Genomic DNA, 115343 nt, shown 5'->3' on the forward strand with positions numbered 1-115343 from the left:
CTCGAGCCCTGCATGGCAACCCGCTCCAATATCGGGCGCGTCATCATGCAGAACGTGAGCGAGACGCTCACCGAGCTCGACCTTCGCAACCACAAGGGCCTGATGCCGCGCCTCGCCGAAAAATGGGAGCAGAACGCCGATGGCAGCTGGCGCTTTCATCTGCGCCATGGCGTCAAATTCTCCGACGGCACGACCTTCGATGCCAAGGACGTCAAGCACAGCTTCGATCGCATCATGAGCGACAAGAACGCCTGTGAATCGCGTCGCTACTTCGGTGGCATGACGGTGACCCCCGCCATCGTCGACGACTACACCATCGACTTCAAGGCCGATCCTGCCCAGCCGATCCTGCCGCTGCTGATGTCTCTCGTCACCATCGTGCCCGAGGAGACGCCGCTCGAATTCGTGCGCGAGCCGGTCGGCACGGGTCCCTATAAATTGACCAACTGGACGCCAGGGCAGCAGATCGTCCTCACCAGCCGCGACGACTATTGGGGCACGAAACCGGAAGTGACGCAGGCGACCTATCTGTTCCGCGCCGATCCCTCCGTTCGTGCCGCCATGGTCCAGACCGGCGAAGCGGATCTGTCGCCGTCGATCTCGCAGCTCGACGCCACCAATGCGGCAACCGATTTCTCCTATCTCGACAGCGAAACGGTCTATCTGCGCATCGACCACAACATCCCGCCGCTGAACGATGTCCGCATTCGCCGCGCCCTCAATCTGGCCATCGACCGCCAGGCCTTCCTCGGCACGCTGGTTCCCAAGGATGCCCTGCTCGCCACCGCGATCGTTCCCCCGCCGACGCTCGGCTGGAATCCGAACGTCAAGGTCTTCCCTTACGACCCCGATGGCGCCAAGAAATTGCTGGCGGAGGCCAAGGCCGATGGCGTCAACCTCGACACGCCGATCACCATCATCGCCCGCACCGCGAATTTTCCCAATGTCACCGAGATCATGGAGGCCATCCAGGCGCAATTGCAGGATGTCGGTTTCAAGGTCGACCTGAAGTTCGTCGAGGTCGCCGAGCACGAACAATATTACTCCAAGCCCTTCAAGGAAGGCCGCGGGCCCCAGATCGTCGCCGCCATGCACGACAATGCCAAAGGCGACCCTTCCTTCTCGATGTTCTTCAAATACGCGACCAACGGCACCCAATCCGGCTTTTCCGATCCGAAGGTCGACGACATGATCAAGCAGGCTTCCGCCGCGGTCGGCGACGAGCGGGCCAAGCTATGGTCGCAGCTGTTCGCCTATCTGCATGACGACGTCGTCGCCGACGTGCTGCTGTTCCACATGGTCGGCTTTTCGCGCGTCTCCGAGCGCCTGGACTACAAGCCGACCATGGCGACAAACTCCATGCTCCAGCTCTCCGAGATCAAGATCAAGTAGACTTGTCCGCTCGAACGACAGGCTTGCCGGTCGCAACAGCCATCGAGGCGGTGGGTCATCCTCACCGCCTGCCTCCTTGAGGACGCCATGCTGAGCTTCATTCGAAAACGCGCCATGGCCAGTCTGATCTCTCTGGTCGGACTGATCGTCATTGTCTTCTTCCTGTCGCGTCTGACCGGCGACCCGGCCGCCCTGTTCCTTCCGGTCGAGGCCTCGGCTGAAATGAAGGAGCAGTTCCGCCAGCTGCACGGATTGAACGATCCTCTGCTGGTCCAGTTCCTGCGCTATGTCGGGGACGTGGCGGTCGGCGATTTCGGCGAGTCCCTGCGCAAGGCCCGCCCCGCCCTCGACGTCGTGCTCGAAGCCTTCGTGTGGACCCTCTGGCTGGCTGCCATCACGATGACGCTCGTCACCAGCGCCGCCATCGTCGTGGGGTCGCTTGCCGCCTTCCGTGTCGGCGGCTTCTTCGACCGGCTCTCCTCCCTCATTTCGCTGCTCGGTGCCTCGGTGCCCGATTTCTGGATCGCGATCGTGGCGATCGTCGTGTTTTCGGTAAAGCTGTCCTGGCTGCCGACCTCGGGCACGGGTTCCCTCCTGCACTGGATCCTGCCGATCTGCGTGCTGTTCATCCGCCCCTTCGGCATCATCGTGCAAGTGGTACGCGGATCGATGATCAGCGCCCTCTCCTCGGCCTATGTGAAGACCGCCCGCGCCAAGGGCGTCAAATCGGGGCCGATCATCTTCATCCATGCCCTGCGCAATGCCATGCTCCCGGTCATCACCGTGATCGGCGACCAGGCCGCGAGCCTGCTCAACGGTGCCGTCATCGTCGAGACCATTTTCGGCTTCCCGGGTATCGGCAAGCTGATGATCGATTCCATTCTGCAGCGTGACTTCAACGTCGTGCTGGCGGCGATCCTCGTCACGGCTCTGGCGATCTTCCTCATGAATCTGCTGATCGACTTTGCCTATGCGCTGCTCGATCCGCGGATCCGTCACTGAGGACAGCCGCCATGACCCACCCCACGGCCGATACCACGATCGCCGCCGAGCCCTCCTTCCTGACGCGCATGGCCCGCATGCTGCTGGCCGACAAATTTGCCCTTTGCGCCGCTATCGTGCTGCTCCTGTTCGTGGTCCTCGCCGTCATAGGACCGAGCTGGCTCGGCGAGCTGGCGACCAAGCAGAACCTTCGCGGGCGCAACGCGGCCCCCTTCGACTGGGAACGCGGCTGGGTATGGTGGATGGGTGCAGACGCACTCGGCCGCCCCCTGCTCGCACGCATCGTCGTCGCCACGCGCAACACGCTGTTGGTGGCCGCCGGCGCAGTCGCCCTGTCGGCCGGCGTCGGCACCCTGCTCGGGCTTGTGGCCGGCTTTTCTTCCCCGCGCGTCAACCAGGTGATCATGCGGCTCGCGGACGTCATCATGTCCTTCCCGTCGCTGCTGATCGCCGTGATCGTGCTCTATATCCTGGGGCCATCGATCCTGAACCTGATGCTGGTGCTGGCAATCACACGCATCCCGGTCTACCTCAGAACCACGAGGGCCGAGGTGCTCGAGATCCGCGAACGCATGTTCGTACAGGCTGCCAGGGTGATGGGAGCGTCCAGGACGCGCATCCTCTTCCGACATATCCTGCCCGTCGTCCTGCCGACGCTGACCACGCTCGCCACGCTGGACTTTGCCTATGTCATGCTGGCCGAGAGTGCCTTGTCTTTCCTCGGCATCGGCATTCAGCCGCCCGAGATCACCTGGGGCCTGATGATCTCGCAGGGCCGGCAATATCTCACCAATGCCTGGTGGCTGTCCTTCTGGCCCGGTCTTGCGATCATAGTGACGACCCTGTCGCTGAACCTTTTGTCGAACTGGCTGCGCATCGCGCTCGATCCGACGCAACGCTGGCGCCTGGAAATGAAGGCACCCAAGCATGGCTGATCATCTCCTGGACGTTCGCGACCTCTCCGTCGAGTTCCATACCGGGATGGGCGTGGTCAAGGCGGTCCGCAACGTCTCCTACCATCTCGACCGTGGCGAAACGCTGGCGATCCTCGGCGAGAGCGGGTCGGGCAAGTCGGTCTCGTCATCCGCCATCATGAACCTGATCGACATGCCGCCGGGACGCATAGCCTCGGGCGAAATCCTGCTCGATGGCGTCGATCTCCTGAAGATGTCCGCACGTGAAAGGCGCGAGGTGAACGGGCGCCGCGTCGCCATGATCTTCCAGGATCCGCTCAGCCACCTCAACCCGGTCTACACGGTCGGTTGGCAGATCCGCGAGGCCCTCACCACCCATGGCACCGACGCGGCCGCGGCCCGGGCCGAGACGCTGCGCCTGCTGACGCGGGTCGGCATCCCCGATCCCGAGTTCTCGCTCGGCAAATACCCGCATGAATTCTCGGGTGGCCAACGCCAGCGCGTGATGATTGCCATGTCGCTCGCGCTTCGACCGGACCTTCTGATCGCCGACGAGCCGACCACCGCGCTCGACGTCACGGTCCAGGCGGAAGTCCTCGCCCTGCTGAAGGAATTGCAGCGGGAAACCGGCATGGCCATCCTCATCATCACGCATGATCTCGGCGTCGTCGCCGAAATCGCCGACCGGGTCGTGGTGATGGAAAAAGGCGAACTGGTCGAGGCAGGAACCGTCAGTCAAGTCTACAAGAATCCCCAGCACCCCTACACCCGGAAACTCATCGCCGCGGCCCCCGGCAAAGGCCAGATGCACGAACCGGCCACCCGTGCCGAACCCGTGCTGTCGGTGCGCGACGTGCGCAAGCGCTATGGCGCCTTCGAGGCCCTGAAAGGTGTTTCCTTCGATCTCATGCCGGGCGAGACGATGGCCGTCGTCGGCGAGAGCGGCTCGGGCAAGTCCACGCTCGCCCGCATATTGCTGCGCCTCGACGAACCCGACAGCGGCAGCGCGCTGTGGAAGGGACGCGATCTTTTCACCATGCCGCCGGCCGAGCTCTACAGGCTGCGCCGCGACCTGCAGATGGTGTTCCAGGACCCCACCCAGTCACTCAATTCGCGCATGACCGCATACCAGCTCATTTCCGAGGCATGGGCCATCCATCCCGACATCCTGCCCAAGGCGAGATGGCGCGAGCGCGTGGCCGAACTCCTGATGCAGGTGGGGCTCGGCCCCGAACATATGGGCCGCTATCCGCACCAGTTCTCCGGTGGCCAACGCCAGCGCATCGCCATCGCCAGGGCCCTCGCGCTCGAACCCCAGCTCATCATCTGCGACGAGGCCGTGTCGGCGCTCGACGTCTCGGTGCAGGCCCAGGTCATCGCGCTGCTCGACAGGCTGCGCCAGCAGCTGGGGATCGCCTTCATCTTCATAGCCCACGACCTGCCGGTGGTGCGCGACTTTGCCGACCACGTCATGGTCATGCAAAAGGGCAGCATCGTGGAGCTCGGCACGGTGCGCGAGGTGTTCGAAGCCCCGCGCCAGGACTATACCCGCGCCCTTCTTGCAGCGGCGCTCGATCCCGATCCGGATACCCAGGCCGCCCATCGCGCCGCCCGTCTGCGGACAGCCTCCTGAAGAGCCGGCCCCATTCCAAGGAAGATCCCATGTCCAGACAAGCCTTCGTGGCCCTCGTAACCTGCTTCAATGAGGACGAAACCATCAACTACAAGGCGACGCGCGCCCAGGTGCGCCGCCAGGTCGAGGCCGGCAACAACATCATGTGCGCCGGCACCAATGGCGATTTCACGGCGCTCACCTTCGAGGAAAAGGTCCGGTTGACCGAAGAAGTGGTCGACGAGGTCGGCCGCCGCACCAGGGTGATCGTCAATGCCGGCATGCCGGCGACCTTCGAGACGATGAAGCTGGCGCGCGAGTTCGACCGCATCGGCGTCGATGGCATTGCCGTGATCACGCCCTTCTTCATCGCCTGCACGCAGGACGGTCTCGTCCGCCATTTCTCGACCGTCGCCGATGCGGTGCGGACGCCGGTCTACCTCTACGACATTCCTGCACGCACGCAGAACCACATCGAACCCCAGACCGCTCGGACCCTGGCCAACCACGGCAATATTGCCGGCATCAAGGATTCGGGAGGCGCGAAGGAGACGCTCGAGGCCTACCTTCAGGTTTCCAAGGAAGTTGATGGATTCCAAGTCTATTCCGGGCCGGATCACCTGGTGCTGTGGGCACTCCAGAACGGGGCAGCCGGCTGCATATCTGGCCTGGGCAATGCGATGCCGCATGTCCTGGCCGGCATTCTGAGCGCCTTCAACGCCGGCAATGTCGCCGAGGCCGAAAGGCAACAGGGTGTTTTCGCCGCTTTTCGCACCGACCTCTACGCACTCGGATTTGCCCCCGCCATGGTCAAGCGCGCCCTCTATCTGCAGGACGCGTCCGTTGGCGCTAGCCGCCAGCCGGCATTGCTGCCCAGCGACGGGCAGGATGCTCGGATCGCCACCCTCCTGCGCCAATATGGCCTGCTCTGACCTGACCGCCTTCCGGGCGGCTGCGCCTCTCAGACCTCTGGAATATTTTCCTTGAACACCACCTGCAGACGCGGCGGATGGGCAATGATCGGCTGATCCCGCAAGGAATGGATGAGCGTATTCAGCGCTTCGCGCGCCTCCACCCGCGGATTCTGGTCGATGACCGCATCGAGCGTGCCGTCGAGCAGCAAGGGTTTGGTATCCTCCGTCACCTCATGGCCGACGAAGACGACCGAGTTCGCCCGGCCGCATTCTTTCAGGGCGCGGGCGATGCCGGGGATGCCGGCCCCGATATTGTAGATGGCGGCAATGTCCGGATGGTGTTGCAGCAGGGCCTTGGTTTCCGCATAGGCACGTTCGTTGTCGTCGCCCATTTCGCGAAGCTCCACGATGTGCAGCCCGGGATTCTCCTCGGCGAGGATGTGGCGAAAGCCCATCTCGCGCTCCTCATGGCCGCGATAGGACAGGGATCCGGCCAGCAGCCCCACCTTGCCCGTCCTGCCGACGCCCATGAAGCGGCCGGCGAGATAGCCCGCCAGGCGGCCCGCCGCCCGGTTGTCGATACCGACATAGGCCACGCGCGGCACAGATTGGATGTCGGAGACGATCGTCACGATCTTGATGCCGGTGGCCGCCAGCGACCGGATCGCCTCGCGCACGGTGGGATGATCCAGCGCGATGACCCCCACGCCGTTGGTTACGCCCTGCAGATCGTAGAGCGCCCGAGCGAGCCTCTCCGGTGTGAAGTCGTCGACGGTGTGGATCCGCGCGTCGACGCCGGCGCGATAGGCCGCCTGCTCTGCAATCTGTCCGCACAGCTTGCGCATGAAGGCGTTGGAATGGGAGGGCAGCACGAAATCGAGGCGCAGGCTGCGCCCGTTTCCCGCTTCCTGTGTCGCGCCGTCGTCGAGTGCGTAGCCAAGGCGCTGGGCGGTCTCGAGAATGATCTCGCGGGTGCGGCCGCGCACGCCGGGGCGCCCGTTCAGGACACGATCGACCGTCGCCGAGGAGAAACCGGCCTCTCGCGCAACGTCTGACAGGGTGGCACGCAATCTGGAACTCGCCTTCCGAATGCGGCATGAATGCCGCCTTTTGTGATTCTGATTGAAAATGATGGATTTTTTGCGAGCCAAGCGCAAGCGGCACTCGGGTTCGGGAAATTGCCGACAGCTATTTATCCACCTGTTTTACCTTGTATTTTCAGCAATTCCTTCAAAGCTTCCAGTTCGAATGATTTACAATGATTTTAAATGATGTTGACATCAAAAACCATCAACATCAATATCGCTGGAAAGGTCGGACAAACAGACCGTCGGGAGGATGCATTGAACGAACCCAGGCGTTTCGCACCGGATGCCCCCGTGCGCACCAGGCGCTACGCGATCGGCTGCATCGGCGCCGGCATGATCATGGCCGAATGCCATCTGGCGGCCTACAGGGAGGCAGGCTTCCCCGTCGTCGCCATCGCTTCCCGCACCAAGGCGAATGCCGAAAAGGTTGCCACCCGCTGGCAGATCCCGACCGTCCATGACACGCCCGAAGGGCTGATCGAGGACACCGACGTCGAGATCCTCGACCTTGCCTTTCCGCCGGACCAGCAACCGGCGCTCATCCGCCACGCCCTCAAGCAAAAGCACGTCAAGGCGATCCTTGCCCAAAAGCCGCTTGCCCTCTCCTTGTCGGAAGCCATCAAGCTGCGGGACGAAGCGCAGGCCGCCGGCAAGATCCTCTCCGTCAATCAGAACATGCGCTACGACCAGTCGATGCGCGTGCTCAAGCAGATCCTCGACGCAGGCGACCTCGGGCAGGTGGTGTTCGCCCAGATCGACATGCATGCGATCCCCCATTGGCAGCCCTTCCTGCGCAACTACGATCGGCTGACGCTCGCCAATATGAGCGTGCATCACCTCGACGTGCTGCGCTTCCTGTTCGGCGATCCCGATGAGATCACCACCCTCACCCGCAAGGACCCCCGCACCGCCTTCGACCATCGCGACGGCATCACGGTCTCGACCCTGCGTTTTCCCTCCGGGGTGCTGGCCTTGTCGCTCGAAGACGTCTGGTCGGGCCCGAGGCAGGAGGGCTATCGCGACGACCAGCACATCACCTGGCGGGTGGAGGGAACCGAAGGCGTGGCCAAGGGCAGCATCGGCTGGCCCACCGGCGCCCCGTCCACCTTCAGCTATGCCTCGGCCAAGGCCACGGGCGGCGAGTGGGTGACGCCGCAGTGGCAGACCATGTGGTTCCCGCACGCCTTCATCGGCGTGATGGAGCAGCTTCAGCACGCGGTGGAAACCGGGACCGCCCCGGCCCTTTCGGTGGCCGACAATGTCAGGACGATGGCGCTGGTGGAAGCGGGATACCGCTCCATCGAGGAAAGCCGGACCGTCAGGCTCAGCGAAATACCCATCCATTGAAAATCAAGAAATATCGATACGGGAAGGAAATCGACCATGATGCAGGCAGGTATCTTCACCGGCTATTTTCCCTATAGCCTGGAGGAAACGGCAAGGAAGATCCGTTCGCTCGACTTCAACACCGTGCAGCTCGACCTGCATTTCAAGGATGTCGATCTCTCCGCCGGCCAGATCACCAAGGACAAGGCGAAGAAGGTGCGCGATACCTTCCGCGACCACCACCTGCCGATCTGCTGCATCTCCGGCTACACCAACATCATCCATCCCGACAAAGCCGAGCGCGAGAAGCGCGTCGGCTATCTCAAGGAGATCATCCGCAACGCCCGCCATTTCGGCTCGCCCTATGTGATCTCCGAGACGGGAACCTTCAACACCGAATCCGACTGGGTGCATCACCCCAGGAACAAGACCGAGGAAGGCTTCGAGGAATGCCGCAAGGTGATCGCCGATCTCGCCCAGACGGCCTATGACCACGGCGCGGTCTTCCTGCTCGAAACCTATGTGAACAATGTCGTCGGCTCGGTCGAGGAAACCGTGCGCATGTTCGCCCAGGTCGACCATCCCGGCCTCGGCCTCTTGATGGATCCGACCAACTATTTCGAGACCCACAACATCGACCGCATGGACCAGATCCTCAACCAGGTCTTCGACACGCTCAGCGACAAGATCCGGATCGCCCATGCCAAGGACGTGAAGCGTTCGGGCGACGACAAGAGCGAAAAACACGCCGACATCGGCGACGCGGACGCCCTCGAAAGCCATACTTTCCGCGGTGTCGGCGAGATCGAACTGCCCGCCCCCGGCCTCGGCTCGCTGAATTACGATCTCTATTTGCAGCGCCTTTCCCAGAAGCACCCCAACATTCCGGTGATCATCGAGCATCTGTCCGAGGACGACGTGCCTCGCGCCAAGACATTCCTCGACGGCAAGTTCCGCGACAACGGCCTTTGAAGGGTGAGGGAGGCGAACATGGTGAAATTCGGCGTGAAACTGGCCGCCGCCGCGGCCTTGCTGGCCATGGCGATCACGGCGCCGCAGGCACAGGAGCAGCAGAAGACCTTCTATCTTCTCTCCCATGGCGGGCCGTCCGACGCGTTCTGGATCGACTGGAACGCCGGCGCCACCAAGGCCTGCGACCAGCTCAAGGTCACCTGCAAGATCTCCTTCAGCGGCGGCGACATGGCCGCCCAGAAGGAGGCCTTCAACTCCGCCATCGCCGCCAAGCCGGACGGCATAGCCACCACCTCCGCGCAGCCGGGGCTGTGGACGGAAGAGGTGAAGGCGGCCAAGGCGGCGGGCATCCCGATCATCTTCTACAACACCGATGACGTCGCCACCGGTCGCCAGGCCTATGTCGGCGCCGATCTCAAGGAGGCCGGCATCACCTGGGCCAAATATCTGGTCGACAAGAAACTGGTGAAGCAGGGCGACAAGGTCTTCCTGCCCGTCGAGGTGCCCGGCGCCAGCTACCAGCAGCTGGAGACGGCGGGCATCGCCAGCGTCTTCGAGCCACTCGGCATCAAATATGACGTGGTCGATTGCGGCACCGATCCGGCCGGCATCATCGCCAAGATGACGGACTACATGATCGCCAACAAGCCGCCGGCGATCATCGCCCTCGGCGATTCCGTGGCCGCCAGCGTCAAGCGGGTGTTCGAGGGTGCCGGCGTTTCGGCAGGCCAGATCCCTGTCGTGGGCTGGGGCAATTCCAAGGAAACCGCCGAGGCGGTCAAGGCGGGCTATGTCAACGCCGCCGCCTGGCAATACCCCTCCGCACAGGGCTTCATGCCCGTCGCCCTGCTCAACCTGGCCGCCTCGGGCCAGCCCATCGGCTACGACGTGCACACCTTCAGCCTCTACGACGCGGCCAGCGTCGAGCCGATCCTGAAGCTCTACGCCAGCAAGTAACCGAAGGGGCCGGCCTCGGCCGGCACCCTCCTTTTCGCAGCGAATGGGACCGTCATGGCTTTGGTCGTGGAAAACAGCACTCCCAGAAGGAACCTGCGGGCGAGCCTGCCGCGCTCGCCCCAGATGGCGTCGCTCGTCATCCTCGTCGTGGCCTTGGCGGGCTTCGCCGTGGCCGACGCCAATTTCCTCTCCCCGCTCAACATCACCAATATGATGGCGTTCCTGCCCGAGCTCGGCATCATCGCGCTCGGCATGACGCTGCTGCTCACGGCAGGCGAATTCGACCTTTCGGTCGGCGCCGTCTTCGCGCTGGCGCCGGTGCTGGTGATGCTGCTGGTGCAGCAGGGCGTGATGGATATCGGCCCGGCGCTGCTGGTCGGCCTCCTCCTCTGCGTCGCGATCGGCTGGGTCAATGGCGTGATCGTGACGAAGATCGGCATCTCCTCCTTCCTCGTCACCCTCTCCATGCTGCTGATCCTGCGCGGCGTGGCACTCTACATCACCCAGGGCTTCCCCTTGAAGTCGTGGGACCAGCCCGGCCCCCTCGTGACGCTGCTGGCCGGCAGCTTCCAGGCCGGAGCCTTCAAGCTCTACACCTCGCTGTGGTGGTTCATCGGCCTCACCGCCCTGTGCATCTATCTGCTAAACTATGCCAAGCTCGGCAACTGGATCAGCGCCATCGGCTCGAACCGCAATGCCGCGCTTGCCCGCGGCGTGCCGGCCGATGCCGTGAAGATCTGGCTGTTCATCCTGACCTCGGTGCTGGCCGGGCTCGCTGGCATGATCAGCGCCTTCCGCATCTCCGCCGCCTCCCCGGTGGCCGGTACCGGCTATGAGCTCGAGGTCATCGCCATGGTCGTGGTGGGCGGCACCGCCCTCACTGGCGGGCGCGGCACCATCTTCGGCACCGTGGTCGGCGTCCTCATGCTGCGCGCCATCCGCAACGGCATCGTGCTGATCGGCGTGCCGGGCCTGGCCTACAACATCTTCCTCGGCGGCATCATCCTGGTGATGCTGATCCTGCACGCCCTGCTGCAGAAGAATGGCGGGAGGCGCTGATGACGAGCGAAGTGCTGCGGCTCGAAAACCTGCAGAAATCCTTCGGCAGCGTGCAGGCCCTCAAGGGCGCCTCGCTGACACTGCGCGAAGGCGAGGTCGTCGCCCTGCTCGGCGACAACGGTGCCGGCAAGTCCACCCTGATCAAGGCAATCTCCGGCGTCCACCCGAGCGATGGCGGCGCCATCTATGTGCGCGGCGACAAGGCCTCCATCCGCTCGGCTCGCGATGCGATGGATCTCGGCATCGAGACGATCCATCAGGACACCTCCCTGGCGCCGGATCTGAGCATCGCACGCAACCTCTTCCTCGGCCGCGAGCCGGTGAAGCTCAGCTGGCTCGGCGTGTTCGCCCCCATCGACTTCGGCGAGTTGCGCCGGGTGGCGGCGGCCCTGCTCAAACGCGTCGGCATTTCCAAGAAGCTCGACGCCGATGCCCTGGTCTCGACGCTCTCCGGCGGCGAGCGCCAATCCATCGCCATTTCCCGCGCAATGCAGTTCGCCGCCAAGGTGATCATCCTCGACGAGCCGACCAACAATCTCGGCGTGGAGGAGACCCATGGCGTGTTGCGCTTCGTCAGGGACATGCGCGATGCCGGCCACAGCGTGCTGTTCATCACCCACAACATCCACCATGTCTTCGAAGTCTGCGACCGCCTCGTGGTGATGCGCCGCGGCGAGATCGTCGCGGAGAAGACGGTGGCGGAGACCGACCTCCTCACCGTGGAAGGCATCATCATGGGCGTCGACATCAAGGCGCTGCTCAAGGACGCGAAGGCGCATTGAGAATGGTCGAACTGTTCGGACGCCCCCTCACGCGCCGCCAGATTGGCGAACGCGCCGGCATGCTGTCGCAATTCGCCGGCGTGCGGCTGATGACATTGGGCGACGGCGTCGAGCGCGGTATCCGCATGCTGGAATTCCGCACCGGCACGGGCCTGCGTTTCACCGTGCTGGTCGACCGGGCTCTCGACATCGCCGATTGCGAGTATCGGGGGCAATCGATCGGCTGGCATTCCCCGACCGGCTTCCGGCATCCGGCCCTGCATGAGTATGAGGGGGAAAGCGGTCTTGCCTGGGCCCGTTCCTTCTCGGGCCTCCTGGTGACCTGCGGCCTCGACCATATCCTCGGGCCGGAGGAAACACCGGCCGACAGCTACAACTATCCGGGCAAGAAGAGCATCAAGCATTCGCTGCATGGCCGCATCGGCACCATCCCGGCCCGCCTGACCGGCTATGGCGAGAGCTGGAACGGCGAGCGCTGCGTGCTCTGGGCCGAGGGCATCGTGCAGCAATCGGCCGTGTTCGGCGAGGACCTGCATCTCCTGCGGCGCATCGAGGCCGATCTCGGCGGCAACGAGATCCGCATCAGCGACCGCGTGGTCAATCACGGCTTCCGTCGCACGCCGCACATGTATTTCTACCACATCAATATCGGCCATCCTGTGCTCGACGAGGGCTCGCGCTACCTCGCCCCCATCGAGGATGTCGCCTGGGCGGCCCATGACGGCGAGGCCTATCGCCGGCAGGCGGTCGGCTATCGCGTGGCCCCTGCCCCCCAGGCCGGCTTCCGCGAGCAGGTCTGGCAGCACAGGCTCGCCGCCAATGCCGCCGGCGAGCAGCCGGTGGCCCTCGTCAACGACCGCATCGGCCTGGGACTGATGGTGGTGACGCGACGGGACCAACTGCCCTGCCTCTATCAATGGCAGAACTTCCAGCCCGGCGAATATGTCCTCGGCATCGAGCCCTCGACGCATCACGTTCTCGGCGACCTCGCCGCGCGCGAGCGCGGCGAGATGATCTGGCTGGAGCATGGCGAGGAGCGCCGCTACGACGCGACCTTCAAGGTCCTCGATGGCGGCGACGAGATCGCGGCGGCGGAAAACCTCATCACCGGCATCGCCCGGCAGCCCCAGGAGGATTTCCCCCTGCCCTCCGGACTATTTCCGCACCTGGAGGGACGCTCGTGACGGGGGCGGCGCAGACAGGGAAGACGCGGGCTGAGGCCGCGGAAAACCACACGAAATGAACGGCATGGCCATGGCGACGATGCATAGGAAACGGGACTACAGCCTGGTCGGCGAAAGCACGCGCCAGGCCATCGAGACGGGACTGGCGTCGGCGGAGTGGTACCACACCGATATTCCCCGCAAGGTCATGAAGGAGCTGATGCAACGCTCCGACGGACCTGCGATCCGCGACACCGTCATCTGGATTGCCGCCATCCTCACCTCCGCGGCCGGCGGCATCTGGTTCTGGGGCAGTTGGTGGTGCCTGCCCTTCTTCTTCGTCTACGGCGTGCTCTACGGTTCCTCGAGCGACTCGCGCTGGCACGAATGCGGCCACGGCACCGCCTTTCGCACCCGCTGGATGAACGACGTGGTCTACCAGATCGCCAGCTTCATGCTGATGCGCAATCCCGTCACCTGGCGCTGGAGCCATGCCCGCCACCACACCGACACCATCATCGTCGGGCGGGATGCCGAGATCGCCGTGATGAGGCCGCCGGACCTGATCCGGCTGGTGCTGAACTTCGCGGGCATCATAGACGCCTGGTATTCGCTGATCGCCCTCGGCCGCAACGCGCTGGGGATCCTGACGCCCGACGAGCAGAGCTTCATTCCCGAGATGGAACGGCATAAGGCCGTGACGGCGGCACGCTGGCATATGGCGATCTATCTTGCCGCCATCGTCGCCGCGCTCGCCGCCTGGTCCTGGCTGCCGCTGATGCTGATCGGCCTGCCCCGCCTCTATGGCTGCTGGCACATGGTGATGACCGGGCTGCTCCAGCATATCGGCCTCGCCGACAATGTGACGGATCACCGGCTCAACACCCGCACCGTCTACATGAACCCGATCAGCCGCTTCATCTACTGGAACATGAACTACCATGTGGAGCACCACATGTTCCCGATGGTGCCCTATCATGCCCTGCCCAGGCTGCATGAACTGATCAAGCATGACCTGCCGGAGCCCAACCCTTCGATGTGGCATGCCTATCGCGAGGTGTTTCCGATCGTGCTGCGGCAGCTCCGCAACGAAGATTATTTCCTGCTGCGCGAACTGCCGTCCACCGCCCGGCCCTACCGCGCCGAATTCCATGAATTGGCCGTGGCCACGGCGGCCGAGTGAGAACCACGCAATGACCCGTACCAGACCCACGATTGCCGACCTGCGCGCCCTCAAGGGCAAGAGGCAGCTGACCATGCTCCGCGTCACCACGCTGGAGGAGGCCGAGGCGGCCGAGCGGGCCGGCGTCGACATCGTCTCCATCCCGCCCGAACTGATCCTCGACCCGCACTATCGCGATGCGGCCCCGAGCCTGTTCTCCATGCCGGGCGAGAATTTCTACGAGATCGGCACGGCCGACGACTTCGTGCGCTGGTCGTTCCGCATGATCAAGGCCGGCGCCGATGCCGTCTATTGCAGCGCCTCCTATGCCACGATCAAGCGCATGGCGGATGAGGCGGTTCCCGTCATCGGCCATGTCGGCCTGATCCCCTCGCGCAAGACCTGGACCGGCGGTTTCAAGGCCGTCGGCAAGACGGCCGACAGCGCCCTCCAGGTGTTCGAGGCCGTCAAGCAGCTCGAAGCGGCCGGCGCCTTCGGGGCAGAGATCGAGGTGGTGCCGGTGGAGGTCGCCGAGGCGATCTCGCAGCGCACCAGCCTCTTCATGCTGTCGATGGGCGCCGGCGCCGGTTGCGACGCGCAATATCTGTTCGCCGAGGATATCTTGGGCATGAACCGCGGCCACATGCCCAGGCATTCCAAGGTCTATCGCAATTTCGCCGCCGAATATGATCGCCTGCAGGCCGAGCGCATTGCAGCTTTCCGCGAATATGTGTCGGATGTGGAAAACAACGCCTATCCTCGGGAACAACACATCGTGCGTATGCCGCCGGACGAGCTGAAGGCCTTCATGGCGAAGCTGGACGCAGCCTGAAGCCGGGCCTTGATGGAGAAGTGCCCTGCATCAAGGCCCGGCAGCGAGGCGATGTTCAGAACCTCATGCTCAGATTGGCCTTGAAACCATGCTGCTGGGCCGACGAGGCAAGCTGGCCGTCATAGGAGAGGCCGAGGGAGGTATTGCGCGAGACGGCCATGTCGATGCCCGCGCTGACGACGGCGGCGTTCCTGGCGATCGGAACGCCGGCGACGGTGAAGGCGGCGCCACCCGCAAAGGCCTGGATCGAGAGCGGCTTGACGTCGCCATAGGCGTGGCGCCAGCCGAGCGAACCCCGCACCGTGGTGGCGATGCCGAAAAGGTCGAAGCTCGTCGAGGCCCGCAGCCCGAGCGTGGTGAAGGCCGTGCTGGTCGTCTGGCTATCGGCGTGGAGCGCCGCCGCTCCGCCTCGTTCGGTGAAGCCGCCGGTGTCGAGGCTCACATAGGCCAGGTTGGCGAAAGGTTCGAAGGCGGCGATCGAGGTGTCGATGCGATAGCCCAGATCGCCGAACGCCTGGAAGGTGCCGGCCCGGCCCTTGCTCTTCAGATTCTCGCTGAACCCCGGGAACGAAACGGAGCGACCGATGTCCATGTCGTGCCAGGTGTAGGCAATACCGGTCCGCAACCCCAGCGCCCCCCACTGGCTACCGCCATAGAGGCCGAGATGGTAGTTGTCGCTGTCGCCGGACGAGGCCCTGTCGCGGACCTTGAAGGTGGTTCGGCTGTAGCCGGCCAACACGCCGAAGCGCCAATTGTCGAAGGACGGTGCGTCAGCGCCGACCAGGAAACCGCCCGTTGAAGTCTCGAGCTTGGCGGCATTGCCGTCACCACCGACATGGCCCCAGGCGCCAAAGCCCTGGCCCCATACGGCGAGGCCCTGCGTGGTCGGCGCCACCAGCCGTGCCCCATCCTGGCCATAGGCCATGATCGGGGCCGAGGAAGCCCCGACAGTTCCGAAGGCGGCACGAATACGGTCGACAGAGGCGTCGCGGATGAAGCGGCTGTCCTCGATCAAAGCGGTCTTGGCGCTGGCGTGGATCTCGCCGGAGAGCTGGTCGAGTGCCCGCCGCGCGCTGTTCTCGTCCGGAAGGGCGGCAACCGCATCATAGACGGGATTGCCCACGCCGGTGCTCTCGAGGCCGTTGCCCGTCGCACACTGGTTGCGGGTTACGGCGACATCGCAGAACGCCACTTCATTGCGCGCCGCATCGATATAGACATGGTTGGCGTCATAGGTCAGCGACAGGTCGACGAAGGGCATGTTCTGGTCGAAGGTATCGAAGGTACCGCTTACGCCACCGGCGGCGTCGATGATGGTCCAGCGGCTGCCGGGCGTATAGACGCCGCCAGCCTTGAGCGCGTAGACGGTGCCGCCGTTGATCGTGGCGATGCCGCTGACATCGACCAGATCGCTCTCGAGCCCCGGATTGATCTCGGCCCGATAGGTCGAGCCGGTGTCGAAGACCAGATTGCCATCGACCGTGAGCGTGCCGATGGAGTTGCCGGGCGAGAGCGTGCCGCCGGAGGCGACCGTCACCGTCGAACCGGCGCCCGAACCGAGCGTGCCATGGCCGCCGAGCGTGCCGCCATCCTGCACGTTGAACGAGCCGCCGAGCGTGGCGCCGGCATGCGCGGCATCGGAGCCGACGATCAGCGCGCCGGCGGTGATATCGGTCGTACCGGCAAAATCCGAACTGTCGCCGTCATAGAGCAGCGCGCCTGTTCCCGCCTTGACGAACCGCCCGGTTCCGGTGAGCACCCCGGCATAGGCGGCATTCGCCGTCTGGTCGAAGGTGAGGGATGTGCCCAAGCCGATGGCGGCATCGCCGCCGAAGCGCTCGGCGGCGGTCGAAAGTCCACCGTTCTGGATCGACCAGTCGAGGATGGAGCTTCCGGTCAAGGCAAGATTGCCGGCGCCCTGCTTGATCATGGTGCCCGCCGTGCCCGTCATGCCGCCGATATTGCCGGCGAAGCTGCCGTCCGCCGCCTGATCGAACACCACCGTTCCGGCATTGGCGATATCGCCGGAGATCGAACTCGCATTGCCGATCAGCGTGCCCTCCGCAACCCCGGTATTGCCATAGCTGTTGACGCCGGCAAGGCGAAGCGTGCCCGCCCCGGTCTTGATCAGGTCACCCAAGCCGGTAAGGGTCTGCGAAACCGTGAAGACATTGGCTCCGGCGGCGATGTCGAACCCGCCGCCCCTGTCGCCCCAGATGATATCGCGCGTCGTGGCGGTGTAGTCGGTTCCCGTCACCTGCAAGGTGCCGCCGTTGAAGGTCAGCGCGCCGGAAGCCGCACCGAGATTGGCGTCCGACGAAACCGACAGCGTGCCCCCGAGCAGGCTGGTGCCGCCCTGGTAGCTGTTGTTGCCTTCCAGGACGAGCGTACCGCCCTCGGTCTTGCTGATGCCGCCGGTGCCGCCGATCGTGGTCGCGATATGGGCCGTCGTGTTCGCCAGCACGCGAATTTCCGCATTGCCATCCGCCCTCTCCGAACCGTCGACCTGGAGCGTGCCGGAGCCTTCCAGCCTGTAGCCATTGTCGACGAATTGCAGGCCCTTGAAGCTTTGCGAGCCCTCGACCGAGATCGTCCCGCCGCTAAATCCGCCCGGCTCGTTCTTGAACACGGCATGATTGCCGGCCCAGGCAACCGGAAGGGTACTGCCCTGGTTCAGCCATTGCGCGTTCGCCGCGTTCCAGGTGCCGTTGCCACCCTGCCAATGCTGCAGCGTGTCGTCGCCGCCCGCGGCGACGAACAAATCGACATTGCCACCGCCGGCCTGGATTTCGTAGTCCCCTGCCACGGACGTCGTGCCGATCTCGAGGCCCTTGTCGGTAAGCGTGCCGCCATAGGTCATCAGCCGGTAATAGCCCACGCCCGCCGCGCCATCGGACGGATCGCCACTTTGCGCCAGGTTCACCGTACCATCCAGCGTCAGATCGCCGGCGACATCGACATGGTCGCTCGTTCCCGGCGCGCCGGCCGAGGCACCCGGGCTGCCCAGCTCGAAGTCGAGAACGGAACCGGAGGCCAGCGCAAGATTGCCGGCGACATGCAATGTCCCCAGCGAATTGCCCGGCGCGATATGGCCGCCATCGGCGATGGTCGTCGTGATCCCCGCCGCTCCCACCGTGCCGCTGCCACCAAGCGTGCCGCCGGAGACGACATTCACCGTGCCGCCGAGCGCCCCGTTCACCGCAAGCGTGCCGCCCGACACCGTGGTGATCCCGTCGAAGGTCGAGCTGTCGCCGGTCAGCCGCGTGTTTCCCGCCAGATGGTCGAGGCGATGCGTGCCCGTGCCCATACCCTGGGGCGCGTTCTGCAAGCCGGCCGCGAAGGCGTAATCCGTGCCGGTATGGTTGAATACCAGCGTGCCCGCGCCGTCGCCGAACTGGATGGAAGCGGCATCGATCACGCCGGCGCTGGCGGCAGCCTCGCCCGCCTTCGCGCCGATATTGATCGTGCCGGTGGAGCCGGCTGCCGCGGCAAGCCCCATGATGCCGCCGGTCCGCGCCGTACCGCCATCCGTGACGGTCAGCGTGCCGGTCCCGCCGACGCCGACGAAGAGGGCGTTGTCGTTACGCCAGACCGAACCGGCTCCGCCGACCGTCACCGCACCGCTGGAGCCTGGGCCGAAGCCCACAACGGAGCCCAGGGGACCGCCGGAAAGCACCTTCGCGCCGTCGGCGATGGCGAGCGTGCCATTGCCGGCCACGCCAATCAGCAGAGAACTGCCGAGAGTCCATGATGAAGCGGGACCGGTGACCGTCACCTTCCCGGTCGATCCGGCCGCTGCACCGATGACGCCCCCAGTGCTGCTCACCGCGCCGCCGGAGGCGATGTCCAGGGCACCGGCACCGGTCGATCCGACGGTGAGGTCGCCGCTATTCGTCCAGCTTGCGCCGACGCCGGCCACACGCACCAACGCCATCGAGCCCGGCGCATCACCGGCATGGTCCACGCTGCCAACGCCTGACGCCAGCGTGCCGGTGATATCGAGCCGCCCTTCCGAGATGGTCGCGGGGCCGGGGCCGATGTCGGCATGGCCGGTCAGCGTCAATGTGCCGGTCCCCAGCTTGGTGAGGCCCCCGGTGGAACCGGCATTCGTCGCGACCGTGCCGGCATAGGTGCCGTCGAAGTCCTGATCGAAGACAACGATGCCACCGCTGCCCGAGGAACTGGTGAAGGTGATATTGCCGCCAAGGCTGTCGGTGTCGCCGACCAGCATTCCCTGCTCGATGCTCCAGTCCTGCGCGCCGGTGCCGGTCAAGGTCACCGTATTGTACCCGATCTTGGTAAAGCCGGTGAAACCGACGAACTCGTCGGTTGCCCCAGCTGTTGCCGCATCAACGATCTTGGAAACGTCGAAGGCCGGTGTCGAGGGCAAGGTGTCATAGTCTCCCAACACCAACGTTCCGGTGCCTCCCGCCACCACGACATTGCCGATAAGGACCGAACCGTTGCGCAGGTAAAGCGTGCTGTCACCACCGGTGAAGGTGATCGCGTTGGCCCGGCCGCCGCCGGTGCCGCCAGCGATCGTACCGGCATTCATCACAATGAGATTGGCACCCACGATGCCGGCGCCCCCAAAGCCTCCCGTTACGGTATTCGGCTGGAAACCGGGGGCACCGCCGCTGCCGATGCCGCCTGTTGAACCGTTGCTTCCGCCGAAGCCGCCGCTGTCGCCGTCGCCACCCTGGATGGTTCCGCCGTTGATAACGCTGCCGCCTTCGAGCAGCCGGACACCCGCCCCGGCAGGCGCTGCCAGGCCCCCCGCGCCCCCCGTGATCTCGCCCATATTGCTCACATTGGCAGCGCCGCCCGACACCACGCCGGCGCCGCCGCTAGCCAGCGCTCCCCCGGCACCGCCGGTGATGCCCGCGCCTGTCTGGACGGTCAGTTCACCGCCGGCATTCAGGATAACTCCCGCACCACCGCCGCCGCCGGAGAAGGCGCCTTCGCCGAAGAGGTCACCACCGCCTTTGCCCCCGATGGCCTTGCCGCCCGAATCGAGAATGAGCGTGCCGGTGTTCTCCAGCACGATTCCAGCCCCGCCACCGCCGGCGGCTGAGTTCGAAGGAGGGGGAATATTGCCGCCATTGCCGCCGCGAACCGTCGCGCTGACATGAATGAAAGGAGCCGCCTCGAGGTTGCGCACGCCATCACCGCCCGCCCCACCGCCGCCGACGCGGTCGGCGGAAGGACCGCCATTGCCGCCATTGCCGCCCCTGATGTCCGTCGAGATATCGCCGCTGACGATGTTGCTGTAGCCGCCGCCTCCGCCGCCCCCCGATATCTCCCCCATATCGCCGTCGCGGCCATCGGGATCGGCCACCGTTCCGGCGGCCCCACCGGCCCCGGCATTCGCCCCGGTGCCGTCACTGCCTGCCTCACCCGCATTGCCGCCGGCGCCGCCACCCGGCCTGGCCTGGCCGCCGGTCGCGCCATAGAGGGCCTGCGCCTTGGCCGGCATCGGCGCGACTGTGGGCAGCAAGGCTGCCGGCAGAGCCGTGGAGCACAAGAGTGCCAGCATACGCGCGGTCCGGTGACGATGATGAACTGAAATGACCGGCATGATTCCCCCACATGATGCGCTCTACCGTTCAGGAACGGTCTCGCAATCATGCCAACCAGCATAAAATTACTTGGATGAAGCGCTCCACCGATCAATTCCGATCAATTCTTACCAATTCTTGCAAGCGGCATTCGCGCTTGCGTATATGAACGACTTTTGCAAAGTGTTGGATGGCGAGAATCCATGCGGCGGAGGGGCCTTATGCAGTTGCGGGGAGATGCTTGATCTCAAGACCCTTCTGGTCGTCACGATGGCCGTCGCAGCTTTACAGGCGGTGGCCTGGATATTTGTCTGGCGGGCGTGGCGCCATCTTTACGAACTGAAGTTCCTGGCGGCCGGCTTCATCGCCATTGCCGCGGGCGTCTTGTTGATGCTCCTGCGCGGACACGATCCTCCGCCCTGGGCCATCGTCCTGCACAACACGATCATCAAGCTCGGCCTGGTCCTGCTCGCCGAGGGGCTCGCCCGCTTTCTCGGGCAACCGCGCTATAGCTGGATCGGGATCTGTCTCCTGATCTCCCAGGTGGCGGCCTGGAGCATCTCGGTTGCCATCGATCCGACCGACCTGGAACCACGCATTCACGCCTCGACGTTCTTCACCGTCGTGATGATGTCCGTGATGTGCCTGGCGCTGCTGCGCGACCGCACGCAGCCGCCGCTCCTGCGCTGGATCACGATCGCCGTGCTTGTCGAATATATGTCGGCCAGCGTGCTCCAGAGCATCATCGAATTCCGCTTGCCGGCAGACTTCCAAAGCGCGCCGATCCTGGCCGACCGCAATGCCTGGTATTTGCTGCAAGGTACCCTGTTCCTGATCGCCTTCTTCGCATGCCTGCTCTTCATGGTCAGTTCGAGGCTTTCCGCCGACCTGCGCGAGAAGAATGCCGCCCTCTCGCGGGAAGTGGAGGAAAGGAAAAGCCTCGAAGCCAGGCTGAATGCGAGCTTGGAAGCGGAGCGTTCCCTGCGTGAGGAGCAGGCGGACTTTACCCGCGTGGTCAGCCACGAATTCCGTACGCCGCTCGCCATCATCCGGAACGCCGTCGACATGATCGGCCTCACCGGCAGCCAGTCCCAGCCGGCGACCCAGGAGCGGCTCTCAGGGATCCAGGAGGCACTCAATCGGCTGTTTTCCGTGATCAATCGCTTCATGGCCGAAGACCGGGAGAACAGCTTTCAGCCCGAATACATGGAAGTGCGCTCCCTGATCGCGGATGTGCGCCTGCATTTCGACATGACGGCGCGCGGCGACCGCCTGCGCTTCACTGTCCAGGACCCGATCATCTCCATCTGCGCCGACCCGGATATGCTGGCGACCGTCCTCATCAACCTCATCGACAACGCGCTGAAATACTCGCCGGGCAACGAGCCGATCCACGTCGCTGCGAGGGAGCAGCAAGGCACGGTGGTGATCGAGGTACGCGATCGCGGCATAGGCATTCCCCATGCCGAACTCGACAGGATCGGGCGCCGCTTCTTTCGGGCCTCCAACGCCAAGGCCATCACCGGAACCGGGCTCGGCCTGTATTCGGCCCGGCGGCTTCTGGCCTATCACGGCGGGACGCTGACCCTGGACGGCAACGACCGCGGGGGAACGACGGCCGTCGTGCGTGTGCCCCTGTCTCTTGCACAATCCAGCAAGGCCATGCCGCAGGAAATAACGGTATGACGCATATTCTGATTGTCGAAGACGAACCTCGGCTGCGCAAGGATCTGGCCGATTTCCTCAAACTGAGCGGCTTCACCACCACTGCAGCTGCGACGGCCCATGACATGCGCAAGGCGCTTGCCGGCGGCGAAGCGCCGGCGGTCGTCGTCCTCGACATCGGGCTGCCGGACGGCAACGGCTTCGAACTGGCCAGCGAGATCCGGCAAGCCCACTCATGCGGCATCATCATGCTGACCGCACTCGGCGACAGCGACGATCGCATTCGAGGCTTCGACAGCGGGGCCGATATCTATCTCGTCAAGGACAGCACGTTGCGGGAAGTCGAAGCGGCGATCCGCAGCCTGTTGCGCCGCGCCGGCGGGCCGCCAACCGCTGGACCGGGCAATGAAGACCGCTGGATTCTGGACAGCAGGGGCTGGCACCTGATTGCGCCCAATCAGCACGCGCTCAAGCTCACGGCCACCGAATTCGCCTTCATGAGCGTATTGTGCAAACGAAGCGGCGAAGTGTGCCAGCGCGAGGACCTCGTCGAGATCCTGATGCGCCCCCGCTCCAACTTCGACAATCGCCATCTCGACGCGGTCGTCAGCCGGCTGCGCCGCAAGGTCGAACAGCATTTGAAGGTGCCCGCCCCGATCAGGGTCGTCTACGGGGTGGGCTATACGTTCACCGCAAATGCCGCCATGGAATGAACCCCGGCAGCCACGGTCGCGACGGAGCCCCCGGCATCATCGTTTCGAGTCTTGCGCAGGCCGCTGCCCGCGTCGTCTTCTCGGACACGATTCACGTCTTGCCGGTGCTTGCCGACAGGCGATCCTCGCCTCTCAGCCGCAGGCACCTTTCCAGCAAGATCTCCCGCACCAAGTGAGAACGAATACTCAGAATCGATCACTTTTCTACACAGTGATATTTAAGAAGGACACAGTAATATTAGAATTCGTCAGAATTCATGAGAATTGATCTGTTGACGTAAACCTTAACATGCCGTCTAATTTTCCCTCTGAACACCAAATAACCACCTTCGTTAATTGTGTATATTCAAATAAAAAATACCAAACTAAAGTAAGTATTTAGTTTGAAAAAGTATTATAATAAATTTTATCTGAATTCTATTTGCATAGATATTAACGATCTTCAAAACCCACCGCCAAAACAGTCGCCGAACATAAAGCAGGGATCGGTGAGACCATCATGGCCGCTCGAGATCTTGGCCGCAACGCGGAGAACGAACAATGACGGACGGTTGCTGGGTTCAGTTCTGGGATGATGACGGGCACAAAGGCGCAACCTTGCGATTCGATGCCGAAGGCAGCGTCCTGGCGGTCGGAAACCTCGACGACCACACCCAGTCCGACGGCAGCAAGGAAGGCAATGAGCCGGACTCGCTGGAAACGGGCTCGCGCGCCTGGCTCATCGTCTACAAGGATGCCGCTTATGGTGGAAAAAACGTAGGGTTCGGTCCCAATTCGCGGATCGACGACCTCGATGACTATGGCATGGGCGGGAATATCAGCAGCTTCAGGCTCTATGACTATCGGCCGCCCTTGTTCGTTGACGCTGGCAAAGGAGCCCCGACGGCAATCGAGAGCGACGGTTACGTCAACGCCGAAACGGTTAACGGCTTCTTTCGTACCGTCGTAGCGTCCGCCGTCACGCTCATTCCAGGCGTAGGCTCCGCCCTTTCCACATTGGTCAAGGGGCTTTGGCCGGATGCGGGCAACAAGGATCAGACCTGGGCATCGTATCAGAATTACCTCAACCAGGCCGTTGCCGGCGTCTACTGGCAGATGACCTACGAATCTCTGAACAATGCCTTGGAATCCTTGTATATCGCTGCAAGAAATTACGTCGATGCGTCCGAGAAAGATCCCTCATTCAAATCCGAATGCTTCATCAGCCTGTATAATATGGTCAATACATATGAGCCATTTTTTGTCGATGACGTGAATCCGGAAAAAAGATTTTCGTTTCTGGTTCCATTTGCGACGCTTCGGTTGTTGACGCTGCGAGAAAATCTACAAAATTTCTCCTATTACTACAAAATCCCGCCTTCCGAGGAAGAAAAAGCGTCTCAGAAACAGAAAATACAAGATTCGATCGAGCATTACCGGGGATTGCTTAATTCGGCGCGCAATCAAATTCTAGAACGGCGGGGCAATATGATTGCCGCCGTGGATAATAGCCTGGTCGATCTCTACAATGGCTACCGGAATATTACGACGCCGGATTACGATGTGGAGAAAACGTACAGGAAGACAGTGGAAAACCAACTCGCTCTGGCTCTCGATATCCACAATGCCATCGGGCAACTTTGGAAATATTGCGATCCCGACGTCACCATCCCCGATCCCATTCCCCCGCCAACCCTGGAATACGCTACCGGCCCGTTTGGCCTATATCAGCAATGGCGATATCCGGATTATCAGGAGTTCGACCAGGAGGCGACGGATGGCCAGGTCACGCGGGTCGAGATGTGGGCACGGCCCGACATGGTTGCCGGCTTTGAACTTTATATAAACGGCATGGGACAAGGCCGCGTTGGCGGAGAAGGTGAAGAGCATGTGGTCCTGGCATTGGCCGGGGGCGAGCGGATTGATCAAGCCAATGGTTTCGTCGACAGCTCCGGCCAGTACCCCTTCATCAAGGCCTTGGGCTTCACCACGAATGCGGGACATTCCGTTCAGGCCGGCGGCTATGGCGATCCCAATCGCGGCCACACCTATATCGACGTCAAGCCGTTAAATGGAAGTGTCGATACACGCTTGATCGGACTGTCCGGAGAACAACGGGAAGGCGACAATCTCAAGGTCATTACTTTTCATTGGCAGTGCAAGCTTGCGTTTGATCCACCGCACGACAGCCTTGCCAAACTCGCAATGGCCGATGCCGTTTCTCCAGGGTAGCAGCCGATTGCATCGTGCATCCATGGCAGGCGGGGTACGAGACCGCGCTGACCGGCAGGTCAGCGCCATCATCGCAGAAGAACATCCCGTATGTCCGCCTGCAACACCGGCAACACATCGGTTTCGAACCACGGGTTCTGGTTCAGCCATTTGTTGTTGTGCCAGGACGGATGAGGCAATGGAAACTTACGCATCCGGGGATCGCTCTGATAGACGTCCCGCCACCGTTTGACGGTCTCGTTGACGCCCCAGCGTCCGGCTTCCGGCCCGAGATGCCAGCGCTGGGCATAGGAACCAATGACCAGTAGGAGCCTCACCTTCGGCATTTGGGAAAACAGCCTGGAGCGCCAGAGTTCCGCGCACTCCCGGCGAGGCGGCAGATCACTGCCGTTCGGAGCCAGCCCCGGAAAGCAAAATCCCATCGGCAGAATGGCAAACTTCGCCGGATCGTAGAAGCTGGCTTCATCAATTCCGAGCCACCTTCTCAAACGTACCCCGGATGGGTCGTCGAAGGGACGCCCGCTCTGATGCACCCGGGTTCCCGGGGCCTGGCCGGCTATGCAGATACGCGCATCTTCCGATATCTGAACAACCGGCCTTGGCTCATGAGCCAGCGGCACGCCGTACCGGGGGTCATCGCGGCAAATGCGGCAGACGCGGATGCTGCTGACCAGCGCCTCGAACGGGGAGGTCTGTTCGCTCGCTTTTGAAACGCCGGGCTCGAGGGCAGCCGCTGATTTCATTGAATGGTCTGTACTCATTGTGCTGCCGCGTGACGTCGTTGACCGGCGAAGGACATGCCGGCCGGCTTTCATGGGTGCTCCGGGCCCGGGCGATCGTGACGTGCGGGATAGATGATCCTCGCATCGGCTTCGATGATGGCACCCGTCGTGAGGTGCGCACGCTCGAGGCGTCCTTCTCCCATGATGTGAAAAACCGTCTCTCCCTCGGCGATCAGATAGTCCGCCACGATGCGGCGGTGACATCGCCACCACACCGCTTCCGAACACATGATTGCCGAGCGCTTCTTGCGCCCCTCGCTACGCAGACGCTCCAAGCCTTCGCGGAATTCCCCTGAAAGTGCATAGTCGGCGTAATTGTGAAAGCTCTCATTTGTCCAAAAGCCATTGAGATCGCGGGATAGCGTTCCGAACTTGCTGCGAAGGCCACCAAGCGCAGCGATGTAATCATATGAAATCTGGAAAACCGAAAGGGAGCCGGGCAGGCGATCCTGATTATATTGCGGGTTGGCTCTCGACATCGGGATTTTCCTGATATCGACGAGCAGTTCGACCTGGGCCTGACGCAGAAGGTCGACAAACTCGTCGATGCGCCGGTTGGAATGGCCGATGGTAAAAAAGGGCAGCGTCACGCGCCGACTTCACGCATAGTCGAGGGCAGCGCCCTTGTGAGCGGCGATGTGGTCCGTCTTGTCGCTCTTGATTTCATATTGGGGATCGTCTTCCGTCGCGCGGTGCGTGTGCCCCTTATAGTCGAAATCACGCGTATGGATCGCGATAATCGTTCCCGATACGCGGCCTGCTTCGGAATTCCAGGTCACGTGATCGCCGATTTCAAATCGTTTCGTCATCCTGCCAACTCCTCGCCCCTCGGAAGCCACCTCACACGCGCGTCATTCTACTCCTGCCCACGAGCTGAATGGATGCCCGAGGCAGTCTCGCCTGCTTGGGCGGCTGGGCGGCGAAGTCAAACTGATCCCGGCCATCGTTCCTGCGGTCGTTCCCCACCGAGCGAGGTCAGGCCATAGCCCAGCTGACAGCGGTCGACGGCAGGCTGGCTAAATCACGCTCCACGACCACAAGAAGCCTCACTCCCTGCCCTTACGAAACAACATTTAACATAACAAAACTTCTGATCAGCAAGAAGCCGGCCTAGCGTGTCCCTGCTTCTGCTGCCCCCAGCGGAAGCCAAATCGACCGAGCCCCCGCAACGCTTGGTCAACCAGGCCCGGTCGCCCCACCCAAACCTCAGCGACCGGGCCACCTGTCGCTGGACCATCCGATTACCGGAATACCTCAAGCTGGCTTGCCGCAGCGATTTTCCAGGCTCGCCCCCGCAGCGATGCCTCGCCATGGCCGATCATTGCCGCTGTCGAGAAGGAGAAGGGCCTAACCGCTCATCGGGACCCGGTTGGCAAGTTCCCTCGCAATTCCAAGGAAGGCGCGGATGGCTTTTGCGTCGCTTCGCTCGCTCAGGCAGACCAGCGCCTCTTCCATCAGCATCGGAGGGCCCGAGATCGGAATCCTCATGAGCCGGCCGTCATTGCCGAACTCAGCCTCGGAGACGAAGCCGAGGCCGGCGCCCGACGCCACGATCTCGCGGACGGCTTCGCGCCCTTCCGCCTCGATGGCATATTTCAGCCTGATACCAGCATCGGCGGCCCCGTCCTCCAGGCGCTTGCGGGTCTTGGAACCGCGCTCGCGAATGACGAGCGGCATCGTGGCCAGATCGGCAAAGGAAAGGCTCTTGCGGCCACCGAGATCGAAGTCTGCTGCAGCGAAGGCAACGATCGGCGTGGCGTTGAGGGTGATGATCTCGAAGTCGCGGCCCGCCGGCACCTCCCCCACGACACCGATATCCGCTTCATAATTGAACAGGCTCTTGATCACCGTTTCGGTGTTGCCGGACCGGACGGTGACATGGACCCCCTGATAGCGCCGGCGAAACTCACCCATGATATGCAACACATGGTGGGCCGCATCGGCGACAATGCGGAGTGTCCCGGCCCGAAGAGAGCGGGACTCCGACAAGAGTTCGAGAGCCTGGTTCTCCATTTCGAACATGCGCCGCGTCACAGCCAGAAGTCGTTCTCCGGCCTCCGTCAGCACGACCTGCTTGCGCTGCCGGTTGAACAGGAGCGTGTCATATTCCTCCTCCAGCTTGCGAACCTGGTCGGAGATCGCCGGCTGGGTCAGCAGCAATTCGCTGGCAGCGCGGGAAAAGCCGCCTGAAATCGCCACATAGTGAAAGGCGCGGAGCTGAACATAGCGCATCGACGATCATCCCCAAGGCACGACATCTCCCATATATAATCACAGCTTATACACGGATACAAAATAACGATTTTTAGAATAGATTGGGCCGGTCCTATATGGTGGCCGAACGAACGGCATCTGATGAGGACCGGCCCATGCACGATGGTGCGTCGACGCAAGCTTTTGCCCCTCCCCTGCTCGGTGAGCCCTATCTCCTGACGCCAGGCCCCTTGACCACCGCCGCCGAGGTAAAGCAGGCCATGCTGCGCGACTGGGGCTCCTGGGACGCCGATTTTCGCGCCATGACGGTCGAGCTTCGGCAAGGCCTGCTCGCCCTGACCGGCGACAGCAAGGGCGAGTATGACTGTGTGCCGATGCAGGGCTCCGGTTCGTTCTGCGTCGAGGCCATGCTCGGTTCCTTCGTCCCCAAGGACGGCAAGGTCCTCGTCCTCGCCAACGGCGCCTATGGCCTGCGAGCCGCCGAGACCATGCGCTATATCGGCCGCCCCTACACCCTGATCGACAAGGGCGACTACCTGCCCCCGCGCGGCGATGAAGTCGCGGCCGCGCTCGATGCGGATCCGGGGATCACCCACGTCCTCGCCATCCACTGCGAAACCTCCTCCGGCATCCTCAACCCGGTGGCCGAGATCGCCGCGGTGGTCGAGAACAAGGGACGCAAGCTCCTCATCGATTCCATGAGCGCCTTCGGCGCCATCCGGCTCGACGTCAACGAAATCCGCTTCGAAGCCATGGTCTCGTCCGCCAACAAATGCATCGAGGGCGTGCCGGGCTTCGGCTTCGTGATTGCCCGCAAGGATGCGCTGAAGGCGGCACAGGGCATCAGCCATTCGCTCAGCCTCGACGTCCATGCGCAATGGGCCACGATGGAGAAGACCGGGCAATGGCGCTACACACCGCCCACGCATGTGGTGGCGGCCTTCCTGCAGGCCCTGCGCATGCATGCCGCCGAGGGCGGCGTGGCAGCACGGGGCGCCCGCTATATGAGGAACCGCGACGTCATGGTGGCGGGCATGCGCGAACTCGGCTTCGAGACGCTGCTCTCCGACACCTGGCTCTCGCCCATCATCGTGACTTTCTTCTGCCCGGCCGATCCGAATTTCGTTTTCAGCCGCTTCTACGAACAGATGAAACAAAAGGGGTTCATCATCTATCCCGGCAAGCTGACGGTGGTCGATTCCTTCCGCGTCGGCTGCATCGGACGGATGGATGAGCATGTCATGCGCAACGTGGTCGAGGCGGCCCGCCAGTCTCTCGCCGAGATGAAGGTCGCTTCCGCCGCCCCGCCCGCCGACGCCATTGCCGAACGCGCAAAGCTCGCCGCCTGAGGCGGCCCCGTATTGAAGGATCGATCCTCGATGAACCACATGTCCCCTGTCTCGGTCGCCGCCAACGAGCGCAATTATGCCTGGCCGCGCGTGCCGGCGATCGCCATCTGCCTCGACGGCTGCGAGCCGGCCTATCTCGACGAAGCCATCAAGGCCGGGCTGATGCCGGCGCTCGAGCGCATCCTGCAGAAGGGAACGGCCAGCACCGCGTACAGCGTCATTCCCAGCTTCACCAACCCCAACAATCTGTCGATCGTCACCGGGCGCCCGCCTGCCGTGCACGGCATCTGCGGCAACTACCTCTACAACCCCGAAACGGGCGAGGAGGTGATGATGAACGATCCCAAATTCCTGCGCGCGCCGACGGTGTTCAAGGCATTCTACGATGCCGGGGCCAAGGTTGCCGTGGTCACCGCCAAGGACAAGTTGCGCGCCCTCCTGGGCCACGGCCTGTCCTATGACGACGACCGTGCCGTCTGCTTCTCCTCGGAAAAGGCCAGCACCACCACCAAGGATGCCAACGGCATCGAGGATGCCTCCAAATGGCTGGGGCGCCCGGTGCCGGACGTCTATTCGGCGGAACTGTCCGAATTCGTGTTCGCCGCCGGCGTCAAGCTGCTGCGCGAATTCCGTCCCGACGTCATGTACCTGACGACGACCGACTATGTTCAACACAAATATGCCCCCGGCGTGCCGCAGGCGAACGCCTTCTACGCCATGTTCGACAGATATCTCGGCGAGCTCGACGCACTGGGCGCCGCCATCGTCGTGACCGCCGACCACGGCATGAAGCCGAAGCATCATGCGGACGGCTCGCCCAACGTGGTCTATGTCCAGGACCTGCTGGATGAATGGCTCGGCAAGGACGCCGCCCGCGTCATCCTGCCGATCACCGACCCTTATGTCGTGCATCACGGCGCGCTGGGCTCGTTCGCCACCGCCTATCTGCCTAAGGGCGCGGACCGGGAAGCCATCATCGCCAGGCTGCGCGATCTCGAGGACATGACGCTGGTGCTCGGGCGCGAGGAGGGGTGCCGGCGCTTCGAACTGCCTGAAGACCGCATCGGCGACATCGTCATGGTCTCGGGCGAGAACAAGACGATCGGCACCTCCGAGCACCGGCACGACCTCGCCGCCCTCGATGAGCCGCTGCGCTCGCATGGCGGCCTGACCGAGCAGGCGGTGCCCTTCATCGTGAACCGCCCCCTGCCCGATTTGCCGCAGGCGCCGACCCTGCGCAATTTCGACGCCTTCTACTACGCCACCCTGGCAGCGGCTCAGCCAAAATGAACACCCCCGAGAAAACCATCAAGGTCCGTCATGAACCGATGCGGATCGCCGGCCGGCTGGTCGAAGCCGAGGCGACCCTCGAGGTCCGCTATCCCTATACCGATGCGGTGGTCGGCACCGTGCCGGCCGGGCGAGCCGAGCATGCCCGCCAGGCCTTCGAAATCGCGGCCGGCTACCAGTCCAAGCTCACGCGCTACGACCGCCAGAAGATCCTCTTGAAGACGGCCGAGCTCATCAACGCCCGCAAGGACGAGATTTCCGATCTCGTCACCAGCGAACTCGGCATTTCCAAGCAGGACTCGCTCTACGAGGTTGGGCGCGCCTTCGACGTCTTCACGCTCGCCGGCCAGATGTGCATTCACGACGATGGCCAGATCTTCTCCTGCGACCTCACCCCGCATGGCAAGCAGCGGCGGATCTTCACCCAGCGCGAGCCCCTCACGGCGATTTCGGCGATCACGCCCTTCAACCACCCGCTCAACATGGTGGCGCACAAGGTGGCCCCGGCCATCGCCACCAACAATTGCGTGGTGGTGAAGCCGACGGAACTCACGCCGATGACCGCGCTGGTGCTGGCGGACATTCTCTACGAGGCCGGCCTGCCGCCGCAGATGCTCTCGGTGGTGACGGGATGGCCGGCGGAGATCGGTGATGAAATGATCACCAATCCCCATATCGACCTGATCACCTTCACCGGCGGCGTGCCCGTCGGCAAGATGATCGCCTCCAAGGCCGGCTACAAGCGCCAGGTCCTGGAACTCGGCGGCAACGACCCGCTGATCATCCTCAACGATCTCGATGACGCCGACCTCGCCAGGGCGGCGGATCTCGCCGTCGCCGGCGCGACCAAGAATTCCGGCCAGCGCTGCACCGCCGTCAAGCGCATCCTCGTGCAGGAGAAAGTTGCCGATCGCTTCGTGCCCCTGGTGCTCGAACGCGCCAAGGCCATCCGCTTCGGCGATCCCTTCGATCCGGCCACCCAGCTCGGTACGGTGGTGCATGAGAAGGCCGCCGCCTTGTTCGAAAGGCGCGTCCATATGGCGGCGGAGGCCGGTGCCGAGATCCTCTACGATCCCGGCCGCCAGAGCGCACTGCTGCCGCCGATCGTCGTCGACAGGGTGCCGCATGCGAGCGAGCTCGTCATGGAGGAGACCTTTGGCCCGATCGTTCCGATCATCCGCGCTCCGGATGACGACGAGGCCCTGATTGCTCTTTCGAATTCGACGGCCTTCGGCCTGTCCTCGGGCGTGTGCACCAACGACTTCCGGCGCATGCAGGCCTTCATCACCGGCCTCAGGGTCGGCACCGTCAACATCTGGGAAGTGCCGGGCTATCGCATCGAGATGAGTCCCTTCGGCGGCATCAAGGATTCGGGCAATGGCTACAAAGAAGGCGTCATCGAGGCGATGAAGTCCTTCACCAACGTCAAAACCTTCTCGTTGCCGTGGTAGCGCTTCATGCCCGAGACCTTTGATCTTGCCGTCGTCGGGGCCGGTATTGTCGGCCTCGGCCATGCTCTCGCGGCAGCCAGGCGCGGGCTGCGGGTGGTGGTCATCGATCGCGACAGCGCGGCCAATGGTGCTTCCATCCGCAATTTCGGCCTGGTCGTGGTCAGCGGCCAGACGACGGGTCCTTCCTATCGGCGCGCCCAGCGCAGCCGGGAGGTCTGGCTAGCCACGGCGGCCGAGGCGAAGATCGACGTCCTCCACCGCGGCATGGTGATCGCCGCCCAGCGTCCGGAGGCTCTCGGCGCCATCGAGGCCTTCTGCGCCACACCGGAAGGCGCGTCATGCCAGGTCTTGACTGCAGCCGAACTGGCGGAGCGCGAACCTTCCCTCGCCGGTTCCTCTGCCATTGGCGGCTTCTTCAGCCCGCATGAATTGCGGGTCGAATCCTCGCTCGCCTTGCCCCGCCTCGTCGAATGGCTCCAAGCGCATCTTGGCGTCAGCTTTCGCTTCGGCACGGCGGTGCGAGGCGTCGAACCCGGCCTGCTTCTCACTAGCATCGGGGATGTTGCGGCCTCGCGCATCGCGATCTGTCCGGGCGACGATCTCACCACACTCTTCGGCGACACGATCGCGGAATACAGAGTGCGGCGCTGCAAGCTGCAGATGCTGCGCCTGGCCGATCCCGGCTTCCGGCTCAAATCGGCGCTGATGTCCGATCTCAGCCTCCTGCGCTATGGCGCCTTTGCCACATTGCCGGAAACGGCGGCGCTGCGCCGGCGGCTCGAAAGCGAGCGGGCAAGCGCCCTGGCGAACGGCGTTCATCTCATCGTCACCCAATCGGCCGATGGCTCTCTCGTCGTGGGCGATTCACACCATTACGGCGCCACGCCGGATCCCTTCGCCTCCACCGAAATCGACGCCCTGATCCTGGCCGAATACGAGGCTCTGTTCCGCGCGCCGCCTCCCCGTGCCATCGCCCATTGGGTCGGCACCTACGCGTCCTCGTCGAAGGACGAGGCGCTCCGCCTGAGCCCTTGCGACGGCGTCAGGCTGGTGATCGTGACCAGCGGTACGGGTGCGAGCACCGGTTTTGCTCTCGGCGAGGAGACGATTGCCGAGCTTTTTGGCAACTGAAGAGGGGAGCGGGCGCGGCCCGGCTGTGAAGCACCATGACCCTGATCCATATCGAGGGCGAATCCAACACCGCCGAGGCGCGGCGTGACTGGAACGCCAGGCAGCATCACGCCCCCTCGGCTGCGCTGCTGCAGCGCGATGCCGATGCCTTCCTGCACCAGAGCCTCTCCAGCCCCTGCGTATCGACCATCGCCAAGGCCGAGGGCATCTGGATCGAGGACCTCGCCGGCCGGCGCTACATGGATTTCCACGGCAACAGCGTCCATCACATCGGCTATGGGCATCCTCGCCTCAAGGAGGCGATCCGGGCGCAGATGGACACCCTGCCCTTCGCCCCCCGCCGCTTTACCTGCGAGACGGCCGTCGAACTGGCCGAAACGCTGGCCGAACTCGCACCCGGCGATCTCGGCAAGGTGCTGTTCACCACGGGCGGCTCCGACGCCATCGAGGTTGCCCTCAAACTGGCGCGCGCGGCGACAGGCCGTTTCAAGACACTGTCCTTCTGGGATGCGTTCCACGGCGCCGGCTTCGGCGCCTCCAGCGTCGGCGGCGAAGCGACGTTCCGCTCCAGCATCGCCGGCCCTCTCCTGCCGGGCAGCGAGCATGTGGCGCCTTGGGCCCCGCATCACTGCCCCTACGGCACGAATTCGCTGGAAGACTCCGCCCGCGCCTGCGCCAGCATGATCTCCTACGTCCTGGCCCGCGAAGGCGATTTCGCCGCTTTCATCGCCGAACCGATGCGTGCGACCCCGCTCGTTCCGGCACCGGGATTCTGGAAAAGCGTGCGCGAGGCCTGCGACAGGCATGGCACGCTGCTGATCTTCGACGAAATTCCGACCGGCCTCGGCAAAACAGGCAAATTCTTCGCCTCCGAGCATGACGGCGTCACTCCCGATATCCTCGTGCTCGGCAAGTCGCTGGGCGGGGGCATCCTACCGATCGCCGCCGTCGTCGCCCGTCGCGACCTCGATGTCGCCGGCGACTACGCCATCGGCCACTACACCCATGAAAAGAACCCTGTCACCACGCGGGCCGCGCTGACCACCATCGCCATCATCCGCGAGGAGGGCCTCGCCGAGCGCGCCAGAGAACTGGGCGATCACGCCATGGGCCGCATGCGCGAGCTGATGACCCGCTCCGCCCATGTCGGCGACGTGCGCGGCCGAGGATTGATCTTCGGTGTCGAGCTCGTCGAGGACCGGCAGGGGCTTCAGCCCAACCATGCCCTGGCCGAGCGCGTCTATTATCGCTGCCTGGAAAACGGCCTGTCCTTCAAGATCAGCCAGGGCAATGTGCTGACGCTGTCGCCGCCGCTGACCATTGCCAGGGAAGACCTCGACCGCGCCCTTGGCATCGTCGAGGACGCGGTCCTGGCAGGATGAGGGCGTCATGGTGAAAGCGGTCAGGACCGACCGGGAGCTCGAATGCCCCGCCGTCGATGCAGGGCTCAGGGCCAATGGCGTCGAACTGGTGACCCTGCCGGAGGGCATTCCTGAAGATGATCTCTGTGCGGCGGTGGCCGACGCCGATCTCCTGCTGATGTGCTACACGCCGATCACCGCCCGGGTGATCGCAGCAGCGCCACGGCTGAAGGGCATCGTCAAATATGGCGTCGGCATCGATGCGATCGACATCCCGGCTGCCATGGCGCGTGGCATACCCGTCGTCAACATACCCGACTATGCCGAGGAAACGGTCGCCGAAGGCGCTTTCGCCCTGATGATCGCGCTCGCCAGGCGCTTGCCGGCCATCAGCAGCGCGGTTGCCGAGCAAGGCTGGATCTGGCCCGAGGCGCGCTGGCTCGGGCGCGACATCGCCGGCGCGACGCTGGGCCTGGTCGGCTGCGGCAGGATCGGCCGCAGCCTTGCCCGCATGGCCGGGGCCGGCTTTCGCGCCCGCGTCCTGGGCTATGATCCCTATCTCGACGCCGCAGCCATGCGCGAAGCCGGCATCGAGAAGGTCGATGCCCTGCATGACCTCTTGGCCGCGAGCGATTTCGTCTCGATCCACAGCGTCCTCAACCAGAGCACGCGGGGCATGATCGGGGCGGCGGAGCTCGCCTGCATGAAGCCGACCGCCATCCTGATCAACGTGTCGCGCGGCGCGCTGGTCGACGAAGCGGCCCTGGTCGATGCGATCGTCGAAGGACGCCTGGGCGGTGCCGGCCTCGACACCTATTCGCTCGAACCCCTGCGCAAGGCCGGCCACCCGATGAGCCCGCTCTACCGTCATGACAACGTCATCCTGCTTCCGCATCTTGCTTTCTTCACGGTCGAAGCCATGCAGCGCCTGGAAGCGGACACCTTGGCCTGCTGCGAGGAGATCCTTCAGGGCCGGCCGGTGACGGTTCGTTCCAACGACCCCCGCCTGCGAGCACAGCGCGCCGGCATTCAGTTCGCCTGAAGCGTTTTGCGATCTGGCGGCAATCGCAAAGACATGTCGAAACAATGAGTTGGGGGCAGGAGAGCGCTCATGCCGGGGCGTGCTTTGCTCGTGGAAGCACGCAAAACCACGGCCTCGTTCAAACTATAAGCCTGGTCTTTCATTGCATAAGATAAATAGATTTTACTTATCGGACGCTTGAAAACACATTTCGCTAAGGCGTTCGGCTCCGGCCGCGGCAAGAGACAGGCAAAAGCGAAGAAAGCCGCCAAACGCTCACATCCCGTCCCGAGAGGAGAACGTCATGAAATCCAGGTTCGCCCTGATTGCAGCCCTGATGTTAGCCGGCATAGCCGTTCCGGCCCATGCCGATGGCGTGGTCACCATCTACGCCGCCGATGGGCTGCATGACGGCACGCCGAGCTGGTTCGGCGATCAGTTCGAAGCCTTTACCAAGGCGACCGGCATCGAGGTCCAATATGTCGAGGCGGGATCGAGCGGCGTGGTCGACCGCCTGGCCAAGGAAAAGTCCAACACCCAGGCCGACGTGCTGGTGACACTGCCGCCCTTCATGCAGAAGGCCGCCGCCGACAGCCTCGTGGAAGCCTACAACCCGGCGGGAGCCGACAAGATCGAGGCCCGCGACAGGGATGCAGGCGGACGCTTCTACGCCCTGGTCAACAACTACCCCAACTTCATCTACAACGCCGAAGTCCTCAAGCAACCCCCGGCGAAATACGAGGATCTCCTCGACCCCAAATTCAAGCAGAAGCTGCAATATTCGACGCCGGGACAGGCCGGCGACGGCACGGCCTTCATGCTGCAGACCTTCCACGCCTTCGGCAGCAAGGAGAAGGGGCTCGACTTCCTCAAGAAGCTCCAGGCCAACAATCTCGGACCTTCCGCCTCGACCGGCAAGTTGACGGCGCTGGTCAACAAGGGCGAACTCTATGTCGCCAATGGCGACATGCAGATGAACCTGTCCCAGCAGGCCGACAATCCGAACATCCAGATTTTCGTGCCGGCAGGCCCTGACGGCAAGAAGACGCTGTTCGCCCTGCCCTACTACATTGCCTTGGTGAAGGGCGCTCCCAATTCGGAAAATGGCAAGAAACTCATCGACTTCCTGCTGTCCGCGGAAGCGCAGAAGCAGGTCAGCGTCGTCGCCAAGGGCCTGCCGGTGCGCAATGACGTCAAGCCGGAGGACGAGAACTACAAGAAGCTCCAGGCCATGCTTCAGGGCGTCGAGATCTGGAGCCCGGACTGGATGGGCGTGCTGTCCGGATTGAAGGACAACGTCGCCGCCTACAATTCGGCCATTTCGAGCAATTGAGAGCCGACAGAGCCATGGCGAGCGCGCAGCTGAAAACCGGTCCGGGCACCGAAGCCAAGGCTGCCGCTCCTGGCGGCAGTCGCATCGGTTTCGAGAATGTCTCGGTTACCTACGGCAATCTGACGGTTCTGCATTCCCTCACGCTGACCGTCAATCCGGGCGAGGTCGTCGCCCTGATCGGCCCCTCGGGCTCAGGCAAGACAACGGCGCTACGCGCTGTTGCGGGCTTCGTCCGGCCCTCATCGGGCCGGATCATGATCGGCGAGCGCGACGTCACGCATCTCGCGCCCTATGACCGCAAGATCGGCATGGTGGTGCAGAACTATGCCCTGTTCCCGCATATGCGTGTCGACGAGAACGTCGCCTTCGGCCTAAGGGCCCACGGCGCCCGGGAAGACGCCATCCGCCAGCGCGTGCCCGAATGCCTGGCAATGGTGGGCATGTCCGCCTATGCGCGGCGCTATCCCCGCGAGCTTTCGGGCGGGCAGCAGCAGCGTGTCGCCATCGCCCGTGCCCTGGCGCCGCGTCCGCAGGTCCTGCTGCTCGACGAGCCGCTTTCGGCCCTCGACGCCCAGATCCGCCGGGCCATGATCGACGAAATCGCCAAGCTGCACACCAGCCTGCCGAACCTGACGGTGCTCTATGTCACGCACGACCAGTCCGAAGCCCTTACGCTGGCCAACCATATCGGCATCATGCGGGACGGCAAATTGCGCGCCTTCGGCACCTCTCAATCCCTGTTCCGCAATCCCCCAAACCGTTTTGCGGCCGAATTCCTCGGCCGGGCGAATCTGGTGCCGGTCAAGGATCTGCAGCCCACCGAGAACGGGCATGCCCGGGTGAGCTTCGGCGACACCTTTCTCTTCGCCCGCAACCATCACCGCCTTGCCAGCGGCAGCGATTGCCTGCTGTGCGTCCGCCCGCACGATTTCCGCTTTACCCGCGCGGCCTCGGAGCCCAACGCGCTCAAGGCCACCGTGCTCGGCGTGCAATGGCAGGGCGATGTCCAGAACATCACCTTCGAAACGGGCGGGCACACGATCCGCATGACGACGCCACCCATGGCCGATCCGCCGCAGGCCGGCGAGAGTGTGCGCATCCATTTCGAGCCCGGTGACGTCACCCTGGTACCAGAGGATCCCGCCCATGGCTGACATTGCGCTCGGCGCGGCCCCGGCGCGGCGCAATCTCGACGGGTTCTGGATCCTGCCGCCGCTCCTCGTGCTGGCGCTGCTGTTCTTCTACCCCCTTGCCCTCATCATCCGCGCCTCGCTCGGAGATGGTGCCCCCTCCCTCGCGACGTTCGAGCAGGTCCTCGGCTCCCGCCAGTTCATCGACGGGCTCTACCACACCATCGTTATCGCCATCTGCTCCACCATCGGCTGCCTGCTGCTGGGATTTGTCCTGTCGGTGGTATTCGCCTTCGTGCCCTTTCCCGGCGCCAGGCTGGCGAGCCGGCTGATCGACACGGTGATCGCGCTGCCGACCTTCCTTGTCACCCTTGCCTTCACCTTCATCTATGGCTCGGCCGGCATTCTCAACGAAACGCTGATGCATGCCTTCGCCCTGCAGCTGCCGCCCATCGACTTCCTCTATTCGCAATGGGGCGTCGTGCTGGCGGAGGTGACGGTCTACACCCCCTTCGTCATGCGCCCGCTTCTCGCCACCTTCTCCCAGATCGACCATGCGCAGATCGAGGTGGCGAGCAGCCTCGGCGCCCGGCCCCTGCGCATCGTGCGGAAGGTGATCTTTCCGGCCGCCCTACCGGCCCTGGTCGCCGGAGGGAGCCTGTGCCTGCTGCTCACCGTCAATGAATTCGGCATCGTGCTGTTCATCGGCGCCAAGGACGTCATCACCCTGCCGCTGCTGATCTACAGCAAGGCGATCCAGGAGTTCGACTATGCGACCGCCTGCGTCATCGCCGTGGTGAACATCGCGCTCTCGCTCGGCCTCTACACGCTCTATCGCATCATCGTGGCTCGTTTCGGAGGCAGCAATGCTGGTGTGGTCTAAAGCCGAGCGCGGCGCCCTGTGGGCGGCCGTGGTGCCGCTTTTCCTCCTCGTCTACGGCCTGCCGATCGGGGTCATCGTCCTCGCCAGCTTCAGCGGGCAGTGGAACGACATCCTGCCCTCGCACCTAACGACCCAGCATTATGCCGATGCCTTTCGCACGGCCTCCTTCGCATCGCTCAAAGCCAGCATCCTCACAGGGATCATCGCCAGCCTGGCGGCGCTCGTCTGCGGCACCTGGGCCGCCCTGGCCCTGCGCCGCTTCAAGCCCCTGCCCAAGCGGGTGCTCGACCTGTTCTTCTTCGTGCCGAGCGCGGTGCCATCCGTCTCCATCGGCCTTGGCCTGCTGGTCGCCTTCAGCCAGCCTCCCTTCCTGCTCAACGGCACGCGACTGATCGTGCTGATCGCGCATTTCATGCTGATCTCTGCCTTCACCTACGGCACGGTCACCGCCGGCCTCGCCCGCCTTCCCATCGATTGCGAACAGGTTGCCGAGAGCCTGGGCGCGCGCCCCTTCTACCGCCTGCGGCGCGTAACGCTGCCCTTGCTCACGCCCTATCTGATCGCCGCTTTCAGCCTCTCCTTCGCCCTGTCGATGGGAGAACTCGGGGCGACCGTCATGGTCTACCCGCCGGGCTGGGTTACCCTGCCGGTCCGCATCTTCTCGCTGTCGGACCGCGGCGCGATCTTCGATGCCGCCACGCTCACGACGATTTTGGGTGCCGCAACCCTGATCGTACTGATCACCCTCACGTGCCTTTCGAGCAGGGCGATGTCGAGATGACGCCGGACCTTGCCAAACCCTCGCCCTCCCTGCGCCAGGTCGCGGCACTGCCGGTACGGATGAAGCGCGGACGCCTGGAGGCCTGCCTCGTGACGACACGCACGACGAGGCGGTGGACCTTGCCGAAGGGCTGGCCGGTCAAGGGACGCAAGGATCCCCAGGCGGCAAGGATCGAGGCAAAGCAGGAAGCCGGCCTCGTCGGCAAGGCCGACAAGAAGCCGATCGGCACCTATCCCTATTGGAAACGCCTCGATACCCATTTTGTCCTGGTCGAAACCACCGTCTATCGCGTCGAGGTCAAGGCGACCTTGAAGAAATGGAAGGAACAGGGCCAGCGGGACGTGCAATGGGTGCCGCTGGAAGAAGCGGCGCTTCTCGTCGCCGAACCGGGCCTTGCCCGCTTGCTGCGAGACCTGACGCATCGAGCCTACAGCATCGAACCTGATTTCTGAAGCAGGCTCGATGCTGTAATGCCTTGTTGCCGCATCTTTTTTGCCGAAAACCGCTACCCACTTTTCGGCGCGATGCTCTAGCCAATCGGGCTGGGCTCCTGAATTCGCCAGGACTGAAAGCACTGCTCCAGGCTACCCCCGATCGATCCGCAGGATATCAAGCAAGAGCGCTCCTCGCCTGGGCTCGCCACGCTCGGAAATGCAAGGCCTCTATTCGGCGCCATGATCGAGGACTACAACAAGGCGATGCTGCCATCCTGTGCACAACAGTGCTGGTATTCCGCGCGACGGCCAATGCCCAGGCTCGAACTGCAGCTCGCATGTGTATATTCGTATTCTCCCCGCTGATGCTGGCGCCGTCATCTCATGAATGAACATCGGGTTCACAAGATCTTCCAGATCGGCGTTCTGCTGAAAGGGGCACATGCACTGACAGAATGCGCAGGCGGCATCGCCCTTGCCCTGGTCAGCACCAATACAATCCGCGCTTTCGTCAACTGGCTCACGCAAGAGGAGCTGATCGAAAACCCGCATGACTTCATCGCCAGCCACCTATCCACCTTCGCCCAGAATTTTTCCATCGAGACGAAGCACTTCTACGCATTCTACCTGCTGGGTCACGGCGTGGTGAAACTGGCGCTGGTCATTGGCTTGCTGAAAGGCAAGCTTTGGTCGTATCCGGCATCGCTGATCGTGCTCGGGCTTTTCATCGTCTACCAGCTCTACCGCTTTTCCTACACGCATGGCGCAGGGCTGATCGTTCTCACCATCCTGGACGTCGTGGTGATGGGGTTGATCTGGCACGAATACCGTCTCGTGCGTCACCATTTGCCTATGAAGTAGAGCCTCCGGTCATCCACGCATTCCGGACAGATGCGCGCGGACCGGCAGCAAGGCGAGCAGGGTCAATAGCGAGAAAGCAGCCCCTGCGAGAAACGTGGCTTGCGGCCCTGCCAGATCCCACAGCGCCCCTGCGATCACGCTGGCGGCGAGCAGCGCGAGGCCGGTGATCAGATTGAACATGCCGAAGGCGGTGCCGCGCAGCTCGGCAGGTGCAGTTTCAGCAATCAAGGTGGCCAGCAGTCCCTGAGTGAACCCCATATGCAGCCCCCAGAGCGCCACGCCCAGGCACACGCCCATGATGCCGGAGGCGAAGGCGAGCACCAGATCGGCAACAACCAGCAGGACGAGGCCGATGACGAGGATCGCTATCCGGTCCATCCGGTCTGAAAGGATGCCGGCCGGATAGGCCGAGAGCGAATAGGCAAAGGCCATGATCACCAGCACGATCGGCACGAACGCCAGGGGCAGGCCGATCGACTGCGCGCGCAGGATGAGAAACGCTTCGGAAAAACGGGCGAGCGTGAAGACCGCCGCGACGACAACCACCCACCAATACGTCTTTCCGAGGCGGCGCAACTCGTCGCGCCGGAGCGGCATGCGGACGCGGCGCAGGTTCTGCGGTCGCTCGGGCTCCTTGACCGCCACCAACAGAACACCGACGGACAGGAACGCCGGCACGACGGCAATCCAGAACACGGCCTGGAAGTGATTGGCCGTCAGCCACATCAGGCCGATCGCCAGAAGCGGACCTGCAAAGGCACCGATGGTATCCAGCGATTGGCGCAGGCCGAAGCTCGCACCGCGCAGATGCGGCGGCGCAAGGTCGGCGACGAGGGCATCGCGAGGCGCGCCCCGGATCCCCTTGCCGATACGATCGACGAACCGCGCCGCAACCAGCCAGTCGATCGAATTGGCCAGGGGAAAGACCGGCTTGGTGAGGGCGGCCAGACCATAGCCGAGAGCAGCCAGGAATTTGCGCTTGCCCAGCCAGTCGCTGAGCGCACCCGAGAACACCTTGGTGATCGAGGCGGTCGCTTCCGCGATGCCCTCGATGATGCCGACGGCAAGCGTGGACGCGCCAAGCACCGTCACCATGTAGACGGGCAGGAGCGCGTGGATCATCTCCGACGAAACATCCATCAGCATCGACACGAAGCCGAGCGCCCAGATGCCGGCTGGAATGCCGCGGCGCGAGGGAGAAGGCGTCATGGTTTCGGCTGTCTTCCGACCGGCCATCTCAGCGGTTCTCGTCCTGCGCCTCGAAGACGCGCTGGGCGTAGCCGTCGAGCAGCGCCTCGCAGGCCCGCAGGCGCTCGACCGCCTCCCCTGCGAGCGAGGCACCGTAAAAATCGAGTTTCCTGATCTTTTCGAGCCACCCCTGGAGCTTCTTGAGGTCGGTGTCCTCTTCCTCCAGCTCGGCATAGGTGAACTTGTTGATCGCGATTTCCTTGGCGATCTCCTTTTCGAAATCGGCGCATCGGCCCAGAAATTCGCGATACTGCTCGTCCCGATCGTTCTTGAAGCGGCTCACGACCTTCTCTTCCTGACCTTGATCGAGCGCGACCGTCTCCAGGATCACGCAGTCCCCCGTGAGGTCCGCGATATCGTTCTCGATCATCTTCAGGCGGCGGATGTGGTCATTGGTCTTGGGCAGGAGACACACGCCGTTCTGCAGATAGACAGCCCCCATCCCCTTGAGCCGCCGCCAGAGCGCGATACGCCTGGCAGCGGGTTCGGGTGGCACCTTATAAGTCAGCAATAACCAGGATAGTGAAACCATAGAGCCGACTGTAATGAAACGACCGTAACATTTCAATTGCAATCATATTATGAGTTCTCGGACGTATCCGCCTATTCTCGACGAAAAGCCTGCGACGGGGAGCGGTCTCCTTTCCGCCAGCAACTATCGGGACGTGTCGATCCAGCGCCCTTCGACGCTGGATTTTTGGATCGCCTCGACCAGCGACTGGATGCGCTGGCCCGACCTGAAACCGAAGGGCTCGGGGCGTTTGCCGGCGATGGCATCGACGAAGCCGGCGATCTCGATTGCCTTGAGGTCGTTGAAGCCAAGCTGGTGGCCGGGGGCAACGCAGAACAATCCATAGGGGGCGTGGTCCGGGCCGGCCTCGATACGGCGGAAGCCGCGTCGTCCCTGCCTGTCGGCCGTGTCGAAGAAATGCAGCTCATTGAAGCGTTCCTGGCTGAAAACCAGCGCGCCCTTGGTGCCATAGACCTCGAAATCATGCTGCATCTTGCGGCCGGTGGCGATCCAGCTTGCCTCCAGGCTGCCGGACGCGCCGTTGGCGAAGCGCAGGAAGGCGCGGCCGAGATCGTCGACCTCGACGTTCCGTCGCCCACCCTGGCCATCGGGCCGGCTGGCGATTACGGTGACGCTGTCGCCCTGGACGCGTTCGATCGGCCCGAGCAGGAACTCCGCCGTCGCCAGCGCATGGCTGCCCAGATCCGCCAGGGCTCCGCCGCCGGCCGGATCATGCCGGAAGGTGAAGGGGCTTTCGCCATCGGCCATGTAGTCCTCGGCATGGATGCCGCGATAGCTGCGGATCTCGCCGAGCTCACCACCGCGGATCATGTCGCGGGCCAGCGAAAACAGCGGATTGCACAGATAGTTGAAACCGACCTGGGTACGGACGCCGGCGGCTTGCGCGGCCTGCGCCATCTCGGTCGCATCGGCCGCCGTGGTGGCAAGGGGCTTTTCGCAATAGACATGCTTGCCGGCCGCCAGCGCCGCCAGCGCCATCTCCTTGTGCAGTGCATTGGGGGCGGTGATGTCGATCACATCGATGCCGGGATCGGCGACGAGGGTTTTCCAGTCGCCCGACGAGGCATTGAAACCGAGCGTCTGCGCCGCGGTGGCGGCCAGCTCCGCACTACGGTCGGCAACCGTGTGCAGCACGATGTCATAGGCGAGGTCGAAGACCCGCTGTGCGGCCGCAAAGCCGAAGACATGGGTCTTGCCCATGAAACCCGTACCGATGAGGCCGATTCTGAGTTGCTGCTTAGCAGTTGGCATTGAGCTGTTCTTTGTTGACGACAAGGGCCGGGTCGATGGCGCCGGAAAAGAAATCAAGCACGTTCTGTACCGAAGAAATGGCCATCCGCTCGGCGCATTCAGCCGTCAGGCCGGCGATGTGCGGTGTCAGGATCACCCGATCGAGCCCGAACAGCGGGTGGTCGGCAAGGGGAGGTTCGTCATCGAAGACATCCAGGCCGGCAGCCGAAATCCTTCCCTGGCATAGCGCCTCGAGCAGGGCCGCCTCGTCGACGACGCCTCCGCGCGCAGTATTGACGACAATTGCGGAGGGTTTCATCGCCGCGAGTTCTTCGGCACCGATCGCCGGGCGCGCAGCCTTGGGCACATGCACCGATATGGCGTCCGCCCAGCTCAATCCGGCGGAAAGGTCATCGACAGCGGCAACCGGTCCGCCTGGCCAGCCGGCGACCTGGAGATAGGGATCATATGCCCGGATTTCCATGCCGAAGGCTCCGGCATATCGGGCGAGCTGGCGTCCCGTCCGGCCAAACCCCATGATGAGGAGACGCTTGCCGGATAGTTCCGTGGCTTCGAGCCTGTTGCGCCAGGTCCAGTTGCCCTCGCGCACGCTGGCATCGGCCCGCAACAGCTTCTTGGCGCAGGCAAGCAGCAGCAGCATCGCGTGCTCGGCCACCGAGATCGAATTGACATCGCCCACGATCGCAAGCGCGATGCCCCTGCTGTTCAATGCCGGCAGGTCGACGGCATCATAGCCGACACCGTGCCGCGAAACGATCTTGAGCTTGTCGGCTCGGGCGATGACGGGGGCCGAGAGAGGCTGCGTGCGAATGACCAGGCCGTCCGCGGCGGCGATGAAAGGGGCGTAGCTTTGTTCCGAGACCTCTTCGACATAGTCGAACGTCACCTCGGGAGCGGCTTGCAGCAATGCGATTCCGCTCGGATGCAATTTGCCGGCGACGAGTACGTGCGGCATCGTTTCCTCCGGCCCAGCGCTGGTGGCTGGTTCTGTCGACCGTTTCATGCCCGGTGATGGAGGGGTGCGCTGTCATGCTCGCTCATGAGCTGGCATCTTCCTCTGCAAGGCATTTTGCAATGGTGATTGCAAATATGTTGCATTGTCAATAATCATTTCGTAAGCAATGGAAAAATCGCGGTTGCGTGGGAGGAACACGATGCCGGCAACACTCCGCCTCACCATGGCCCAGGCCCTGGTCCGTTATCTGTGCAATCAGTTTACAGTCGTAGATGGGGCTAAGGTTCCGCTCTTTCCGGGCGTCTTCGCGATCTTCGGCCATGGCAATGTCACCTGCCTGTCCGAGGCCCTGGAGGCGGTCAAGGACAGCTTCCCGACCTGGCGCGGCCAGAACGAGCAGTCGATGGCCCTGGCGGCAATCGGCTTTGCCAAAGCCAAACGCCGGCGCCAGATCATGGTGGCGGCGAGTTCGATCGGGCCCGGTGCGCTCAACATGGTCACCGCGGCCGGCGTCGCCCATTCCAACCGCCTGCCGGTGCTGCTGCTCTCGGGCGACACTTTCGTCAACCGGCGCCCCGATCCCGTCATGCAGCAGGTGGAGCATTTCGGCGACCCCACCATCAACGTCAACGACGCGTTCAAGGCCGTGACGCGCTACTGGGACCGCATCGTCCATCCCGAACAGATCATCTCCTCCCTGCCGCAGGCCGTGGGCGTGCTGCTGGATCCGGCCGATTGCGGGCCTGCCTTCATCGCGCTGCCGCAGGACGTCCAGGAAATGGCCTGGGACTATCCGGAAGCGTTCTTCGAGCCTGTCGTGCACAAAATCCCGCGGCCGCGCCCGGATCGCGACCGGCTCCAGGAAGCGGTCAAGATCCTGCAGCAGGCAAAGCGGCCCCTGATCATCTCAGGCGGCGGCGTGCGCTATTCCGGCGCCGAAAAGGCCCTGGCCGAGTTTGCGGCGAAGCGAGGCATTCCGCTCGCCGAGACCATTGCCGGCAAGGGTGCCCTCACCCACGACCATCCCGCCCATGTCGGGCCGATCGGCATCGTCGGCTCGACCTCCGCCAATGCGCTCGCAGGTGAGGCCGATGTGATCCTCGCCATCGGCACGCGCCTGATGGACTTCACCACTGGTTCCTGGACCGCCTTCTCGCAGACGGCGAAATTCGTCTCCATCAACGCGGCGCGCTGGGATGCTACCAAGCATCGGGCGCTGGCCGTGATCGGCGATGCCCTGGAAACCGTCGAGGAACTGGCGGGCGCTCTTGGCGATTGGAGAGCGCCGGCCGCCTGGACACAGAAGGGCGTGGCGGAATTCGCCAAATGGAATGCCATGCTCGATGGCTTCCAAAAGCCTACCAACGAGCCGGTGCCGACCTATGCGCAGGTCGTCGGGGTGGTGAATGCCAAGGCCGGCAGCCGGGACCTGCTCATCACCGCTGCCGGTGGCCTGCCCGGCGAAGTCATGAAGAACTGGCGGGTCAAGGAGCCCAATACCTTCGACTGCGAGTTCGGCTTCTCCTGCATGGGCTATGAGATCGCCGCGGGCTGGGGTGCGGCCATGGCCGATCCGACGCGCACGCCGATCGTCATGATCGGCGACGGCACCTATATGATGATGAACTCGGACATCTATTCGACCGTCCTGAGCGGCCACAAGATCATTGTGATCGTCTGTGACAATGGCGGCTATGCCGTGATCAACCGCCTGCAGAATGCCAAGGGCGGGGCTTCCTTCAACAACCTGATCAAGGATTGCCGGGTGAAGGAACCCTTCGCGGTCGACTTTGCCAAGCACGCCGAAGCCATGGGCGCCCTGACCCGGCAGGTCGACAGCCTCGCCGATCTCGGCCCCGCCATCGAATGGGCCCGGAACAACGACCGGACCACGGTGATCTCCATCGTGTCGGACGCCTTCACCTGGACGCCGGGTGATGCCTGGTGGGATGTCGGGGTTCCCGCTACGAGCGAGAGGGGCCAGGTGCGCGAGGCACATGCCTCCCAGCTCGACGGGCGCAAGCGCCAGCGTGTCGGAGTATGACGGGCGCATATTGCGATGCGCCAAAGCTATCCTGATCCGCCAAGACTGTCCTTTGGATGTGATCGACCTCGATTTCCATCGATGCAGATTTGGAGAACCCCATGAAAGCCCGACTTGGCATCGCACCGATTGCCTGGTGGAACGACGACTTGCCCGAACTCAGCGATGACGTATCGCTCGACGAGTGCCTGCGCCAGGCCCGCGAGGCCGGCTTTACCGGCATGGAGACGGGCCGTCGTTTCCCGATGGATCCCGGCGAGCTCAAGCCCGTCCTGGACAAACACGGCATGAGCGTTTGCGGTGGCTGGTTCTCCGGCCTGCTGCTCGACGGCGATATCGAGATGGAAAAAGAGCGCATCGCCGGACAGATGGCGCTCTTCAAGGCGGTCGGGGCGCCGTGCATCGTCTATGGTGAAACCGCCGGCACCATCCAGGGCAATCGCTCGGCGCCTCTGGCGACCAAAAGGCGGCTGGGCGAGGACGAAATCAAGGCCTATGGGCGCAAGATGACGGCCTTCGCCGAATGGTGCGCCGGACAGGGCATGCCGATCAGCTACCATCATCACATGGCAGCGGTGATCGAGACCGAGGCCGAACTCGATCTCCTGATGAAGCACTCCGGAGAAGCCTTGCCCCTGCTCTACGATGCCGGTCACATGGCTTTCGCCGGCGGCGACGTGCTGCGGGTGATCGACAAGCACCATGCCCGCATTTCCCATGTCCACACCAAGGATATCCGCGCCGCGGTGGTCGAAGGCCTCGATCGCACCAAAGAGAGCTTTCTTGATGCCGTGGTGAAGGGGGCCTTTACCGTTCCCGGAGACGGATCCCTCGATTTCGAGGCGATCGTGAAGCGGCTGGCCGCCCATGGCTACGAAGGATGGTTCGTCGTCGAGGCGGAGCAGGACCCCGTCAAGAGCCCGCCGCTGCAGATGGCCAGGATCGGGCACAAGGAATTGCTGCGGGTGATGGCCGCGGCCGGCTATTCGGTGGAGAATTGATGCCATGAACCGCATGGATGGAAAGATCTGCGTCGTGACCGGCTCGACGCAGGGGCTGGGGGCCGCGATCGCGCATGAGCTTGCTGCCGCGGGAGCTGCCGGCCTGGTCACGCTTGGCCGCAATGCCGCCAAGGGGCAGGCGGTGGCCGATGAGATCAGGGCGCGGACCGGCGTTGCCGTTCACTTCGTCAAGGCCGATGTCGCCGATGTCGGGCAGTGCAGGCACGCCATTGCCGAAGCCGACCGCGTCCATGGCCGGGTGGATGTCCTCGTGAACGCCGCCGCCTGCACCGATCGCGGCACGATCCTCGATACCTCGCCCGAGTTGTTCGACCAGCTCTTTGCCACCAATGTCCGCGGCCCCTACTTCCTGATGCAGGAGGCGATGAAGCTGATGATCCGCGACGGCATTGCGGGATCTGTCTGCAATATCGGCTCGATTTCCGAACATGCTGGACAGCCTTTCATCAACGCCTATTGCGCCTCCAAGGGTGCCCTGGCGACGCTGACCCGCAATACGGCCTTCTCGGTGATGAAGAACCGTATCCGCGTGAACCAGCTCAATGTCGGCTGGATGTCGTCCGATCATGAACGCGAGCTGCAGGCGGCCTCCACCGGCGATCCCGACTGGGAGGCCAAGGCCGCGGCGGCACTGCCTTTCGGCCGGCTCGTCGATCCCGCCGAGGCGGCCAGGGCCGTCAATTTCATCGTCTCCGATGATGCCGGGCTGATGACGGGCGCCGTGATCAACTACGACCAGACGGTGTGGGGCGGAGCGGCCGGCATGATGCCGGTCCCCACCGAAGCCCTTTCCCTGGCCTGATCGCCTTGGCCAAGGGCATCCTGGCGACCGGAAGCGGCCTTTGACGGGCCGCTTCTTCTCGAATGCACTCGTTCTAAGGCTGCGTGACGATCGGGATGCGGGGATCGGGAGCCTTCTGCAGGCGTGCCGCCAGCGCCGCCGTCAGGGACTGCGCCAGGCACATCGGGGCCGCCAGGGACCGTGAAAACGTATACTGATGCTCGGGCACTGCGAACAGCACGGTTGCATTCTTGGCGAGGGGCGAAAGGGTCGAGTCCGTTATCGCCAGGATCGGCAGCTTCCGGGCCGCCGCCTGCTCGACGATATTGACGACTTCGGTCGCATAAAACCGGAAAGAGACGGCAAAGAGCAGATCCGTGGGCCGCATGGTGCCGGCGATATGGGTGGAAAGGCCGCCGCTCGCATCGAGGAGAACGGTGCGCTTTCCCAGCATGGTCAGGATGTAGCGGGTGAGATCGACGATCGGCGCCGAGCGAAGCTGGCCGACCAGATAGATGGTGTCGGCCTTCTCCATCAGGTCGACGGCCTTTTCGATGGTCTCTCCCATCGTCAGGTTCAGCAGTTCCTGCAAGGCGTCGATGTCGCGCAGGACCAGATCGTGCAGGAAGCCCCAGCCGCCGACATTCTCCCGGTCGCTCAGCTCCGACTCCAGGGCCTTGATTCTGGCCTGGAAGCCAGGGGCGGCCGTCGACAGCCGTCGCTGGAAGACCGCTTGTACTTCCTTGAAGCCCTTGTAGCCCAGCATCTGGGCAAAACGCACGAAACTGGAGGCATGAATGCCGCAGGTATCCGCGATGGCGTTGAGGGACATCACCGCGACATCATTGGGATTCTGGGTCAGGTAAACGGCTATATTCTGATAGGCCTTGCTCATCCCGTCATATTTGTCGTGGATGACCCGAATTAGGTCCTCATAGTCTTGCGGGACACTGTCGGCGCCCATGAATATGTCCTTCTCCAATCACCGGCAGCTTGGGAATATGCCGTATACAGATCGCGCTTTATCATAGGTATGCCGCGCAGCGTTAGCCACGCGGCATATCTGGACCTGCCCGCAGGGTGGCCCGGAAGACCGATGGGCCCTTGCAGGCTGCATGGAACGGCTTGGCGTCGTCAGTTGCCGCCGCCGATGCAGGTGGCGACGTTATCGGGCGTGCAGACGTCCAGGCCGGTATAGCTGGGATCCTTGGGCGGGGCCTTGCCGTCCTTGATGTCCTTGAGGAAATACATGGCCTTGTAGCCCATCTCGAAGGGACGCTGGCCGACATTGCCGGAAGCCAGGCCTTCCTTGAGAAGGTCGATCTGCACGGGCAGCGTATCGGCAACCACCAAAGCGAGGGCGCCGGACGCGATCTTGCTCTTATATTTGGTCGCCACCTGCCGATAAGCGTCGGGCAGGAATTCCGGGAAGCCGCCGGTCGGGATGAAAGCGTCGAGATCGGGATATTTGCCGAGCGTGTCTTCGAGCTGCTGCACCGATTTCGGGAAATCGTCATCGGTATAGAGCGGGCACCCGTCGACTTCCGTCCAGCCATTCTGGCCGGTCAGTCGATCGCCCGGGGACTGGGCGCTCGGCTTGCCGGCAAGGGTGTCGCGAATTCCCTGCATGCGTTCATTGTGGTTGGCGGCTGCCGCACCACCGGACTGGATGCAGATCTTGCCACCCTTCGGCTTGATCTTCATGGCAATCTTGGCGAGGTTCACGCCGATCTCGTAATTATGCGTGCCGACATAGGCGACACGTTCGCCCTTGGCATCTGGAAGCAGATCGGAGTCCCAGGTCAGCACCGGGATCTTGGCCCCGGCCGCGCCCTGCAGCGCCGCGGCGATCGCCGGTGCATTGGCGACCGAGACGGCGATGCCATCGACGCCCTTGGTGATGAGGTCCTGCACCATCTGTGCCTGTTCATCGCCACCGCCATGTTCGCCCGGGCCGACATAGAGGCATTCGATGGCGCCGTTGAGTTCCTTTTCCGCCTTCTTGCAGCCGGCCTGAGCCTGGTCGAAGAAGGGATTGTTGGTGTTCTTGGGGACGAGCGCGAAGGTCAGCTTGTCGGCGGCATGGGCGCCGCCGGCCGTCGCAGCAAGACCAACGGCGAGGGCCGCCGAGGTCAGCAGGTATTTGAGCATAGTCTCCTCCGGATGTTGTGCCCTCCGGGGCGTGTCGTCGACATGCCCTTGGGGCGTTCACACGATGCCGGTTCGACCGGTCATTCGCGTCTCTTGCCGCGGATCCGCTCGAGCAGGACCGCGAGAACCAGGAAGCTGCCGACGAAGACGCCCTGCCAGTTGGAATCGACGCCGGCCATGAGCAGGGAATTGCGGATCACTTCGAGCAGGGCTGAGCCGATCAGCGCTCCGAAAGCACCGCCCTCCCCGCCCATCAGATTGGCGCCGCCGATCACCGTGGAGGCGATGGCGCGCAACTCGTAGCCCGTGCCCAGGGAGTTGATGGCCGAACCGGCCCAGCCGACACTCAGGATCGCGGCGATGGCACCGCTGACGCCCGAGACGACATAGGCCTGCAGCTTGATGCGCTTGACCGGGACGCCGGTGAGGTTGGCAGCCTGTTCGTTGCCGCCTATGGCGATCAGATGCCGGCCCCATGTCGTCATGCGCATGACCACGAAGAGCGCGACAGTGAGCACGACCAGCACCCAGACGGGATTGGCGATGCCGAAGATCGCGCCGGCGCCGATGGCCTTGAAGGTCGGGCCGCCGGGACCGAAATTGTAGAGCATCTTGTTGCCGGACAGGACGACGGCGACCGAACGGGCCGCCGAGAGCATGCCGAGCGTGACCACGAAGGGGGACAGGCCGACATAGGCGATGAGCCCGCCATTGACGGCGCCGGCTATGCCGCCGGCAACGAGGCCGGACAGCACGGCCGCATACCAGGGATACCCCGCCTCCAGCGTCAATCCGCAGACGACTGCGACCAGGCCCATGATCGAGCCGACGGACAAATCGATACCGCCGGTGACGATCACGGCGGTGGCACCGAGCGCCATGATGCCGATAAAGGCGAAGTTGCGGGTGATGTTGTAGAAATTATCCTCGGTGGCAAAGCGCGGCTCGCGGATCGACATCACGACGCAGATGACGAGCAGTGCGACCGTCACCCAAAAGGCCTGGCTGGAGACGAGCGACTGCCACAGTGATTTTTCCTTCGTCCCCAGGACCGACTCGATGGAAACATTGGCGGATGCAGGCGCATTGGCCTGCTTGGAATGGTTGGAAGCATCCGTCATCGCAACCTCACGCTGCCTGGATTGCGCCGGTGATGAGACCCGTAACCTCTTCGGGCGAGGTTGCGGCTATCGGCTTGTCCGCCACTTTGTGGCCGCGCCGCATGACGATGACGCGGTCGCAGACCTCGAAGACGTCGGGCATGCGATGGGAAATCAGCACCACCGAAATGCCGGCGTCGCGCAGGCGATGGATCAGCCCGAGGACCTCGGCAACCTGCCGCACGCTGATGGCGGCGGTGGGCTCGTCCATCAGCACGATCTTGGCCCGTGACAGGCGCGTGCGTGCAATGGCAACCGCCTGGCGCTGCCCCCCCGACATCTGTCGGACGAGGTCGCGGGGGCGGGTTTCCGATTTGAGCTCGGCGAAGAGCTCACCCGCCTTCTTGATCATCGCGCCGTGATCGAGCCAGCGCAAGGGACCCACGCCCTTCTTGATCTCCCGGCCGAGGAATACGTTGGCGGCGGCCGAGAGGTTGTTGCACAAAGCGAGGTCCTGATAGACGACCTCGATCCCCTTGGCCCTGGCCTCCACCGGCTTGTGGAAGTGCACCACCTCGTCGTCGAGCCTGATCTCGCCGGAGGTCGGAGGGAAGTTGCCGGCGATCAGTTTGACCAAGGTGGATTTGCCGGCGCCGTTATCGCCCATCAAGCCGACGATCTCGGCCCTGCCAATCGTCAATTCGACGTCTGTCAATGCCTTGATGGCGCCGAAGCTCTTTGAGACTGACTTCAGCTGCAGCAATGTCATGCCTCGCTCCCTCTTTCTTTTCTTGTTGCTCTATTCATGACGCATCAGCCGGCAGATGCCACCGGAAAAAGGCAGCCGCCCGGGCTGGAAGAGCATCGATTTCATGGGGATCGAAAGATCCGTCGCTCGGCGATCCTGCTGGAAGCAAGGATGCCTTCGTGACGCCTGGCACGCATTGCGAATTCCCCGTCCTGCTGCAGTTGTTATTATTTTTGCAATTTCTATTTCATTTTCACATTGATTGCAACAATTATTGCAAACGCAGCGCAGCCGTCAAGAGCAATTGAAATGATAATTGACTGAATTTTATTTTATCAATAATCATTGCGAAAATCGCGCTGACAGGCGCAATGGGAGGAAGCCATGACAGCCAGGCAATCTCGGAGTGAGGCCTATCCCGCCGCCGATCGTCGTTTGAGGCTCGGCTTCGTTGGCGGCGGGCGCGGTGGCCAGGTCGGCGCGTGGCACGCCGCCGGCGCGCGTCTCTCCAATCGGTGGGACATCGTCGCAGGAGCCTTGTCGGCCGACCCGGCTACGGCCCGGGCATCGGGCCGGGAGTGGTTCCTGGCAGACGACCGCATCTATGACGATTATCGCATCATGGCGCGGCACGAAGCCGCCCGCCCGGATGGCATCGATGCGGTTTCGATCTGTACCCCCAACCACACGCACTACGAGATCGCCCGCGCCTTCCTCGAGGCGGGCGTCAACGTCATCTGCGACAAGCCCCTGACCACGAGCCTGGAAGATGCCAAGGCCCTGATGACCCTCGAAGGGGATACCGGATTGGTCTTCGGCGTGACTTACGCCTTCGCGTTTCACGCCATGGTACGGCAGGCGCGGCACATGGTCCTCGAAGGCAGGATCGGGCGGATCCGCCAGGTCCATGTCGAGTATTTCCAGGAATGGTCCTGCCTGGAAGAAATGCCGGCCGGCGGAGAGCTCCCCTGGCGCCAGGATCCGGCAAGGGTCGGCAAGGCGTCGGCGATCAGCGACATCGGTACGCACGCCTTTCATCTCGCGAGCTATGTCACGGCCGAACCGATCGTCGAGCTGAGAGCGGATCTGCATGTCTGCGGCCCCGCGCGCGGCCTGGAGGACACAGCCTTCATCAATATCCGCCTTGCCGGCGGCGCCCCCGGTACGCTCCTGGTCACGCAGGTCGCGCCCGGCAATTATTGCGCCCTGCGCTTGCGGGTCTATGGCGAGCGCGGCGGCATCGAATGGGATCAGGAAAAGCCCGAATATCTTCGGGTCAGTTATCTCGGGCAACCGGACGAGGTGATCGTCCGCGGCAAGGAAGGCGCGATGCTGCCTGGCGTTGGGAAAATGTCCACGCTGCCGAGCGGGCATGGCGAGGCGCTCAGCAATGCCTGGGCCAATCTCTACACCGAATTCGCCGTGGCGATCGAAGCGAGAGCCGCCGGGCATTCATTGCCGGCGGGGATGCTCGAATTTCCCACTGCGCTGGATGGTGCGCGCGGCGTGAACTTCATTCAGGCCGCGGTGGAATCTCATGAAAAGGGCGGTGTCTGGACGCCGTGCTGGCTGTCCTAGCGCCCTGCTATCGAAAATCGGGAGGAAGAAATGAGCGTCAAATTGGGGATCGTCGGCGTTGGCGTGATGGGCGCCGATCATGCCCGCACGATCGCATCGCAGGTGGCCGGCGCCAGCATTCGCAGCATCTACGATGCCAATGCCGAGCGCGCCAGGCAGATTGCCGACGAGGTCGGCGCTACCGATGTTGCCGGCGACCCTCTCCGTCTCATCGGCGATCCTCAGGTCGATGCCGTGCTGATCGCCTCGCCGGACAGCACCCACAAGGAGCTGTCCCTTGCCTGCATCACGGCCCGCAAGCCGGTGCTGTGCGAGAAGCCTCTGGCCTCGACCTCGCAGGAATGCCTCGAACTGATCGATGCCGAGACGGCCGCAGGCGTGCGCCTCGTCCAGGTCGGCTATATGCGCCGGTTCGACCCATCCTATGCCGCGATGAAGGCCCAGCTCGCGGCGGGCCAGCTCGGCAAGCCGCTGCTGTTTCATTGCATCCATCGCAATGTCGCCGCGCCACCCTGGTTCGATGGCGGCATGGCCATTGCCAATTCGGCCGTGCACGAATTCGACATCATACGCTGGATGCTTGCCGGCGACCTGACCGCCATTTCGGTGTTCCGGCCCGGCAAAGTTTCTACCCAAACGCCCGGCGCGCCCGTCTTTCTGGTGCTGGACGGGCCTGGTGGCACCCTGGCGACCATCGAGGTCTTCAACGATGCCGCCTATGGCTACGACGTCAGGGGCGAGCTGGTGTGCGAGAAGGGCACGATCGAGCTGCAGCGGCCGGTGCATGCGCTCGTCAACCACGCTTTGTCGCAGGGGGCGAGCTATCCGCTGGACTGGCGCCCGCGCTTCCAGGATGCCTACCGCCTGCAGGCGCAGGGATGGATCGACAGCATCAGGAGCGGCAAGCCCACGGGCGCGAGTGCCTGGGACGGATATGCCGCCACCCTCGTGGCCGAGGCAGGCTTGCGGTCGCTCGGATCCGGGCGTCGGGAAGAGATATCCACTACGCCCATGCCCGGCCTCTATGGCTGATACCAACTTGCATAGAGCCTCGCTCACCAGCTCTGTCGTTGCGAACGAAGCGAAGCAATCCAAGGGCCGTAGACTTTGTGCCTTCAAGTCCCTGGATTGCTTCGCTTCGCTCGCAATGAGGGGTCAGCCTTTATATGTCCTGGCATGAGGCCTTTGCAGGTTCGCGATCAATAGGCCGGTTTCACCGCCGGGGACGCCGAGGCCGGCTTGCCATTGAGCTCGCGAAAGCGTGCGACGCTGGCCTGCGCGGCGGCGGCGAGCAGCCTGGAATCGCCCGACACTGTGGTCATGTCAAAACCCCAGGCGATGGCGCGCGTGGCATAGTCGGGCGTACCGCAATGCAGAGCGGCGATTTTGCCCGATTTCTTGCATGCCGCGACGATCTTCTGCAGGGCGTCGATCATCTCCGGCTCCTCGCGGTCGAAACCCGGCGCCAGGCGCCCCTGGTGCAGGCTGAAGGTGAGATCGGCCGGCCCGACATAGATACCGTCCAGTCCGGGCGTGGCGGCGATCGCCTCAAGATTGGCCATGGCCTGGGCGGTTTCGACCATGGCGAAACCGAGGATCTCGTCATTGGCTTCGGCCGCATAGTTGGCGCCGGCCGAGAAGTTGGCCCGCGTCGGGCCGAAGCTGCGCTGGCCGTGCGGTGGATAGCGGATATAGCTGACGAACTCGGCTGCCTGCTCGGCAGTGTTCACCATCGGGCAGATGATGCCATAGGCGCCGGCGTCCAGTGCCTTCATGATGATACCAGGCTCGAGCCAGGGCACGCGCGCCATCGGGACGACGCCGGAAGCGCGCATGGCCTGCAACATCGGCAGCAGCGTGGAATAGTCGAGGGCGCCATGCTGTACGTCCACCGTAAGGCTGTCATAACCCTGCGCGGCCATGATCTCAGCGGTGAACGGGTTTCCGATCGAGAGCCAGCCATTGATGGTGGGCCGCCCTTCGGCCCAGCTCTGCTTCAGCCTGTTCCTGATCAACGGTGCCTCCTCAAAATACGATCTGGGCCAGCTTGGTGTCGAGATAATCGGCGATACCCTCGGTGCCCCCCTCGCGCCCCATCCCTGAATATCGGGTGCCGCCGAAGGGAGCCTCGGCGGCTGCCAGGGCGAAGCTGTTGATGCCGACCATGCCCGCCTTCAACTCGGCGACGGTCCGCCTGGCGCGCGCTGGGCTGCGCGTGAAGGCATAGGCGGACAATCCCATGTCGCTGGCATTGGCCCGCGCGATAACTTCGTCATCGGTGGAAAACGCAGCGATGGCGGCGATCGGCCCGAAATTCTCCTCGGCGAACACGCGCATGCCGTCCTCGACATCGGTGAGTACCGTGGGCTCGAAGAAGAAGCCGGCGTTGAAGGCAGAAGGCGTGCGGCCGCCGCAAGCCAGCCGGGCACCGGCCTTCTCGGCCTCGGCGACGATGGCCTCGATCTCGCTGCGACGCCTGGCATTGATGAGAGGCCCCATCTGCGTTTCACCGTCGAGGCCGTCACCCAGCCTGAGGGCGCCGGCCCTGGCCACGAAACCCTGCACGAAGGCGTCGTGCAGGCTCTCATGCACGAAGAAGCGATCGGGGGTCACGCAAACCTGGCCGGCATTGGCGTATTTGGTCGGCACCGACAGGGTGAGGGCCAATTCCAGGTCGGCATCCTCATGGATGATGAGAGGGGCATTGCCGCCGAGCTCCATCGAAACCTTCTTCACCGTTTCGGCGGCATCCCGGATCATCTGCTGCCCGACACGCGTCGAACCCGTCAGCGAAACCTTGCGCACCGCCGCGGAAGCCATGATCGGATCATAGGTCGTACTGGTCGGGCCGACGACGAGGCTCACGACGCCAGCGGGGATATCCGCTGCCCGAGCGCAGTCGACCATGACCATGGCCGTTCCCGGTGTCTGGCCGGAGGGCCTGACGATGATCGAGCAACCGGCTGCAAGCGCCGGTGCGACCTTGCGCGCGACCAGGGCAGCCGGGAAGTTCCAGGCCGTGAAAGCGGCGGCGATGCCGACGGGCTCGTGCAGAACCTCGAAGCGTCCGCCGGGCACCCGGCTCTCGATGACGCGGCCATAAATGCGGCGCGCCTCTTCGGCGTACCAGCGGAACTGGTCGGTGGCGAGGCCCCATTCGCGCTCGGCCTGCACAAGGGGCTTTCCGGTTTCGCTCGAGATCATGCGCACGGCATCGGCCTTGCGGCGGAGCATCTCGTCAGCGACCCGATGCAGGGCGTCCGCGCGCTCGAAGGCTGTCTTCGATTTCCACAGCGCAAAGCCCTTGGCAGCGCCGGCCAGGGCCTCTTCAGTATCGGCGGAAGTCGCGAGCGGGACTTCGCCCAACGCGCGCTCGTGGACGGGGCTGATGACCGCAGAGCTGCCCTTGTCGGAGGCCTGGCGCCATTGGCCGTCGATGAAAAGGCCGAAATCCTGATACATGCTCACCCGACCTCGCTGGTGTTCACCGGCCGTCCCTCGCGGATCGACCGACCGGCCGCTTCGGCCAGGACCAGGGCCGCACGGCCATCTGCAAACCCGACTTCCGGCGCCGTGGCGTTTTCGACCGCGTCGACGAAGGCGCCGATCTCGGCATTGAAGGCTTCCGCATAGCGTTCGATGAAGAAGTCGAGATAGGGCGCTCCGCGGGCCGTGAATTCCGCGGCGTAGCGCACGCAATCATGGGTCCGGCGGTTTTCCGAAATGGCCATGCCCTTGTTGCCGAAGACCTCGACACGCTGGTCATAGCCATAGACGGCCTGCCTCGAATTCAAGATCACGCACTGCTTTCCCGAGGGCGTGGAAAGAACCACCGAGACGGTGTCCCAGTCCTCGCAGCGTGCCATCAGCCCCGGATTGACGAGGCGGCTTCCGACCGCGCTCACCGTTTGCGGTTCCTCGCCAAGGAGGAAGCGGGCCATGTCGAAATCGTGGATCGTCATGTCGCGAAAAATGCCGCCCGATACCTCCATATAGGCGGCCGGCGCCATTCCCGGGTCGCGGGAGGTGATGACGATCTGGTGTACATCGCCGATATCGCCATTTGCGATCGCCGCCTTCGTCGCCCTATGCGTGGGGTCGAAACGCCTGACGAAGCCGAGCATGATGGGCACAGACGTCTTGCCGATGATGCTGGCGCAGCGATCGACCCTTTCCAGGCTCAGGTCGATCGGCTTCTCGCACAACACCGGCTTGCCGGCCGCCACGGCCTTTTCGATGTAGTCGGCATGCGTGCTGGTGGAACTGGCGACGAGCACGGCGTCGACCTCCTTGGAGGCAAAAACCTCGTCGTCGGTGGCGAAGACGGGTACTGCTTCTCTGGCTCCCACCTCGGCGGCAGCTTCCCTTGAAACGTCGAAGACACCCGAGAGCCGGGTCCTGGGATGGGCCCCGATATTGGCAGCATGCATCCGTCCGATCCGTCCGCATCCCAATACGGCAATCCTGAGCACGGAAATCCTCCCTGATTTTTTGCAATGATCATTGCAAAAAATATAGATTGTCAACAAGCAATGCGGATTATTTTTGCGGCATGCCGGTGCCGCCCTGCCCTAGCCTCCCGCAGAGAGGGCGGAATGCGTTGGTCGCTTCCGGGCAACGGGTTCAGGCCCCGGGCGACACGGCCTCATTCGGGACGCACGCATCCACAAAACCGGTGCCAAGAGAGGCGGCGGCAAAATCAAGGAAGCCAGTGCGGGTCTCGCGGGCCCGCAGCCTCGGTGAGATCCGGCTTGCACCTGTCCGGTAACATGATCGGCCGGCCCTTCCCTGCCTCTCAGCGTTGCTCTTCCCGGCGAGAGGCAAACACCTTTTCCAGCACGGGAATGGCAGACATGGCGCGAGGCCAGCCGGCATAGAAACCGAGATGCGCAGGTATCTCGGCGGCTTCCGCCTGCGTCAGGCCATTGTCCATGGCGCGATTGGCGTGGAAAGGAAGCTGTTCGGGCTGCCCGATGGCGATGAGGGCAGCGACGGTGACGAGGCTGCGATCGCGCAGCGATAGATCGGGCCGCCGCCACAGATCGCCGAACAGGACGCGATTGGTCAACTCAGCCAACACCGGAGAGGTCGGCCCTACCGCGCCCTTCACCGCGCTGGCGCGAGCCGCTTCCGCCTCTGCATCCAGCTCAATCGGCGCGGCATGGCCGTTGGCGGCAGCGCCGATCCCGCGCGCGTCGAAGACCTTCCTTGCTTCGCCGACAGCCGACATCGCGTTCGGCCAGCCGGAATAGAAGGCCAGCTGGGTGATGAGTTCGCCGATCTCCTCCGGCTTCACGCCATTGTCCAGTGCACGAGCGACATGGCTGCCGATCTGCGCCATCTTTCCAGTCGAAACCAGGGCCGCGACCGTAATCAGGCTACGGTCGCGCGGAGGCAGTTCGGCGCGTTTCCAGACCTCGCCGAACAACACGTCGTCAGTGAAGTGACCGAGGCCCGGAGCGACCTCGTAGACGACTGCGGGCGCAACACGCTCGCGGTGAGGTTCCTGGGCCTCGGCTCCGGTCGCGGCCAGCGCTGAAATGGCGATGGATGCGGTGATCTTCTTCATGGAGGGACCTCGTTGTTGTTCGATACACAGTAGCGGCTAAGTCGGCCTTCAGGCCTTCCCTGGCGAGCGGAGCGCGGTCTCGTCCGCAAGGCCGCTCGCGGCGCCCGCGATGACGACGACCGTTCTCGGCTCGATTGTGTAGACTGCCCTTCAAAGCCCCGTCGTCTTGAGAAGCTGCTCGGGATAGCGCTCTCCTTCGATCCGGATTGCGGCTGCGGCAGCCTGGATTTCGGAAAGGTCTGCAGCCGTCAGATCGACATCGACAGCACCGAGATTCTCTTCGAGACGACTAAGCTTGGTGGTACCGGGAATCGGCACGATCCAGGGCCTTTGTGCCAGCAGCCACGAAAGCGCAACCTGTGCGGGTGTGGCGTTCTTGTCGGCTGCGATCCGTTTCAGAAGATCCACCAAAGCCTGGTTTTTTGCCATCGCATCGGGCGTGAAGCGCGGCAAAATACTGCGGAAATCGCCATCAGCGAGCTTGGTGTCCTTGTCCATCGCACCCGTCAAGAAGCCCTTGCCGAGCGGGCTGTAGGGCACGAGGCCAATCCCCAACTCCTGACAGGTTTCCAGGATCCCGTTCGTTTCAACGCCCCGCGTCCAAAGCGAATATTCGTTTTGCAAAGCGCTCACGGACTGAACCGCATGGGCGCGACGAGCGGTCTGCGCACCCGGTTCCGACAGTCCGAAGTGCTTTACCTTGCCGGCTGCGATCAGTTCCTTCACCGCACCCGCCACGTCTTCGATCGGCACGCCGGGATCGACCCGATGCTGGTAGAAGAGATCGATCTGCTCGACACCGAGCCGCTTGAGGGATGCGTCGGCAACCGCCTTGATGTGATTGGGCCTGCTGTTCAGCCCCGACTGCTTGCCATCGACGATGTTGAAGCCGAACTTCGTGGCGATCACGACCTGGTCGCGAACCGCACGCAGCGCCTCGCCGACCATTTCCTCGTTTGTGAATGGTCCGTAGACCTCCGCCGTGTCGAAAAAGGTGACGCCGCGATCCACCGCCTGGCGGATCAACGTGATGCCCTCCTGCTTGCTGAGCTTGTGGGCGTAGCCGAAGTCCAACCCCATGCAGCCATAGCCGAGAGCCGAAACCTCAAGGCCGCTTTTGCCAAGCATACGCTTTTGCATGTCTTCTCTCCTTTTCAAAAAAGGGGCGCGCCACAGGCCGGCGCTCGACCGCCACGATGACAAGAGCGCGTTCGGCGCCGGCAGGTGGAAGCGTGTTCCTGCCGGCTCCCTTTTTCAAAGAATAGGACTGGTGCATTACCTTCATTAGATGCAAAATTGCGTATAGGCCTATATCGGATTTTCATGAATGCATCGCAGCGAGTACGGCGATCTTGCCGCTTTCCTGACCGTCGCCGAGGAACGCAGTTTCACCCGCGCCGCTGCACAATTGGGCACGTCCCAGTCTGCGCTGAGCCATACCGTTCGACGCTTGGAGGAACGGCTGGGGCTGCGCCTCCTCAGTCGAACGACGCGGAATATTTCGATGACCGAGGCCGGGGCCAAGCTATATGCCGCACTGACTCCCGCCTTCGATGATATTCGCGGCAGCTTGGCCGTCCTGGACGAATTGCGCGAGAAGCCGGCCGGCACGATCCGCATCACTTCGAGCCGGAGTGCCTCCGATGCCATCCTGATGCCTGCGGCTCGCAAGCTGATGGTGGATTACCCCGACCTCAACATCGAGATTTCAATCGACCAGAGGCTTACGGACATTGTCGGGGACGGTTTCGATGCCGGCATCCGCCTGGGCGAGCAGGTCGAGAAGGACATGATCGCCGTGCGGATCTCCCCGGACTTGCGGATGGCGGTCGTCGGGTCGCCGGGTTATTTTGAAGTGCACCCCAAGCCCCAAACGCCCCACGACCTGACCAGCCACAACTGCATCAATCTGCGCTTGCCCACCAAAGGCGGGCTCTATGCCTGGGAATTCGAAAAGAATGGCAGGCCGCTCAATGTCAGGGTGGAGGGGCAATTCACCTGCAACGATGTTCTGTTGATCATCGACGCAGCATCGAATGGGCTTGGACTTGCCTGCCTGCCTGATGACATGGTGAAGGATCCCATCTCTGCCGGGCAGCTTGTCCGGGTGCTCGAAGACTGGTGCCCCCCCTTTCCCGGATATCACCTCTATTACCCGAGCCGGCGGCAACACTCGGCTGCCTTTGCCCTTTTTATCGAAGCGCTGCGCTGGCGAAGCCCGAGAGACTTTCCCTTGGCGGCAGAAACACGGGCCTAGATAGCGAAGGTCGAGCGGTCTGAGCAGCGGCAACGAAGCGCAGGCACACCATCGCCGGCATCGAAACTCAATCCAAGCACATGTTTACGCATTCTCCTGCCGGCCATCGCTGCCGACGAACGGAGAGTGATCACGACCGTTCGACAAAACACCGACGTGGAAGACGGAGATGGAAGCGGATCTCCTGCTTGAAGACATCGCGGAAATCCGCAAAGCAGCGGAATCCAAACAGCCTCACGAGGCGGCTGACGGCCGATGTCGGGATGCCGCAAGCCTTTGCCATGTCACGCGCCGAACCCAAGGCGACCTGAAGGCGATTGTCGAGAGCATAGTCCATGGCCGTTTGCGCCCAGGGTTTCAACCCTACGCGCATTTCCGCAAACCGCTGGCACAGTTCGGCAAGGTCTCTTGGGTGTTCGGCTCGTTCCATGTCCTGCACCGCATATTGGCTATTTGCGTGAGATCGAGCGGAGCGACATCGATCTCGCTCAGACGCGGCCCCGCAAGGAGCTTTCGAGCTCGACGAGTTCCTGGCCACCGGCCATCAGGTTCTGCAATTCATCGTGGCTGACTTCGCCGCGCAGCGCCGTACCCAGCGTCTTGCCGTGATTGAGCACCGTGAAGCGATCGCCGATCGCCAGGGCATGGCGGACATTATGGGTGATGAACACCACGCCCACCCCCTTGGACCGCACCCTGTCGATCGTGGCCAGGACGTTCGCGGTCTGCCGCACGCCCAACGCGGAGGTAGGCTCGTCCAGGATCAGGACACGGGCACCGAAATAGACCGCCCTCGCGATTGCAACCGATTGCCGTTCGCCGCCCGAAAGCGTTCCGACCGCCTGCCCGGGTTCGCGCAGACGAATGCCCATGCGCGTCATTTCCTCCATGGTGACGCGATTGGCCGTCTCGAAATCGTAGAAACGAAACGGGCCCAACCTCTTGCTGGGCTCCCGGCCCAGGAAGAAATTGCGGGTCACCGACATCAGGGGGATCATCGCCAGGTCCTGGAAAACGGTGGCAATGCCCCCATCGATGGCATCGCGGGCACCGGCGAAGGCAACGGACTTGCCGTCGAGCAGGATCTCTCCCTTTGTCGGCCTGTGCACGCCGGACATCGTCTTGATCAGTGTCGACTTGCCTGCGCCATTGTCGCCGAGCAGGCAATGCACCTCGCCTTCCTTGATGGCGATGCTGACACCGGCCAGCGCGATCACCATGCCGAAATGCTTCTCGATGTTCTTCAGCTCGAGGATCGTGTTCGCCATGTTCAGCGCTCCCCGGTGATGATGCGGCGGATATAGGTGTTGAGGACGACCGCGACCAACAGGATGAGCCCCAGGAAAACCCGGAACAGGGAGCTTTCGACGCCCGCAAAGAAAAGCCCCTGCTGAACGACGCCGAAGATGATGGCGCCCAGGGCCGCACCGGCCACGGTGCCGTAGCCACCTGTCAGCAGCGTGCCGCCGATCACTGCGGCGATGATGGCCTCGAATTCCTTGAGAAGCCCGCGATCGGCCGCCGCGGACCCGAATTCGAGCACCTGGCAGGCCGCCAGAACCGTGGCGCAGAAGGCCGTGAGCATGAACATGCAGATCTTCACGCGCCCGACGGGAACACCGACATTGCGCGCGGCATTGGCATCACCGCCGGCGGCAAAGATCCAGCTTCCGAACACGGTGCGGGTGAGAACGACATGGGCAACGATGGCCAGGCCAAGCGCCCAGACCATCAGCATCGGGATGCCGTCGACGATCGGTTGGCCGGCCTTGGGGCCTGCCTTGAAGGTGCCGATCGCGCCATGCTCGGCCAGCCAGACAAACAGGCCTTGCAAGATCTTGCCTCCGAAGACCGGCGCCAGCCAGTCGCCGGCGGATGCGGCCTTGAGCCCGCCGATGATGGTCGAGCCGTTGGTCAGGATCGGGATGTAGGTCGTCAGGCCGCGCAGGATGAAGAGTGCCGCCAGGGTGACGATGAAGGAGGGCAGTCCCGTGCGCAGGATCAGGAAGCCGTTGAGCGCCCCGATCGCCAGCGAAACGGCGAAGGCCGCGAGAATTGCCAGCCACATCGGAAAGCCGAACGAGGTCGACAGCAAGGCGATCACGATGCCGGAGAAGCCGATCATCGAGCCGACGGAAAGATCGAACTCGCCCGCAATCATCAAGAGACAAGCGCCGACGGCAATGATCATGAACTGAGCCGAGACCGTGCCCCAATTCATCACCCCTTCCAGGGAGAACATTCCGGAGGCAGGCGCGACGACCAGAAAGAACAAGAACACGGCGATCGTGCCGCAGATCGCTCCGAGTTCGGGCCTGATCAAGGCCCTGCGAAATGGCGAGACGCGACGCAGTCGGGCATCGGCCATGAGCGGCGTGGCCCCCTTGGGGTCGTTCATTACTTCCTCCCTGATCCGTCAGGCGGACAAGCCGTCTGAACCTTCGAAAGTCAGCCTTGTAATTTTTGCCGGTCGGAACGGCGTTCGGCTGTAATCAGTCGAGTTTGCTTTGGAGCTGTACGGAACGTCAGCCCGAAACATCTTCCAGGATCCTCGCATCCCACCATGGATGCCCGGTTCGCTGCAGTTTGCCCGCTGAGATCTTCCTGTCCGGGCATGGGATCATGGTAGGAAGAGGCCCCTTCCCAGGCGACAACAATTATGATCATATTTGATCAAGAGACACGGAACAGCCCGTCAATCCGGGAGCTGCGATGAAAAAGGCGACGTTGGCGGACATTGCGCGCGAAGCCGGGGTCGGAACCGCGACGGTCGAGCGCGTCCTGAACTCGCGCGGCAATGTCACGCCTGCCACCATTGAAAAAGTCGTGCAGGCCATGCGCCAGCTCGGCAGCACCCGGGCCCTCCCGCAGAAATATAGCGGTGTCCTGCGTGTCGAGGTCCTGATGGTGCGTCGCGAAACGCCCTTCTTCACGCGGTTGAACGAAGCTTTCATCCGCATCTCGGAGTCGCTCGATCCGAGCATCCTGCTACACCGCACCTTCGTGGACGAGAACGCCCCTGCCGGCGTGGCCCAGCGGATCGCCGAGCCCGGCTTTCGCCGGGTCGGGCTGATCATCGTCGCTCCCGACCATCCCGAGGTCAGGGCCAGGCTCGCCCAGGAGCGCGAAAAGGGCGTCGCCATCGTCCAGATCGTGTCCCGGATCGACGGCTCCCACGATGCCTTCGTCGGCATCGACAATTATGCGGCGGGCCGAACGGCCGCCATGCTGATGGCGAGAATGCTGAAAGGCTCCTCCGGGCATCTGGCTGCGCTTTGCCACAGCGGCGTCTACGAAGTGCACCGGGAACGCATCCGCGGTTTCTCGGACTACCTCGCCGAGCATGAGGGCGGTGGCCTCCTGTTCTCGGAAACGCTGTTCGGGCTCGACCAGGACCAGCGATCGGCCGAGGTTCTCGATACGGCGCTGAAGCGCGATCCCGAGATCGTCGGCCTCTACAATGCGGGTGGCGCCAATGCCGGCGTGGCCTTCGTGCTGGAACGCCGCAAATCCGCCCCGCCCCTGATGTGGGTCGGCCATGAACTGACGGATGAATCCCGGCTCTGGCTGCAATCGGGATTGATGGATATCGTCCTGGACCAGGCTCCGGAGACGCAGGCCCGGCGCGCCATCGATACGGTCTTGAGGAAGATCGGCTTCATTACGGCCGAGGTCAGTTCCGAACCCGTACGGTTCTATACGATCACCGCCGAGAACCTCTAAAGCGCTTTGCGATTTGGCGGAATCGCCAAGAATCGCAAAGACGCGCCCAACCAAAAAGTGAGAGCAATGCGGCGTTTCCGTCTAAACGCGCTTTGCTATTGGGGCCATGAGCGGGGGCCAGCATACGCCCCCGCTTTTCGCGCGATAATTGATCAGCGATATTTGCCGGCCAGCGCCAGGACCTGATCGATATTGGCCTTGGTGATCAAGCCGGGCCCCGAGGCGACGTCGTTCGCCTGCAGCACGCCGTAGCGCGCATAATTCGTCAGAACGGTGACCGCGTCATAGCCCTGCAGGAAGGGCTGCTGGTCGATGGCGACCTTGACCGTGCCATCCTTCATGGCTGCGACGATATCCCTGCTGAGATCGAAGCTTGCGAAGTAATATTTGTCGCCAGCGCCCTGGTCCTTCACCCATTTGATCATCGGATCGGCACTGGTCGGGCCGAGCGTCAGGATGGCCTGGGTGTCGGGATGTGCCTTGAGGAAGGCCGCCGAACGATTGACGACGTCATTGGGATCGGTGCCGGAATCGATCTCCTGGTCGCCAAGTGGCACGCCGAGCCCATCGGCGAAGCCCTTGCAGCGCTGGTGCGAGACCGGGTGCTGGTAGAAATGGTTCACGCACAGGAAACTCTTGACCTGCGCGGCCTTGGCCTGTTCGCCGGCAGCCTTGCCGGCGTCATATTCGGCCTGGCCGATATAGCGCAGCGCACCGATCTTCTTGGCGATCTCGGCCGAGCCGGAATTCACGATCACTACGGGAATGCCGGCAGCAACGGCATTGGAGAGCGGGTCGCTCACGATATTCTCGTCGGGAACCGTGGCGATGATGGCCGTCGGCTTCGACGCCGCCGCCTGATCTATCAGCCGTCCCATTTCGGAGAGATCGCCGCCAGTCGGATTGCGAAATTCGATCTTCACGCCGAGCTGATCCGCGGCCAGTTGGGCCGAATTGCGGATGACGTTGAAGAACGAATCCGATTCCGACCAATGGCCGACGAACACGATCCGTTCCGCAGCAAAACCGGATGCGGTCGACATCAACAGCGCGCAAGCGCCGATGGCGGCCTTGAGCCATGCCTTCATTGAACCCTCCCTTGGATCAGCCGGCCCGTTTGTGTTCGGTATGGAGCCGCGCTCAGTTGTTCAGTTTAGAGGGGCTCCAAGGCTGCTCAATGCATGATTTGATCAAATTTGATCTTGGCCGGAAGGCTGTCCAAGCTGCCCAGAGCAAAGCGCGTTTACACGTAACCGCTGCTTTGCTTTCGTGTCTTGTTTCGACGCGTCTTTGCGATTCTTGGTGACTCCATCAAATCGCAAAACGCTATGGGGCGAGCGAGGAATGGCGCCATTGAAAAAGGCCGGTCACGCGAGGTGCCGGCCTTTGCATTCGAATGAAAGCGCCAGGGGCTGACAACCTTACAAGCGCACCCTCACATCAGTACCATCCGTCTCGGCCTGATATGTCTTCAGATTGACGCAGGGCGGCATCCGCAACGCCTCCCCGGTTCGATAGTCGAAGGCGCCCGAGTGCTTCGGGCATTCGATCTCGTAGTCCATGACCAGGCCATCGGCCAGATGAATGGCCTCATGGGTGCAGAGCCCGTCGGTGCAGAAGACCTCGTCGCTAGGCGAGCGATAGATCGCATAGGTCCTGCCGCCATGGTCGAAGCGAATGACACCCTCAGCTTCGATGTCGGCAAGCTTGCAGGCGGTGATCCAGTCGGCCATCTCTATGCTCCTGCCTGGTCTGGATTGGACTTCTTGGCCTCGGCCTTCGCATTGAGGCGGGCTTTCTTCTTCTCGTAGCGAACCTGCATCTGCCTCTCGCCCTCCTTGCTGCCGTCGTGGAACGTGCCGAACCAGCGATCGAAGGGGATCAGCCCGTCGCCATAGTTCACCTCGAAATATTTGTGGTGGAGGTAATGGATATAGGCATGGCTATCGACGGCGGTGTCCTCGCCCAGTTCCACCTTGTCGAAGCCGACATGGCCGGGAATGGCGCCAAAGCCGGCGAAATGCAGCTGGTAGAGCGCCATGATCGGGTTGGATGGAATGATCAGGTGCCAGAACATGGTGCCGAGATAGCAGAACTGCTCGACAGGATGCATCGAGAGGGACGACCAGGGCGAGGGATTCACCGAATTGTGGTGGACGGAATGCACCCATTTGTAGAGTGGTCCCCAATGGATCGCCCGGTGCAGCAGGAAGAAATGGGTCTCGTGGATGATCGGCACCAGAAGCGCGAGCACGAACAGGTAGATCGGGTTCTGTGCAAAGGCGAGCCATGGCACCCAGCCATTGGCGAAGGCCATGAGCACGAACACCTCGATGCCCGTCCAGATCGGCAGGCCGGTGCCGAAGGTGCGCAGCATGTTGTCGACATTCTGGCGCTCGAAGAAGAAGGCCTTCGAACGCTGCTCGGCCGGAAACTTTCCGTTATATTTGAAGCGATTGCTCTGGCTGCGCAGAACATAGAGCTTCAGTTCGAAGGCCCCGAAGAACAGGAAGACGGCGACGACATTGGCGGCGAAGAGCTTCAGCACCCAGCCCCAGGCCAAAGTCTTCATCACCTCGGGTTCAGGCAGGACAAAGTACCACCAGCCGACGACCGAGAGCGCGAACAGGACGTTGTAGGGGAGAAAATAATGTGGCAGCCACTTCAGGAGTTTCAGCGACTGCGGCGGGAACACGAAGACCGGCGCGGTTGAGGCAGGCTCGTTCGGAGCCCAGTCGCCGCGCTTGTTGCGCGCGCCATAGGAAAGGTCGTCCATGACGGCCTCCTTTCAGAGCTTGTTGGAAAGGGTCAGGAAACGTTCGAAGGCGTCATCGTCCATGTCGACCTGATGCCCGGCTTCCGGATAGGCGCCATTCTCGACATCAGCGGCAAAGGCCTGGAACGCCATCACTCGCTTTTGCTGCAACTCCGCCTCGAGGGCAGTGAAATCGGCATATTTCTTCGCGTGACGGGGGTAGTGCCCGGTATTCGTCCCCAGCACATCGGACGAAAACAGATATTGCGTGTCGCAGGCCGATCCACATCCCATACCCATCGTGATCATCGGGGTTGAACGCGTGATGAAGTCGGCAAGGCGCACGGGGACCACCTCGACTTCGATGAAGGCCGCTCCCGCATTCTCGATGTCCTTGACGGCGCGCATAACCTGGGCCGCTTCTTCGGCTTTCCTGCCGATGGCACGGAAATTCGTCCAGGTCGCTCGATTTGGCACGAGGCCGACATGGCCGGTGACCGGGATGCCTTCACGCGCCATGGCCTCGATGAAGAATGGAGAGTGCGAGCAGTAGACGGCATCGGCACCGCGGCGCAGGATCTCGAAGCCGAGCCGGATGGCGTCCTGGGGCGAAGAGACCGAGCCATGCGGCATTCCGGCCGACAGGAAAGCGCCGGGCGCGGCCTTGCGCACGGCTTCAAGTTGATGATCGGGCTCACAGGAAAGAACCACGATACCCGCCGCCTGCGCGGCGGTGGCCTCGGCCGGCGTATCGACATGCAGTTGCACCCACTTTTGCAGGCCTTTCTGGCTCCGCAGATCGTAAACCGACGGCCGACGGTCCATCGCCTTGCCTCCCTTTTTCTTGCATTGATGATAGCCGGCGTACCGAAAGCCGTCGCCGGATTACTTGATCAGAATTGATCAGGCGCTCGCGACCTCCCTGGTCGCATATCACCGCCTCGGCCCTGCAGGCCGACCGGCGTGGTCACGCCGCAAGCAAGCTCTTCAGATTGACCTTCGGCGTCGACAGGGCATCCACCGAAGGCCTGGCACGCCTGGCGATCAACATCTCCGCCAGGCGGATGTCACGGGCCACCGCATTGCCAGGCCCGATGCCACTCGCCGCAACGAGACGGCCCGATTCATCCAGATGAAACTGCAGAACGGCATTTGGTCCCAGATCGCGCCGCACGAGCGAGCATCCCTGATCGACCAATCCGGCCACCTGGAGACTGAGATCATATTGATCCGACCAGAACCAGGGCACGGCGGAAATCGCGTCATCGGCGCCAAGCATGTTGCGGGCCGCCAGCGCACCATGATCCTGCGCATTGCGCCAGGACTCCAGCCTCACCCGCCGGTTGTCATAGACCGGCAAGGGGAACGAACAGCAATCGCCGCCGGCGAAGATCGACGGGTCGCTGGTGCGAAGCCGGGCATCGACGGCTATGCCGTTTTCGATCGCCAACCCGGTTGCTTCGGCAAGCTCCGTCGCCGGCACGGCACCGACACCGGCGACCACGAGATCGGCAACGATCTCCTGTCCGTTCGCCAAACGCAGTACGACCTGCCTGCCCCTGTCCTGCAAGGACAGGATAGGGATCCCGCACACCAGTTGGACGCCAGCCGCCAAATGGCGCGCCTCCACCATACGGGCGATCTCTTCAGGCACGCCCCGGCTGAGGATGCGTTGCTGAACTTCGATCAGCGTTACGCCCGCACCGCGCTGGATTGCGCTGGCTGCGAGTTCCAATCCGATGAAACCGCCGCCGATGATGGCGATCTTCGCGCCGGGCCGGAAATGGCTGCGCAGACGCTCTAGGTCTTCGAAGCGACGCAATGTCACGCAGTGATGAACGGCGTCGCCGGGAAGCGCGATGCGCCGCGCATGCGCACCGGTGGCGAGCAGGAGCCTGTGATAGGCAAGGCTCCGGCCATCGGACAGATACACCTGCCTTGCCATGCGGTCGATGCCCTGCACCTTGATACCGGTGAGGCACGTGATTGCAGAAGCCTCGAAGCGAGCGGCGGTGGCGATGGTCTTGGGACCGGGCGCAGCCTCGCCGGTCAACGCATCCTTGGACAAGGGCGGCCGCTCATAGGGAAGATGGACCTCCTCGCCGATAAGCGTCACCGAGCCCGTGAAGCCAAGTTCGCGCAGTGCGAAGGCAGCCCTGCAGCCCGCCTCGCCCGCACCGATGATGACCATATGCTCGCTCATGGTTCCATTCCGCCTTCGCCGGCGACGCGATGGCGTCTTCTCCGTGCCACGAAATGTGCAGGAAAACCGATTGGATTGAACGAGGAGTCTTGATCAGATTTGATCACCCCAATGGGCTGGCACTCCTCCGCGGTCCTGCCGTCAGCATTCCAGCCCAGGCACCTCTTCGTCACGCCACGGCCGCGTCCTTGCCCGTGATGAACGCCGTCAGGCGCGGACAAATGAAATCGAGGAAGGCCCTGACGCGATAGGGCAGATGCGGGCCGCCCAGATAGAGGGCATGGATCTGTTCCTCGTCCCCCTCGACCGCCTCCGATAGAACCTCGACGAGGCGGCCGGCCGCGATATCGGCCCGGACGTGATATTCGCCGAGCCGCGCCAGCCCGGCTCCCGCCACTGCCATGCGCCGAACGGTCTCTCCATTATTGGCAAGCAGGGGCCCGCCGACGACGCGATCGACGATGCGCGCCCCTTCCCGCAACGGCCAGACCGGCGCGGCCCGCCGGAAATTGAAGCCGAGGCAATTGTGCCCGGCGAGATCCTCTACGGTCCTGGGCTCGCCCCGGCGCTCGACATAGCGCGGAGCAGCAACGATCTTGCGCCGGGCTACGCCGATGCGGCGGGCGACCATGGCCGAATCCTGCAGCGTGCCGACCCGGAAGGCGACATCGGTACGGTCGAGATAGAGATCGACCATCTCGTCGGACAGGGAGACATCGACGACGATATTGGGATGGGCCGCCCAGAACGCCGGCAGCAGCGGTTCCAGGCCCAGCACGCCCAGGGCGACCGAGGCGTTGACCCGGACGGTGCCGCCGGCACTGGCCGCGCCTTGGGACAGGCCGCGCTCGATCTCGTCCAGTTCCGCCAGCAAAGCGAGGCTCTTCTCATAGAAGATCTGCCCCTCGGCCGTGAGCGACAGCCGGCGCGTGGAACGCTCGAGCAGGCGCACGCCCAGGCGCTCCTCGATGCGGCCGATCAGCTTGCTGACCGTCGAGGGCGTCATCAATAGCAATCGCGCCGCTTCGGAGAAGCTGCCGCTCTCCACCACGCGCAGGAAGACCTGCATCTCGCCGACGCGATTGTCCATGCGAGGCTCCGCCTATGAACTAGTTTCATAGATAATGTGGAAGGCGAGGCAATTATCAAGTCGGATCTGAAGAGATACCTAGCCACTCATGAAAAAGATTTCCGCATTGGAGTTGATCCGCAAGCCGGATCACATGACCCTCGGCATCGAGTTGCCGCTCGACAATGACTGGTCACCTGCCGGCGAGGCCCGGCGGGCAGCGCAAGGGCGCCCGCGCGGCGTTCCCGATCTCGATGCGCAGACCGATCTCGTCCGCAAGGCCGACGATCTCGGCTTCTCGGCGATCTGGATGCGCGACGTGCCTGTCTTCGACCAGGTGAACATGGGCGATGCCGGCTCGGTCCACGATGTCTTCACCCTGCTCGGCTTTCTCGCCGGCGTGACCCGCAAGGCGGCCCTCGGTACCGCCGCGGTCGTCCTGCCGATCCGCCATCCCCTGATGACGGCCAAGGCGGCGGCCTCGGTGGACGCCCTCTCCGGCGGCCGCCTGATCCTCGGTGTGGCCTCGGGCGACCGGCCGGTCGAATATCCTCTGCTCGGCCTTGATTTCGAGACCCGTGGGGAAGCTTTCCGGGAGGCGGTCACCTATCTGCGTGCGGCCTGGCAGCCCGGCGGCCTGCCGGTGAACGGCGAGCGTGTCCCTGCGCTGGACCTGCTGCCGAGGCCGGTGCAGCCGACGATCCCTTTGGTCGTGGCCGGCCAGGCCCGGCAGGACGACGCCTGGCTCGCCGCCCATATGGACGGTCGCTTCGTCTATCCGGGCAGCCTCGACAAGACGGCCCAGCAGGCGCGCGGCTGGGCCGACGCGACGGCCGGGCGCGGCGCCTTCATCAGCGCATTCCATCTCGACCTGCTCGGCCGGGCCGATGCACCTGCCACGCCGATCCGCTTCGGCGCCCGCGTCGGCCGCGAGGGCCTGGTCGCGCATTTCAGGGCGCTGGCTGCGGCAGGCATCGACCACATCGCCATCAATCTGCGGCAGTCGGCCCGCCCGCTTGCCGAAGTCCTCGAGGAACTCGCATCGGATGTCATGCCGATGCTGACCAGGAACCCCGCGGCGCTGGCCGCCTGACAATCCCAGGAGACGAAAATGCAGACCATCAATGTCCATGGCGCCGCCATTCCCGCCCTTGGTTTCGGCGTGTTCCGCATGTCGGACGCCGAAGTGGAGCGTGTCGTTCCCGCTGCTCTCGAAGCCGGCTTTCGCCATTTCGACACCGCCCAAATCTATCAGAACGAGGCCGCGCTCGGCCGCGCCCTCCAGGCCGCCGGCGCCCGTCGCGAGGATCTGTTCCTGACCACCAAGGTCTGGGTCGACAATTATAGCCAGGCCAGGTTCGCCGCCTCGGTCGATGAAAGCCTCGACCGGCTGAAGATCGACCAGGTCGACCTCCTGCTGCTGCATTGGCCGGGCGACAAGGTCGCCATCGCTGATCAGGTCGAGATGCTGAACGCCGTCCAGGCTGCCGGCAAGACCCGCTTCATCGGCGTGAGCAACCAGAATATCGCCCAGATGCAGGAGACGATCGCACTGAGCAAGGCACCCATTGTCACCAACCAGGTCGAACTGCACCCCTATCTCGACCAGCGCACCCTCGCCGCGGCCGCCACGTCCCTGGGCGTGGCCGTCAGCGCCTATTACGGCATGGCCGACGGCGCCGTGCCTCGCGATCCGCTGCTCCAGCGCATCGGCGCGAAATACGGCAAGAGCGCCGCGCAGGTCGCGCTGCGCTGGCTGGTCCAGCAAGGCTTCGTGGCGCTGTCCAAGACCGCCAGGCCCGAGCGGGTGGCCGAGAATATCGCCATCTTCGACTTCGCCCTGAGCGATGACGACATGGCGGCGATCGGCACGCTCGCCCGCCCGGATGGCCGCCTCGTCAGCCCTCCGGGTCTGGCCCCGGCCTGGGACGACTGAGGAGGGACGATGATGAACACGAACGGTTCGGCCGCTTCAAGCGGTGCACTCCGGCAGGGGTTCAACTGGCCCCTGCTCGCCCTAGCCATCGGCGCCTTCGGCATCGGGACGACCGAATTCACGCCCATGGGCCTGCTGCCCGTCATCGCCGACGGCGTCGGTGTTTCGATCCCGACGGCGGGCATGCTCGTCAGCGCCTATGCGATCGGCGTGATGCTGGGCGCTCCGATCATGACGCTCGCCTTCAGCCGCTTCGGCAAGCGCACCGCCCTGATGCTGCTGATGGGCATTTTCACCGTCGGCAACATCCTGTCGGCGCTCGCACCGGGATATACCACCCTGCTGCTCGCGCGGCTGGTCACCAGCCTCAACCATGGCGCCTTCTTCGGCCTCGGTGCCGTGGTTGCCGCCAGTGTCGTGCCCAAGGAGAAGCAGGCGAGCGCGGTCGCGACCATGTTCATGGGGCTGACGATCGCCAATATCGGCGGCGTGCCCGCGGCCACCTGGATCGGCCAGCAGATCGGCTGGCGCATGGCCTTCGCCGGTACGGCAGTACTCGGCCTCCTCGCCATCGCCTCGCTCTGGCTGGCGCTGCCCAAGGGCGAGCCCGGCAGAGTGCCTGACGTCAAGCGCGAACTCGGCGTGCTCAGCCGGCCGGCCGTCCTGCTGGCGATGGCGACGACCGTGATGGGTGCCGGCGCCATGTTCACGCTCTACACCTATGTCGCGCCGGTGCTGGCGGACCTCACCGGCGCCTCGGATACCTTCGTCACGCTTGCGCTCGTCCTGATCGGTGTCGGCTTCACCCTCGGCAACGGCCTGGGCGGGCGGCTCGCCGACTGGTCGCTCGATGGTGCCACCAAGATCTTCCTCGCCGCCCTCGCGCTCATCATGGTGCTGCTGCCCCTGGTGCTGACGAGCCATGTCGGGGCGGCGATCGGGCTGCTTGCCTGGGGCGCTGCAACCTTCGCCATCGTCCCGCCCGTACAGATGCGGGTCATGCAGGCGGCGGCGGAAGCACCGGGCCTGGCCTCCTCCATCAATGTCGGCGCCTTCAATCTCGGCAATGCGGTCGGGGCGGCTGTCGGCGGCGGCGTCATCAGCCTTGGCTTGGGCTACGCGGCGGTTCCCGTCGCCGGCGGCGCGCTTGCCGCGGCCGGCCTGGCGCTGGTGTGGCTCGGCCGGACGCGGGCGCCCCTCGCCTGCCAGGCCTGAAGCAACGCTCACAAAGGTGAAACCAAATGAACCCTATCGCATTTCCCCTGGCCGGGCAGCGTTTCGAGGTCGACTACGGCGACCTCGTCGCCACCAATGCCTATGCGGCGGATGCCCCTTCGCTCCACTATGAGATCACCAAGGGCCCGCTGACCGGCAACAGAGCGACCGTCGGCTTCGAGTGGCGGCATCTATCCGGACAGTCCTATGCCATCTCCTGGCAGGAGGCCGACGGCTCCACGGTCGTCCACATCGACGACTTCGAGGCGGGGCGCTCGCTCGCCTTTTTCACGACGCCGGATGGCACGTTCTTCCGCCTGGAAGGCAGCCTGCAGCCGCTGGCTGCATCATAGGGGCGGCAGGCGTGGCGCCGACGGCGCGACCAGCCTGCAGCAACGGTTCAGGAGGTCCGGGATGATCGAGCACAAGCGCTACATTCAGACGCCGGACGGCTATTTCATGGTCCTGCGGCAGGGCGACGACGTCTTCGCGCGGCTCGAGGCCCTGATGAAGGAGAAAGCGGTTCCGGCTGCCAGCTTTGTCGGCTTCGGATTTCTCCGGCAGGCGACCTTCGGGTTCTTCGATTTCGACGACAAGGCCTATCGTCCGAAAACCATCGAGAATCTCGAGCTCGCCAACATGACCGGAACCTTGGCGTGGAAGGATGGCAAGCCCGCGATCCATGCCCATGGCGTGGCGGCGGATGACAACTTCCATGCCTTCGGCGGCCATCTGCTCGCGCTCGAGGTCGGCCGTGGCTCGCTGGAGATCCGGGTGTCGGTCTTTCCCACGCGACTGGAGCGCGCGCTCGATCCTGCGATCGGCGCGAATGTGCTGCAGCTCTGACAGCCAGATCGCTGACCCTTCGTTACCAACCCGATCGACGGTCTTTCCCTGGGGCGGGGCGTTCGGCGTGGAACGCGTCGTGCAAGGCGGCATATTGGGCGGCAAAGGTTGCGCTAGGCCGGGCGATGCATCGATAGAAAGGAGCGAAAACCCTGTTTCGGCACTGGATCGCCTGTGACAAGGTTTGCAACGGCTCATGCCACACGGCTATACCGAATGCCCCATTCTACAGGACCAATCCGTGCCCAGCAGCGAGATCGAAGACACCATGCCAGCCGGGGCGAATCTTGCCGAGGAGCTCGAGCGCGCCCGCGTGGCCTGGCTCTATTTCGTGGGCGGCCAGACCCAGCAGGAAATCGCCGAGCGCATGAACATCACCCGGCTGAAGGTGAACAAGATCATCGGCCAGGTCCGGGATACAGGCAAGGTGCAGATCCGTGTCGGCTTGCCGCTGAGCGACTGCATCGATCTCGCGGAGAGGGTCTCGGCACGATACGGCCTGGTCGAGTCGGTCGTGGTGCCGGACGTGGCGGACTATCTCGAGCAGAAGCGTGTCATCGGCGAGGCGGCCGGCATGCTCGCCAGTTCCCTGATCAATGGCCAGGACATGGGCGTGGGCATCGGTTCGGGCCGCACGCTGAGCTATGCGGTGCGTGCGTTGACGGCGAAACTGCGGCCGACGAGCTGGGTGGTCGGACTGACGGGCGGCGTTACCAGCGGCTCGTCGACGAATACCTTCGAAGTGGCGACGGCCTTCGCCCGTTCCCTCGGCGTGGAATGCCACTATTTGACGGCACCGATCTATTGCGCCAATCCGGAAAGCCGCGATGCGGTCCTCCTGAACGAGGAGTTGACCGACGTCCTGGCACGCACGGAAATCGCCGACATCGGCCTCGTTTCCTGTGGCCCGCTATCGCATGACACGTCGCTCACGCAGATACGGGTCGTGAAGGATCATCTCGATGCCATTCTCAATCTGGGCGCCGTCGGCGAATTCATGGGGTGCTTCCTGGATTACCAGGGCCGCCCCGTCGACCACTTTCTCAACGAGTCGATCATCGCCCTGCCGCCGGACAAGCTCAAGATAAAGCCGATCTCGGTGCTCGTTTCGGGCGGCACGGACAAGATCCCGATTATCCGGGCAATCCTGCGGGCTGGATATGTCAACCGCCTCGTAACCAGTGAATCGGTTGCCCGAGCTCTGCTACAGGGGCCACGCTAGCGCCCGGCCGTCACGAAGACGGCAGATATTCAGCTCGTGCGAGATCTCGCTGCTGCGACGTTTGTCCAGACGGTACCCGCAAGGCCGCCGGGGCAAGCCCGGCAGCGGCAAAGGTTCCGCACCTTCCAACTCTTCGGCCAGGCGGATCCTGGCGTGCGCACCGCTCCGTCGGCCCTCAGCGGAGGGCGCGCTGGCGCGCTTCGGACATGGCCCTCAGCATGACATAGGTCGACGCCGCACCCGGATCGATATGCCCCATCGAGCGCTTTCCGAGCTTGGCTGCACGGCCGCGTCGGGCCTCCATTGCAGCCGTCGCCTCCATGCCATCCTTGGCGCCGTCTCTGGCGGCGATCAGGATATCGAGTGTCGAGCCTTTTTCCCGTGCTCGCTCCAGCGCCGCGGAGACGGCGGGTAACCAGGCATCGATCATAGTCTTGTCGCCCGGTTCGGCGCGCCCACGATCCCGAATCCCCTGGCAGGCCGCGGAAAGCCAGGCCGCCAAGGCCTCGGAATCGAGATTGAGACGGTTGCCGACAGCCGTGCCGGCCCGCAGGAAAGCGGTTGCGTAAAGCGGGCCCGAAGAAGCACCGACGGCATCGAGAAAGGCCTTGGCCATGCGCTTGCATATGCCCTCGATCGCCTCATTGTCCGGCCCTTCGTCGAGGGCCTTCTGCACGGCGCGCCAGCCGACCTCCATGGTGACGCCGTGGTCTCCGTCGCCAATGACGCCGTCGAGCTCGGAGAGCCAATCCTTTTCCGCGATGATCTGGTTGCCGACATTCTGCATCATGGCCCGGAACAGGGCAGGCGTGATGTCGCCATCGGCGATGAGTTCGCGAGCGGCTTCCGTTGGCGTCGCGTCCCGATCGGCCGTCCGTTCCGGCTGGCGCCGCACCGCGCCCTTCTCGGCGACCGGATCCGTTGCGCCGACGGTCAGGGCCAAAGTCCGGCAGGGATGGTCAAGCAGGGCCTGAAGCGTGTCGTCGAGCTTCAACAGCGTCACCGAGGCACCTGCCATTTCCAGCGACGTCGCGTATTCGCCTACCCAGGATGCGTGGATCCTCACGCCGAGGGCATCGAGGCGCTGCTTGACGCGCCGGAACATCACATACAATTCGATTTGTGATGTTGCGCCGAGGCCATTGACCAGGACGCTGACGCGGTCTCCTTGCGCGAGCGAAAGCTCCCTGGCCAGATTGTCCATCAACTCGTCGGTGACGACATCGGCCGTCGCCAATTTCTGGCGCCGAATGCCCGGTTCGCCATGCAAGCCCATGCCGATTTCCATGTCTTCGGCACCGATGGTGAAATTGGGCTTGGCTGTTTGCGGCAGGGAGCAAGGACTGAGCGCCACACCCATGGAGCAGGTTGCGTCATTCGCCGCGCGGGCAAGCGCTTCCACGCGCGCGAGGGGCTCGCCGAGGTCGGCCGCAGCGCCGGCGATCTTGAACACGAAGAAATCGCCGGCAATGCCGCGCCGCTCGTTCTTGCGTTCGGGTGGTGCAGAAGCCACGTCGTCCGCCACCGCGACCTGGCGCACATTCATACCTTCCCCGGCCAGTTCCTCCGCGGCCATGGTGAAGTTCAGCACGTCACCGGTATAGTTGCCATAGAGCAGCAGCACGCCGGCGCCCCCATCGGCAGCGTGCGCCGCTTCGACGATGTGCGCCGGGGATGGAGAGGCGAAGACATTGCCCACCGCTGCGGCATCCGCCAGGCCGCGCCCCACATAGCCCGCGAAGGCAGGCTCATGGCCGGATCCCCCACCGATCACGATGCCGACCTTGCCCGCGCGCGGTCCGTCCACGGCGACGATGGCGCGGCCCGTTTCTCCTTCCACGCGCAGCAGGTCGGGATGTGCGCCGGTCATGCCCTCGATCATTTCCTGGATGATCTGGTCGGGCGCGTTGATCAGCTTCTTGGTGGAGACTTGTTCGTTCATCGTTTCTTGTTCCGCGAATTCTTCAATCATGTCCGTTCAAGCAGCTTCGCCGCGCAGATAGCGACGAGAGATGGCATCAAAGGAAATTGCCAGCACGACGATCGCACCCGAGACAATGCCCTGCCAGTAGGGCGATACGCCAAACAGGACGATGATGTTTTCGATGATGGCAATGATGCCGGCGCCGAAAATGGCTCCGATGGGGCTGCCCACGCCGCCCGTGGTGGCGACGCCGCCGATCACGCAAGCCGCGATGGGTGCCAGCACCCAGGTATCGCCGATGGATGGCTGGGCCGTTCCCAGGCGGGCCACCATGAGGACGCCCGCCAGCGCCGCGAGAGCGCCGGCCGCCACGAACACGATCAGCCGGACGAGGTCGACACGGATCCCGAGCATGCGCGCGGCGCTCCGGTTGTTGCCGATCGCATACATGTAGCGGCCGAACGGCGTCTTCACCATGACGAAGGTGGCGACGAGGAGGGCGCCGATCATCGCCGCGAAGGGAACGGGGACGCCGAAGACGTCGCCGCGGCCGAGATATTGGATGTGCTGCGGGATGCCGGTGATGGCAACGCCGCGCGTCAGGACCAGATTCGCGCCACCGTAAATGCCCGCCGTGCCGATCGTCAGGACGAGCGAGTGCAGCCGCAAGCCGGTAACGAGCAGCCCGTTGGCAAACCCCAGGGTCGCGCCAAGCGCGATGGCGAGCACCATTGCCGTATAGGGCTCGATACCGAACTTCATCATCAGGACGCCGGAGGCGATCCCGCAGAGGCCGCCTATCACGCCCAGCGACAGGTCGAGCTCGCCAAGCACCATCAGCATGGACTGCGCGATGGTGATGAGCCCGACGAAGGCGATGCCGCGCGCCACCACGGACATGTTGTAGGAGGTGAGAAAATAAGGTGAGACGATCGCCGACAAGGCGAAGATGACCGCAAGGGCCGCAAGGACTCCCGCGAGCGGATCGCGCAGGACCGTGGCAAGTGATTTAGACGACATCGGCGTTCATCTCGGTTCCAAATATGGCGCCCACCAGCGTTTCCGTGGCCGTGTCGGCCGTGACATATTGACCGGTCAGGCGCCCGTTATGCATGGTTATGATGCGGTTGGCACATTTGCGCAGTTCGGCGATCTCGGACGAAATGAGGATGACGCCGACGCCTTCCTCGGCCAGCCTCTTCATGATCCGGTAGATTTCCGTCTTGGTGCGAATGTCGATGCCCTTGGTCGGCTCATCGAAAATCAGGATCTGCGGCCGCGTGGCCAAAGCGCGGCCGATGATCGCCTTTTGCTGATTGCCGCCCGACAGATGCGAGATACGCTTGCCCATGCCGGCGGTGCGGATGCCGTAGTCGTCGATGATGGTCTGGACTGCACTGCGCTCTCGCTTCTGGCTGATGCCCAAGGGGCCGACGGTGAGAGACAGGATCGAGATACCGACATTCTCGCGCAACGACAGCTGCGGGAATATGCCGTGAAGCTTGCGCTCCTCGGACAGATAGAGCATGCCCGCCTCGACGGAGCGGGACGTATCGTTGAGCCGCCAGTCCTTGCCGGCAACCATGACCTTGCCGGCGCTCGCCTTGCGATACCCGAAGATGGTTTGCATGATTTCGGAGCGCCCTGCCCCGACCAGGCCGGCGAAACCGAGGATTTCGCCGCGGCGAAGATCGAATGAGATGTCGCTGAAACGCGGGCCGGTCAGCCCCCTGACTTCCATGATCGTATCGGTCGCATGGCCCTCGGGACGAAAATGCTCGTCCAGCGCCAAATGACGGCCGGACATGGCGCGTATGAGATCCGGCTCCGAAATATCGGCGATCCGTCCGCTTTCGATTTTCTCGCCGTTGCGCAGCACCGTATAGTCGTCGCCGATGGCGAAAACCTCGTCCATCTTATGGCTGATGAAGACGATCGCATGGTTGCGATCGAGGAAGCCGCGCATGACCTTGAAGACCCGCTCGACCTCCACACCGGTCAGCGCGGAAGTCGGCTCATCGAGGATGAGAACCTTCATATCCTTGTTCGTGGAAGCGCGCGCGATCTGCAGCAGTTGCTGATCCGAGACCGAGATATTGGCCACCAGATCCTGAGGGCGAGCCTCGATGCCAAAACGGTCGAGATAGGCCTGCGCCTCCGTCATCAAGGCACGACGGTTGAACAGCATGCCGCCATGACCCGTGCGGTTCAGGGGCATGAAGAGGTTCTCAGCAACGCTCATCTGGGGAAACAGCGTGAGCTCCTGAGGCACATAGGCGATATTTCGATAGAGGGAGGGCTCTTCGGCGGGATCGCGGCCATCGATCCTGATGGTCCCCCGCGAGGGGTGTTCCGCGCCGGTGAGAATCTTGACCAGGGTCGATTTGCCGGCCCCGTTTTCGCCGGCCAGGATATGTGTGCGCCCGAGCTCGACCTTGAGATCAACAGCATTGAGCGCAGTCACGCCGGGAAAGTCCCTGCCCAGTCCGGTGGTTTCAAGATAGGCCATGGACCAAGTCTTTCACTTTGGACGAATAAGGCGCGGGCAAAGGAGCCCGCGCCTGTCTACTCTTTGTGCGAGATACTCAGCCGCCCACGTTCTGCTTGGTCAGGAAGGCGTTGCCGGTGTCGATGAAATCGGGAACGGGCGCCCCGGTCGCCTTGGCCCACAGCATCATCACCGACCAGTAACCCTGCAGTTCAGGCTGCGACGCCGAAGAACTCTCCGCAACGCCGGTGCGGATCATGTCGAGCATTTCCGGCAGGTTATCGAGCCCGACAAGCGTGACCTTGCCCTGTTTGCCAGCTTCGACGATGGCCTGGCCGATGCCGATCGGCCCCGCGGCATCGGAGGCAACCCAGCCCTTGAGATCGGGATGCGCCTGCATGATGGCAGCGGCCTGCTGCTGCGCCGTCTGAATGCTGTCGTTGTCGATCCCTTCGGCCACAACCTTGATGCCGGGATTTTCGGCGAACACCTTGCGATGGCAATCAGCCCGGATCGCATGATTGGGCGCCGTCGGCACGCCCATCATGATGGCGACTTCACCCTTGCCGCCGAGAAGTTCGACGAGACGACGCGAAGCGATCTTGGCCTGCTCACAGAAATCCGATCCGATATGGGTGATCGACATGCCTTCGGGCGGCACGGAATCGAACAGGACGAGCGGGATCTTCTGGCCCTGGGCTTCTTCCAGCGAAGCACGATTGCCCGAAGGATCCAGAAGATCGATCGCCAGGCCATCGGGATGCGTGGCGAGCGCACTGTCCAGGATCTGGTTCTGTTGCACGACATCCGCGGACTGCGGAGCGGAATAGACGATTTCGACATTGGCGCCCGTTTGCGCCTTCAATGCCGCCGCGGCCTGCTGGGCGCCCTGGTTTACCTTGTCGAACCAGGGATGGACGACCTTCGGCACGATGACAAAGCGATAGCTGTCCTTCTTGACGGTACCGGGCGCGCTTTGGGCCAGGGCTGCAGCGGGCAGCGCGAAAGCGGCACATGCGATCAGCGTCGCGAGCTTATTCATGGAGTCCTCCCTCTATGGTCGACAGGCAGGGCAAATCCGCCTGCGGCGTGCCGTCTGACTGCAGTCAGTTCCGGCCGCCTTCAGCAATCGATACACATGTATTTTCATTTTTACAAGAGTTATAGAAGCGCATCGATAGAGGTGTCCGGGGGAGCCATCAGGCGCCACGCGGCAGGAAAGCCCGGGTCGTCGAGTTGCAGGATTTGGCGAAGGATCGGCTCGCTCTCCCCGCGGCCTTGCAGCGGCGTTTGACGTTTTCCCAGACGGGCTGGCGCCATGGAGAGCGGACACGAAGTGCCAAGCTGGAGTCCTGTTCTCGGCGCCGCCATCGATGCGGCAACGCCACGAGACGTCCATGCCAAGGCTCTGGAAATGTTGCGAAAGTTCGCGTTCGCCGGACTTGCTCGGGCTGGAGCGTTTTCCAGAAAAATTGACAGACTTTTCGATTAAGAAAACGCGTCAAAACAAAGAGCTAGTGAGAAAGTGCGATTCGAAGAAATCACGCTTTGCTCTCGGCGCCGGATGCTTCGAGACCGTTTCAATCCGACGCCGGCCGTTGACCGGGGTCATATCGCCCGGCCGTACGGCAGGCGCGGAGCAGACGGCCTGCGGATCCTCGATGGCGAGGATCCGAGCCTGGCGGCCAGCCTTTCGGCAAACACCCCTGCTCTTCCGAACGAGGCACATTCTTGCCCGAGGCGGCCGTCGGCTTCGGAGGTCGTAAAGGGCCGGATTCCCGGCACGCTTCCTTTTCAGTTTCAGTGTTTGATCGGCATGGTGTTCATGAAGGCCAAGGTGTCCTCGAACGACCGAATACCTGCATCGGAGCCGAGCCCCGTCGCCACCAATGCCGCCGATGCCTGGGCAAAGTTCAACGCTGTTTTCAGATCCATCCTGCGATGCAGGGCCGTGATGAAACCGGCATCGAACGCATCGCCGCACCCGGTCGTGTCCACCACCTCGATCTGGAAAGCCGGTTGGCGAACGATCTCGCCGTGAGCGTCCATGAAGCACACGCCATCGCCACCCAGCGTGAATACGCAGTGTTTCACGCCGCGATCGAGAAAGAACCGGCCCGAACTCTCGATACCGGACGTACCGGAAATCTGCCGCGCCTCCTCGATGGAGGGCATGAAGTAGTCGATATGGGGAAACAGGGGCGCGATAAGATCGAGCGTGCCGTCATTGGCGCCGAGCAGGTCAAACGTTGTCGTGCGCCCGCGCGCTTTTGCCTCGGCCAGCAATTTGCGGCTCGGCTCGCCGTCAAGCTTGGCCAGCAATCCGGTACCACCCAGGTGAATGATCGGCGGAGCCAGCACTGCATCAAGGTTGCTCTCGGCGACCTCAAAATGATCGGAAGCCCCTCGCGCATGGAGCGCCGGTCGGTCGCCATTGCGCCGGATATTCAAAATGGTCGCCGATGTCGGCACGCCCGCCAGGCGCTGCATCTGGGCCGTATCGACGCCGAAACGCTGAAGTGTTGCAAGAACGAAATCTGCTTTCTCGTCATCGCCCACGGCACCGACCGCAAGGCAATTCAGCCCGAGCTTTGCAAGATCCACCACCGTTCCACCGGCGGTACCCGCAACCGTCAGCCTGATTTCGTCAATGAACTCCACATTGCCGCCGGCTGGAATGGCATCAACCGGCCGCCCGAGCACGTCGAGAATATACAGCCCGATGACCGATACATCATGAGACATGGAAACCTCTTGAAACAAGACACGTGATTGGCTGGCGCCCCCGATCGCAGCGCCGCAGGCGCCGCTAACTGCGATTGCGCAGGGCGAAAATGGTTCCTGCGATCAGGATGAAAATGCCGACGATGGCCAGTTGCAGCGTGCTTGGAATACCCACGAAGATCAGCACGTTGCTGACCAGCGTTATCAAGAGCACGCCGAGCAGCGTCCCGATCACCGATCCGGAGCCGCCCGTGATGCGGGCGCCGCCCAGAACGACGGCCGCGATGATTTCAAGCTCCATGCCGGCAAGATCGAATGGATTGGCGAGGCGGTTGCTCGAGACATGGATCACACCGGCAATGCCGGCGAGCAGCCCGGCATAGGCAAACACGAACACCCGCACGCGAAACAGATTGATACCCAGGCGTTCGGCAATCGCAGAATTGCCGCCGATGGCGAAGATGGCGCGGCCCATCAGCGTACGCTCGAGGATGTACCACGTGACGATAGCGGCAACGGCCAGAACCAGAACGGTCGCCGGCAACACGGACACAACGCCATTGGAGGCGCGATGGGTGAACAGCGAGGCCTTGCCGAAAGCATCCATCGCGGACGGGATGTTCATGAACAGGGCAGTCCCGATGAATGTCAGCAGGAAACTGCGGATGACATATTGGGTGCCGATCGTAACGATCAGCGACGGCGCCTGGAGTTTTTGAACGAGCACTCCGTTTACGATTCCAAAGGCCGCACCGCCGAGGGCGGCAAGGATCAAGATCACCGTCATCGGCATGCCCGGGAACCAGTTCGTGACGACCATGGTCAGGACATACATCACGAAGGCGGCAATCGCCGTGAACGATACGTCGATGCCCCCGGACGCCAGCACGACCAGCACCCCCATCGCAAACAGCCCGCGCACCACCGACGCACGCAATATGTCGACGATATTGCTCATCTGGAGGAAGTCGGGATTGGCGGCGATCACGACCAAACAGGTCGCAATGGTCAGCAGCAAGGTGAAGAGCTCGGGCCGGCGGCCCATCAAGTCCCACCAGCGGCGCAAGAAGCCGCCGCGCTGGGAGGCGGCGCCGGTCGCGGATGCAATCTCGGTCATCGCGCAATCTCCTTCGACGTGCCGGCCATGGATTGATAGATCGCGTCTTCGGTCAGCCCTTCGGCCTTGTGCGCAGCCACGATGCAGCCGTGACGCATGACGAGAATGCGATCACAATTCTGCAAGAGCTCCGGCAAGTCGTCGCTGATGATGATGACACCCATGCCGTCGTCGGCCAGGCGCTGGATGATCCGGAAGATCGTGTCTTTCGATCCCACATCCACGCCAACGGTCGGCCCGTGCAGGATGAGGAGTTTCGGGTTGATGGTAAGCCACCGCCCGATGAGCACCCTTTGCTGGTTGCCGCCGGAAAGGGATTGAACCGGAACCGTTACATCCGGCGCGACGATCTGCAGGTCGGCAACGCTGGTTTCCGCAGTGCGGCGAGCCCTGCGAGAACTGATGATGCCGAGCGCATTGCGCAGGCGATCCAGGATCGGCAGCGTTATGTTGTCCTGGATCGACTTTTCAAGAAACAGGCCCTCGGTAAGCCGGTCTTCAGGAACATAGCCAATGCCGTTTTGTATGGCCTCTAGCGCCGATTGGGGCGCGATCGTCCTGCCGGCCAGGCGTATCTGGCCGCTCAACGCCGGCTTCACGCCGGCCAGCGCGAGAGCCAGCTCGTTGCGGCCGGAATCCAGCAGCCCCGTGACGCCCAATATCTCGCCCTTTCTCACGCTCAGCGAGATATTCTGGAAAGCCCGGCCGTCATCGAGATTCTCGACCTGGAGCAGGACGTCGCCAAGCTTTGGATCGGTGCGATAGCGCGTCTCGCCGATTTCGCGGCCCGTCATCCACCGGCTGAATTCAGCCTTGCTGTGATCGGCGACGTCGAGTTCGGCGACCTTCAGCCCGTCGCGCATGATGATTGCGCGGCCCCCGAGCAGTTTGCACTCGTCGAGCTTATGCGTGACGAACAAGACCGCGACACCTTTGGTGCGCAGCCGCTCGACAACGCCAAGCAGGTTTTCGACTTCCTGCCGGGTAAGCGATGTCGTTGGCTCGTCCATGATGACCAGGCGTGCTTCGGACGCGACAGCGCGGGCGATGGCGATCAACTGGCGCGTCGCGAGCGGCAGCGTATCCGTGCGACGCGTGAGAAAATCACCGTCGGTCGGAAGATGCACCTCCGCCAAGGCCCGGCGCGCGGTTTCATGAAGTGCCGTGACGTTCAGCCTGCGGGCCAGACGCCCCGACGCCTCGACGAGTTGCTCGGTAAACGCAACGTTCTCGGCAACCGAGAGATTGGGGAGGAGCGACAGGTCCTGATAGACCGTCTCGATACCGGCCCGCAGCGCCCCGATCGCGCCCAGATCTCCGGCCCTGCTTCCGGTCGGCCGACCATCGATCAGAATCTGCCCCTCATCGGCAGGCTGGGCGCCGGAAAGGATCTTGATCAGCGTGCTCTTGCCGCAGCCATTCTCCCCCATCAGGTGATAGATCTGCCCCGCCTCGATCGTCAGGCTGACATCCTTCAGCGCCACGACGCCGCCAAAAGATTTCCTGACGTTCCTGACCTCGAGAAACGGCGGCAAAGGGCGCGGCGTAGGATCGGTCGCGTGCATGGAAAAATCCTATAGCGTTTTGCGACTAGACGGAGGCACCAAGAATCGCAAAGACGCGTCGAAACAAAGAGATAGAGCATATAGGCGTTCATGCTTGAACGCGCTTTGCTCCAGAACTCCCCGACGCGCCTTCCGGCGCGGCATCGATGCCTGTCGGAAGACACGTCAGTGAGCGATACTCGTTGTCAGAACGGGAACTGCTTGTAGTTGGACTTGTCGACATCAACCCAGGCCTGGCCCTGCATGATGATGCCCTTGCCCGGTCCCTTGATGACGGTCATCTTTTCGTAGCCCGGTACGCCGAGATTGACCCCGTCTTTGATCTCCTCGCCCTTCAGGACCATCTCGGAAACCTTGTTCATGACGTAGCCGGCATCCTTGGGGTCCCAGAAGAAGATCTGATTGACCGCGCCGCTTTCCAGATAGGGTCCGGTATCCTTGGGAAGGCCGAGGCCATAGACGCAGACCTTGCCCTGAAGGCCGGCCTCTTCCACGGCCCGGCCGATGCCGATCACGTCAATGGCAGAGGAGCCCTGGAACCCCTTGATGTCCGGATATTTCCGCAGGATCTCCTTGGCCTTTTCGTAGGCGCGATTGGCATCGTTGAAGGATTCGTTCTTGGCGGCAACCAGTTCCATGCCCGGATATTTCTTGGCGTTTTCCGCGCCGGCATCGACCCACTGGTTATGCGTCAAGCTGCCCAAAGAACCGACGAACGACGTCCATTTGCCCGACTTGCCCATGCAGGCGGAGAGCTTTTCGTTGATACGCGCGCCGAAGGCCTTGTTATCGAAGGCTTCGATGTCGACATCGGTGTTCTTGAGGCTGTCCCCCTCATGGGTGATGACCTTGATCCCGCGCTGGGAAGCGCGGCGAAGGACGCCTTCGAGTGCCGACGGGTCCATTGGAACGACCGCGATCGCCGACACTTTCTTGGCGACGAGATCTTCGATGATGCGGGTCTGCTGAGCCGCGTCTGCCTTGGCGGGGCCGATCTGGCTGGCGCTTATGCTTGGGTTGTCCTTGCCGAACGCATCCACGCCTTCGTTCATGCGGATGAACCAGTTTTCGCCCGTGACTTTGACCACCGTCACGATGGATGGCTTGTCCTGGGCGAACGAAACCCCGGCCATCAACACGCCTGCCAGCATCGTACAAGCTGCCAGTTTGGTAATTTTGCTCATAGTTTCCTCCATTTTAAGCAAAATCGTCTTTTGGGATCGGCACTGCCGGTCCTATGGGATCTTCACGGTGCCGAGCCGATCGCGAACCGAGCTATCGTCGCTTCGGCGCGAACCAGGCGCCCAGATGCACCCGCGAGAAGGCCAGGAGGGCCAACAGCAAGACGCCCCAGGCGAGGTCTCGGAAGAAATTCGAAATGTTCATGAAATTGAACAGGCTCGATAGAATCTGCAGCGCCGTCGCAGCCAGCAGCACGCAGATCACCTTGCCGTATCCGCCTTCGGGCTTAACGCCGGCCAAGACGGCAATCAGAATGGCGATCAACACATAAGAGCCGCCATAGTCCCATTTCACCGAGGAATTGCGGGCCGCGATAATGACGCCGGCAACGGAAGACAGCACGCCGCAGAGGGTATAGGTAACAAGCAGCATGCGCTTTTCATTGATGCCGCCATACCGTGCCGCCTTGGAATTACTTCCAAGCAACATGAGTTTCATGCCAAACGGCGTATATTTCAAAAGAAACGCCAGGCCAGCCGCAATTGCCAGAAACACCGCAAAGCACAGGGGAATGCCGAGTACCGGCATGTTGCCGAAATCATCCAGCGGCTCGATAAAGCCCATGGTGATCGCGGAGCCGTTGGTCAGGAACACCGCAATGCCGGTGAACAGCAGCTGCGTCCCCAGTGTGGCGATCAGGGGTGTGAGCCGCGCATAGGCGATCACGCTGCCATTTACGAAGCCGCCGACCAGGCCCACGAGAAGCGCCAGGCCGATGAAGCTCCAGAAGAACAGCAGCGGTGCGTCATCGGCCACGATGAAATGGCTTGTCGCCTGAAAGGCTGCGATGCCGGCAAGGTTCGCCAGGGCGATGCCCGACAGATCGATGCCGCCATTGCCCGAGATCATGGCCAGCATGACGCCCAGCGCCAGAAGGCCGAGTTCGGGAACCTGCGACGCCATGGATTGCAGATTGTAACTGTCGATGAAACTGGAGCCCGCCAACAGAGCCCCGGCTGCGAGCACCGCGCAATTGATCAACAGCAGAAAGGGCGCCTGCCGGTTCAGGCTATATGACGACACTTTTTCCTCCCGTCTCCGAAGGGCCTGTTTTACCGGCGAGGCCGGCCAATTCCGCCGGCGGAGCAGCTTCTTTGTCGATTGCGCAATAGTCCATTGCCGCACTCCATCGTTCGCTATGACAAATGCGGATGGGTCAACTCACCCGCTGAGGTGCAGCAGCCTCATGTATTGGAGGCATCTCCCCTCCTCGCGTCCAAACGATCGATCGCTTTGACGTTGTCCGCCGATGGCCCGTTTGGATCGAAGCTGGATGCGAGGAAAACGTCGACGATGGCTTTAGCCAGTTCCGGGCCAATCACACGGGCGCCCATGGTGATGATCTGAGCATTGTTGGATTTTGCGGCTCGTTCCGCTGAATAGGTGTCATGGGTCAGGGCGGCGCGGATGCCTGGCACTTTGTTCGCTGAAATCGACACGCCGATTCCGGTGCCGCAGAACAACAGCCCCCGATCATATTCGCCGTTGACCACGCTTTCGGCGAGAACCTTCGAGATGTCCGCGTAGTAGCCCGGCCGGCTCAGATCCGTAACCGCAATGTCGCCCCTACCGGCCAGATGATCCGCGATGACCTCAAGCAGGGGCCTGCCTGCGCCATCCGCGCCAAGCGCAATCTTCATTGGTGGTTCCCTCCCGAGGCAAGCCGGGTGCCCGACGGCCATGGCTCTTGTTCGTTTTGCAGTTCTTGACATTTGTCGATCCTTATTTGACAATTGTCAATATCGATGCTCGGATTTGGATCTCGTGACGTCGACGTGCCCCGCCGGCCAGGCGGCGAGCGCATATGAGGAGAGGAAGCGTGGATCTCTTGCTTGAGGTGGAAGGGCTCAAAAAGTCCTTCGGCGGCGTTGCTGCTTTGCGAAATGGCGCCTTCAAGCTCCATGCGGGTTCCGTCCATGCCCTGTGCGGCGGCAACGGCGCGGGCAAGTCCACCTTCCTGAAGATCCTGATGGGATTGCATCGCAGAGACGCCGGTGCGATCCGCCGGCGCGGCAAGGCCGTGGAGTTCTCCAGTCCGGCCGAGGCGCTGGCCTCCGGCATCGCCATCATCGAACAGGAGCTCAGCCCCGTCCCCCACATGACGGCGGCCGAGAACATCTTCCTCGGGCGCGAACCGTCGGCGCGCTTCGGCGGCATCGATTTCCGCAAGATGAACCGGGAGGCCCAGGCGCTGTTCGACCAGCTCGGCTTCAACATCCGTGCCAGCCAATACATGATGAATCTCTCGGTGGCGCAGATGCAGCTCGTGGAGATCGCCAAGGCGCTCAGTCACGATGCCGAGGTCATCTTCATGGACGAGCCGACCTCCGCCATCGGCGAGAAGGAAGCCCAGCATCTGTTCTCGGCCATCGAGCGGCTCAAGGCCGCCGGCAAGGGCGTCGTCTATGTCTCCCACAGGCTGTCGGAGATCTTCCAGATCGCCGATTCCTATACCGTCTTCCGGGACGGCAGCTATGTCGGCAGCGGAGCCCTGGCCGATATCACCCGCCCCGACCTGATCCGCATGATCGTCGGCCGGGAACTCGGGGAAGAATACGTCAAGACCAACAGTCCTGCCGAGACGATCAGCTTCGAGGTCAGCGGCCTCTCAGCGCCCGGCAAGATCGACGACATTTCATTCTCCGTGCGACGGGGCGAGATCTTCGGCATCTACGGTCTCATGGGGTCAGGCCGCACCGAGATCTTCGACTGCCTGTTTGGCCTGGACAAGCCCACGGCCGGCAGCATCGCCCTGGACGGCGAGAAGCTGGCCATTTCCCGTCCCGCCGATGCCATGCGCGCGGGTATCGCGCTGGTTACCGAGGACCGCAAGCTCACCGGCCTCAACCTCGCCGATAGTGTGCGCAACAACATCTGCCTGGCGAGCCTGCCGGAGCTGAGCCCGGGCTTTACCATGCAGCGCCGGCAGGAACGGGCCGCCTCGGCAGACATGATCGCGCGTTTCGGCATCAAGGCTGCGCGCGATACCATGCCGGTTTCCGGCCTATCCGGTGGCAACCAGCAAAAAGTCGTGCTCGGCAAGTGGTTCTTGCGCCAGCCCAAGCTTCTCCTGCTGGATGAGCCCACGCGTGGCGTCGATGTCGGCGCCAAGCGCGAGATCTACCGCATCATCTGCGATTTCGCAGCGGCGGGCGGCACGGTCGTGATGATCTCATCCGAAATAGATGAAGTGCTCGGCATGTCCGACCGCATCCTGGTGATGCGGCAAGGACGCTCCGCCGGGATCCATCGGCGCGAAGAAACCGACGCGCAGTCGCTCGTGCATCTTTCCACCTGAGATCGGCGTCCTGGCGTATCGCCCGGCACAAGAAGGAAATCCACGTGTCCGCTAACCAGAATCCCTCGACCAGCATCTGGCCCGGCAGGGAACATCGTCGGCTGATCATCCAGGAATATGGCATCTTCATCGCCTTCTTGTTGCTTGCCTTGGTCCTTTCGGTCTCCAACCAGTACTTTCTCACCGCGGGCAACATTTCCAACGTATTGTTGCAGACGGCCATCAATGGCGTGCTGGCGGTGGGCATGACTTTCGTCATCCTGACGCGGGGGATCGATCTGTCCGTCGGCTCGGTCGCGGCGCTGACGGGCATCGTTGCCGCCAGCTTCGCCACCACTTCGGCAACGGCGGGCCTGCCGGGAGCGCCTTATCCGTTCTACCTCGCATTGGCGGCGGGCCTCCTCGTCGGCATCGCCTGCGGCGCCGTGGCCGGTGTCATCGTCTCGCGCTTTGCCGTCCCCGCCTTCGTGGCCACGCTCGGCATGCTTTCGGCAGCGCGGGGCCTGACGCTCATCTATGGCGGAGGCCGGCCCGTGCCCGCTCTCACGCCTGAATTCCGCTGGATCGGCACCGGCAACCTGTTCGGCATTCCTGCGCCGGTCGTGCTGCTCGCTGTCGTGTTCGCCCTGTCCTGGTGGGTGCTGAACCGTACGCGCTTCGGCCGCTACATCTATGCGGTGGGCGGCAACCCGCATGCCGCCAAGACGTCCGGCATCAACGTTGCCCGCATCCGTTTCAGTGTCTACGTCATCTCCGGCGGACTTTCAGGCCTGGCGGGCATGATGCTGGCGGCCCGCACCGGTTCCGCCTTGCCACAAGCCGGCATCGCCTACGAGCTTGATGCCATCGCCGCCGTGGTGATCGGCGGCACCAGCCTGTCCGGCGGCGTCGGCCGTATCACCGGCACGCTGATCGGCGCCCTGATCATCGGCGTGATGAACAACGGCCTCGATCTGATGGGCATCCAATCCTACTACCAGCAGGTTCTCAAGGGTGCCCTGATCGTCGGTGCCGTGATGCTGGATCAGAAGAGAAACCAGGGCGAGTAAGCCCCGCGCCATCCGGACGCTCGCGCCCGCGATCCAGAACCGCGTGCCGTCATGGCTGCGGCATTTTTCGGAGGAGAACGACCATGAGAAAACTGCTTGTCGCCCTGGCCGCGGCCACGGCGTTGCTGGTGACGCCGGCCCTGGCGCAGGACAAGAAGATCAAGATCGGCGCGGCCCCTTACGGCCTCAACGCCGAGTTCATGCAGATCTGGACGGCAGCGCTGAAGGAGCATCCCGCCGTCAAGAACGGGGAGGTGGAGCTGACCGTGTTCGACGGGCGCTATGATGCGCTCGTGCAGCAGGAACAGTTCAACACGATGATCACGCAGAAATTCGACGCGATCATCTTCGTGCCCATCGACATCGAGGCCGGCGCCACCGCCGTCCAGGCCGCGCATGATGCCGGCATTCCCGTCGTCGGCTCGAACACACGCGTCCACTCCGACCTGTTGTCGTCCTATGTCGGTTCCGACGACGCGGTCTCCGGCTATCTGGAAGCCAAGAGCGTGCTCGACAAGATCGGCTGCAAGGGCAATGTCGTCATCATCGAGGGCCCGATCGGCCAGTCGGCGCAGATCTCCCGCCTCGAAGGCAACAAGAAGGCCTTGGCGGAATGCCCGAATGTGAAGATCCTGGAGGACCAGACCGCCAACTGGTCGCGTGCCGAGGCGCAGACCCTGATGGAGAACTGGCTGACGGCACATCCCGGCCAGATCAACGGCGTCATCGGCCAGAATGACGAGATGGCACTCGGCGCGATCGAGGCCATCAAGGCAGCCAAGCTGAACGTCAAGGACTTCGCCATTGCCGGCATCGACGGCGTCACCGATGCGCTCCATGCGGTCAAGCAAGGCACGATGACCTCGATCCTGCAGGATGCCCGCGCTCAGGCGCAGGGAGCCCTGGACCTTGCCATCTTCCAGGCTAGGAAGGGCGACTACAAGCCGCAATCCGATATCTGGGCCCAGTATCCCAGCATGCCGTTCAACGACGGTAAGGCCAAGGAATATAACGTGCCGTGGACGCCGGTCACCGCCGACAATGTCGACAAGCTGCTCGCCGCCCGCAGCAAGTGATTTTTACGCGCGGGGCATCGGCTTGCCCCGCGCCTTCCGCCGCCAGGACCCATCGACATGACCGATATCGCGCCTCAAATCGACCTGACCTTCCCGCTCTCCGGCAAGGTCGCCCTCGTCACCGGAGCCGCTTCCGGCATCGGTGCGGCCATTGCAGGGGCTTTCGCCGCCAAGGGAGCCCGGGTCGCCGTTCTCGACATCAACGCCGAGCTTGCCGCCGCGAAGGCGGCCGAGCTTGGGAATGGTGCGCACGCGTTCGCGTGCGATGTCACCGATCCTGAGTCCATCAACGCCGCGATCGCGGGTACGAAGGCGGCTTTTGGCGGCATCGACATCGCGGTCAACAGCGCCGGGGTCGTGTTCCTGGCTCCGGCCGAGGATCTTTCGCTGGACCACTGGACCAGGACGATCGACATCAATCTCAAGGGCAGCTTCCTGGTCACGCAGGCTGTCGGCCGGGAAATGATCGGCACCGGCAAGGGCGGCAGGATCATCAACCTCGCTTCGCAGGCCGGCACTGTCGCCATCGAGGAACATGTGGCCTATTGCGCCTCGAAATTCGGCGTGATCGGCATGTCCAAGACCTTCGCGGCCGAGTGGGGCAAATACGGCATCACCGTCAATACGCTTTCCCCCACCATCGTGCTCACCGAACTGGGCAAGAAAGCCTGGGCGGGGGAGAAGGGCGATGCCGCCCGAAAACGCATTCCCGCCGGCCGGTTCGCCTTTCCCGAGGAAATCGCGGCTGCGGCTGTTTTCCTCGCTTCCGCCGGTGCGGATATGATCAACGGCGCCGATCTGCTGATCGATGGCGGCTACACGATCCTTTGAGCCGAAGCGCTCCAGGAACCCATAGGAGAAATCATGCAGCGTTTCGTCAACAATCCCGACGAAGTCGTCGAAGACACGGTGAAGGGCTTCGTCAAGGCCCATTCCGACATCGTTCGCCTCGCCGACAATCCCCGTGTCATCGCCGCACGGGACGCCCCCCATGCCGGCAAGGTGGGTGTCATCACGGGCGGCGGCTCCGGCCACGAGCCGGCCTTCATCGGCTATACCGGCAAGAACATGCTCGATGCCGTGGCTGTCGGAGAGCTGTTTTCCTCGCCCACAGCCAAAAGCTTCCATGACGCCATCCGGGAAGCCGATGGTGGCAAAGGGGTCGTCGTGCTCTACGGCAATTATGCCGGCGACAACATGAACGTGAAGATGGCGATCCGGCTCGCAGCCAAGGATGGCATCGAAGTGGCGACCGTCGTCGCCAACGACGATGTCTGCTCGGCGTCCGGCGAAGAGCGCGAAAAACGCCGGGGCGTTGCCGGCGAAATCTTCATGTGGAAGGTTGGCGGCGCCAAAGCGGCAACGGGGGCTTCGCTCGAAGCCGTTCGCGCGACTGCCCAAAGGGCGATCGACAATTGCCGTTCGATCGGCGTGGGCCTCGGTCCCTGTACCCTGCCTGCCGTCGGCCATCCGAATTTCGAGATCGCCCCGGGTACGATGGAGGTCGGCATTGGCCATCACGGCGAACCGGGGGTCCGCGTGGAACCGCTGAAACCCGCGGCCGAGATCGCTCGCGACATGTGCGGGATCGTTCTCGACGACCACGATCTTCCCGAAGGCACCGAAGTCGCCGTGCTGGTTTCCGGTCTCGGTGCGACGCCGCTCAACGAACTCTACATCCTGAACGACACGATCGAATCCGAGATCGTCAAACGCGGCCTGAAAATCCACCGCACCTATATCGGCAATTACTTCACCTCGCTGGAAATGATCGGGGCAACCCTGACGGTCATGGCTCTTGACGACGAACTGAAGGAACTGCTCGATACGGACGTGCGCTGCGCTGCAATCTTGTAAGAGAACGCCTCATGCAAACCCTGAACAATGCGGAAGCCGGCGACATCGTTTTGGCCATGGCCGAACGCATTATCGAAAATCGGGCCTATCTCAGCGAAATCGACGGCAAGATCGGCGACGGCGATCACGGCGTCAACATGGCGAAAGGCTTCAACCTGGCTGCCGAGCGGCTCAAGGGCAAGAACGCGTCCCTTTCAAGCTCGCTCGACACGCTTGGCACCGTCCTGATGACCGAAATCGGCGGTTCGATGGGACCACTCTATGGCGTCATGTTTACGGAATTCGCCGAAAAGATCGACGGCGTCGCCCTCGTCGATGCCGCCGCCTTCAGCCGCATGCTGCATGCGGGCCTCGAAGGCATTCAGTCGATCGGCGCCGCCAAGGTGGGCGACAAGACGCTTCTCGACACATTCGTTCCGGCCCTCGCCGCGTTCGATGACGCGAACACTGCCGGCAGATCCTTTGCCGAAGCTCTGGATGCGCTCGTCGAAGCAGCAGAAAAGGGGCGAGATTCCACAATAGATTTGGTGGCCAGGATCGGACGCGCCAGCCGTCTGGGCGAACGTTCCCGCGGCGTCCTGGACGCCGGAGCAACCTCCTGCGCCATCATTCTCAGAGAATTGTCACTCCGCGCCCGCGAGCAACTGCAATAAGAGACGGCCGATTTGCGCAACATGGCGGCCCCCCTTTATGCTTGGAAAGTTGGGCCGCCCTTTGTTTTGAATTTTCGCGAAACGAGACAAAGGCATTGTCCTGCAAGCCTTCCCGACTGACGCAGGAGCAATGGCAAACAAGATGGCGCCGAGTAAAAAAACCGCCGTGGCCAAGCCTGGTCAGGCGGAATTGGCCGATGTCATACCGCTGCGATATGGCGACGATCCCTATGTGTGGGCTTGCTGGCTTTATTACGAGGACGGGCGCACGCAGGGCGATATCGCCGAGATAATGGGAATCTCGCGCGCAACGGTCAACAGCTACCTTGCCGAAGCACGCAGCCGTGGCATCGTCAGCATTTCCATCGAACCTTCGCGGCTGAGCTCGCTGGTCGTCGCGCAGGAGCTGAAACAGCATTTCGGATTGACCGACTGCCTCGTCGTGCCCGACGACGACGGATCGCGAACCTTGATCGACCGCCTGGGAGCCGCCGGCGCGCAAGCCGTTGCGAAGCTGCTGAAATCCGGCGATACGGTTGCCGTCGCATGGGGGCGCACAGTCCTGTCCATCGCCGAAAACCTGGATATCTCCAATCTGCAGGACGTAACGGTCGTCCAGGCCACCGGCGGCACTCGTGCCGGTTTCGCCTACACGCCGGAGCTGTGCGCGGCGGCGGTCGCCAAAGCCACGAATGCCCATCTCATCAACATCACCGCGCCGGCTATCGTGTCGAATGCGCAGGTCAAATCAGCTTTTCTGGACGAACCGGTCATTGCCGAGCAATTTCAAGCACTGACCCGGGCCAACAAGGCACTTTTCGGCATTTCGTCCCTTCGGCCGAATTCGACGATCCATACCAGCGGATTTTTCGAGGACGTATCGATCCAGGACTATCTGGCCAGAAATGCCGTCGGCGTGATTGCAGGCCGCTTCATCGACGCCCATGGCCACCCCGTTTCCGGACCTCTGGACGACCGAACCATAGGCATTTCACTCGATCGGCTGCGAGACAGCAACATGCGCATTGCGGTTGCCGGCGGTTTCGACAAGGTGCCGGCGATTCTGGCGGCGCTGCGAGGCGGCTATGTCAGCGTTTTGATCACCGATGCGGCGACCGGACGCGGTATCCTCAATGCCGACGGCGTAACGCAGATCCACAGCAAACCTGCCCAACGCTTGCGGCAGGAAGCTGCAGCCACCCCGCCCAGCCACAACCGCACCCACATCAAGAAATTTCTCAACAACCCCGATGACGTTGTCGATGAAATGCTTGACGGGGTGGTCAAGGCGCATGCTGCTCATATCGCACCGATCAACGGCTCGAAGCGTGCACTGGTCGCGCGCAATGGTCCGCGTACGGGCAAGGTCGGCCTGGTCATTGGCGGCGGTTCCGGCCACGAACCCTGCTTTCTCGGCTATGTCGGCAAGGGGCTGGCCGACGCGGTGGCAATCGGCAACGTCTTCTCCTCGCCTCCCCCTGTTCCAATCCTCGAATGCGCAAAGGCTGCCTCGGGCGGAGCCGGCGTTCTTTTCGTCTACGGCAACTATGTCGGCGACGTGATGAACTTTGAAATGGCGGCCGAACTGGCGCAGGAGGCGAACATACCCACACGTACGGTCCTGACGACTGACGATATCTCCTCCTCACCGGTAGAGGATCGCGACGGACGGCGTGGCGTGGCGGGTAATTTCTTTGTCTTCAAGATCGCCGGCGCCGCCTGCGACCGCGGGCTGTCGCTCGAGGAATGCGAAGCCATTGCACGCAGGGCCAACAGGCGCACCTATACGATGGGGGTCGCGTTGGAACCGTGTTCCTTACCGCAAACCCGCCGGCACAACTTCGAGATCGGCCCTGACGAGATGGAAATCGGCATGGGCATTCATGGCGAGCGGGGCGTCATTCGCGAGAAGATGATGCAAGCCGACGAAATCGTCGACCGCATCATGGACAAGGTCTTTTCCGAGATGACCGCCGGCCCGGGCGACCAAGTGGCGGTTCTCGTCAATTCGTTCGGCTCGACACCCCTGATGGAGCTCTACATCCTGTTCAAGCGCGTGGAAGAGCGCCTCAGCGCCAAGCGGATCGGCATCGTGGCGAATTGGGTCGGCCATTACTGCACGTCGCTCGACATGAACGGTGCATCCATATCCATCCTGCACCTGGACCAGGAACTGTCCGATCTCCTGTCGCATCCTTGCGATACCGCCTTTCTTCGGGTCACCGAGAAGGGGGCGTCACCGGCAGGGTCGCCACCTGCGGTCCAATGAGAATTCCACGCTGATCGGGAGATCAATGCAATGCCGCAAACCGCAGCGCGCCGCCTCAGCTGGATGTTCCAGCTGATTGCCCTGTCGATAAAGGCAGAGAAGGAATATCTGTCCGACCTCGACGGCGCCATCGGCGACGCCGATCACGGCATCAGCATGGCGCTGGGGTTTTCGGCCGTCAACGGCGCGCTAGCGAAAATCGACCTTGAGCAGGCATCGCCCTCCGACGTCTTCGCGGCAGCGGCCTCCGCCTTTCTCGATGCCGTCGGCGCGTCCACCGGGCCCCTCTATGCAACGGGCTTCCAAAACGCATCCAAGGCCCTGAAAAACCAACTGTCCCTCGACCTGCCGGAACAGGTCGCCATCGTCGAAGCCATTACCAAGGGTATCCAATCGCGTGGCAAAGGGCAGCGCGGGGACAAGACGATGCTCGACACATGGGTTCCGGCAATGGAGGTCGCCGTTCACGCCAAGGCAAACGGCCTGACCATCGGGCAGATGTGGCGCCATATCGTGGAGGCCGGCGCAGAAGGCGCGCAATCGACAAGGTCCATGGTCGCGACCCGCGGCCGCGCCGCCCGGCTTGGAGAACGGTCCCTGGGCCATATGGATCCCGGCGCAGCGTCCGCCCTGATCATTCTGCGGGCGATGCAGGAAGCCTTTGCCGAAAGACTGGAATCTTAGGACGTGCCGGCCCTCGTTTTCCTGCCATTGACCATCGAGCCATGCGGTGGATCTCGTGGTGCCGAGCCGGACAGCACAGGGTTTGCAACAGAGCCTTCCCCGGCCGGCGGAAGCTGAAGAAGCCTGTCAGCTGCTTTCGCGCGCTATCACCACGAACGGCATCAGCATCATTTCCGGTGGAATTTGCTGCTGTGACCGCTGGGCCTCTATCGCTTGCAGCAGGAGGTTCCCCGCTGCCCGACCGATTTCCTTGGCGTCGACGGAAACCGTGGTGATGCTCGGATAGGCGCAGCGCGCAACCTCGAAATCGCCGAAGCCGGCGATCGCGATACGCCCGGGCACCGCCCAGCCGCGGCGATGGCACTCCATCAGGGCGCCGAAGGCCGACAGGTCGGAAACGCAGACCGCCGCATCGACATCAGGCCATTGGGACACCAGGTGCACGATGGCCTGGGCCCCCTGCTCCATCGAGATCGGCGGCTTGCCGAAGGAAATGACCCGACCGCGCGGCAGACCGAGTTGCTCGATCGCCTGGATGTAGCCCTGGCGCCGATCGGCGCCCCGGGTGTCGCGATTGCTGGTGCCGCCGATGAAACCGATATTGCGATAACCCCGGCCATGAAGATGATGCACGAGCGCATTCGTGGCGGCAGCATTGGAGAAGCCGACGACATGCTCGATCGGCTTGTCGGGCACGTCCCAGGTCTCGATTACCGGGATGCCGGCGGCCTCGAGCAGCTTGCGGGTGCGATCGGTGTGGCGGCCGCCGGTGACGATGATGCCTTCGGGACGCCGCATCAGCATCGATTCGACCAGCCGTTCCTCCTTCTCGATCTGATAGTCGGTATAGCCGAGAAGCAGTTGCAGGCCGCTGCCCTCGATGGCTTCGGTGATGCCGCGGGCGGTGTCGGCAAAGTTGGAACTGTTGATCGAGGGAACCAGCGCCGCCACGAAACCCGAGCGCTTGGAGGACAGCGTGCCTGCCATCTGGTCGAGCACATAGCCGAGCTCGTCCACGGCGGCCATGATCTTGCCGCGGGTCTTCTCGGAGATCGAGCCGCCCTTCTTCAAGGCCCGCGAAACAGTCATGGTCGACACGCCGGCCCGCTCGGCGACATCGGCCATGGTCGGCTGGCTTTTGAGCGATCTGTCGTTGTCGCGAGGCATCAGGTAATCCGTTAAAGCGTTTTGCGATTTGACGCAGTCACCCGAAATCGCAAAGACGCGTCGAAACGAAAAGTTAGATCAAAGAGCGTTCAGCCCTGAACGCGCTTTGCTCTAGGGCAGTTCTGGCGCAATCGCCATAGTGGGAGCGTTACCAGCCCGGAGGGTGATTGTTAACGTAGATGGCATAGAGGGAGCTCTGCGCCGTGATGAAGAGGCGGTTGCGCTTCGGGCCACCGAAGCAAAGATTGGAAACGATCTCCGGAACCTTGATGCGCCCGATCAGGCTGCCGTCCCTGGTATAGACTCGGACAGAATCGGCGCTGGAAGCCCAGACATTGCCGTCGCGGTCGACACGGAACCCATCGAAGAAACCGGCCTCGCACACGGCAAAGCTCCTTGCTGGACCGATGACCTCGCCTGACGCGGACAGATCATAGGCATGGATAGCCCGCGGCAGCCCGGGAACGTGGCTGGCACCGGTATCGGCGACATAGAGCAGGCTTTCGTCCGGGGAGAAGGCCAGGCCGTTGGGCTTGATGCGATCGGTGATGACAGGCCGGACCGCGCCAGTGGCGGCGTCGACGCGGTAGACATGCGAAGCCCCGATCTCGGAGACGGCGGCATGCCCCTCGTAATTGCTGTCGATGCCGTAGGTCGGGTCGGTGAACCAGATCGAGCCGTCGCTCTTCACCACCACATCATTGGGGGAGTTCAGGCGCCTACCGTCATGGCCGTCGGCCAGCACGCTCCAGCGCCCGTCCGGCTCCAGCCGCGTCACGCGGCGACCGCCATGCTCGCAAGCGATCACCCTGCCGGCCCGGTCCAGCGTGTGGCCATTGTGATAGCCGCAGGGGCTCTCGAAGACACTGACCGACCCGTCCGTCTCGTCGAAACGCATCAGGCGGTCATTGGGAATATCCGACCACAACACGGATTTGGCGGCCGGCACATAGACTGGCCCTTCGGCCCAGCGGCATCCGGTCCAGAGCTTTTCGAGCCGGGCGTGGCCGATGATCAGGGCGGCGAAACGATCGTCGAGGATCTCGTAATCGCTCATCCCTCAGCCCCGTTCCGACGACATCGGGAACTCGTCGGCGCGGAAGATCGTGTGAAAGATGTCGCCGTCGAACAGGGGCATCAGCTCGGCGGTGACCGCCCGGCTTTTGGTCCTGACCTCGGAGGCGAGAGCCTCCTCGATGGCGGCACGCGAGGGGTAGCGGATGGCCAGCACCATGGCGTAATGCGGCTCCTCCACATCGGCCTCTTCCTGGCGCAGCACACGCACCTCGTCGGCCCCCGGGAAGCGGGTCCAGAGCGGCACGAGCCTGTCGCGCACGAATCGCGTGAAGGCCTCTTCCGACCCTGGCCGGACATGGCCCCGAAAAAAGGCGCAGCGTATGTACATGACGGAGCTACCATTGAGGTGAAGCGAAAGTCGAGGCATCCGTTTCAACGCGCGAACCGGACGCTGTAAACTGTTGTTCTAACTGTACAATTGCGGGGACGCCTACGCGCCCCCGCCACGTCTCCGGGTCAGTTGACACCCCAGATCTTCTTGTAGGCATCCCTGTAGCCATTGTCGGGATCGAAGACGTTCTTGGGGCCGCCGTCGAAGCCGATATTGTCGGGCGTGACCAGGTGCACGCCGGGAACGTAGCCCGACCATTTCTCGCCGGCGAAGGCGCGGTTCAGTTCGTCGACCAGCTGCCAGCCCTGCATGGCCAGGGGCTCCGGCACCGTCGCGGCCTGGTGATCCTTGGCACGGATGCGCTGATAGGCGGCCTCGGAGCCGTCACCTGCCGAGATGTTCTGGGGATCGCCATCCCCGGCAATGCCGGCTGCGGCCAGCGAAGGCGGCATGAAGTCGTAATAGAGGTCGTTGATCGCCAGGGAATGGGTCCACTTGGCACCTTGCTGCTGCAGGAGTGTGGTGGTCAGCTGGGGGATGCGGGTCGAAACATCCGAGAGCGGCGTGTCCTGGAAGGACAGCACGGCACAGCCCTGGCATTTCTTGATGACTTCCTCCATCGCCCGTCCCTTGGCGATGGCGATGGCATAGGTCGAATCGGCGAAGATCACCACGCCGGCCTTGCCGTCGGAATCGGCGATCGCCTTCATGGCCGCGACCTTGGCGACTTCCATGGCATCGGTGGTGACATTGGCGAAGACAGGCGTGCCGTCGAGGGGGCCGGGCTTGGGGCCCGAGTGCCAGCCGACGATGGTGATGCCCTGCTTGGCCGCCTCCTCCAGCGCCGCCTTCTGCTCGACCGCATCGCTGCCGCCGACGATGATCGCATCCGGCTTGAGCGCAACGGCCTGGCTCAGCCCCGCGGCCTGGCCGGATACCGTGCCCTGCCCGTCGATCTCGCGATAGGTCCAGCCGATCACGCCGGCCGCTTCCTTGACGCCCTGGGCCACGCCCAGGATGCCGCCATTGCGCATGTCACCCGCCACATAGACCACGGTCTTCTTGGCCACGGCCTTGGGACCGGAGGTTGGCCCGTCCCATTTGTCGGCGCGGGCCGCAGCCTTGGCGACGACCGCCTTCGCCTCGTCGACAAAGGCATCCGCCCGGGCCACGGCGGGCGCCAGGGCCAGGGCCGCCAAGCCGGCAGCCGCCATCAACACACTTCGTCTCAACATGATCTCTCCTCCTGAATGCGACGGGTCGTCAGCTGCCCGTCTTCTTGAAATTTCGCGTGGCCGAGCCGCGTCGGCGCTGGGCATAGCCGGCGATGCCGATCGCGATCAGCAGGGTCACGCCGTTGAACATGGGCTCGACCCAGAACGAGCCGCCGAATTGCTGGATGCCGGCGATGCCGACCGCCAGGATGGCAACGCCCACCACCGTGCCCCAGACATTGACGCGGCCGGGCTTGATGGTGGTGGAGCCGAGAAAGGCGCCGACGAGAGCCGGCAGCAGATATTCGAGGCCGACGCTGGCCTGGCCGATGCGCAGCTTGGAGGCGAGCAGGACGCCGGCCACCGCCGTCAGGGCGCCGGAAGCCACGAAGGCGCCCATGGTGTAGCGCTGGACGGGGATGCCGTTGAGCGCCGCCGCCTTCGGATTGGCGCCGATCGTATAGAGGTAGCGGCCAACAGGCAGGTGCTCGAGGATGAACCACAGGGCCAGGGCAAGGCCTAGCACATAGAAACCCGTGATCGGCAGGCCGAAGACCATGGTGCCGTTGAGCGACAGGAAGCCCTGGGGCAGGCTCGCCACCACCTGCCGCCCGCCGGTGTGCCAGAGCGCGACGGCGTAGAGCACGGTGCCGGTGCCGAGCGTGGCGATGAAGCTGTCGATGCGCGCCACCTCGACCAGCAAGCCGTTGAGCAGGCCGATCAGGGCGCCGAGCAGGATCACCACCACCACCGCCACCGGCCAGGGCAGCCCGAACATGGTCTGCAGGCTGATGGCGAGGATGTGCCAGAGCACGATGCCGTAGCCGACGGTGAGGTCGATCTTGCCGGCTGCCATCGGGATCATGGCCGCCAGCGAGAGCATGGCGATGATCGCCTTGTCGGCGATGATGGAGCGGACGTTGAGCATGGTCGGGAAGGTCTGCGGCAGCATCAGCGAGAACAGGACGATCAACAGCACCGTCAGGATCGGCAGGCCGTAGACCGGCAGGCGCCGCAGCAGGCGTTCGCCGGCGGAGGCCTGCTTGAGTTCGCCGCGTGTCGGCTCGAGGGCGTCGGACTTGATGGAGTTGGTGGACATGGAGCTTTCCTGTCTGCGCTCACGCGGCTTCCGAGGCAGATGCGGCCGAGATCACCGCTTCCGTGGTCAGGGCTGGGCCGGCCAGCTCGGCAATGATCCGACCCCGGTTGAACACCAAGGCGCGGTGGCAGATATGGGCGATTTCCTCAAAATCCGTGGACACCACGATCACGGCGAGGCCGGCTTCGAGCGCTCGCGCGATGAGGCGGTAGATCTCGGCCTTGGCGCCGACATCGACGCCGGCCGTCGGATCCTCAGCCACCAGGAGCCTGCGGCCGGTCGCAAGCCAGCGCCCGACGACAACCTTCTGCTGGTTGCCGCCCGAAAGCCCCTCGATCGGCAGGTCCGGGTCGTTGGGACGCAGCCCGACGGCCTCTCCCAGTTCGCTCGCCAGCCTAGCCTCGAGCGAGGGTGAACGCGGCGCATACCAGGGCCGGCCGGCGGCCCCCGGATTGAGGAAGGCGTTCTCGCGAATGCTGAGGGAGGGCGCGAGGGATTCCTCCATGCGGTCCCGGGCAACCAGTCCGACACCAGCGTTCAGCGCCGCCCGGGGCGATGAGAGATCCGGCACCTGCCCGTCGATGGTGATCGATCCGCGATGCGGCACCGCCCCGAACAGGCTGCGCCCGATATCCTCCTGGCCCGCGCCGCGCAGGCCGACGAGGCCGAGCAGTTCGCCCTGGCGGACCTCGAAGCTGACGGGGCCGGCGGCCGGGGTGACGACATCGCGCAGAACCACACGGGCCTGGCCCGAATGGAATTCGGCCTTGCGGAAAAGCTCCAGCGTTGAGCGGCCGACAATCATGCTGACGAGTTCGTCCGGCGTGGTCTCCGCCACCGGCTTCTCGCCGACCTTGAGGCCGTCGCGCATCACCACCACGCGATCGGCGATGCGGAAGATCTCGTCGAGGCGATGGGAGACATAGATCATGCCCACGCCCCGCTCGCGCAGGCGCCGGACCGCCTCGAACAGGCGCTCGACCTCGTCGGCCGGCAGGCTGGCCGTCGGCTCGTCGAGCACCAGGAAATCGCAATCCACCACCAAAGCGCGGGCAATGGCGACCAGCGATTTCTCGGTCCGGCTGAGGCTGTGCACACGCAGGGTCGGATCAATGTCGCAGCCGACCAGCTTCAGGGCCGTCTCGGCCTTGCGTTCCGCCTCGCGCCAGTCGATGGCGCCCAGCCAGCGCCGGGAGAAGCCTTGCGACAGTCCCATATTCTCTGCCACCGTCATCCATTCGACCAGGCCGAGGTCCTGGTGGATGAAGGCCACGCTCTGGCGCTGGCCCCGCGCATTGGCGCGATGGCGATAGACCTCGCCGCCGATGGTGATCTGGCCGTCATCGGCCCTGAAGATGCCGCCGAGAATCTTGATAAGCGTGGATTTGCCGGCGCCGTTCTCGCCCAGCAGGGCCACAACCTCGCCCCGCCCGACCTCCAGGCTGACGCCATTGAGCGCGCGGGTGCCGCCGAAGGCCTTGACGACATTCTCGAACCGGAGAGCTTCCTGCCCTGCCATCGCGCTCGTCCTCCACAACTTCGAGGGCCTTTCAGCCCCGCAAAGCTCATCCGGCTCTACGGCCGGTTTTCCAATGTTATCGATAACAAACATGATCCTGTCAAGGCGCCAGTTCGGTGATCGATCCCGATGTCAGTCTTCACCCGATTGCTCACGAAACCCGGAGAACTGCAGCATGATGGCCGCCGTATCACGAGGGCCCAGGCCAGCGGCCAGCAGGGAACGGTGCAGATCGGCAACCAGCCCGGTCAAGGGCAGCGGCAGGCGCTGGCTGCCGGAGAAAGCCTGTACGGCCTCCAGATCCTTCATCATGTTGTCGATGCGGCCGGTCGGCGAATAATCGCGCCTTGCCATTTTCGGCCCGAACTCCTGCAGGATGGAGCTGTCGGCGCGCCCGCCTTTGAGCGCCTCCGCCAGGCGGGTCGCATCGACGCCCCCCGCCTCTGCCAGCCTGACGGCTTCCGCGACCGCCTGGAAGCCGAGCGCGCAGAGGACCTGGTTTACCAGCTTGGTGGTCTGCCCCGCGCCGCTGGGACCCATATGCGTATAGTTGGCGCACAGGCTGTCCATGACAGCACGCGCCCGGTCAACATCGGCGGCGGCCCCGCCGGCCATCACGGTGAGACGGCCCGCCAAGGCCCCCGGTGCACCGCCGGAAAGCGGGGCATCGACCCATCGCATGCCGGTCGACGTAGCCAGTTGCTCGGCAAACGCCCGCGTCGATGCCGGATCGATCGAAGACATGTCGATCAGCAGCCCCGAGGCATCCGCTCCCTCCGCAATGCCGCCCGGGCCGAACACGGCACTGCGCACGATCGTGGCACTGTTGAGGCTGGTGATGACGAAGCGGCTCGCCCTCGCCGCCTCCCGAGCGCTGGCGGCGGAGCTGGCCCCTTTTGCGGCAAGCGCCGCGACCTTGGCCGTGTCCAGGTCGAAGACGGTGACGGCATGTCCCGTCGCCAGCAGGCGCGTCGCGATCGCCGATCCCATGATCCCGGTTCCGACCACGGAAACGGCGGCTTTCTCGCTCTCGGTCATCGGCTGTTCTCCCCTTCGTCCCACCGCAAGAAGCTGAGAGGGATGCAGCGTCCCTCTCCTCGCCCGCCTCAGGAAAACCTACAGGCTCGAGGTGATCCCGCCATCGACATAGAGGACATGCCCGTTGACGAAGCTGGAAGCGTCCGAGGCGAGAAAGATCGCCGCGCCCGCCAGTTCCTTCACCTCGCCCCAGCGGCCTGCCGGCGTGCGCTTCTCCAGCCAGGCCGAGAAATCGGCATCGGCGACCAGGGCGGCATTGAGCTCGGTCTTGAAATAGCCGGGGCCGATGGCGTTCACCTGCAGGCCATGGCGGGCCCAATCGGTGGCCATGCCCTTGGTCAGCATCTTCAGCGCGCCCTTGGTTGCGGTGTAGGGCGCGATGCCGGGGCGCGCCAACTCGCTTTGTACCGAGCAGATGTTGATGATCTTGCCCCGCCCTCGCGGAATCATGCGCCGGGCCACGGCCTGCCCGACCAGGAAGGCACTGTCGATATTGGTGGCGCACAGCCGCTTCCAGGCGTCGAGCGGGAAAGTCTCCAGCGGTGCCCGGTGCTGCATGCCGGCATTGTTGACGAGAATGTCGATGGGCCCCAGCGTCTGCTCGATAGCGGCGATGCCGGCCTCGACGGCTTCGGGATCGGCGGCGTCGAACGGCGCGATATCGACGGTAGAGGCTTTGGCGGCGAGTGCTGCCTTGGCGTCCTCAAGGCGATCGAGATTGCGGGCGTTGAGCACCACGCTGGCACCGGCACTGGCCAGCGCCTCGGCAATGGCGTAGCCGATGCCCTTGCTGGCCCCGGTTATCAGGGCCCTGCGCCCGGTCAGGTCGAACAGCGTCACGTCGGTCTCCCTCGTCTTCCCGGCGCCGCTCGACATCGACGCTCTTCCCCTCCAAATTGATATCGATAACAAAACTTGTCAACGCGGTTGCAGGGTGTCCCCTCCCTTTGCCTTCGAACGCCGAACGGAATCGAAAGATGCTTGCTCCCTTGATCAATTATGATATCGATAACAAAAATACTGCCTGAGGCGATAATGACGAAACCGGACCTGCTGATGATGGGCTCCTACCCCGACCGGGATATGGAAGTCCTCTCGAGCACCTATCGGCTGCACAAGCGCTGGGAGTTCGGCCCCGAAGGGCTTTCCGCCTCTGCCCGTCCCCTCATCCGCGCCATCGCCACACGCGGCGATCTGGGCGTGGACACCCAGACGCTGGAGATCCTCCCCCATCTGGAAATCATCGCCTGCTACGGTGTCGGCGTCGATGCCATCGATGTCGATACGGCGCGCCGGCGGGGCATTCGCGTCACCAACACGCCCGACGTCCTCAACGGCGACGTCGCCGACCTCGCGGTCGGCCTCGCCTTGGCCGCAATGCGGCGCATTCCGGCCGGAGACGCCCATGTGCGCTCGGGCGACTGGACAAAGGGAAATCCGCCGCTGGCGCCGCGGCTGCACGGCAAGAAGCTCGGCATCGCCGGGCTCGGCCGCATCGGCGCGACCGTCGCCCGCCGATTTTCGGGTTTCGACATGGATATCGGCTATTTCGGCCGTTCGCCGCACGAGGATGCGCCCCATCGCTTCTTTGACGACCTGACGGCGCTCGCGGCCTGGGCGGATCTGCTCGTCCTGACCCTTCCCGGCGGTGCTGCGACCCAGAAGATCGTCGGCGCGGAGGTCCTGCGGGCGCTCGGGCCCGAGGGATATCTCGTCAACGTCTCGCGCGGAACCACCGTCGACGAGGAAGCGCTGCTGCAGGCGCTCGAGGACAAGACGATCGCCGGGGCCGGCCTCGACGTCTTCTGGAACGAACCGCACATCGATACCCGCTTTGCCAGGCTCGGCAATGTCGTGCTGCAGCCCCATCTCGGCAGTGCGACGATCGAGACCAGGCTGGCGATGGGCCAGCTGGTACGGGATAATCTTGCCGCGCATTTCGCCGGTCTTCCGCTTCTGACACCGGTCATTTGAGAGGTAGCCATGCGTGCTCTCGTCATCCACGGCCCCAAAGACCTGCGCCTGGAGGAACGCGACCCCGGCCCGCTCCAGAACGGGCAGGTCATGGTCCGCGTCCAGGCCGGCGGCATCTGCGGGTCGGACCTGCATTATTTCAACCATGGCGGCTTCGGGGTCGTCAGGCTCAAAGAGCCGATGATCCTCGGCCATGAGGTCTCGGGCGAGATCGTCGAGGTCGCGGCGGACGTCGGCTCGCTGCGGCGCGGCGACCGGGTCGCCGTCAATCCGAGCCGCCCCTGCGGTCATTGCCGCTATTGCCTGCAGGGCCTGCCCAATCACTGCATGGACATGCATTTCTATGGCAGCGCCATGCGCATGCCGCACGTCCAGGGCGCCTTCCGCCAACTCCTCGTCTGCGATGCCGCCCAATGCGAGGTCGGGCGCAATGCCGGCCCGGACGAACTCGCTTTGGTCGAGCCCTTCTCGGTTGCCCTGCATGCCGTGTCCCGCGCCGGCTCGCTACTCGGGCGCCGTATCCTGGTGACGGGGTGCGGGCCGATCGGCGCATTGGTGGTGGCCGCCGCCCGGTTCCACGGCGCTGCCGAAATCATCGTCACGGATATCGTCGACGAGCCGCTCGCGATTGCGGCGAGGCTCGGTGCCGATCGCACCATCAACGCGGCGCAGACGCCCGAGGCCCTCGCTGCATTGGCCGTGGACAAGGGCCAGGTCGACGTGATGTTCGAGTGCTCCGGCAATGAGAAGGCCCTGCGCGCCGGCCTGGAGGCAATGCGCCCGCGCGGCATCATCGTCCAGCTCGGCCTGGGCGGTGATGTCGCCTTCCCCCAGAACCTGGTGGTCGCCAAGGAATTGTCGGTGATCGGCTCCTTCCGTTTCCATGCTGAATTCGCCCTGGCGACACAGCTGATCGACAGCGGCAAGATCGACCTGCGTCCCCTGCTCACCGGCAGCTTCACGCTCGACGATGCCGGTGCGGCCTTCGCCCTGGCCAATGACCGCCGCCGCGCGATGAAGGTGCAATTGTCGTTCTGACGCCATCCGGGGAAGTGTCAACGCGCGTCCACCGGGAATCGTTGACCGGTGGACGACGCATCACGCATCGACTGTGACTCCCGTTTCCCTCCGCCTTGCCTCAGCTTCCCCTGGGTCTCGCAAACGGGAAGGTGCCGAGGATATTGTCGTTGAAATAGGCGGCGGTCATCGACGTTACCCTTCCTCCGGACAGCGCGAACCTGACCGAGTAAAGGGATCCCTTGGCGGTGAACTCACGGCCAGGATCCATCTGGAAGATGTCTGCGTCCCAGCGCTTGAGCACGAACTGCAACTTGCGGGGGCCGAGCTGCAGGATCAGATGATCGCCATTCGCCCAGACCTCGGCCTCGCCGAAATAGGCCGAGCTGTAGACGCCTTCATAGATGGCGAGCGGATGCGGAAAATTGGGTTTTTGAGGCGGAAGATTGCCAGCCAGATCGCCCGACGCCTTATAGAAATTCATGAAATGATCGTGCGCGATCTCGTACCAGTTGTTGCGCGTGACGTCGCCGAACTGGACGATGTCCATGAACTCCGTGACGATGGCCTCTGCGGCGCCCACGGGCGCGCCATTGGTGAGAACGACGATGCCCGCATCGGCGTCGGGCAGGACATGGAACGCCGTCGCCGCCCCCACGAAGAAGGCGCCGGAATGGCTCATGGACATGCGCCCATTCGCACCCGTGCCGACATTGAAGCCATAGCCGTAACAGCCCGACCGGGCGTTCTGGACCGGGGATCGCGCATTCACCGATTGCGGAGTGACCGACTCGACGAAGAACTTTTGCTCGATGTCGAGAGCAGGCTTGGAATCGGACCTGCCGAGCGCCAGCAGGAGGTCCATCCATCTGACAAGGTCGACGACATTGGAGGACACGCCACCCGCCGGCGCCTGCGCATCGGGGTTGCGTGGAAACGGACTGGGCGCGAAATCCGTCCCGTCATAGCTGTGGAGGGCGGCGCGATTCTCGCGTTGTTTGAACTCGGCATAGCGGTAACTCGTGGCGAACATATGGAGTGGGTTGAAGAGAAAGTCCCGGCCCAGCTCTTCCCAGGGCTTGCCCGCAGCCCTGGCGATGGCTTCCGCGCCGATCGTCAGGCCGAAATTGCAATAATTATAGGTGACGCGGAAGGGATCGAGCGGCATCTGGTTGAGGCGGAGGAGGATATCGCTGCGCTGGTAATATAGCCCCTCGAGGTCGTCGCCCGCCGCCGCGGGCAAGCCGGAACGATGCGCGAAATAGTCGCCTATCGTGCCGCGTTCCCACACATAGTCGCTGGTCGGGTGGTAGCTGTTACCCAGGAATTGGACCACGGGGTCCTCCCATATGGCCACAGCATTTCCCTGTTCCTGAAAGTAGGTCATCATCCGCGCCGCGAGCGTCGCCGAAATCGACTTGGAGATCGAGGCGATCTGGAACACGGTTGCCTTGTCGACTTTCTGCCGCTTGTCCTTCGGCAGAGAAAGATTGCGATCGCCGACGCAGTAATAATGGGGCTGCCCACCGTGGATGACGCCTACGGCGATGCCGGGCACGCCAGACTTCGCCTTGACGGCGTCGACGATCGCCTCCAATCGACCCAGGGCTTTCTGGACGCCGTCTGCCGGCATGGACATCGCGTCCTGCGCCGGGACCTCGGCGATCTCCAATTGAAACGATGGGAATGTTGAGCGCTTCGATGAAGCGTCGGACCTGTTGGCGCTGTTGTGGAGATCATCGGCAGACATGCTTGCATCCTGTGCGATTGGCGAGGAATACGACGTCCGTTCAAGAATGGCGGGTTAAGAAGCCGGATCGCTCGATGGAAAGGCCTGCGAGGCTGCCCGGTCCGGGCCCTCATACGAAAACGAGCGTGATCTTACTGTGAAAGCATCCATGGCCGGGTTCGTGCATTCAACTGCAGCGCTACAAGCCGTGGCTTCCCTCCGCACCGAAGTATCATCGTCAAAGCATAATTTGGCAGCCTCTACTTCAGCTGGTTTGCCTGTCAATGCTTTGGCGTAGCGATCGCTGCGACGCACCCTACCAATAGCCAGATGCCACGCATCGTCGGATGCTTCCCAAAAAGCTCTACTGCGATTGTGTCATCACATGGGCAAAAGGGAACGCTTCATTCCAAAGAGTAATTTATATTATATATTCAAATTTTTTAGGAAATTATATCAATTCTTTGAATTTTATTTAATAATAAATGAAAAAATTCTCAGAAAAACTACAATTTAATTCAATAAAAAATATACGAAAATTTCCAATATTATCCAAACGATCACAGGAATTACGGCGCAGTGCTATCGCATCGTACTTCACGATCCGATTGGTGACCGACGTCTCGATAACACGGATTCGATATCATCTTGTGTTACCGTCGTTTCAGCTATTGTTCCGTTTTAGCGGGTATCGTTCTCGACAGATCGGTCGCCGAGCCATTGCATTTTGAGAGGTATTTTGCTCCTCGGAGAAAGGGCGGCCCTCCGACGGCCCATGACCCGAGAAATGGCCTGACGGCGTGGCAACCGGCCGCCCGAGCAGTCCCAGGCCGCCGAGTCCGGCGGTAGAAAACGAGGAGCCATATTGATCCTTTTTGGGATCATGGAGATCCGACATGTCGACAATGCGCAAGATTTTGCTGGCTTTAGGCACCGTGGTCGTGATCGGAGTGGCCGTCGGCACGAGCGTCTACTATTTCACCAAGGGCGTGGCTGACGCAGCCACCGTCTTTTTCGCGACCATCGCTGCCAGCGGGCCGGAGAGCGCCTATCGCAGCGCCTCCCCGGCGTTCCAGCAGGCCATGAGCGAAAGCAGTTTCGCCGCACTCGCCAACCGGGCGGGTCTGGGACGCTTCAAGAGCGCGTCATGGCCCGAACGAGAGATCGAGAACGGCCGGGGCAACGTGTCGGGGACGCTGTTGCTGGATGGGGACGTGTCTCTGCCTGCCAGCGTAGAATTGACCAAGAACGCTGCAGGCGCGTGGCAAGTCTTCAATTTTACCCTCCAGATGCCCGGCGTCGCTCAACAAAATGCCACTCAGCCGCGACCCGCAACGGGCCTGCCCTCTCAAAGCCAGCCGCCCAAGATCGTTGCCAGCACGCTGGAGGGCGATCAGGTTTCGGCTGAGATCGGGGACAGGACTTGGTCGGCAGGCGGCTCCTCGCTTATCGTTGTGAAGTTGGGCAGCACCGTTCTTGTCAACACGGCCCCCATCATCAAGCCGGACAAGACGATCGATGCGACGACACTGCGACTGCAGTTCGACGCAAGCGCCACCGGCACCCAGAAGCTCACCCGCAATTGCCAGAAGAATGCCCCCTGCATAGAGCTCAGCACCAATGACAACCACTACAAGACCGATGAGAGTCCGAACGCAGAGGCCGTATTGACCATCACGAAGATGGAAGCCGGCAAGATCGAAGGCGTTTTTTCAGCCGACATGGTCTCTTTGGAAGGCAAGCTCGCCCTTCATCAAGGCCACTTCGTCGTCTCGGTGCAATGACCGTGCAAAGCAGGAGGTGCCACCTATGATCTCGAAACATGCCCTTGCCGGCCTGTTGCTGCTCGTCACCCAGTCCGCAAATGCTCAATCGGATGCCGAGATGACCGCCTGCGTCGATCAGGCGGACGGCGTTTCGACCAACATGCTTGAATGCGGAAAGGCGGAAATTGCCAAGTGGGATTCCAGGCTCAATATCGCCTACCGAGCCTTGCTGCACAGAGAAGGCGGCAGCAAACGGATAAAGCTGCAGGCGGAACAAAAAGCCTGGCTTGTCCATCACCTCAGCGAGACCAAGCGCCTTGCGAGCGATCCTGACACCGGCTCCGGCGCCTTCATGATCTCACAAAATTTCGAGCTGGACGATATCGCCAAGCGCACGCTCGAACTGGAGAAGCGCGTCCGCAACCCAGGCTAATCCCCCCGCCGAGGTCATGGACGGCCAGCCCTGGCCAAATCTCGATCCAGCACATCGGAGTCGGAAGCTTCGATGAACAAGCAAGTGTTTTTGTTTGCATTACCGAGTCACGTTTATGTCACACGAAACAATAGATAGGCACAGTAGCGAAGATGCTCACAATACACCCAACATGCCCAACAGAGGTAGTTACCGATCATGAATGCAACCAGGGGCCTTACCCGATCCTTCAAGCCGCTGGTCATCCGCCTGGCACCGGAAATGCGGAAGCTTCTCGAAGGCCAGGCAAGTTTCAAAGGCATGTCGATGAACATGCTGATCAATTCTATCCTGGAGGAGCACGCTTACCGTTCCGTGGACATCCATGATCGACTGAGCCGGCTGGAGTCGGATCTCGCGGCTATGCAACTCGACAAACGTGCCCAGCCACACTAGGTACCCCTGGCAGGATCCAACTCACAAATAGAATTCTTGCAGCGGCCGAGATGTGAATCGGAGCCTGCATCGATCCGATCAAGCGGCAAAGTGTGGTGCCAACATCCCGTGCAGGGCTGCACAAGGCGCTTGCCCGCCATGAACGATGGGACTGCCTGTCATCGGCGGCAGCCAGACCAGTCTCGAAGTGACCGAATCTTGTGACGCTGAACGTTGCTTACGCATGAGCCATCACGATGGGCTTTGAAGCCGATGCGGTTCCGCGCGGGCCAATACCTCAATAACCGGATTGAACAGGATCACCGAGGCGTCAAGCAATGCATCCGACCGGTGCTCGGTTTCAAGTCAATGGCAAGGCGGGACACCGTCATGCCGGCGGATTGGCAGGAAGAGCATCAAGGGAAAGGTCGACCCGCCAAGGGCATCATCGACGGGCTCGCCGCTTCGAGCATCGCATTTTGGTTGCGTTTATGGCCGCGCCCCGCGGAAGACGGGTCGGCCAAGCTGACTTCCTCGCCATTGGGTGCGGCTAGCCACCATACGCTGTCGCGCTTCCCGCCGGGCACCCCTATGGCGCGCAGAAGCCGCATCATTCCATCTCCGCAAGGCCTTGCGGTGTTTCCCCATATTTTGCCAGGATTACCGGCCGACTATCGCCAATGCGCATAAACGCAACGGCCCCCACGATCGTTTCGTCGCCTTGCCCGATTCCCACGCAGAAGGCAGCACGGAAACGCGCCATCGTATTCGAATAGGCCCTTTGCCCCTGTCCGGCGACCAGGTTGCCCTGGCTGTCTCGAACGAAGGGGAAAATGATGTAGTGCGTCACACTGGACATTGTTCTGATTCAGATCCTCCGGCGTATCCCCATATCGCGCCAGGATCACCGCGTCATCGTATGTTCCGGAGGCTGGATTGCGAGCGTCAATAAAGATTGCATTGCAACGAACACACCTGAAGCTTCAATGCGAAAAACGCAGGCATACAGGGAAAAGCCCGGCGATACGCTACCCGCCGGGCAGTCTTGTCGGATATGACAGAGCCGTTGAG

At 63.1% G+C, this 115343-nt stretch carries 101 protein-coding genes and 2 pseudogenes (1 of these 103 running past the window's edge); 55 read left to right on the forward strand and 48 right to left on the reverse strand.

Going from position 1 to position 115343, the window contains the following annotated elements; all coding sequences use genetic code 11:
- The 5 genes from BA190_RS01235 to BA190_RS01255 form a co-directional block, all read left to right on the forward strand.
- On the forward strand, positions 1 to 1392 hold the 3' portion of the coding sequence (locus BA190_RS01235) for an ABC transporter substrate-binding protein (protein WP_371260279.1). 99 nt of this gene lie to the left of the window's left edge; the window shows 1392 of its 1491 coding nt (coding positions 100-1491); its start codon lies off the left edge, out of view; it ends in the stop codon at positions 1390 to 1392.
- Positions 1393 to 1479: 87 nt separating this feature from the next.
- Positions 1480 to 2394, forward strand: a complete 915-nt coding sequence (locus BA190_RS01240) for an ABC transporter permease (RefSeq protein WP_068281586.1) — start codon at positions 1480 to 1482, stop codon at positions 2392 to 2394.
- An 11-nt stretch (positions 2395 to 2405) separates the two neighbouring features.
- Entirely contained in the window at positions 2406 to 3329 is a 924-nt protein-coding gene (locus BA190_RS01245) for an ABC transporter permease (RefSeq protein ID WP_068281587.1), read from the forward strand.
- Complete coding sequence (locus BA190_RS01250; RefSeq protein ID WP_068281588.1) at positions 3322 to 4941, forward strand: ABC transporter ATP-binding protein; 1620 nt, start codon at positions 3322 to 3324, stop codon at positions 4939 to 4941. The genes BA190_RS01245 and BA190_RS01250 overlap by 8 nt, the downstream gene beginning before the upstream one ends.
- Before the next feature lie 29 nt (positions 4942 to 4970).
- Positions 4971 to 5852, forward strand: a complete 882-nt coding sequence (locus BA190_RS01255; RefSeq protein ID WP_068281589.1) for a dihydrodipicolinate synthase family protein — start codon at positions 4971 to 4973, stop codon at positions 5850 to 5852.
- Positions 5853 to 5881: 29 nt separating this feature from the next.
- Here BA190_RS01255 and BA190_RS01260 read toward each other — a convergent pair whose 3' ends face one another.
- On the reverse strand, positions 5882 to 6904 hold the full coding sequence (locus BA190_RS01260) for a LacI family DNA-binding transcriptional regulator (RefSeq protein ID WP_068281590.1): 1023 nt from the start codon (positions 6902 to 6904) through the stop codon (positions 5882 to 5884).
- A 273-nt stretch (positions 6905 to 7177) separates the two neighbouring features.
- On the opposite strand from BA190_RS01260, the gene BA190_RS01265 reads away from it, so the two are divergent.
- The 8 genes from BA190_RS01265 (at position 7178) to BA190_RS01300 (ending at position 15175) form a co-directional block, all read left to right on the forward strand.
- A complete protein-coding gene (locus BA190_RS01265; protein ID WP_068281591.1) occupies positions 7178 to 8269 on the forward strand; it encodes a Gfo/Idh/MocA family protein in 1092 nt (363 codons plus the stop codon).
- 36 nt (positions 8270 to 8305) lie between these two features.
- Entirely contained in the window at positions 8306 to 9220 is a 915-nt protein-coding gene (locus tag BA190_RS01270) for a sugar phosphate isomerase/epimerase (RefSeq protein WP_068281592.1), read from the forward strand.
- 18 nt (positions 9221 to 9238) lie between these two features.
- The gene (locus BA190_RS01275) at positions 9239 to 10177 is read left to right on the forward strand and encodes a substrate-binding domain-containing protein (RefSeq protein ID WP_068281593.1); all 939 of its coding nucleotides are present in this window, start codon (positions 9239 to 9241) and stop codon (positions 10175 to 10177) included.
- Positions 10178 to 10231: 54 nt separating this feature from the next.
- Entirely contained in the window at positions 10232 to 11236 is a 1005-nt protein-coding gene (locus BA190_RS01280; RefSeq protein ID WP_082979366.1) for an ABC transporter permease, read from the forward strand.
- Positions 11236 to 12018 (forward strand): ATP-binding cassette domain-containing protein, encoded by a 783-nt coding sequence (locus tag BA190_RS01285; RefSeq protein WP_068281595.1) that lies wholly within the window; start codon positions 11236 to 11238, stop codon positions 12016 to 12018. Before BA190_RS01280 ends, BA190_RS01285 begins: the two co-directional genes overlap by 1 nt.
- A 2-nt stretch (positions 12019 to 12020) precedes the next feature.
- On the forward strand, positions 12021 to 13202 hold the full coding sequence (locus BA190_RS01290; RefSeq protein WP_068281596.1) for an aldose 1-epimerase family protein: 1182 nt from the start codon (positions 12021 to 12023) through the stop codon (positions 13200 to 13202).
- A 64-nt stretch (positions 13203 to 13266) separates the two neighbouring features.
- Complete coding sequence (locus BA190_RS01295) at positions 13267 to 14364, forward strand: fatty acid desaturase family protein (RefSeq protein ID WP_371260280.1); 1098 nt, start codon at positions 13267 to 13269, stop codon at positions 14362 to 14364.
- A gap of 10 nt (positions 14365 to 14374) precedes the next feature.
- Positions 14375 to 15175, forward strand: a complete 801-nt coding sequence (locus BA190_RS01300) for a 3-methyl-2-oxobutanoate hydroxymethyltransferase (RefSeq protein ID WP_068281597.1) — start codon at positions 14375 to 14377, stop codon at positions 15173 to 15175.
- Between the two features lie 55 nt (positions 15176 to 15230).
- Here the strand turns inward: BA190_RS01300 and BA190_RS35035 are convergent, their stop codons facing one another.
- Complete coding sequence (locus tag BA190_RS35035; protein ID WP_082979367.1) at positions 15231 to 20711, reverse strand: autotransporter domain-containing protein; 5481 nt, start codon at positions 20709 to 20711, stop codon at positions 15231 to 15233.
- 259 nt (positions 20712 to 20970) lie between these two features.
- Here BA190_RS35035 and BA190_RS01310 point away from each other — a divergent pair, with 259 nt between their 5' ends.
- The 3 genes from BA190_RS01310 to BA190_RS01325 all read left to right on the forward strand — a co-directional run bounded on the left by BA190_RS01310 (position 20971) and on the right by BA190_RS01325 (position 25322).
- The gene (locus tag BA190_RS01310; protein ID WP_068281598.1) at positions 20971 to 22419 is read left to right on the forward strand and encodes a HAMP domain-containing sensor histidine kinase; all 1449 of its coding nucleotides are present in this window, start codon (positions 20971 to 20973) and stop codon (positions 22417 to 22419) included.
- Positions 22416 to 23111, forward strand: coding sequence for a response regulator transcription factor (locus tag BA190_RS01315; protein WP_068281599.1), 696 nt, complete (start codon positions 22416 to 22418; stop codon positions 23109 to 23111). Before BA190_RS01310 ends, BA190_RS01315 begins: the two co-directional genes overlap by 4 nt.
- Before the next feature lie 540 nt (positions 23112 to 23651).
- Complete coding sequence (locus BA190_RS01325; RefSeq protein ID WP_068281601.1) at positions 23652 to 25322, forward strand: hypothetical protein; 1671 nt, start codon at positions 23652 to 23654, stop codon at positions 25320 to 25322.
- Positions 25323 to 25390: 68 nt separating this feature from the next.
- On the opposite strand, the gene BA190_RS01330 is transcribed toward BA190_RS01325, so the two are convergent.
- The 4 genes from BA190_RS01330 to BA190_RS01345 form a co-directional block, all read right to left on the reverse strand.
- Positions 25391 to 26083: a uracil-DNA glycosylase family protein gene (locus BA190_RS01330; RefSeq protein ID WP_371260271.1), complete on the reverse strand. Its 693-nt coding sequence runs from the start codon at positions 26081 to 26083 to the stop codon at positions 25391 to 25393.
- A 50-nt stretch (positions 26084 to 26133) separates the two neighbouring features.
- The gene (locus BA190_RS01335; RefSeq protein WP_068281603.1) at positions 26134 to 26694 is read right to left on the reverse strand and encodes a DUF488 family protein; all 561 of its coding nucleotides are present in this window, start codon (positions 26692 to 26694) and stop codon (positions 26134 to 26136) included.
- Between the two features lie 9 nt (positions 26695 to 26703).
- Positions 26704 to 26913 (reverse strand): DUF2945 domain-containing protein, encoded by a 210-nt coding sequence (locus BA190_RS01340; protein ID WP_068281604.1) that lies wholly within the window; start codon positions 26911 to 26913, stop codon positions 26704 to 26706.
- Positions 26914 to 27451: 538 nt separating this feature from the next.
- Complete coding sequence (locus BA190_RS01345; RefSeq protein ID WP_068281605.1) at positions 27452 to 28336, reverse strand: LysR substrate-binding domain-containing protein; 885 nt, start codon at positions 28334 to 28336, stop codon at positions 27452 to 27454.
- Between the two features lie 137 nt (positions 28337 to 28473).
- On the opposite strand from BA190_RS01345, the gene BA190_RS01350 reads away from it, so the two are divergent.
- The 12 genes from BA190_RS01350 (at position 28474) to BA190_RS01405 (ending at position 41343) form a co-directional block, all read left to right on the forward strand.
- Entirely contained in the window at positions 28474 to 29667 is a 1194-nt protein-coding gene (locus BA190_RS01350) for a 2-aminoethylphosphonate--pyruvate transaminase (RefSeq protein ID WP_068281606.1), read from the forward strand.
- A gap of 30 nt (positions 29668 to 29697) precedes the next feature.
- Positions 29698 to 30957 carry a phosphonoacetate hydrolase gene (phnA, locus tag BA190_RS01355; RefSeq protein WP_068281607.1) on the forward strand — a complete coding sequence of 420 codons (1260 nt, stop codon included), beginning with the start codon at positions 29698 to 29700 and terminating at the stop codon, positions 30955 to 30957.
- Positions 30954 to 32408 carry a phosphonoacetaldehyde dehydrogenase gene (gene phnY, locus BA190_RS01360; protein WP_068281608.1) on the forward strand — a complete coding sequence of 485 codons (1455 nt, stop codon included), beginning with the start codon at positions 30954 to 30956 and terminating at the stop codon, positions 32406 to 32408. The genes phnA and phnY overlap by 4 nt, the downstream gene beginning before the upstream one ends.
- A gap of 6 nt (positions 32409 to 32414) precedes the next feature.
- On the forward strand, positions 32415 to 33539 hold the full coding sequence (locus tag BA190_RS01365; RefSeq protein ID WP_068281609.1) for a TIGR03364 family FAD-dependent oxidoreductase: 1125 nt from the start codon (positions 32415 to 32417) through the stop codon (positions 33537 to 33539).
- 35 nt (positions 33540 to 33574) lie between these two features.
- A complete protein-coding gene (locus tag BA190_RS01370; protein WP_068281610.1) occupies positions 33575 to 34921 on the forward strand; it encodes an aspartate aminotransferase family protein in 1347 nt (448 codons plus the stop codon).
- 7 nt (positions 34922 to 34928) lie between these two features.
- Positions 34929 to 35942, forward strand: a complete 1014-nt coding sequence (locus tag BA190_RS01375) for a 2-hydroxyacid dehydrogenase (protein ID WP_245314481.1) — start codon at positions 34929 to 34931, stop codon at positions 35940 to 35942.
- Positions 35943 to 36225: 283 nt separating this feature from the next.
- Positions 36226 to 37254, forward strand: a complete 1029-nt coding sequence (locus tag BA190_RS01380; RefSeq protein WP_068281611.1) for a 2-aminoethylphosphonate ABC transporter substrate-binding protein — start codon at positions 36226 to 36228, stop codon at positions 37252 to 37254.
- Positions 37255 to 37268: 14 nt separating this feature from the next.
- Positions 37269 to 38408, forward strand: a complete 1140-nt coding sequence (locus BA190_RS01385) for an ABC transporter ATP-binding protein (RefSeq protein ID WP_068281612.1) — start codon at positions 37269 to 37271, stop codon at positions 38406 to 38408.
- Entirely contained in the window at positions 38401 to 39267 is an 867-nt protein-coding gene (locus BA190_RS01390; RefSeq protein WP_068281613.1) for a 2-aminoethylphosphonate ABC transporter permease subunit, read from the forward strand. The genes BA190_RS01385 and BA190_RS01390 overlap by 8 nt, the downstream gene beginning before the upstream one ends.
- Positions 39251 to 40048: an ABC transporter permease subunit gene (locus BA190_RS01395; protein ID WP_068281614.1), complete on the forward strand. Its 798-nt coding sequence runs from the start codon at positions 39251 to 39253 to the stop codon at positions 40046 to 40048. The genes BA190_RS01390 and BA190_RS01395 overlap by 17 nt, the downstream gene beginning before the upstream one ends.
- A complete protein-coding gene (locus BA190_RS01400; RefSeq protein WP_245314483.1) occupies positions 40018 to 40500 on the forward strand; it encodes an NUDIX hydrolase in 483 nt (160 codons plus the stop codon). Before BA190_RS01395 ends, BA190_RS01400 begins: the two co-directional genes overlap by 31 nt.
- Positions 40501 to 40866: 366 nt before the next feature.
- Entirely contained in the window at positions 40867 to 41343 is a 477-nt protein-coding gene (locus tag BA190_RS01405; protein ID WP_068281616.1) for a DUF2127 domain-containing protein, read from the forward strand.
- A 9-nt stretch (positions 41344 to 41352) separates the two neighbouring features.
- Here the strand turns inward: BA190_RS01405 and BA190_RS01410 are convergent, their stop codons facing one another.
- The 4 genes from BA190_RS01410 to BA190_RS01425 form a co-directional block, all read right to left on the reverse strand.
- Positions 41353 to 42552: an MFS transporter gene (locus BA190_RS01410; protein WP_371260272.1), complete on the reverse strand. Its 1200-nt coding sequence runs from the start codon at positions 42550 to 42552 to the stop codon at positions 41353 to 41355.
- A 28-nt stretch (positions 42553 to 42580) separates the two neighbouring features.
- Positions 42581 to 43123: a Chromate resistance protein ChrB gene (locus BA190_RS01415; protein ID WP_068281618.1), complete on the reverse strand. Its 543-nt coding sequence runs from the start codon at positions 43121 to 43123 to the stop codon at positions 42581 to 42583.
- Positions 43124 to 43246: 123 nt separating this feature from the next.
- The gene (locus BA190_RS01420; protein ID WP_068281619.1) at positions 43247 to 44374 is read right to left on the reverse strand and encodes a Gfo/Idh/MocA family protein; all 1128 of its coding nucleotides are present in this window, start codon (positions 44372 to 44374) and stop codon (positions 43247 to 43249) included.
- A complete protein-coding gene (locus BA190_RS01425) occupies positions 44361 to 45329 on the reverse strand; it encodes a hydroxyacid dehydrogenase (protein ID WP_068281620.1) in 969 nt (322 codons plus the stop codon). The genes BA190_RS01420 and BA190_RS01425 overlap by 14 nt, the downstream gene beginning before the upstream one ends.
- 199 nt (positions 45330 to 45528) lie before the next feature.
- Here BA190_RS01425 and iolD point away from each other — a divergent pair, with 199 nt between their 5' ends.
- The 3 genes from iolD to BA190_RS01440 all read left to right on the forward strand — a co-directional run bounded on the left by iolD (position 45529) and on the right by BA190_RS01440 (position 49197).
- Positions 45529 to 47373, forward strand: coding sequence for a 3D-(3,5/4)-trihydroxycyclohexane-1,2-dione acylhydrolase (decyclizing) (gene iolD / locus BA190_RS01430; RefSeq protein ID WP_068281621.1), 1845 nt, complete (start codon positions 45529 to 45531; stop codon positions 47371 to 47373).
- A 101-nt stretch (positions 47374 to 47474) separates the two neighbouring features.
- The gene (gene iolE / locus BA190_RS01435) at positions 47475 to 48374 is read left to right on the forward strand and encodes a myo-inosose-2 dehydratase (RefSeq protein ID WP_068281622.1); all 900 of its coding nucleotides are present in this window, start codon (positions 47475 to 47477) and stop codon (positions 48372 to 48374) included.
- A 4-nt stretch (positions 48375 to 48378) separates the two neighbouring features.
- Positions 48379 to 49197: an SDR family oxidoreductase gene (locus tag BA190_RS01440; protein WP_068281623.1), complete on the forward strand. Its 819-nt coding sequence runs from the start codon at positions 48379 to 48381 to the stop codon at positions 49195 to 49197.
- A 73-nt stretch (positions 49198 to 49270) separates the two neighbouring features.
- Here the strand turns inward: BA190_RS01440 and BA190_RS01445 are convergent, their stop codons facing one another.
- From BA190_RS01445 to BA190_RS01460, 4 genes are all read right to left on the reverse strand, one after another.
- Positions 49271 to 50140: a MurR/RpiR family transcriptional regulator gene (locus BA190_RS01445; RefSeq protein ID WP_068281624.1), complete on the reverse strand. Its 870-nt coding sequence runs from the start codon at positions 50138 to 50140 to the stop codon at positions 49271 to 49273.
- A 170-nt stretch (positions 50141 to 50310) separates the two neighbouring features.
- The gene (locus BA190_RS01450) at positions 50311 to 51327 is read right to left on the reverse strand and encodes a sugar-binding protein (protein WP_068281625.1); all 1017 of its coding nucleotides are present in this window, start codon (positions 51325 to 51327) and stop codon (positions 50311 to 50313) included.
- A gap of 80 nt (positions 51328 to 51407) precedes the next feature.
- Positions 51408 to 52448, reverse strand: coding sequence for an ABC transporter permease (locus BA190_RS01455; protein WP_082979368.1), 1041 nt, complete (start codon positions 52446 to 52448; stop codon positions 51408 to 51410).
- Between the two features lie 7 nt (positions 52449 to 52455).
- Positions 52456 to 53196, reverse strand: coding sequence for an ATP-binding cassette domain-containing protein (locus tag BA190_RS01460; RefSeq protein WP_068281626.1), 741 nt, complete (start codon positions 53194 to 53196; stop codon positions 52456 to 52458).
- Positions 53197 to 53559: 363 nt separating this feature from the next.
- Between BA190_RS01460 and BA190_RS01465 the strand changes: the two genes are divergently transcribed.
- Positions 53560 to 54753, forward strand: coding sequence for a Gfo/Idh/MocA family protein (locus BA190_RS01465; protein WP_068281627.1), 1194 nt, complete (start codon positions 53560 to 53562; stop codon positions 54751 to 54753).
- Between the two features lie 30 nt (positions 54754 to 54783).
- Entirely contained in the window at positions 54784 to 55785 is a 1002-nt protein-coding gene (locus BA190_RS01470) for a Gfo/Idh/MocA family protein (RefSeq protein ID WP_068281628.1), read from the forward strand.
- Between the two features lie 167 nt (positions 55786 to 55952).
- Here BA190_RS01470 and BA190_RS01475 read toward each other — a convergent pair whose 3' ends face one another.
- The 5 genes and pseudogenes from BA190_RS01475 to BA190_RS01495 all read right to left on the reverse strand — a co-directional run bounded on the left by BA190_RS01475 (position 55953) and on the right by BA190_RS01495 (position 61462).
- Positions 55953 to 56768: an HpcH/HpaI aldolase/citrate lyase family protein gene (locus BA190_RS01475; protein WP_068281629.1), complete on the reverse strand. Its 816-nt coding sequence runs from the start codon at positions 56766 to 56768 to the stop codon at positions 55953 to 55955.
- 10 nt (positions 56769 to 56778) lie between these two features.
- Complete coding sequence (locus BA190_RS01480; protein WP_068281630.1) at positions 56779 to 58215, reverse strand: NAD-dependent succinate-semialdehyde dehydrogenase; 1437 nt, start codon at positions 58213 to 58215, stop codon at positions 56779 to 56781.
- Positions 58216 to 58217: 2 nt separating this feature from the next.
- Positions 58218 to 59225, reverse strand: coding sequence for an inositol 2-dehydrogenase (gene iolG, locus BA190_RS01485; RefSeq protein ID WP_068281632.1), 1008 nt, complete (start codon positions 59223 to 59225; stop codon positions 58218 to 58220).
- A 341-nt stretch (positions 59226 to 59566) separates the two neighbouring features.
- Positions 59567 to 60322, reverse strand: a pseudogene (locus tag BA190_RS01490) (carboxymuconolactone decarboxylase family protein); the annotation flags it as partial.
- 150 nt (positions 60323 to 60472) lie between these two features.
- Positions 60473 to 61462 (reverse strand): aldo/keto reductase, encoded by a 990-nt coding sequence (locus BA190_RS01495; RefSeq protein ID WP_068281634.1) that lies wholly within the window; start codon positions 61460 to 61462, stop codon positions 60473 to 60475.
- Between the two features lie 187 nt (positions 61463 to 61649).
- On the opposite strand from BA190_RS01495, the gene BA190_RS01500 reads away from it, so the two are divergent.
- Complete coding sequence (locus tag BA190_RS01500) at positions 61650 to 62579, forward strand: LysR family transcriptional regulator (RefSeq protein ID WP_068281637.1); 930 nt, start codon at positions 61650 to 61652, stop codon at positions 62577 to 62579.
- 130 nt (positions 62580 to 62709) lie between these two features.
- Here the strand turns inward: BA190_RS01500 and BA190_RS01505 are convergent, their stop codons facing one another.
- The 3 genes from BA190_RS01505 to BA190_RS01515 are packed head-to-tail and all read right to left on the reverse strand — an operon-like array spanning position 62710 to position 64947.
- On the reverse strand, positions 62710 to 63009 hold the full coding sequence (locus tag BA190_RS01505) for a hypothetical protein (protein ID WP_156771316.1): 300 nt from the start codon (positions 63007 to 63009) through the stop codon (positions 62710 to 62712).
- Positions 63010 to 63067: 58 nt separating this feature from the next.
- Complete coding sequence (locus BA190_RS01510; protein ID WP_068281643.1) at positions 63068 to 63847, reverse strand: ATP-binding cassette domain-containing protein; 780 nt, start codon at positions 63845 to 63847, stop codon at positions 63068 to 63070.
- 2 nt (positions 63848 to 63849) lie between these two features.
- Complete coding sequence (locus tag BA190_RS01515) at positions 63850 to 64947, reverse strand: ABC transporter permease (protein WP_202908411.1); 1098 nt, start codon at positions 64945 to 64947, stop codon at positions 63850 to 63852.
- Between the two features lie 344 nt (positions 64948 to 65291).
- Here BA190_RS01515 and BA190_RS01520 point away from each other — a divergent pair, with 344 nt between their 5' ends.
- Entirely contained in the window at positions 65292 to 66302 is a 1011-nt protein-coding gene (locus BA190_RS01520; protein WP_068281646.1) for a LacI family DNA-binding transcriptional regulator, read from the forward strand.
- Positions 66303 to 66454: 152 nt separating this feature from the next.
- On the opposite strand, the gene BA190_RS01525 is transcribed toward BA190_RS01520, so the two are convergent.
- The 6 genes from BA190_RS01525 to BA190_RS01550 all read right to left on the reverse strand — a co-directional run bounded on the left by BA190_RS01525 (position 66455) and on the right by BA190_RS01550 (position 72350).
- The gene (locus tag BA190_RS01525) at positions 66455 to 67390 is read right to left on the reverse strand and encodes a sugar ABC transporter substrate-binding protein (RefSeq protein WP_068281647.1); all 936 of its coding nucleotides are present in this window, start codon (positions 67388 to 67390) and stop codon (positions 66455 to 66457) included.
- A gap of 333 nt (positions 67391 to 67723) precedes the next feature.
- The gene (locus BA190_RS01530) at positions 67724 to 68035 is read right to left on the reverse strand and encodes a MocE family 2Fe-2S type ferredoxin (protein WP_068281649.1); all 312 of its coding nucleotides are present in this window, start codon (positions 68033 to 68035) and stop codon (positions 67724 to 67726) included.
- Positions 68036 to 68037: 2 nt separating this feature from the next.
- A complete protein-coding gene (locus tag BA190_RS01535) occupies positions 68038 to 69078 on the reverse strand; it encodes a sterol desaturase family protein (protein ID WP_068281651.1) in 1041 nt (346 codons plus the stop codon).
- A 12-nt stretch (positions 69079 to 69090) separates the two neighbouring features.
- Positions 69091 to 69882, reverse strand: a complete 792-nt coding sequence (locus BA190_RS01540; RefSeq protein WP_068281653.1) for a 3-methyl-2-oxobutanoate hydroxymethyltransferase — start codon at positions 69880 to 69882, stop codon at positions 69091 to 69093.
- 142 nt (positions 69883 to 70024) lie between these two features.
- On the reverse strand, positions 70025 to 71260 hold the full coding sequence (locus BA190_RS01545) for an NAD(P)/FAD-dependent oxidoreductase (RefSeq protein ID WP_068281655.1): 1236 nt from the start codon (positions 71258 to 71260) through the stop codon (positions 70025 to 70027).
- A gap of 169 nt (positions 71261 to 71429) precedes the next feature.
- Positions 71430 to 72350, reverse strand: a complete 921-nt coding sequence (locus tag BA190_RS01550) for a LysR family transcriptional regulator (RefSeq protein ID WP_068281657.1) — start codon at positions 72348 to 72350, stop codon at positions 71430 to 71432.
- An 88-nt stretch (positions 72351 to 72438) separates the two neighbouring features.
- On the opposite strand from BA190_RS01550, the gene BA190_RS01555 reads away from it, so the two are divergent.
- The 6 genes from BA190_RS01555 to BA190_RS01580 all read left to right on the forward strand — a co-directional run bounded on the left by BA190_RS01555 (position 72439) and on the right by BA190_RS01580 (position 77548).
- Positions 72439 to 73422: a TIGR03571 family LLM class oxidoreductase gene (locus BA190_RS01555; RefSeq protein WP_068281659.1), complete on the forward strand. Its 984-nt coding sequence runs from the start codon at positions 72439 to 72441 to the stop codon at positions 73420 to 73422.
- An 18-nt stretch (positions 73423 to 73440) separates the two neighbouring features.
- A complete protein-coding gene (locus BA190_RS01560; RefSeq protein WP_068281661.1) occupies positions 73441 to 74265 on the forward strand; it encodes an aldo/keto reductase in 825 nt (274 codons plus the stop codon).
- Positions 74266 to 74277: 12 nt separating this feature from the next.
- Positions 74278 to 75480 carry an MFS transporter gene (locus tag BA190_RS01565; protein WP_068281923.1) on the forward strand — a complete coding sequence of 401 codons (1203 nt, stop codon included), beginning with the start codon at positions 74278 to 74280 and terminating at the stop codon, positions 75478 to 75480.
- A gap of 26 nt (positions 75481 to 75506) precedes the next feature.
- Positions 75507 to 75833: an adenylate cyclase gene (locus BA190_RS01570; protein ID WP_068281663.1), complete on the forward strand. Its 327-nt coding sequence runs from the start codon at positions 75507 to 75509 to the stop codon at positions 75831 to 75833.
- 61 nt (positions 75834 to 75894) lie between these two features.
- Complete coding sequence (locus tag BA190_RS01575) at positions 75895 to 76326, forward strand: PPC domain-containing DNA-binding protein (RefSeq protein ID WP_245314486.1); 432 nt, start codon at positions 75895 to 75897, stop codon at positions 76324 to 76326.
- Between the two features lie 241 nt (positions 76327 to 76567).
- Positions 76568 to 77548 (forward strand): sugar-binding transcriptional regulator, encoded by a 981-nt coding sequence (locus tag BA190_RS01580; protein WP_245314487.1) that lies wholly within the window; start codon positions 76568 to 76570, stop codon positions 77546 to 77548.
- Between the two features lie 175 nt (positions 77549 to 77723).
- Here BA190_RS01580 and dhaL (BA190_RS01585) read toward each other — a convergent pair whose 3' ends face one another.
- The 10 genes from dhaL (BA190_RS01585) to BA190_RS01630 form a co-directional block, all read right to left on the reverse strand.
- Positions 77724 to 79490 (reverse strand): dihydroxyacetone kinase subunit DhaL, encoded by a 1767-nt coding sequence (gene dhaL, locus BA190_RS01585; RefSeq protein ID WP_068281931.1) that lies wholly within the window; start codon positions 79488 to 79490, stop codon positions 77724 to 77726.
- 36 nt (positions 79491 to 79526) lie between these two features.
- Entirely contained in the window at positions 79527 to 80492 is a 966-nt protein-coding gene (locus BA190_RS01590; protein ID WP_068281665.1) for an ABC transporter permease, read from the reverse strand.
- Complete coding sequence (locus tag BA190_RS01595; protein WP_068281667.1) at positions 80482 to 81981, reverse strand: sugar ABC transporter ATP-binding protein; 1500 nt, start codon at positions 81979 to 81981, stop codon at positions 80482 to 80484. Before BA190_RS01595 ends, BA190_RS01590 begins: the two co-directional genes overlap by 11 nt.
- A 76-nt stretch (positions 81982 to 82057) precedes the next feature.
- Complete coding sequence (locus BA190_RS01600) at positions 82058 to 83002, reverse strand: substrate-binding domain-containing protein (protein WP_068281669.1); 945 nt, start codon at positions 83000 to 83002, stop codon at positions 82058 to 82060.
- 758 nt (positions 83003 to 83760) lie between these two features.
- Positions 83761 to 84705, reverse strand: a complete 945-nt coding sequence (locus BA190_RS01605; RefSeq protein WP_068281671.1) for a carbohydrate kinase family protein — start codon at positions 84703 to 84705, stop codon at positions 83761 to 83763.
- Positions 84706 to 84769: 64 nt separating this feature from the next.
- A complete protein-coding gene (locus tag BA190_RS01610) occupies positions 84770 to 85801 on the reverse strand; it encodes an ABC transporter permease (RefSeq protein WP_068281673.1) in 1032 nt (343 codons plus the stop codon).
- Entirely contained in the window at positions 85798 to 87366 is a 1569-nt protein-coding gene (locus BA190_RS01615; RefSeq protein ID WP_068281675.1) for a sugar ABC transporter ATP-binding protein, read from the reverse strand. Before BA190_RS01615 ends, BA190_RS01610 begins: the two co-directional genes overlap by 4 nt.
- A gap of 185 nt (positions 87367 to 87551) precedes the next feature.
- Positions 87552 to 88550 carry an autoinducer 2 ABC transporter substrate-binding protein gene (locus BA190_RS01620; RefSeq protein WP_068281676.1) on the reverse strand — a complete coding sequence of 333 codons (999 nt, stop codon included), beginning with the start codon at positions 88548 to 88550 and terminating at the stop codon, positions 87552 to 87554.
- Between the two features lie 91 nt (positions 88551 to 88641).
- Positions 88642 to 89631 carry an ABC transporter permease gene (locus tag BA190_RS01625; RefSeq protein WP_068281677.1) on the reverse strand — a complete coding sequence of 330 codons (990 nt, stop codon included), beginning with the start codon at positions 89629 to 89631 and terminating at the stop codon, positions 88642 to 88644.
- A gap of 161 nt (positions 89632 to 89792) precedes the next feature.
- Positions 89793 to 90248: an RpiB/LacA/LacB family sugar-phosphate isomerase gene (locus BA190_RS01630; protein WP_068281679.1), complete on the reverse strand. Its 456-nt coding sequence runs from the start codon at positions 90246 to 90248 to the stop codon at positions 89793 to 89795.
- A 179-nt stretch (positions 90249 to 90427) separates the two neighbouring features.
- On the opposite strand from BA190_RS01630, the gene BA190_RS01635 reads away from it, so the two are divergent.
- The 8 genes from BA190_RS01635 (at position 90428) to dhaL (BA190_RS01675) (ending at position 99494) form a co-directional block, all read left to right on the forward strand.
- Entirely contained in the window at positions 90428 to 91906 is a 1479-nt protein-coding gene (locus BA190_RS01635; protein WP_068281680.1) for a sugar ABC transporter ATP-binding protein, read from the forward strand.
- Between the two features lie 44 nt (positions 91907 to 91950).
- Positions 91951 to 92955 carry an ABC transporter permease gene (locus tag BA190_RS01640; protein WP_068281682.1) on the forward strand — a complete coding sequence of 335 codons (1005 nt, stop codon included), beginning with the start codon at positions 91951 to 91953 and terminating at the stop codon, positions 92953 to 92955.
- A gap of 83 nt (positions 92956 to 93038) precedes the next feature.
- Positions 93039 to 94031, forward strand: a complete 993-nt coding sequence (locus tag BA190_RS01645) for a substrate-binding domain-containing protein (RefSeq protein WP_068281684.1) — start codon at positions 93039 to 93041, stop codon at positions 94029 to 94031.
- A gap of 57 nt (positions 94032 to 94088) precedes the next feature.
- Entirely contained in the window at positions 94089 to 94862 is a 774-nt protein-coding gene (locus tag BA190_RS01650; protein ID WP_068281686.1) for a GolD/DthD family dehydrogenase, read from the forward strand.
- Positions 94863 to 94895: 33 nt separating this feature from the next.
- The gene (locus BA190_RS01655; protein ID WP_068281688.1) at positions 94896 to 95888 is read left to right on the forward strand and encodes a dihydroxyacetone kinase subunit DhaK; all 993 of its coding nucleotides are present in this window, start codon (positions 94896 to 94898) and stop codon (positions 95886 to 95888) included.
- Between the two features lie 11 nt (positions 95889 to 95899).
- Complete coding sequence (gene dhaL / locus BA190_RS01660; protein ID WP_068281690.1) at positions 95900 to 96541, forward strand: dihydroxyacetone kinase subunit DhaL; 642 nt, start codon at positions 95900 to 95902, stop codon at positions 96539 to 96541.
- A gap of 142 nt (positions 96542 to 96683) precedes the next feature.
- Positions 96684 to 98810: a bifunctional sugar-binding transcriptional regulator/dihydroxyacetone kinase subunit DhaK gene (locus BA190_RS35040; RefSeq protein ID WP_082979390.1), complete on the forward strand. Its 2127-nt coding sequence runs from the start codon at positions 96684 to 96686 to the stop codon at positions 98808 to 98810.
- A gap of 30 nt (positions 98811 to 98840) precedes the next feature.
- The gene (gene dhaL, locus BA190_RS01675) at positions 98841 to 99494 is read left to right on the forward strand and encodes a dihydroxyacetone kinase subunit DhaL (protein WP_068281692.1); all 654 of its coding nucleotides are present in this window, start codon (positions 98841 to 98843) and stop codon (positions 99492 to 99494) included.
- A 126-nt stretch (positions 99495 to 99620) separates the two neighbouring features.
- Here the strand turns inward: dhaL (BA190_RS01675) and BA190_RS01680 are convergent, their stop codons facing one another.
- From BA190_RS01680 to BA190_RS01715, 8 genes are all read right to left on the reverse strand, one after another.
- On the reverse strand, positions 99621 to 100619 hold the full coding sequence (locus BA190_RS01680; RefSeq protein WP_068281934.1) for a LacI family DNA-binding transcriptional regulator: 999 nt from the start codon (positions 100617 to 100619) through the stop codon (positions 99621 to 99623).
- Positions 100620 to 100809: 190 nt separating this feature from the next.
- Positions 100810 to 101718: an SMP-30/gluconolactonase/LRE family protein gene (locus BA190_RS01685; protein WP_068281694.1), complete on the reverse strand. Its 909-nt coding sequence runs from the start codon at positions 101716 to 101718 to the stop codon at positions 100810 to 100812.
- Positions 101719 to 101721: 3 nt separating this feature from the next.
- Complete coding sequence (locus tag BA190_RS01690; RefSeq protein WP_068281696.1) at positions 101722 to 102066, reverse strand: hypothetical protein; 345 nt, start codon at positions 102064 to 102066, stop codon at positions 101722 to 101724.
- Positions 102067 to 102194: 128 nt separating this feature from the next.
- Positions 102195 to 103304 carry a substrate-binding domain-containing protein gene (locus tag BA190_RS01695; protein WP_068281698.1) on the reverse strand — a complete coding sequence of 370 codons (1110 nt, stop codon included), beginning with the start codon at positions 103302 to 103304 and terminating at the stop codon, positions 102195 to 102197.
- A 28-nt stretch (positions 103305 to 103332) separates the two neighbouring features.
- Positions 103333 to 104382, reverse strand: coding sequence for an ABC transporter permease (locus tag BA190_RS01700; protein WP_068281700.1), 1050 nt, complete (start codon positions 104380 to 104382; stop codon positions 103333 to 103335).
- A 19-nt stretch (positions 104383 to 104401) separates the two neighbouring features.
- Complete coding sequence (locus BA190_RS01705; RefSeq protein WP_068281702.1) at positions 104402 to 105901, reverse strand: sugar ABC transporter ATP-binding protein; 1500 nt, start codon at positions 105899 to 105901, stop codon at positions 104402 to 104404.
- A gap of 132 nt (positions 105902 to 106033) precedes the next feature.
- Positions 106034 to 106939, reverse strand: a complete 906-nt coding sequence (locus tag BA190_RS01710; RefSeq protein ID WP_068281703.1) for an NAD(P)-dependent oxidoreductase — start codon at positions 106937 to 106939, stop codon at positions 106034 to 106036.
- Between the two features lie 78 nt (positions 106940 to 107017).
- Positions 107018 to 107815: an SDR family oxidoreductase gene (locus BA190_RS01715; RefSeq protein WP_202908408.1), complete on the reverse strand. Its 798-nt coding sequence runs from the start codon at positions 107813 to 107815 to the stop codon at positions 107018 to 107020.
- A 159-nt stretch (positions 107816 to 107974) separates the two neighbouring features.
- Here BA190_RS01715 and BA190_RS01720 point away from each other — a divergent pair, with 159 nt between their 5' ends.
- Both BA190_RS01720 and BA190_RS01725 read left to right on the forward strand, forming a co-directional pair.
- Positions 107975 to 108913 carry a 2-hydroxyacid dehydrogenase gene (locus tag BA190_RS01720; RefSeq protein WP_068281705.1) on the forward strand — a complete coding sequence of 313 codons (939 nt, stop codon included), beginning with the start codon at positions 107975 to 107977 and terminating at the stop codon, positions 108911 to 108913.
- A gap of 9 nt (positions 108914 to 108922) precedes the next feature.
- Complete coding sequence (locus BA190_RS01725; protein WP_068281708.1) at positions 108923 to 109951, forward strand: L-idonate 5-dehydrogenase; 1029 nt, start codon at positions 108923 to 108925, stop codon at positions 109949 to 109951.
- A 100-nt stretch (positions 109952 to 110051) separates the two neighbouring features.
- Here the strand turns inward: BA190_RS01725 and BA190_RS01730 are convergent, their stop codons facing one another.
- Complete coding sequence (locus BA190_RS01730; RefSeq protein ID WP_162275033.1) at positions 110052 to 111563, reverse strand: serine hydrolase; 1512 nt, start codon at positions 111561 to 111563, stop codon at positions 110052 to 110054.
- Positions 111564 to 112555: 992 nt separating this feature from the next.
- Between BA190_RS01730 and BA190_RS01735 the strand changes: the two genes are divergently transcribed.
- The 4 genes and pseudogenes from BA190_RS01735 to BA190_RS37150 all read left to right on the forward strand — a co-directional run.
- Positions 112556 to 113443: a hypothetical protein gene (locus tag BA190_RS01735; RefSeq protein ID WP_068281710.1), complete on the forward strand. Its 888-nt coding sequence runs from the start codon at positions 112556 to 112558 to the stop codon at positions 113441 to 113443.
- Between the two features lie 25 nt (positions 113444 to 113468).
- Positions 113469 to 113858: a lysozyme inhibitor LprI family protein gene (locus tag BA190_RS01740; protein WP_068281712.1), complete on the forward strand. Its 390-nt coding sequence runs from the start codon at positions 113469 to 113471 to the stop codon at positions 113856 to 113858.
- A 198-nt stretch (positions 113859 to 114056) separates the two neighbouring features.
- The gene (locus BA190_RS01745) at positions 114057 to 114293 is read left to right on the forward strand and encodes a hypothetical protein (protein WP_068281713.1); all 237 of its coding nucleotides are present in this window, start codon (positions 114057 to 114059) and stop codon (positions 114291 to 114293) included.
- Positions 114294 to 114450: 157 nt separating this feature from the next.
- Positions 114451 to 114644 (forward strand): annotated as a pseudogene (locus BA190_RS37150) (IS6 family transposase); the annotation flags it as partial.
- Positions 114645 to 114882: 238 nt separating this feature from the next.
- Here the strand turns inward: BA190_RS37150 and BA190_RS01750 are convergent.
- Entirely contained in the window at positions 114883 to 115131 is a 249-nt protein-coding gene (locus BA190_RS01750) for a hypothetical protein (protein ID WP_068281715.1), read from the reverse strand.
- Positions 115132 to 115343 lie beyond the last annotated feature (212 nt).

The sequence above is a fragment of the Labrys sp. WJW genome, assembly GCF_001676615.1.
Lineage (GTDB): Bacteria > Pseudomonadota > Alphaproteobacteria > Rhizobiales > Labraceae > Labrys > Labrys sedimenti.

Bases quoted from the DNA above. Each gene is read 5' to 3' on its own strand.
- BA190_RS01240 (WP_068281586.1), top strand. From the start codon at position 1,480: ATGCTGAGCTTCATTCGAAAACGCGCCATGGCCAGTCTGATCTCTCTG.
- BA190_RS01245 (WP_068281587.1), top strand. From the start codon at position 2,406: ATGACCCACCCCACGGCCGATACCACGATCGCCGCCGAGCCCTCCTTC.
- BA190_RS01250 (WP_068281588.1), top strand. From the start codon at position 3,322: ATGGCTGATCATCTCCTGGACGTTCGCGACCTCTCCGTCGAGTTCCAT.
- BA190_RS01255 (WP_068281589.1), top strand. From the start codon at position 4,971: ATGTCCAGACAAGCCTTCGTGGCCCTCGTAACCTGCTTCAATGAGGAC.
- BA190_RS01270 (WP_068281592.1), top strand. From the start codon at position 8,306: ATGATGCAGGCAGGTATCTTCACCGGCTATTTTCCCTATAGCCTGGAG.
- BA190_RS01275 (WP_068281593.1), top strand. From the start codon at position 9,239: ATGGTGAAATTCGGCGTGAAACTGGCCGCCGCCGCGGCCTTGCTGGCC.
- BA190_RS01280 (WP_082979366.1), top strand. From the start codon at position 10,232: ATGGCTTTGGTCGTGGAAAACAGCACTCCCAGAAGGAACCTGCGGGCG.
- BA190_RS01285 (WP_068281595.1), top strand. From the start codon at position 11,236: ATGACGAGCGAAGTGCTGCGGCTCGAAAACCTGCAGAAATCCTTCGGC.
- BA190_RS01290 (WP_068281596.1), top strand. From the start codon at position 12,021: ATGGTCGAACTGTTCGGACGCCCCCTCACGCGCCGCCAGATTGGCGAA.
- BA190_RS01295 (WP_371260280.1), top strand. From the start codon at position 13,267: ATGGCCATGGCGACGATGCATAGGAAACGGGACTACAGCCTGGTCGGC.
- BA190_RS01300 (WP_068281597.1), top strand. From the start codon at position 14,375: ATGACCCGTACCAGACCCACGATTGCCGACCTGCGCGCCCTCAAGGGC.
- BA190_RS35035 (WP_082979367.1), bottom strand. From the start codon at position 20,711: ATGCTGGCACTCTTGTGCTCCACGGCTCTGCCGGCAGCCTTGCTGCCC.
- BA190_RS01310 (WP_068281598.1), top strand. From the start codon at position 20,971: ATGCTTGATCTCAAGACCCTTCTGGTCGTCACGATGGCCGTCGCAGCT.
- BA190_RS01315 (WP_068281599.1), top strand. From the start codon at position 22,416: ATGACGCATATTCTGATTGTCGAAGACGAACCTCGGCTGCGCAAGGAT.
- BA190_RS01325 (WP_068281601.1), top strand. From the start codon at position 23,652: ATGACGGACGGTTGCTGGGTTCAGTTCTGGGATGATGACGGGCACAAA.
- BA190_RS01330 (WP_371260271.1), bottom strand. From the start codon at position 26,083: ATGAGTACAGACCATTCAATGAAATCAGCGGCTGCCCTCGAGCCCGGC.
- BA190_RS01340 (WP_068281604.1), bottom strand. From the start codon at position 26,913: ATGACGAAACGATTTGAAATCGGCGATCACGTGACCTGGAATTCCGAA.
- BA190_RS01345 (WP_068281605.1), bottom strand. From the start codon at position 28,336: ATGCGCTATGTTCAGCTCCGCGCCTTTCACTATGTGGCGATTTCAGGC.
- BA190_RS01350 (WP_068281606.1), top strand. From the start codon at position 28,474: ATGCACGATGGTGCGTCGACGCAAGCTTTTGCCCCTCCCCTGCTCGGT.
- phnA (WP_068281607.1), top strand. From the start codon at position 29,698: ATGAACCACATGTCCCCTGTCTCGGTCGCCGCCAACGAGCGCAATTAT.
- phnY (WP_068281608.1), top strand. From the start codon at position 30,954: ATGAACACCCCCGAGAAAACCATCAAGGTCCGTCATGAACCGATGCGG.
- BA190_RS01365 (WP_068281609.1), top strand. From the start codon at position 32,415: ATGCCCGAGACCTTTGATCTTGCCGTCGTCGGGGCCGGTATTGTCGGC.
- BA190_RS01370 (WP_068281610.1), top strand. From the start codon at position 33,575: ATGACCCTGATCCATATCGAGGGCGAATCCAACACCGCCGAGGCGCGG.
- BA190_RS01375 (WP_245314481.1), top strand. From the start codon at position 34,929: ATGGTGAAAGCGGTCAGGACCGACCGGGAGCTCGAATGCCCCGCCGTC.
- BA190_RS01380 (WP_068281611.1), top strand. From the start codon at position 36,226: ATGAAATCCAGGTTCGCCCTGATTGCAGCCCTGATGTTAGCCGGCATA.
- BA190_RS01385 (WP_068281612.1), top strand. From the start codon at position 37,269: ATGGCGAGCGCGCAGCTGAAAACCGGTCCGGGCACCGAAGCCAAGGCT.
- BA190_RS01390 (WP_068281613.1), top strand. From the start codon at position 38,401: ATGGCTGACATTGCGCTCGGCGCGGCCCCGGCGCGGCGCAATCTCGAC.
- BA190_RS01395 (WP_068281614.1), top strand. From the start codon at position 39,251: ATGCTGGTGTGGTCTAAAGCCGAGCGCGGCGCCCTGTGGGCGGCCGTG.
- BA190_RS01405 (WP_068281616.1), top strand. From the start codon at position 40,867: ATGAATGAACATCGGGTTCACAAGATCTTCCAGATCGGCGTTCTGCTG.
- BA190_RS01410 (WP_371260272.1), bottom strand. From the start codon at position 42,552: ATGACGCCTTCTCCCTCGCGCCGCGGCATTCCAGCCGGCATCTGGGCG.
- BA190_RS01415 (WP_068281618.1), bottom strand. From the start codon at position 43,123: ATGGTTTCACTATCCTGGTTATTGCTGACTTATAAGGTGCCACCCGAA.
- BA190_RS01420 (WP_068281619.1), bottom strand. From the start codon at position 44,374: ATGCCAACTGCTAAGCAGCAACTCAGAATCGGCCTCATCGGTACGGGT.
- BA190_RS01425 (WP_068281620.1), bottom strand. From the start codon at position 45,329: ATGCCGCACGTACTCGTCGCCGGCAAATTGCATCCGAGCGGAATCGCA.
- iolD (WP_068281621.1), top strand. From the start codon at position 45,529: ATGCCGGCAACACTCCGCCTCACCATGGCCCAGGCCCTGGTCCGTTAT.
- iolE (WP_068281622.1), top strand. From the start codon at position 47,475: ATGAAAGCCCGACTTGGCATCGCACCGATTGCCTGGTGGAACGACGAC.
- BA190_RS01440 (WP_068281623.1), top strand. From the start codon at position 48,379: ATGAACCGCATGGATGGAAAGATCTGCGTCGTGACCGGCTCGACGCAG.
- BA190_RS01445 (WP_068281624.1), bottom strand. From the start codon at position 50,140: ATGGGCGCCGACAGTGTCCCGCAAGACTATGAGGACCTAATTCGGGTC.
- BA190_RS01450 (WP_068281625.1), bottom strand. From the start codon at position 51,327: ATGCTCAAATACCTGCTGACCTCGGCGGCCCTCGCCGTTGGTCTTGCT.
- BA190_RS01455 (WP_082979368.1), bottom strand. From the start codon at position 52,448: ATGACGGATGCTTCCAACCATTCCAAGCAGGCCAATGCGCCTGCATCC.
- BA190_RS01460 (WP_068281626.1), bottom strand. From the start codon at position 53,196: ATGACATTGCTGCAGCTGAAGTCAGTCTCAAAGAGCTTCGGCGCCATC.
- BA190_RS01465 (WP_068281627.1), top strand. From the start codon at position 53,560: ATGACAGCCAGGCAATCTCGGAGTGAGGCCTATCCCGCCGCCGATCGT.
- BA190_RS01470 (WP_068281628.1), top strand. From the start codon at position 54,784: ATGAGCGTCAAATTGGGGATCGTCGGCGTTGGCGTGATGGGCGCCGAT.
- BA190_RS01480 (WP_068281630.1), bottom strand. From the start codon at position 58,215: ATGTATCAGGATTTCGGCCTTTTCATCGACGGCCAATGGCGCCAGGCC.
- BA190_RS01495 (WP_068281634.1), bottom strand. From the start codon at position 61,462: ATGCAAAAGCGTATGCTTGGCAAAAGCGGCCTTGAGGTTTCGGCTCTC.
- BA190_RS01500 (WP_068281637.1), top strand. From the start codon at position 61,650: ATGCATCGCAGCGAGTACGGCGATCTTGCCGCTTTCCTGACCGTCGCC.
- BA190_RS01505 (WP_156771316.1), bottom strand. From the start codon at position 63,009: ATGGAACGAGCCGAACACCCAAGAGACCTTGCCGAACTGTGCCAGCGG.
- BA190_RS01510 (WP_068281643.1), bottom strand. From the start codon at position 63,847: ATGGCGAACACGATCCTCGAGCTGAAGAACATCGAGAAGCATTTCGGC.
- BA190_RS01515 (WP_202908411.1), bottom strand. From the start codon at position 64,947: ATGGCCGATGCCCGACTGCGTCGCGTCTCGCCATTTCGCAGGGCCTTG.
- BA190_RS01520 (WP_068281646.1), top strand. From the start codon at position 65,292: ATGAAAAAGGCGACGTTGGCGGACATTGCGCGCGAAGCCGGGGTCGGA.
- BA190_RS01525 (WP_068281647.1), bottom strand. From the start codon at position 67,390: ATGAAGGCATGGCTCAAGGCCGCCATCGGCGCTTGCGCGCTGTTGATG.
- BA190_RS01530 (WP_068281649.1), bottom strand. From the start codon at position 68,035: ATGGCCGACTGGATCACCGCCTGCAAGCTTGCCGACATCGAAGCTGAG.
- BA190_RS01535 (WP_068281651.1), bottom strand. From the start codon at position 69,078: ATGGACGACCTTTCCTATGGCGCGCGCAACAAGCGCGGCGACTGGGCT.
- BA190_RS01540 (WP_068281653.1), bottom strand. From the start codon at position 69,882: ATGGACCGTCGGCCGTCGGTTTACGATCTGCGGAGCCAGAAAGGCCTG.
- BA190_RS01545 (WP_068281655.1), bottom strand. From the start codon at position 71,260: ATGAGCGAGCATATGGTCATCATCGGTGCGGGCGAGGCGGGCTGCAGG.
- BA190_RS01550 (WP_068281657.1), bottom strand. From the start codon at position 72,350: ATGGACAATCGCGTCGGCGAGATGCAGGTCTTCCTGCGCGTGGTGGAG.
- BA190_RS01555 (WP_068281659.1), top strand. From the start codon at position 72,439: ATGAAAAAGATTTCCGCATTGGAGTTGATCCGCAAGCCGGATCACATG.
- BA190_RS01560 (WP_068281661.1), top strand. From the start codon at position 73,441: ATGCAGACCATCAATGTCCATGGCGCCGCCATTCCCGCCCTTGGTTTC.
- BA190_RS01565 (WP_068281923.1), top strand. From the start codon at position 74,278: ATGAACACGAACGGTTCGGCCGCTTCAAGCGGTGCACTCCGGCAGGGG.
- BA190_RS01570 (WP_068281663.1), top strand. From the start codon at position 75,507: ATGAACCCTATCGCATTTCCCCTGGCCGGGCAGCGTTTCGAGGTCGAC.
- BA190_RS01575 (WP_245314486.1), top strand. From the start codon at position 75,895: ATGATCGAGCACAAGCGCTACATTCAGACGCCGGACGGCTATTTCATG.
- dhaL (WP_068281931.1), bottom strand. From the start codon at position 79,490: ATGAACGAACAAGTCTCCACCAAGAAGCTGATCAACGCGCCCGACCAG.
- BA190_RS01590 (WP_068281665.1), bottom strand. From the start codon at position 80,492: ATGTCGTCTAAATCACTTGCCACGGTCCTGCGCGATCCGCTCGCGGGA.
- BA190_RS01595 (WP_068281667.1), bottom strand. From the start codon at position 81,981: ATGGCCTATCTTGAAACCACCGGACTGGGCAGGGACTTTCCCGGCGTG.
- BA190_RS01600 (WP_068281669.1), bottom strand. From the start codon at position 83,002: ATGAATAAGCTCGCGACGCTGATCGCATGTGCCGCTTTCGCGCTGCCC.
- BA190_RS01605 (WP_068281671.1), bottom strand. From the start codon at position 84,705: ATGTCTCATGATGTATCGGTCATCGGGCTGTATATTCTCGACGTGCTC.
- BA190_RS01610 (WP_068281673.1), bottom strand. From the start codon at position 85,801: ATGACCGAGATTGCATCCGCGACCGGCGCCGCCTCCCAGCGCGGCGGC.
- BA190_RS01615 (WP_068281675.1), bottom strand. From the start codon at position 87,366: ATGCACGCGACCGATCCTACGCCGCGCCCTTTGCCGCCGTTTCTCGAG.
- BA190_RS01620 (WP_068281676.1), bottom strand. From the start codon at position 88,550: ATGAGCAAAATTACCAAACTGGCAGCTTGTACGATGCTGGCAGGCGTG.
- BA190_RS01630 (WP_068281679.1), bottom strand. From the start codon at position 90,248: ATGAAGATTGCGCTTGGCGCGGATGGCGCAGGCAGGCCCCTGCTTGAG.
- BA190_RS01645 (WP_068281684.1), top strand. From the start codon at position 93,039: ATGAGAAAACTGCTTGTCGCCCTGGCCGCGGCCACGGCGTTGCTGGTG.
- BA190_RS01650 (WP_068281686.1), top strand. From the start codon at position 94,089: ATGACCGATATCGCGCCTCAAATCGACCTGACCTTCCCGCTCTCCGGC.
- BA190_RS01655 (WP_068281688.1), top strand. From the start codon at position 94,896: ATGCAGCGTTTCGTCAACAATCCCGACGAAGTCGTCGAAGACACGGTG.
- dhaL (WP_068281690.1), top strand. From the start codon at position 95,900: ATGCAAACCCTGAACAATGCGGAAGCCGGCGACATCGTTTTGGCCATG.
- BA190_RS35040 (WP_082979390.1), top strand. From the start codon at position 96,684: ATGGCGCCGAGTAAAAAAACCGCCGTGGCCAAGCCTGGTCAGGCGGAA.
- dhaL (WP_068281692.1), top strand. From the start codon at position 98,841: ATGCCGCAAACCGCAGCGCGCCGCCTCAGCTGGATGTTCCAGCTGATT.
- BA190_RS01680 (WP_068281934.1), bottom strand. From the start codon at position 100,619: ATGGCCGATGTCGCCGAGCGGGCCGGCGTGTCGACCATGACTGTTTCG.
- BA190_RS01685 (WP_068281694.1), bottom strand. From the start codon at position 101,718: ATGAGCGATTACGAGATCCTCGACGATCGTTTCGCCGCCCTGATCATC.
- BA190_RS01690 (WP_068281696.1), bottom strand. From the start codon at position 102,066: ATGTACATACGCTGCGCCTTTTTTCGGGGCCATGTCCGGCCAGGGTCG.
- BA190_RS01695 (WP_068281698.1), bottom strand. From the start codon at position 103,304: ATGTTGAGACGAAGTGTGTTGATGGCGGCTGCCGGCTTGGCGGCCCTG.
- BA190_RS01700 (WP_068281700.1), bottom strand. From the start codon at position 104,382: ATGTCCACCAACTCCATCAAGTCCGACGCCCTCGAGCCGACACGCGGC.
- BA190_RS01705 (WP_068281702.1), bottom strand. From the start codon at position 105,901: ATGGCAGGGCAGGAAGCTCTCCGGTTCGAGAATGTCGTCAAGGCCTTC.
- BA190_RS01710 (WP_068281703.1), bottom strand. From the start codon at position 106,939: ATGACCGAGAGCGAGAAAGCCGCCGTTTCCGTGGTCGGAACCGGGATC.
- BA190_RS01715 (WP_202908408.1), bottom strand. From the start codon at position 107,815: ATGTCGAGCGGCGCCGGGAAGACGAGGGAGACCGACGTGACGCTGTTC.
- BA190_RS01720 (WP_068281705.1), top strand. From the start codon at position 107,975: ATGACGAAACCGGACCTGCTGATGATGGGCTCCTACCCCGACCGGGAT.
- BA190_RS01725 (WP_068281708.1), top strand. From the start codon at position 108,923: ATGCGTGCTCTCGTCATCCACGGCCCCAAAGACCTGCGCCTGGAGGAA.
- BA190_RS01730 (WP_162275033.1), bottom strand. From the start codon at position 111,563: ATGCCGGCAGACGGCGTCCAGAAAGCCCTGGGTCGATTGGAGGCGATC.
- BA190_RS01735 (WP_068281710.1), top strand. From the start codon at position 112,556: ATGTCGACAATGCGCAAGATTTTGCTGGCTTTAGGCACCGTGGTCGTG.
- BA190_RS01740 (WP_068281712.1), top strand. From the start codon at position 113,469: ATGATCTCGAAACATGCCCTTGCCGGCCTGTTGCTGCTCGTCACCCAG.
- BA190_RS01745 (WP_068281713.1), top strand. From the start codon at position 114,057: ATGAATGCAACCAGGGGCCTTACCCGATCCTTCAAGCCGCTGGTCATC.
- BA190_RS01750 (WP_068281715.1), bottom strand. From the start codon at position 115,131: ATGTCCAGTGTGACGCACTACATCATTTTCCCCTTCGTTCGAGACAGC.